The sequence below is a fragment of the Pseudocolwellia sp. G5-9 genome (assembly GCF_055808995.1).
Window position 1 is genome coordinate 230685 of the sequence record NZ_CM147893.1, and the last position, 115343, is coordinate 346027.

The window sequence follows — 115343 nt, forward strand, 5'->3', positions numbered from 1 at the left end:
AACCGATTCTATAATCTCAGTTTCGTTACCAATGGTTTCAATAAAGGCATTGATTTTATCTGCGTTACCCGTTAATTGAATCGTGTAAATTTGCTTACCTATATCAATAATTGAGCCTCTAAAAATATCAGTAATACGCTTAACTTCAGTGCGTGACTTATCATTCATGGCAAGCACTTTAATTAACACTAATTCACGTTCAACATGTTGACGATCGGTGAGATCAGTTACTTTTATTACATCAATAAGTTTATTTACTTGCTTAAGAATTTGCTCAAGAACTCTATCGTCGCCACGTGTTGCTATTGTGATACGCGATAGGGTGTTATCTTCAGTAGGCGCAACCGTTAAGCTTTCAATGTTAAAGGCACGTTGTGAAAATAGACCAACAATTCGTGATAATGAACCTGGTTCGTTTTCTAATAATATTGCTAGGATACGACGCATTATGCTTTAACTCCTTTTTTCAGCCACATGTCATCAACGGCACCGGTTTTAATTTGCATTGGGTAAACATGCTCATGTTCATCAACCAATACGTCTACAAATACTAATCTGTTTTTAATGGCGAAAGCTTCTTCAAGTTTTGAATCAAGTTCACTTAACTCGTTAATTTCGATACCCACGTGTCCGTAAGCTTCAGCTATTTTAATAAAGTCAGGTAACGACTCCATGTAAGATGAAGAATGTCGTCCACCATAAATCATATCTTGCCATTGTCTTACCATGCCTAAAGAGCGGTTATTTAGCGTAACGATAACTACAGGTAAGTTGTATTGCAGACAAGTTGAAAGCTCTTGAATGTTCATTTGAATAGAACCATCGCCGGTAATACAAATAACGTGTTTGTCTGGAAAAGCTAATTTAACGCCCATAGCTGCAGGTAAGCCAAAGCCCATGGTGCCTAAGCCGCCAGAGTTGATCCATTGGCGAGGTTTAGCAAATGGGTAATATTGTGCAGCAAACATTTGATGCTGGCCTACATCAGAACATACATAAGCTTCACCATTAGTAATTTTGTACATAGATTCAACCACGTGTTGTGGTTTAATTTTAGCACCAGCTTCTTCTAGTACGTAACTAAAGCTTTTTTCTGCACGCCATGCGTTTATTTGTGCCCACCAAGCTTTTAACGCTTCTTTGTTAGGTTTGTAATTGGTTTCTTTTAATTCATCAAGAAGTTGCTGAATAACAATATCAACTAAACCAACAATAGGAACATGAGCGTTTATTGTTTTAGAGATCGAAGTCGGGTCAATATCAACATGAATGATTTTTGCGTTAGGGCAGAATTTTTTAACATTGTTGGTCACGCGATCATCAAAGCGTGCACCTAACGCTAAAATAACATCAGCATTAGCCATAGCTTTGTTGGCTTCTAAACTGCCATGCATACCTAACATACCAATAAAGTTGTCGTGTGTGCCTGATAAGCCACCTAAGCCCATTAAGGTATTAGTGGTTGGGGCATCTAAGGTTTCAACTAGTTCAGTCAGCAGTTCTGAGGCGTTGGCAATTACAATACCACCACCTGAGTAAACCACTAATCTTTTTGCTTCAGAAATGAGTTTAGCGGCTTTTTTAATTTGTTTAGGATGGCCTGTAACTGTTGGATTGTAAGAGCGCATTTCAACGTTAATATTGATTGCAAACTTGCCTTTCTTTTCTGGTATTAATAAATCTTTTGGTAATTCAACAACAACTGGGCCAGGGCGTCCAGAGTTAGCGATATAAAAGGCTTTAGCAATAATATTTGGAATATCTTCTAATTTTCGGCAACTAAAACTGTGTTTAACAATAGGGCGAGAACAGCCAATAATATCAGTTTCTTGAAACGCATCATCACCAATTAGCGTTGTAGCAACTTGGCCTGCTAGAACCACCATTGGAATTGAGTCCATATAAGCAGTAGCAATACCTGTAACACAGTTTGTTGCGCCAGGCCCTGAAGTTGCTAATACTACGCCTACTTCACCTGTTGCTCGTGTGTAACCGTCTGCCATATGTGTTGCGGCTTGTTCGTGGCGTACTAAAATATGTTCGAAGTCGTCTTGCTGAAAGATAGCATCGTAAATATCTAATACTGAACCGCCGGGATAACCAAATACATATTTAACATCAAGTGCAGATAGTGCTTTAACTACCATTTCAGCACCCGTATATAGCTCTGTTGTCATATTGTTGCCCTTTGTGTGAATAGTGAATATTTAAATAATAAAAAACCCTCGGTCTGAGTAAGAGCGAGGGTTAATAATAGCGTTGTTTATTCTTTTATTTTTTACACTAAAAATCCTCGCGATGGTTTGACAACCATAACGACGTTGAGGACTGCATTGTGTAAATTAGTTAATAACATAAGATTAATTTTTCATTTTGGCGTTTATTATTTTAAACGCTGATGTTTTGAATAAACTGAGACTGTATTTTTAAAGGGTTTGTACTAAAGTGTCAATAGTTAATTAAGAATTTAAGTCATTCTTCCTTAATTTTATCGGTATACCGATTATATTTTATGAGTAAAGCCACTCAATAGAGGAAATAAATTGAATATTAGACTTATATTATCGGGTGTTGTGTCGTTTATATTTTATTTTAGTTGGGCATATTGGGCTAATAGCGGGGATGCGATCCCTAAAGCAACTACGCTTCAAACAGCTTTGGTACAAGGTTTATACAGCGGTTTTGTGACTTTATTCTTTACTTTTATATTAGAAAAGGTTGTTAATAAGTACCGAGCTAATTGCATCTCGCTGGCATTTGTAACACCTATTTTATGTTTGTTTCATTCTAAGTCTCCTCAGAATATAGCTATACGTGAAAGTTTTAATAATGCAATTGAGTTGTCAGCTTCATATTTTAAAGAGAAAAAGATTGCAGCTGCTTTATTTGCTCCTATTATTCCGATTGCTGTGCAATCAACTTTAGTTATTATGGTTAATGTTATTAATGAAACCCCCAACTTATTTTTAACGGTAGCACCGAGTATTTTATTTACCGCACTTTACGCTTATCTTTATATGTTTTCTCTTTTGAAAAAATAGATGGGTAATAAGCGTTTCTTAAACAAAGACGCTCACGTAAAAGGAGGGAGCTAAGGCATTATTTATTTTGAGTAGATAATTTGTCAACGGTCGCTGAGCAGGCTTGTAAGAACATATCCATAAAGTATTTAACTTCTGGCATATTTTGTTGTAGCTCTTCTATTTTTTTACCTAAACGTTCTTCTACGTGATCAAATTCATGGTTTTGATGGTTTAATTCATCAAGTGCTTTTATATAAGCTACTAGAATGTCTGCCGCTTTTACTATGCTTTTGTATTCTGCTTCAACGTTGTCTTGCACAATAAGATCGGAGAAAATATCTTGAAACTCTTCAGGTAAAGACGCTAAGCATTCCTGCTCAGCAAGGTATTCTATTTTTTTAAATTCACGTGCAATTTCAGGGTTAGCATACTTTGTTGGACTAACAATATCGCCGTAACGCGTTTCGCTTGCTTCGTGATATAGCGCAACCGTTGCAACTCTGTCTTCATTGACCTTGCCGTTAAATTTTTTGTTCTTAATAACGGCAAGTAAATGAGCCACAATAGCAACTTGGTGAGAGTGTTCAGCTACGTTTTCAGGTTTAACACAAAACATGAGTGCCCACCTTTTAATCAGGGGCATTCTAAACATCCACGCTAAAAACGTACTTTGCATATTTATTTCTTCTTTATAATTGATAGTAAGTACTAAAAAAGTTTTTTAGTTTTTCCATTGCTGGAATAAGTTCATCACTATTTGGGAGAAAAACTAATCTGAAGTAATTTTTTTCAGGAATATTAAAAGCACTACCATGTACTAAAAGAATTTTTTCTTGTTTAAGTAAGTCTAAGACCATTTTTTCATCATTTGTAATGTTGAACTTTTCAGCATCTACTTTAACAAATAAATATAAAGCACCCATTGCAGGGTTACACGACAAGCCATCAATATCATTAATAAGTTTGTGAGCTAAATTACGTTGTTTGATCAAGCGACCATCACCCGTTATTAATTCATTAATACTTTGATAGCCACCTAATGCTGTTTGAATAGCATGTTGGCAAGGAACGTTGGCGCAAAGTCTCATTGAAGATAAAATATTTAAACCTTCTAAATAATCTTCAGCGTGTAGTTTAGGTCCTGTAATTACCATCCAGCCAGCTCTAAATCCTGCAATACGATAATTTTTAGATAAGCCACCCATTGTTATAATGAGTACGTCTTGCGTTAAACTTGCGGTAGGAATATGTACTGCTTCGTCGTATAAAATTTTGTCGTAAATTTCATCACTAAATACAATTAGGCTATATTTTTTAGCTAAGGCTAAAATGTCTAACAGTACTTCTTTTGAATACACAGCACCCGTTGGGTTATTTGGGTTAATTAATACAATAGCTTTGGTATTCTTATTAATTTTACTTTCCATATCCGCAATATCTGGAAACCATTGGTTTTCTTCATCGCATTTATAATGGATAGGTTCACCACCAGAGAGTGCTACAGCAGCAGTCCATAAAGGGTAATCAGGTGCAGGAATAAGCACTTCATCACCATTGTTTAATAAGCCCTGCATTGACATAACAATAAGTTCACTGACACCATTGCCAATATAAATATCTTCAATGTTTACGTCTTTAATATTGTTTTGTTGAAAATACTGCATAACAGCAACACGTGCTGAATATATACCTTTTGAATCACTATAGCCTTGGGCTGTAGGTAGGTTACGAATTACATCTTTCAATATATCATCAGGGGCTTCAAAACCAAATGGGGCGGGATTTCCTATGTTCAATTTTAGGATCTTATGCCCTTCGTCTTCTAAACGACGGGCTTCTGCCGCTATTTGTCCACGTATTTCGTAACAAACATTTTTTAGCTTTGATGATTTATTGATTTTTTTCATTAATACGATTCTTCTCGATATTTGATGTTATAGGTAAGTGAAATACATAAGTCTTCTACTTCAACTACTAGGGTTAAATTATAGAACTTTGAACACGTCTATTAAGTGTCTAAATACAGGTTTTGTTATATTAAACGCTTATATTAGATAATCTTATTATTCAAGCCGTTTGTACAGTAAAATTTGGAATAGTTTAATAAAGAAGGGAACAGCACGTAAATTTTGTTTTACGGCTGAAAATTATAAAGAAAATGATAGGTAAAGCTAAATTATTTTATTGCTAAGGGCGCAGGCTTCAATTGCTTTGATGAGTTTTTCTTTATCATGATAATGCTTAACTTCGTTACTTTCTAAATCATGATAATAAACAGATACTTTATCTGAAGTAATACCTTTGTCTTGACAGATAACACTGTCAATGGGTAAACAGCCTAGATTTTCTACAATCCAATCAAGTTTTTCATCAAGGGTTAACTGAGCAGACGGACTTTTTTCGGCAACAATGTTTTCTATAAATACACAATGACCTTTACGGTCTCTTAATGCGTTTGATATATCTCTAACGAGTAGAGGAGGGATGATACTTGTTAAGAAGCTACCCGGCCCTAAAATTATCAGATCTGCATTTTTTATTGCTTCTATACATGCAGGTAAAGACTTTACTAATGGTGCCAACATAAGGTTTTTTGGCATCATAGGCATTTTATCAACTGATAACTCACCTACACGGCATCTGCCTTCGGGATAAAAAGCGATTAAATCTGTGGGGGTTTCAGACATAGGTAAAACAGGTGTTTTTACGCGAAGTAAACGTCTTACTAACTTTATTGAGTCAACTGGGCGTGACTGAATTTGCCCTAAACCATATAAAATTAAATTACCAAGGTTATGACCACCTAATTCATCTTCACCACTAAATCTAAAATCAAATAATTGGCTACCAATAGAATCTTCTTCTACTAATTGTGTTAAACAGTTGCGCAGGTCCCCCCATGCTATTGAGCTACTACGCTTCCTTAAACGTCCAGTAGAACCGCCATTGTCTGTTGTGGCTACTATCCCTGTTAGTTGATTACCTAAAAAAGAAAGTGTTGAAAGTACTCGACCTAAGCCGTGTCCTCCACCAATAGCGACAACATTCAGTTTATTTAGCGACATAGAATATTTCTATAAATAAGGTTACAAAAATGTTACCTGTTAATAGCTTAAAAAGAAAGTACAAATGAGTTTAGGGGAGGGGAATTAAAGATAAGTAGTATATATGTATCAAATAAAGGGCAATTACAATTAATATACCCAACTATACCCGTTACCACTCAGGATGCGTATTTCAGAGTGCTTGAGCGATATCAATTCAAGGCAATGCTTTGTAATAATGGTCGTTCCCTTATAAAAAGCATTGTTGATGAAGTGATTTTGCTCAAGCGCTTCTTCGATGGGTCTAAAAACAATTTATGTTTCGTTATTAACTCTAGTCAGGTTCCTACATGGATGTAGGGCATTAGGGTAACGCAGGAGCAGTTACCGAGAATAACCATGACGTAAACTTAATGCCTTGCATACATGGATGTATGTACTTAGATTTCGTCTGGAACATGAAACCTGTGCCTAAATTGTTTTTAGTTCCCACTGAAACCTGCATCTTGAATGATAACGGGTATATATTCAAAATTTAAGCAAGTTGTTGGTTAAGTAAACACTTAAGCCAAATACTCATTAAAAACCGCTTTTTTACTAAAAAAAGGGTTGACACTATCGGGGCTGCTGCTTAGAATGCGCCTCGCTTTCAACAAGTAACTAACGTTCTTGTTTGATAGGTAAAGTTATAAGGTATTAGGCCACTTTTTAATTTTACAGAAGCGGGGCTATAGCTCAGCTGGGAGAGCGCTTCGCTGGCAGCGAAGAGGTCTGCGGTTCGATCCCGCATAGCTCCACCAAGAATTAGTTGTTTAGTTAATTAATGATTTTTAACTAAATGACAAAATAAAAAAGTTAGTGTCTTATGAGTTTACTCATAGCACTGAAATAATAAAGTAAAGTTATTTACTTTATTACCAAGTTTTAGTGTCCCTATCGTCTAGAGGCCTAGGACACCGCCCTTTCACGGCGGTAACAGGGGTTCGAATCCCCTTAGGGATGCCAACTTTTTTAAAGAAATGAGTATGTGTTTTTGACACTCACTTTAAATGTGTAAGTATGTTTTGCAACTCACTAGGCTAGAGTTTCTTTACAAATGTATTTACGTTAAGCGTTTTTAGTTACTGTGTCCCTATCGTCTAGAGGCCTAGGACACCGCCCTTTCACGGCGGTAACAGGGGTTCGAATCCCCTTAGGGATGCCACTCATTTTTATAGTTACAATACAAGTTTAATGGTTATTTTAGACACAAGTATTTAAGAACTAATGTTGTTGTTTAGCTCACTAGGCTAGAGCTAATGTAAATAATAATATTGTTAAGTTGTTTTATATGTTTTTATTGTGTCCCTATCGTCTAGAGGCCTAGGACACCGCCCTTTCACGGCGGTAACAGGGGTTCGAATCCCCTTAGGGATGCCACCATTAAATTGATACAGGTTTTCTTGTATTTGTAGAGTAATAGATAGTAACTGCTTGCTTTAATTAGTATTAGTTAACAAGTTTTAGTGTCCCTATCGTCTAGAGGCCTAGGACACCGCCCTTTCACGGCGGTAACAGGGGTTCGAATCCCCTTAGGGATGCCACTTATTCTGCTTTGCATGTAAGTGTTAAAAGTGAAATAAACAAACCGACTTATGTCGGTTTTTTTATGCCTGAAATTTAAGAAACTAATTTATACCATTCCATCTTAAGTTTTTCCCACCTTAATCCAATCTCTACTACACATTTTCATGACCCGCTTTGCATCACTTACAAATGAGTTCCATGCATCAGAGCAAGCATCGAGGATGTCATCATAGCCTTGAAAGCACCTATTCGCTAAATGATGTTGGCGCAACCAACTCCAAACTTGCTCTATTGGATTCAACTCGGGTGAATACGGTGGTAACTTAATGATCGTTAAGTTGTTAAATTTATCAGCAAGGTAAACTTGGTGCCATGCAGCACCATCGACAACGATCACTGCATGTCGTCCTTCTTGAGTTTTTTGAGAAATTAAAGCCAAATGTTGTTCCATTACATCCATGTTCATTACTGGAGAAATCAGTGCCTCAGTTGCGCCTGTTGATGGGCAAACAGCACCAAAAAGGTAAGCGTATTCAAACTGTTATTGCCTAACGGCTCTCGGTCTTGTTCCTTTCTCTGCCCAGAGCCTTGTCGTTGTATTTTGCTGTCCAAAACGTGCTTCGTCTTGGAACCACACATCTATCTCTTTAAGCCTCACATTCCATGGGAGCGTGCGGATCATTTCACTTTCGAATTTTTTTAAAATCTTCTTGTACTTCATCAGACTGTTTTGGGTGTCGTGAGCGACTTGTTATCCAGCTAAATCCCATTGATTTTAATAACTTATAAATGGCGTTGGGATGATAATCAACATCAAAATTAGCGTTGATATATAGTCGGATACACTCACCCGTTAGTCGTCCACCCATATCGGATTGGCATTGAGCCTTTATATATTGACTCAATATTTCTTTATCTTGCTCTGTAAGATAGCTAGGTCGCCCCGTAGGTTTTTTACTCTCAAGACCAAGTAAACCTTCGCTGATGTAGTTCGCAACCCAATCATTAACAATTCTTCTACTTATATTAAGTGTTCTAGCAACTTCTGATCTATTCTTACCCGATTTAAAGTGTGAAACGGCTAGCAAGCGCAGCCTCATTCGATGATCTTTTACTTTGTTGGAGAGTATTTTTAATTCTTGTGAGCTATGAGTGTTCAATGTCATTTATTATGAGTAAATAAATGACATTAGATCATATAATTAGACTAATTGGTATAATAGCATGAAAGATATAAATATTTGAAAGAGAAGGGCATAAATCATAGTGTTATACCCGTTACCACTCAAGATGCAGGTTTCAGTGGGAACTAAAAACAATTTAGGCAAGGCATTAAATTTCAGTAATGGTTATTTCCTTACTAAAGTTAATAAGCCCCATAAATTGTTTTTAGACCCATCGAAGAAGCGCTTGAGCAAAATCACTTCTTCGTTAATGCTTTTTATAAGGGAACAACCATTATTACAAAGCACTGCCTTGAACTGATATCGCTCAAGTGCTCTGAAATAGCCTCTTGAGTGGTAACGGGTATATACCCTCGTTAACTCATTAATTGGATTGAAATAACTTTTTTAAATCTTCTTTTACGAGTTCTGCAATAAGTGGTTGGGCTTTGGCATTTGGATGAATACCATCATCTTGCATTAACCCCGGTTTTGTTATTACAGCTTCAACAAAGAAAGGAATTAGCTTAATTTCTTTTTCTTTAGCTACATTTTTAAATACATCTTCAAACATTTTTGTGTATCTAGGGCCATAATTGGGGGGGATTTTAATTGAAAAGAGCGATACAGGAATGTTTTTACTTTGAGCTATATCGATCATTTGTAACAAATTATTTTTTATAAGTTTAGGGGGAAAGCCTCTTAAACCATCATTTCCTCCAAGTTCTATGAGCAAATGGTCAACTTTATTTTTATTTAATATGCTCTCTAGACGAGATAGACCACCAGTTGTGGTTTCTCCACTAATGCTGGCATTGATTATTTTATAAGGCGCATTTTGTTGCTCTAATTGGGTATTTAGTAAATGTACCCAGCCTTCATTTTGTTGCATTCCATAACTTGCACTAACACTATCACCTAAAAGTAAAATAGAATCTTTAGCATATGTTTTTGTAACAGTTAGTAGGTAACATAAAAATACTAACGTAAAAATTGGATGTTTTTTCATGAAGATAAATTCCGAATCTATATTAAAAGTCAGTGGTTTAACTAAGTCAGTTCAGTTAGAAGGTAAAACATTGTCATTATTACAACCCGTTGATCTGCAAGTTAATGCAGGAGAAACCCTAGCAATTGTTGGATCTTCTGGATCAGGTAAAACGACTTTGTTATCCATTCTAGCAGGACTAGATTTACCTACCACGGGTGAAGTCTATATTAAAAACCAACCATTACACCAATTTAATGAAGAACAACGTAGCCAAGTACGAGCTGATCATGTTGGTTTTATTTTTCAGCAATTTTTATTAATTAACAGTTTAACAGCACTTGAAAATGTTATGTTACCTGCAGAACTTGCTAATATTGATAAAGCCAAAGAGAAAGGTGTTGAATTACTTGGGCAGGTTGGTTTGTCTGATCGATTAGATCATTTTCCATCTCAGCTTTCAGGTGGCGAACAGCAACGTGTAGCCATTGCCAGAGCCTTTATCTCTCAACCCGATATTTTATTTGCTGATGAACCTACAGGAAATTTAGATACACAAACAGGCAAGTATATTGCAGATTTACTTTTTGATTTAAATACTCGGCTGGGTACGACTTTAGTTCTTGTTACGCATGATCCAAAACTTGCTGCTCGATGTAACCGCCAAGTAAAAATGGATAGTGGTGTACTCAGTGAAGTTAACAAAACAACTGAAAATCCAATAAGCAGCGAAAGTGAAAATAATAAAACTAAGTCAGCAGAGGTTGAGTTAGGCGAGGGACAAGTATGTCCAAATTAACAAAAGCGACTTGGTTTAAACAATCTATAAGACTATTACATCACGAGTTACGTAAAGGTGAGCTAACTATTGTCTTTTTAGCCATAGTATTAGCTGTGGCTACGGTATTTTCTCTAACGGGCTTTTCTGATCAAGTTAAGCAAGCATTAACCACAAATAGCGTAAACACTTTAGCGGCTGACCGTGTATTAAAAACAAGTACCGTTATTACTGATGAGATTTTAGCTGAAACTAAACGTTATGGTTTTAATTTTGCTAAAAAAGTACAGTTGAAGTCTATGGTGTTTTCAACAGACAACATGTTGTTAACAGACCTAGATATTGTGACTAGTGATTATCCCTTAAGAGGGGATTTACTCGTATCAAAAACAAGTGATTTAAAAAACGCTATAGCGGTTAAATCTCCTGATGTTGGAGAAGTATGGGTAGATCAAGGTGTTTTAGGCCGAATGGAAATAGGCGTAGGTGATCAAGTTGATATAGGCGTTGCTTCATTTACCATCGCTGGCGTTATTGTCAATATACCAGATAGGTCGTTCGCCAGTGTATTTTCTAATCCCACCATCATAATGAATATTGATGATTTAGATAAAACTGAATTAATCCAACCGGGTAGTCGGGTATCTTATCGGTATTTATTTGCAGGTGATAATGACGATTTAATAGCGTTTGGTGAATGGATTAAACCTAAATTAAATGAAGCGCAAGATTGGATTGATGTTAAATCAAGCCAAAGTCGAATAGGGCGTACCTTAGACACCGCTGAGAAGTTTTTATCGTTAGCGAGTATGTTAGGTATTGTTTTAGCTGCAATTGCTGTAGCTGTTGCAAGTAGACGATACGGACAACGCCATAAACCTACTGTTGCCGTGTTTAAGGCACTAGGAGCAACAAATAAGCACATCCAAAAGGTTTACGTACTACATTGGTCACTATTAAGTGTTATCAGTATTTTAACGGGTTTAGTTGTAGGCTACGGTTTATTGCAATTAGGCGCTTATGGCATTGATAAATATTTATCGTTATCATCAAGTACGTTAACATTACGTCCTTTTACTATCGCTGTAGTTACGGGCTTAATTTGTGCCGTTGCTTTTGCTATTCACCCCATCTCTAAATTAATAGCAACATCACCTATTGCTGTTATTAAAGGCTTTGAAGAAAAATCATCAAGTAAACTTAATATTTATCAAGCGATTCCCTTAGTAGCCTTATTTTTATTACTTTATATTTTTAGTCGTGATTTAGTTATGAGTGCCTCTTTACTCTTTGGTGGCCTTGTAGTTTCTGTTGTTTTATTGTTTGTTGGTAAATTTTTAATGGGGCTAGGCAGAAAGGCTGGTACAAAAGCGGGTAAGTCACTTCATCTTGCTTTTGCTAATCTAAAAAGAAGAGCTAATGAAAACAGTGTTCAGTTAGTCAGTTTTACTTTAGCGATTAAATTATTGTTACTTATTACGGTAATGAAAAGCTCTATTTTCTCTGAATGGCAACAACAAATGCCTGAAGGTACGCCAAATCATTACTTAATTAATATAACTAATGACGAAGTTCCAAAAATAGCTAAGTTTGCTGAAGAAAATGACATTGTCACTGAAGGTTTTTTCCAAGTGTTTAGAGGCCGTTTATCAGCCATTAATGGTGAAGCTACCGTTAAAGTAGATGAAAAGTCTGATAACGACGATGAACAAGAAACTCAAGGTCGTAGAGGTATAGGTAGAGAATTAAGCTTAACTTGGCAAGAAGAACTGGCACCACTAACTGAAGTTGTTCAAGGGAAATGGTGGGACGTAGGTGACACGACACAGCAAGTTTCTGTTGAAGCAGATATAGCAGAAAGGTTAGATATTAAACTTGGCGATCAGCTTACCTTTACTATTGGTTCTGACGAATTTACCGTGCCTGTAACCAGCATACGTGATGTTAACTGGCAAAGTAGGCAACTTAATTTTTATATGATATTTAATAAGTCGACTTTTAGTGAAATAGACAGCACGTCGATTTCGGCTTGGCGAGTGGCTGAAGAAATTAAACCGTTAATGTTCGACTTTTTGTCTCAGTACCCTAGTATTTCAATTATTGATATTGATGCCATTATGAAGCAATTAACCAACATGATTGATCAAATGTCGATAGCGATAGAGCTTATTTTAGTACTTGTTGTACTTGCTGGTAGTTTAGTGCTTGTTGCTCAGGTACAGGCTAGCATGGAAGAGCGAGAACGTGAACTTGCTATATTAAGAACATTAGGTGCTAAAGGCTCGTTATTACGCAACAGTGTTTTATTTGAATTTGTTGCTTTAGGCGCTATTGCGGGTTTAATGGCGAGTATTGCCATGGAAATAGCCGTATTCTTTTTACAAACTCAAGTATTTGATATGGATTTCAACCTTCATTTAGAGTTTTGGCTTATTGGTATTACTGCTGGTGCTGCTTTTGTTGGCGTTATTGGTATGCTAAGTTGTTGGCGCTTATTAAGTTTATCGAGTGTTACCTTAATACGCCGTACAATGTAATCGTTATTTATAGCAATATATACAAGGTTCTTTATGAGTTTATTGGAAAAAACAGAAAAGTTGCAATCGTCAGGAGTGGTAAAAGCCTTACTTGTTACTGCTGCACTATTCGTAGTACTTGCAGGGCTAAAAATAGCAACTAATATTGTTGTACCTTTTTTACTATCCGTTTTTATTGCGATTATTTGTAACCCACTGATAGTCAAAGCTTCTAAATATAAAATACCTAAACCAATCGCGATTATTGCCATTATTGCGATTATTTTGTTGTTGGTTTTATTGCTTGGTGGTCTTGTTGGGCAATCGGCACGTGATCTGTCTGACTTATTACCCCAATATAAAGCTCAACTTAACGAGCAGTTTGTTTGGTTAACGGCAAAGTTAGCCGAATACAATATTCAAATATCATCTGATTTATTGGTGGAATATTTTGATCCAAGCGCTGCTATGGGGTTAGCGGCTAGTATGTTAAGTGGTCTTGGCGGTGTAATGGCTAATCTATTATTGATCATTATTACTGTGATTTTTATGCTATTTGAAGCGCCATCGTTACCTCGTAAAATTCATCATGCATTAGATGATCCTGACATGAAGATGAATCAAATAGACCGATTTTTAGAATCAGTTAATAATTATCTTGCCATTAAAACATTAGTAAGTATTGCTACTGGTATTTGTGTTTCACTCATGCTTTGGTTATTTGGGCTAGAGTTTTATTTATTGTGGGGCGTATTGGCCTTTTTACTTAACTATATTCCTAATATTGGTTCAATGATTGCTGCTGTTCCAGCGGTTTCTTTAGCTATTTTACAATTAGGTATAGGTTCTGCTGGAGCTATTGGTTTAGGTTACATTACAATTAATATGATCATGGGCAATGTTATTGAGCCAAGATATTTAGGTAAGGGATTAGGCTTATCAACATTAGTTGTATTTTTATCGTTGATTTTTTGGGGATGGCTTTTTGGTACGGTAGGTATGCTGTTGTCTGTTCCTTTAACTATGATCATTAAAATAGCTCTAGAAGAGTCTAAAGAAGGGCGCTGGTTTTCCGTTTTACTTTCAAGCGATGAGTAAGTTAATAAAATTGATAGAAATTACACTTTTTAACAATTATCAACATTTTACCCACTGAAATTATAGTATTGTAAGCCGATAATACGCTCACTTGTTTAACTTGTGAGCTTGTTATTATGCCTCTACAATCTAAATCTTCTAAAAATAAACCTTTCTCTGCTGGACGTGCTTCTTTCCCCTCAATAGAGTTTCGTATAATTTTTATTATCTGTTTCTTTATATTTATTTTTATCAGCCATAGCGCACAAGCAAAGAAGGAAGCTCGTCAGTCAATATATATAATGAATGAACAAAATGGACATGATTATATTAGAGGATTTGGTGTTTCTGCTTTACATAAATATAGATCCAGTGATATTGGTTTTGAAGTGGATATGTCGTTATCAAAAGCCGAAATTGATACAGGAAAGTATTCAAGTCAAGAATATATAGCATGGGAATTAGGCGGAAAAATCGGATATTTTTCAGATATATTTTTTTATGGTGAGTTTGGTTTTGATTTTGGTGAATTAGCTTTTCAAGATAGAGATGAAGAAGTGTACGATGTTCATTATTGTGATAACGAAGCGCTATTTTGCAATAATTTTAATTCTAGCTACCGTCGCGATCGTTATGACGATTCTAATGATATCGATGTTTACTTAGGTTTAGGGGGTGGGATAGACTTTGGTCCAATTCAGTTAACTGCCTATTCACGTTATAGGCAGGTTGATGGAGAATATTGGACTTCACAAGGGCGTTTATTCTCTGGTGTTAAGTTAGCACTGTCTTTTTAAAGAAGACATATCGTTAGGCACTTTTAACAATTAGGCCTTTAGCTTTTTGAAAGAATGTAGAGATAATGCTTTTACTAGGTTTTGCCTCCATATACTCGTAAGGTGTATTTAACAAGGTTAAACGTAGTGATAAGGTAGAGCCATGACCCCATGGCCATAAAAGCGCAACAACAGATTTTTCATTATTTTGGGGCGAACAAGTAAAAATGCGTTGATCTTTAATTAATTTAGCGTAATTACCAAGCTCATTTTTAATTGAGCTAGGCGCTTTTTTAATTGATTTTCTGTCCCACTCATGTGGATATTGTTTGAGTAAGATGTCTACAACTTGATCTGTTTTACCACTGGCAAATTCGGCTAATAAAACGTTTTTTTCTTCCTCCCATCGCCAAGTGAGTAACTCACCAAATGATTCAACTAAATCATCTGAAGCTGTTCTAATTTCTTGTTCTGTGTATGTCATCTTTTTCACTTTTCTAACGTTTTTAGTTATTAAATCGGTCAATACACCATTGTTTAACTTCATCTGAAGATAAAAAGCTCCAAGCTATAAAACGACTTGTTTTTTGACCTTGTTCCATTTTTATTATTTTTACATTGAAGCATTTTACTTTTTTTAATGCTAATTGTAGTGGTCGGATGTTCTCTTTTTTAGAAACTAAACAGGTAAACCATAAAACTTGCGATGAAAACAATAGGCTTTCTTTTATCATTTTTTTTATAAAAGCTATTTCGCCGCCTTCGCACCATAGCTCATTACTGGTGCCACCAAAATTTAACAGGTTATTATGAGTAGGTTCACCATTTTTATTTTTGTTCAGATTATTCCATTTGCGCAGTGAACCCTTGCAGGCTTCTTCTTCAGATGAATGAAAAGGAGGATTACATAGCGTTAAATCGTACTTTTCATGCTCTTTTATTATGCCTGTAAAAATTAAATGCGGGGAGAGCTGCTTTCTTATTTCTACTTTGTTGATAAGAGAGTTATTTTGCTGAACAATTTTTTTTGCTGATATAATTGAGGCATCATTAACATCGGTACCCACAAACTCCCACTGATACTGGCAAGTCCCAATAATAGGGTAAATACAATTTGCTCCAGTACCAATATCTAAAACATTTATTACTTCTTTATGAGGGATTTTATTTTGGTTAGTTTCTTTTAATAAATCTGCTAAGTAGTGAATGTAATCAGCTCTGCCTGGAATAGGGGGACATAAACTCCCCTCGGGAATATCCCAAAATGAAATATTATAATTGGTGATTAATAAGCTTTTGTTGAGGAGGAAAACAGCTTCACTATTCGAAAAATCAATCGTTTCATTATTATGAATATTAGTAAAAACGAATGGTTTTAATTCAGGTGTTAGGGAGCATAACAGGTTAAAATCATAGTTACTCTTATGTTTGTTTCTCGGGTGCAGCTTATTTTTAGTTTTAGAGGCTGTTGGTTTAGTAGAGTTATCTATTAAGTTATTGATACAATTCTATCCTTTTGAACCAATTTTAAAGGTGCCATTTGACAAAAATTGCACTGTTTCTTTTCTTTTCTTACCGATTAAAATTGTACCGTCATCCATAAATAAAAAATTTTTCCAACAACGTTTAAAAGTAGCCCATGTGGTTTCTATTATATTATTTCTTGTGCTGCAAAAATAAACTACGGTGTTGTTGTCCCAAGTAATATGGTTTTGTATTAATTCGGGTAACTCTGCTTTGTCACTGTCCCAATCACGTTCCCAGTTTGCGGAATCGATCCAACTTTCCGGATTAAATGCCCAATCGCCTTTTTTAAAAAAGTCGGGATGGTCTACTTGCTTACTAATAAACGTATCCCAAAGTGTATTCGCTCGAGTCGCTTGCATCGGTTTAATTTTATTTAAGTCATTAAGGCTAATTGGCAAGCTTTTATGTTTAAAGATCCAAGCATTTTTTAATTCTTCAAGGGGAATGTAGTTCATAAAATTTTATATTTAGGTAAATTCAACGTAATTATACAGAGAATAGCCAAGTCTGTTAATGATTATCAGGATCGATTTTTTATTAAAAATTAATCCTTTGAAGGAAAAGCCTAATTAACCTGAGTTCGGTTTAAGATATAGTTAACTCATTGAAAAATAGTCACTAAAAATTCGGTTCGCTTCTAGTTTGATAGTTTTACTTAATTCAAGGTAAATTTACGCGTCACTAGCTGGGCTATTGCAAGTGAATTTAACGCAGAAGTGAGAAAATAACTGTTAGAAGAACATTTATTAAGCCGAACTCAGGTTAATTAATAATTTTTTAATGATAATGAGTCAATTACTAAATTGTAGAGAGTGATAATTAACAGCGTTTGGGGTTATTATTATCCGATATGATTATATTGTCAGCTTTTTTTACAGTTTAATAATTGAACGATTTTAACGTTGTCTTAACATTATGTAACTTAGTCCTTTTTTATATTTGGTACATCTTATGCTTTGATCTTGGTAGTTATTGGAGTTGTATTGTTGATATGGATATTGTTAGAAAACTTACTAATCACATAGGATAGGACACTATTATGAATAAACTATTATTAGCTTCACTAATTACAGGTACGTCATTTGCTGCTACTGCTGATGTAGTTACCTTTAATGACTCATCTTTTAACGGAACACCAGGTTCTGAGGTAATATTTGATTTTATCGATTATGATCCTGATATCGCAACAGTCACACAAACAGATACTGATTTGAGTGGTGATATTACCGGTATAGATGCATTTTCTGAATTTGGAACAACAGACATTGTCAATTTTAAACTAGGTACAACCAATTTAGCTGTGGATCCTGCATATGAAGTTTTCTTTGATTATTCTTTTGACGGAATGGCTGCTACTGTTGTTGGCGATGAAATAGTTGTAACTTTTTCTTCTGTAGGCGCATCGACAGGACTTTATGTAGACACTACTGTTAATGGAACATATGATGGTGGAACACAAATCGCATCATTTGGTTTGAATGCGGGTGGTTGTTCAATTGTTATAGCACCTGGTCCATTACTAAATAAAGGTTTTTGTTCGCTTGATTTAAGCCTAAATTTTATGGCAGGGTATTTCTTTAATTCATCTGGTGACGATTTATCTACCACCCCTGGTAGTAAATCTGCGGAGCTTATTGTAACAGTACAAGATATTATTGGGCTGCTTCCTTTATATCCAGGCGGGGCTGGAAGTTCGCAAACATTTGAAATTCAACATGATGGTAATATGACAATGACAGTGCCAGAACCAGCTACTGTAGCCATTTTAGGTTTAAGTTTACTTGGTTTTGCAGGTATGAGACGTCGTAAATTATAATTATTACTATTTATAAAAATATCGAAGATCAAAAAAGCCGAATTCTTATTCGGCTTTTTATTTTATATACCGAATATAAAATTAAACGTTAAATCTAAAGTGAACTACGTCACCATCTTTAACTTTGTATTCTTTACCTTCTAAGCGCCATTTACCCGCTTCTTTAGCACCTGATTCGCCATTAAATTCAATAAAATCGTCATAAGCAATAACTTCTGCACGAATAAAACCTTTTTCAAAATCTGTGTGTATAACACCTGCTGCCTGTGGCGCTGTTGCATTTTGTTTAACAGTCCAAGCTCTTACTTCTTTAACACCGGCAGTAAAGTAGGTTTGTAGGTGTAATAAACCATAGCCTGAGTTAATTACTCGGTTAAGCCCTGGTTCTTCTAAGCCCATTTCAGCCATAAATTCAACGCGATCTTCATCATCCATTTCAGATAATTCGCCTTCAATTTCAGCACATACTGCAACAACTACAGCATTTTCTTTATCTGCGATTGCTTGTACAACATCTAAGTAAGGGTTGTTTTCAAAACCGTCATCGTTAACGTTTGCAATGTACATGGTTGGTTTTATAGTTAAAAAGTTTAAGTAAGCTACTGCGGCTTTTTCTTCTTTAGATAAATCTAAAGAGCGGATCATGTTCCCATCTTCTACATGTTTTAATATTTTTTCTAAAACAGGGATTTCAAATTTAGCATCTGCGTCGCCACCTTTGGCACGCTTAGCTTGACGTTGAATAGCTCGCTCTGCAGTATCCATATCTGATAATGCGAGCTCAGTGTTAATAACATCAATATCGTCAGCCGGATCAATTTTATTCGCAACATGAATTATGTTGTCGTTATCAAAACAACGAACCACATGGCCAATAGCATCTGTTTCACGAATGTTAGCTAAAAATTTGTTACCTAAGCCTTCACCTTTTGATGCACCAGCCACAAGGCCTGCAATATCAACAAATTCCATTGTAGTTGCTAGTACACGCTCTGGTTTTACGATTGTAGCAAGTGCATCTAAACGAGGATCAGGTACAGGAACAACACCCGTGTTTGGCTCTATGGTACAAAAAGGGAAATTGGCTGCTTCGATACCAGCTTTGGTTAAAGCATTGAAAAGGGTAGACTTACCTACGTTTGGTAAACCAACTATGCCACATTTAAATCCCATGAGATTATTCCTATTAAAGTTTGAATGCTATTTTATATTTATTCTATGACTGATTATTTACAGCTATATAGAGCAAATATTAATTATTGTGCTTTGAATGAGTGTAGACGATTTTGTGCTTTTTTAAGGTCGTCTTTTTGCCATATTTCAAAACAACGACTTGCTTCGTCAACACATTGGTCGATTAAGCTTTGTTCGTTTGCTGGCGCTTTGCCAAGTACATGTCCGGTTACGCGATCTCTATGACCTGGGTGGCCAATACCAAGACGTAAACGGTAAAATTCTTTGTTATTAGCCATACAAGAAATTATATCTCGTAAGCCATTATGACCACCATGGCCACCGCCTTTCTTAATTTTACAAGCTCCAGGTTCCATGTCTAATTCATCGTGTGCAACAAGAATGTCTTCTACGGGGATACGATAAAAATTTGCAAGGGGAGCAACTGCCTGACCACTTCTGTTCATAAAAGTAGTGGGTATAAGTAAATGAACAAGTTGTTCACCTATATAACCTTTGCCGTAATGGCCAAAGTATTTTTTTTCAGGTCTTAAAGATATGTTGTAACGAGATGCAAGTTCTTCTACAAACCAAACACCTGCATTATGGCGGGTTTTTGTGTATTCGGGGCCTGGATTTCCCAGGCCCACTACTAACTGAATAGTCATCTAAGGATAAGTCCTAAGAATTGTTATTCAGCAGCTGCTTCTTCAGATGCTTCAGCTTCGTCTTCATCAGATGAACCTTTAGGAGCATTAGATGTAACAACAGCTTGGTCATGGCTTTCGCCTTTAGCTAACTCATCAGAAGTAACACCTTTTGGAAGTGTAATGTCTGATAAATGTAACGTTTGACCAACTTCAAGTGAAGCAAGATCTACTTCAATGAATTCTGGTAAATCAGCAGGTAAACAAGTTACTGCGATTTCATTTACGTGATGAGCTACTATGCCACCTTTTTTAACAGCAGCATCTTCATTAATGAAGTGAATAGGTGCGTTAGTTTGAACAGGGTGAGTTGCATCAATGCGTAAAAAATCTAAATGCATGATAACTTGTTTGAATGGGTGACGTTGCATGTCTTTGATTAAACACTCAACAGGCTTTCCATCAATGTTCAATGTTAAAACTTGTGTGTAGAATGCTTCTTCTTGCTGTGCACGAAAAACATTTTTGTGTTCTAAAGTTAAAGAAATTGGATCTTTACCTTCACCATATAAAATTGCAGGAACTTTGTTCGCGTGACGTAGGCGGCGGCTCGCACCTTTCCCTAAATCTGTACGTACTTCAGCTTCTAACGTAAATAAATCAGTCATATTATACTCTTTATAAAATTAGTTAATTGTGTGTTACTTTTTGCGACCAAAAGTAACGATATTCCTTTTATGTTTAGCTGATGAGTAATCACCACCTAAAAAAGGCGCCGAATAATAACATTCGAGCTAAGTATTGCCAAGTTTAATAGTCGTTAATCATTAAACTTTTTGTGGTTTTGAATATAACCGTTATTTTGGAGTGAATTAGTGATGTTATTTTATGGAGCTAGTTTACATTGATAAACCATAATGCTGGGCTATATTTTGATATTGCTCCGTTTCTTTTAATTTTTTAATACATCTATCCATATTGGTTAAAAATAGTTTAGGGTTGTGAATGTTTTTAGAAAACTTAGAGACAGTAACATAGTAAATTTTTTCTTGAATTGTTAAGTTGTGAATTTTAACTTGTTCTGTAATATTGAGTTGTTTAGCTCTCCATTTTAGGGTTTCTTTAGAATTAGCCATTATTTGAAAACGTTGTGGTGTAGCTAATAATTGCTTGAACATTGCATCAATATCATAACCTTTTGAAACTTCACCTCTTGCTTGTTTTACTTCTAAAATATCTTGTATTTCTTTTGTGTGGGTTAAACCATCTAAATGACCAAATATATAAGGTTTAATATCATTGAGTTTTTCGATTTTTATATTGTCTGATCTTTTTGTGACTAAACCATATTGTGAGGTAAATATGGGTTCATTACCGTAATATACAAAACCTTTTCTCTTCTCGTTATAAGAATAAACACTAATGTCAATATCTCCTGATTTCATATAATAATGAGTACGTTTGATTGGAAGATATTTTAGGTGTACTTCGTAATTAAGTTCATTGATACAGGTCGTTAATATTTCTTTTCCTAATCCCATTTTTCCTTTTTCGTGGTTTGAAAAAAAGAAGGGAGGCCATTTTACATCATTTAAATTAATTGGAGAGGTTTTAGCTTGTATTGTTAGGGAAAGAAGAGTTAAGAGCACGAGTAAAAAGGTGAGATATGTTTTATTCATGTATTCATCTTAATTGAGTAGTTAAAGGGACTCTTATTAAATTAAATATAGCTGAATTTTATGATTTAAAATCAATAAGGCATAAAAAAACGCCAAGAAGGCGCTTTTTTAGGGATTAGAAAATTATTCTTACTTAATCGTCGAACATGGCTGAAATTGATTCTTCGTTACATACACGTCGAATAGCTTCTGAAAGCATGCCACTTAATGTAAGTTGACGAACAATACCAATCGCTTTAATTTCATCAGTTAATGGAATTGAATCGGTTACAACCACTTCGTCTAATACTGAATTTCTCAGATTTTCTGCTGCGTTACCTGATAATACAGGGTGAGTTGCATAAGCAATTACACGTTTCGCGCCGTGCTCTTTTAACGCTTCAGCAGCCTTAGCTAGTGTTCCACCAGTATCTATCATATCGTCAACTATAATACAGTCACGACCGGCAACATCACCAATAATATGCATAACTTGAGCAACATTAGCTTTTGGTCTACGTTTGTCGATAATAGCTAAATCTGCATCATTTAATAGTTTTGCAACAGCACGAGCTCTTACAACACCACCAATATCGGGAGATACAACTATAGGGTTGTCTAGTTCACGATCTCTCATATCTTCCAATAATATAGGTGTACCAAATACGTTATCTACTGGTACATCAAAGAAGCCTTGAATTTGTTCAGCATGAAGGTCTACTGTTAAAACACGGTCAACACCTACACTTGAAAGAAAGTCAGCAACAACTTTCGCTGTGATAGGTACACGTGCACTTCGTACACGTCTATCTTGGCGAGCATAACCAAAGTAAGGTATAACAGCAGTAATACGACCTGCAGAAGCTCTGCGTAAAGCATCAATCATAACGATAAGTTCCATTAAGTTATCGTTAGTTGGAGCACAAGTTGATTGAATTATGAATACATCCGCACCGCGAACATTTTCAGTAATTTCTACACTAATCTCACCATCACTAAAACTTCCAATTTTTGCTTCGCCAAGAGTTATGTATAGGCGGTTAGCTATTTGTTTGGCCAGTTCAGGGGTGGCGTTACCCGCAAATATCTTCATGTCAGGCACAGTCATTTCCTTAGAAATCTTTGACATTAAAATTACAACGCTGCATTTGTATAAATGCTAGCAAATTATTTGTTCAACCAGAAATAATGGTTAAAGCATTAAAACATATGGTTATTTATTAGCTAAATTTTTTATAGCATTAACAAGTGGAGATTGATTAATGCCTTTAGCTACAAACGATTCAATACCTTCAGGAAGTGTAGATTGTACTTTTGTCGCCTCGTGTTCTGAGTTAAATCGCGAAAAAATACAAGCCCCTGTACCAGTCATTCTCGACGGCGCGTATTCTATCAACCAAGCCAGTAGCTTGGCAACCTTAGGATAGTTTTTTATTACGATAGTTTCGCAATCGTTATGGCATGCCTCTATATGCAAATCTATGTCTGTAGTGTTAGTTATATTATTTACCAATAATTTAGGTGTGTTTCTAACCAAATTAGGTGAACTAAAAACATCTTGGGTCGAAATGCTACAAGAAGGTTTAGACACTAAATACCAAAACTCAGTAGGATTTACAGGTGTTAATACTTCTCCTATACCTTGTGCAAAAGCAGCGTAGCCCTTAACAAATATAGGTACATCAGCGCCTAAAGATAAACCTAACTCGGCCAGTTGGTTAACGGGGAGATTTATATTCCAGAGTGTATTTAATGCTAATAAAATAGTGGCCGCGTTAGATGAACCGCCCCCCAATCCTCCGCCCATAGGTAATACTTTGTGTATTTTTATTTGTACACCAGCATTATGTTCGATTTGATCTTGTAATAATTTAGCCGCTTTATAAATGAGATTGTCGGAATTCTTTACACCTTCAATAGGCGTTAAAATTTCAATTTTATTACTGTTATTCACACATAATTCAATAGAGTCGCCATAGTCTAAAAATTGAAATACGGTTTCTAATTCGTGATAGCCATTTGAACGTTGCCCAACAACATGAAGAAATAAATTAAGTTTAGCGGGAGATGGAAATGAAACAAAATTTTCTGTGGTCACAATTTATTGTCCTATATGAAACCGTTTATATGGTCCAATTATTTATTGCAATATTAATGGTTAAATCTGCCGAGGTTACTTTAATTTTATTAGGTAAAGTAACTTTTAACTTACCTTGTTGAACACTTTGATAAGATGAGTATTGAATAATCCAGACATGACCATTGTAATGACTGGTTAGCGTTAAGGGTAATTTTGAGTTCGGATCAAAAGTAAAAGTGTCTTTTTCATTGTAGGATATTGCTTTTATCCAATAAGAGAGTGCTTCTGTTGGAAATGTAATATCAGTTAAGGATTCAATCAAACGGTCTAAATTATTACTTTGATATTCTTCACCATCAACTTCAATGGTATGAAAATTTTCATTTGAGGTTAACTTTAAGACACTAATGCCAAGGTAAGTTGTTAAATTAAGTTGTTGTTTGTTTTTTGATTTTTTCCAATAAAGGGAAGCGCTTTTACGTTCAGTACTGTTTATAAAGGCTATTTTACCTTTTACTTCCCACATTTTTAATTTAGCTAAGCTCGCTTCTCTTTTTTTATATCACTTGAAAAGCCTTTATCAATATCGTTAATAGGTTGTGTGGATATACAGCCTGTTAATAATACGATAAAAAACATCAATATAAGTGATTGATTGATTGAAGGGCGCATGGCAACTCTACATGACAATTTGTTCATTATATTTGACCACAGATAGGGACATGCTTTCAATCAATCTCTCTATTTCACAAAATTAATTACATGATTTTTGCGAAATATCACTAAAAATATGACACAAGTTTGATATCGATTAGGTTATAATAAACAGATTATCTATATCATGGTTATATTAAATACTCTTAATGTAACGTTTAAAAAGGCTTAATTTATAGCATTATGTCTATTATTGCTGTTGGAATAAATCATAAAACTGCCCCCGTATCGGTAAGAGAAAAAATTTCTTTTAACCCCGACGCATTATCAACAGCGCTTCAAAGCATGCTTGATTCTGTTCAATGCAAAGAAGCTGCTATTTTATCAACCTGTAATCGTACAGAGTTGTATCTAGTACAAGATGAAACTATTGATAAAACTCAAGAACGCCTTATTAATTGGCTTGAGCAATACCATAATGTTCCAGCTTCTACCATTTTACCTAGTTTATATATTCATCAAGGCCAACAAGCTGTTAATCATATGATGCGAGTAGCTTGTGGTTTAGATTCTTTAGTTTTAGGTGAACCTCAAATATTAGGGCAAATGAAACAAGCTTATAGTCAAGCTAAAGCCGCTGGTTCAATGGCTTTAGTTATGGATCGGTTGTTTCAACGAACTTTTGGTGTAGCCAAGCAGGTAAGAACCGAAACTGAAATAGGCTCTAGTGCTGTTTCTGTCGCATTTGCTTCAGTTAATTTAGCTAAACACATATTTGCTAAATTAGAAAAAGTACGAGTATTACTTGTTGGAGCAGGTGAAACGATTGAGTTAGTTGCTAAGCATCTTTATGAAAATAATGTGGGAAAAATAACAGTAGCAAATAGAACGCTTGCTAAAGCTGAAGTTATGGCTGATAAATTTGGTGCTGAAGTGATCACATTGGCACAAATACCAGAACGTATGAGTGAATCAGATATTGTGATCAGCTCAACAGGGAGTACTTTACCTATAATAGGGAAGGGGATGGTAGAGCATGCTTTGTCTAAGCGTAAACACCAACCTATTTTTATGGTTGATTTAGCTGTTCCTCGTGATATTGAAGAGCAAGTTGCCGACTTAGAAGATGTATTTTTATATACCGTTGATGATCTCCAAAGTATTATTGCTCAAAATATGGAGAACCGTAGAAAAGCCGCTGTAGAAGCTGAAAGTATTGTAAATACTCAATCGAATAGTTTTATGTCATGGTTACGAGGTTTAAATACACAAGATACAGTTGTAAGCTACCGTAAACAATGTTTGGAAAGCCGTGACCAATTACTTGAAAAAGCACTTATTCAGCTTAAGGGAGATAAAAAACCTGAAGCGGTATTAGCCGAGTTAGCAACAAAACTAACCAATAAGTTTATGCATGCTCCGACCAGTGCTTTACAGTCAGCCGCCCAAGGTGGTGAATTAGACAAACTTATTTATTTAAGAGATATTTTTGATATAGATAAAAAATCATAAATTTTATCTTTCAGTCTGCAAACCTCCTTGTTGTATGAAAAAAACACAATTCATCATGCATTTACTATTTATCGCGATAATAAATTTACTGTCGGTTTGATAAGCACTAGAATAGTGCGACTTTAGTTCGACTAAAATTTTCCTAATAAAAGAATAAATTAATGAAAAACTCAGTTTATCAAAAGCTTGAAATCATTTCTGAACGTTTCGAAGAAGTTCAAGCGTTACTTTCTGATCCTGATACTATTTCAGATCAAGATAAGTTTAGAGACTTATCTAAAGAATTTTCACAATTAGAAGTTATAACAAACGCATTTAATGCTTATAAAGAAGCCGTTAATGATTTTGAAACAGCGGAAGAAATGCTAAAGGATGATGATCCTGATATGCGTGAAATGGCACAAGACGAATTTAAAAGTGCTAAAAAAGCCGTTGAAGAAAAAACGGACGAGTTACAAATACTCTTATTACCTAGAGATCCAAAAGACGATAACAACTGTTTTGTAGAAATACGAGCAGGTGCAGGTGGTGACGAAGCTGCTATTTTTGCTGGCGATTTATATCGTATGTATACACGCTATGCTGAAAAGAAAGGCTGGAAAATAGAGTTAATGAACTCTAATGAAAGTGAGCAAGGTGGCTTTAAAGAAGTTATCATGAAAGTTAATGGTGACGGTGTTTACGGGCACATGAAGTTTGAGTCTGGTGGACATCGTGTGCAACGTGTTCCTGAAACAGAATCACAAGGTCGTGTACATACATCAGCTTGTACTGTTGTTGTTATGCCTGAAATCCCTGAGTCTGAAGCGATTGAAATTAATAAAGCTGATTTAAAAGTGGATACGTTTAGAGCATCAGGTGCGGGTGGTCAGCATGTAAACAAAACCGATTCAGCTATTCGTATTACGCACATACCAACAGGTGTAGTGGTTGAATGTCAGGATCAACGTTCACAGCATAAAAACAGAGCGCAAGCGATGTCGGTTCTTCAAGCTAGGTTACAACAAGCGGAAGATGAAAAACGTAGAAGTGAAGAAGAATCCTCTCGTCGTAACTTAGTGGCAAGTGGTGATCGTTCTGAACGTATTCGTACGTATAATTTCCCTCAAGGCCGTATGAGTGACCACCGAATTAACTTAACACTTTATCGTTTAGGTGAAATTATGGAAGGTAATTTACAGCTGATCATGGAACCTATTATGCAAGAAAACCAAGCTGATCTATTAGCTGAAATTTCTGATTAATACTTCTAAAATTAAGTGCTAATACATGCTAACTGAAAAAAATAGCATAAAAAATCAAATAGACTTTGGTGCTTCACTACTTGAAAAAGTATCTGATAGCGCCAAGCTTGATTCACAGGTACTTTTAAGTCTTATTTTAGGTAAAGAAATTAATTACTTATATACTTGGCCTGAAAAAAAATTATCTGTAAGTGAGCTATCGTCATTTAATTCTCTTATCCAAGAACGCTTATCAGGTAAGCCTATTGCTTATATTACGGGTGTTAAAGAGTTTTGGTCTTTACCGTTTTATTGTAATGCTTCAACGTTGATTCCTCGTCCTGATACTGAAGTATTAATAGAACAAGTTTTATCGGAAGCCGAGCAACACTTAGCGGGTAAAATAAACTGTATTGATTTAGGTACTGGCACAGGAGCAATTGCACTTTCGTTAGCATCAGAAAAACCTGAGTGGAACATTGAAGCGATTGATTATAGTGACGATGCTATAACGCTAGCGAAAAAAAATGCGCAACATTTGAATATTCATAATGTGCACATTTATCAAAGCGACTGGTTTTCTAATGTTCCATTAGAAAAGCGTTTCGACATTATTATAAGTAACCCTCCTTATATAGATGAAAACGATATTCATTTATCGCAAGGTGATGTTCGTTTCGAACCTTTAAGTGCACTAGTTGCGAAAGATAAAGGCTTAGCGGATATTGAAAAAATTGCAAAAGCGTCTAAGCAGTATATAAAGAAAGGTGGTTATCTATTTTTTGAACATGGATATAATCAAGGTGAAGAGGTCAGAAAAATAATGTCTGTCTTGCAATTTAGTCATATTAAAACTGTTCAAGATTACTCAGGGAACGATAGGATAACTTTCGGAACAGCTTAAAATAATTCAATAATTTATTTAAATTAATCACTTACACAAAATAATAAAAATTATAGGAAATACCATGAAACATTTACATATGACTTTAGCATTACTCAGTGTTGGCTTATTTACTTTACGTTTTGCTTGGTTATTAATGAACTCTGCTCAACTTGATAAAAAATGGGTGAAAATAGCTCCACATATAATAGATACACTTTTACTTGTTATTGGTGTCGTCATGGCCGTTAAATTATCTATTAACCCGATGGAACAACTTTGGTTAGGCGAAAAAATATTGGCAGTATTCGCATATATATTTACTGGTTACTATACATTGAAACTTGCTAAAAATAACATGATGAGAGTTATAGGTTATTTAGGGGCTTTAGGTTGGATAATGCTAATTGTAAGACTGGCTATGACTAAGCAAGGTGTTTTCTTTTAACACCCACTTTAAATATTGGCGTTTTACCCCATATAGCATGGTATTAGCACATACAGGAAACATAGAATTATTTTGAAGAACGAATTATTGTTATCTGAACTCCAATCAGACGAAAAAGGCATATTGCATTTATTTTTGTTAATCGAAGAGTTTGTTTTTGGTCGAAATAATACATCGATGCAAGGTATTGAAAATATTATTGAAAGTTGCCAATTGGTAATAGACGATATTGACAACCCTTTAGAGCGAGTAGAAGTATTAATTAACGAATTGTTTGTAGAGCAAATGTTTATTGATAATCCGAAAGCGTTTTGGCCTGTTATTTCTTTTCAAATAGAAACAGGCATTGGTTACAGAGTATTAGCGCCCACGGTTAAAGCAGTAATTTTACAGCATATTATAGAAGCGTGTTACTTTGAAGCTGACATAGTGTTTGTGCCTGATAATGTTATGGTAAGAATAAGCTGTGATGATAGCTATGCTATTATTTTTGATCCTGTAAATGGTGAATCTATAGATTGGCAACAACTTGATCATCGTATGGAGGACGTAGAAGGTGATCCAAGTAATTTAGAATTACATTCAATGGAAAAAACAGCCTTAATTATTGAACACCTAACAGCACTTAAAAATTCTTTAATTAGAGAACTCGCTTTTGACCAAGCGTTAAAGTGTGTTGATTTATTAATTGAACTACGCCCTGAAGATCCATTTGAAAGAAGAGACCGTGGGTTTTTATTACATCAACTAGATTGTTTTAAAGTCGCATACGACGATTATCAGTACTTTGTTGAGCAGTGTCCTAAAGATCCAGCGGCGCAATTGTTAAAAATGCAGTTAGAAAAAATAACCGTTGTTGATAATGTATTGCACTAATACTCAATCAACACGATAAATTAATTGAAATATCAGAAGGAATCATCATGGCGTTATCGTCTATTCAACTAAATAATATCAATATCTCTAACGATCAACCGTTTACACTCTTTGGTGGAATGAACGTGCTTGAATCAAGAGATTTAGCCATGACAATAGCTGAGCATTATGTAGAAGTTACTCAAAAGCTGAACATACCTTATGTATTTAAAGCCTCTTTTGATAAAGCCAATAGATCATCTATAAACTCTTACCGTGGACCAGGCTTAGATGAAGGTTTAAAAATATTTGAAGAAATTAAATCAACCTTCAATGTACCTGTAATTACCGACGTGCATGAACCCTATCAAGCGCAACCGGTAGCAGAGGTTGTAGACATTATTCAACTACCTGCTTTTTTAGCACGTCAAACGGATCTTGTTGTTGCTATGGCAAAAACTAACGCCATTATTAACATCAAAAAACCTCAGTTTTTAGCAGCACATGAAATGCGTCATATCATTACTAAATTTGCCGAAGCAGGTAACGAAAAAATGATTTTATGTGAGCGTGGTAGCTGTTATGGCTATAACAACTTAGTTGTAGATATGCTTGCTATGGACGAAATGAAAGGCTATGCACCGGTAATATTTGATGCCACGCACGCTCTACAAAAACCGGGCGGTAGAAGTGAATCTGCTGACGGAAGAAGAGCACAAGCGGCTCAGTTAGCCAGAAGTGGGATGGCCATTGGTATTGCTGGTTTGTTTATAGAAGCTCACCCTGATCCTACACAAGCTAAGTGTGACGGACCATGTGCATTACCCTTAGATAAATTACAACCTTATTTAGAGCAAATGAAAGCGATTGATGATGTGGTTAAAAGCTTCGATCCTTTAATTACTGGATAGTGTTAACCTCTTTAAAAGTAAAGGGATGTAGATATTGTGGATGAAATGAAAACTAAATTAGCTAATTTCTGTAAAGAGGTTTGCGAAACTAACCGTTTTTTTTATTCAGATGACGTTAATGACTTTTTAGAGGAACTCTATCAATATTGTGTTAGCAGTAGAGATGACTCTCGTGGTAATCGTATTAAATTAATCTCTGAAGGTTCCAAATACTACCGTGCTCGAGCGCATAGCTTTCAAAATACAACTAATGAATATGTAAAGAAGAGTTATGATGTAAAGGATATGAAGCCTGTTCCTAATATGAGATCAAGTGGCAGACTTAATGCGTATAATGTTAATGCTCTTTATTTGGCTGAGGATAAAAATATAGCCGTTTCTGAAGTCAGGGCATCTGCTAATGCACCTATTAGTGTTGCTAAATTTGAAATTATTCAAAACCTTAAAGTATTAAAATTTGATTACGTATCCGATAGTTTTGATTGGTTAAGTTACTCGTCACCTGATGTTACATATAGTTTAGCAACTATGTTTTCAATGCCGTTAGATAATGCTGAACATCAAAATAGGGAATACATTCCTACACAAATAATTGCAGAATTCTTTAAAAGTAAAGGGATTGATGGAATAGAATATCCTTCTCAATTTATTGCTATGTCTGAAAATGAGTTTAAAAATCAAGATCTAGCTCAGTTACGCGGGATAACTAAATTCAATTTATGCCTCTTTGATATTAATTCTGCTGATTGTATTCCTGAGAGTATTGAAGTATTAAAGCTTAAAAATAGAATCAATATAGTTGGTTAATATTATTTGGTATAAAAATAAAAGGGTGATAGAAATTTCTATCACCTTTTTTAGTTTTTAACCCGAACTTGAGTTATGTAATGTAAGCGTAGAATAATTATGCTTTTACACTGTTTTTACGACGCTTAAAACCCGCTAGAGCAAACATACCCATAGCAAATAATCCTGCACTTGCTGGAACCGGTACTTGGCTTACTGTAATACGTGCTACTTCAAAACCACGTGCTGTAAAGTCAGCCGCTACTGCATCAATAGAATAACCCGCTGGTGTATTACCACCAAAAATAGATAACCCGCCTGCAAGCACTGTTAAACCAGAATGTTGGCCAACATCACCATTTTCATCTTGTCTAGGTTGTGCGTTAGCTCCAGCTAAAAATGGAGAGCCATAACCTGTGTTTAATTCAGTACCAGAGTCCCACACATTATTACCTAATATTAGAATATCTAAACCAACAAAATTATCGTTAATATCAAATAACGAATAAGCCATAGCATTATCGTTACCAATAAAAGCATCGTTGGTAGGAATTAACATAGATAAGAAACTAAAATAGCCGCTGTCAGTTGAGTTTATGTTAAAAGTAGCTGATGTCGCTGATTCACCAGGTTCAAACACTGGTGCGCCTGCAAAACCTGCAGGTGCAGTTAAAACACCTTGTTGGCCACTTGCATTACTTACTGAGAAATCAGAAACAATACCAGAAACATCGCCACCTTCTGCTAAAGCTTGTAAAGATGCTGACGCGGTAGTACCTGCATCAAAAGAGTCAAAAGAACCATCATGAAAACCTAACCAAACTGGTGTTAGTGCTAAACCACCAGCATCAAATAAATTACTGACTTCCACTTCAACAAGTGCCGCATTTGCAGCACCAGACAATAAAGCTGTGCCTGCAATAGTTGTTAATATCGCTTTTTTGAACATGTTCATAATAAGTTTTCCCAATATGTTTTTATTAATAATTAATGTGAGTAACAATCAATTAACATAATAAGCAACAACTATCACAAAATTATCACAGAGGAATAACAAAAGATTAAAAGTGTAAATAATAGGCAAAGAGAAGAGATGTTTTATTGTGAAAGAGGTGTATATACCCATTATCATTCAAGCGCTCTGAAATAGCCTCTTGAGTGGTAACGGGGATATATACCAAGTTGAATAATAACTTAATCAACTTGGTGCTATAAAATACTAATATTTTAAGTGGTTAATGAAATTTAAGAAAATAATTTACCTAGCAAGACGGCTTAGTTCTTTAATTCTATCTTTACTGGTTAATATGTAGCATTCTTTATAGGTTGGCGCAGAGGCATTTGACGGTAATTGGGCTAAAAACTGCCATTTACAATTGTTATCTCTAAAGGTAACAAAGTTTTTTTGTGAACGTTTAAACATGTCGTATGCTGATTTTCTACCTGTTGTTCTCGCAATTTCTTCGAGAATAAATAATTGATTATTTACCCATGTTTCGAGTTCTCTATCTATTTTTATTTTTACCGTATCTAAACATTGGGAGTATTTGATTTTATCTTCTTTTTTAGATGTACATTTGGCAAAAACAGGATCCATTGATTCAGCAAACACTAAAGTCGAAGAGAATAAAAAAGGAGTAGCGATAGCAATTAAAAATTTTATCATAAATGTTTTTATTCTCTTTATATATCAGGTAGGTAATACTTTTTTATATGGTTTAACAGTTACCTTTTTATAAACGCCTGCTGCAATATAAGGATCTACATCAGCCCATGCTTGTGCTGTTTCTAAATTATTAAATTCAGCAATAACTAATGAACCAGTAAAACCAGCATCTCCTGGGTTTTCGCTATCAATCGCAGGGCAAGGTCCAGCAACCAATAAACGACCTTCATTCTGTAAGCTTTTAAGGCGCTCAAGATGTTGTTCTCTAACACTCATGCGTAGGGCTAAACTGTTTTCTACATCTTCACTATAGATTAAATAATACATTGTTGACTCTTTTATTGAATTAATAAGAAATATTATTACTGTTTTTCAGATTCTTCTTTAGGTAAGTATTTATATAAGGCAAAAATTGAAGATATTGAAAACACAATCATTAAGCCCGTTAAGCCAAATACTTTAAAGTTAACCCAAACTTCTTGTTCAAAATTAAAGGCGATATACCAATTAAGTGCCCCACAAAAGGCAAAAAATAACGCCCAGCTTAAGTTGAGTTTATTCCAAATGTTTTCAGGTAATGAAAGTGACTCGCCTAAAAATTGTTTAATGATATTTTTCTTAAATACATATTGGCTGACGATAAGGGCTGCTGCAAAAACACCATTAATAATGGTTACTTTCCATTTTAAGAACGTATCGTCATGCATAAATATAGTTAACCCTCCAAAAACAGTGATCAAACCAAAAAATATCCACGTTTTTGTTGGAACTGTTTTACCGCGCACAATATAAAATAATACCTGAAGCGCAGACATCGCTATTAATGCGCCAGTTGCCCAATAAATATCAGCTAACTTCCACACAACATAAAAAATTATAAGAGGTAAAAATTCAAAAAAGGCTTGCATATAAATCCGTAGATTTTAAAAATAAATAGTACCTCAATTCTAACGAATGATGGGGAGTAGGCCAACTGATTAAGTGCTTTTTACGTAAATATTTATAATACATTTAAATTTCCATCCTTCCTCATACAAAATTGATGCTTTTTAATTAATCTTATTTTTACTATTTTTTGTAAAAACTTGCAGTCTTATTTATTTGTTCTAAGTTTTAATTAACCCCAATATTCTATGAACTAAAGAAATCTTATGTTTACGTTGCCATCTCAATTAACTGTTGCTCAGGTATATACATGTCAGGTTGATTTCCTAGAGTTCATTGATATTAACGACACAATCACTTTGAATTCAGATGATGTAGAAAAAATAGATACCTTAGGTATTCAATTTCTTTTGGCGGCAGTTACTTACATTTTATCTCAAAATAAAGAGCTTATATGGGAATGTAATTCTTCTGTTATTCAAAACACAGTCAAGCAATTAGGGCTTAATGAAGCGCTATTAACTCAATTTACAAATGTTTAGGCTTTCTTGTTTAAGTATTAATTTATTAGGAAAATAATATGACAAAAATACTGATTGTTGATGACTCTAATTCAATCCGAGACATGGTGAGTTTTACTTTGAAAAGTGCGGGATATGACACTGTTGAAGCAAAAGATGGGCAAGATGGTCTTAATAAAGCTAAAACTGCGTCATTCGATTTAGTTATCACGGATGTCAATATGCCCATTATGGATGGAATAACCTTATGTCAGGAGTTACGTAAATTATCCAGCTTTAAATTTACGCCTATTTTAATGTTAACCACTGAAAGTTCGGGTGATATGAAACAAAGAGGTAAAGCCGCAGGGGCTACAGGTTGGTTGGTTAAGCCTTTTAATCCAGAAAAACTCATAGCAACGATTAAGCGCGTTGTTTAGGTAACTCATCATGAGCATTGATCTTTCCCAATTTATTCCTAGCTTTTTAGAAGAAAGCTTTGAAGGCTTGGCGTTAATGGAATCTAGTTTGCTTAATTTAGAGCAAGGAGATACTGAAACTATTAACTCTATTTTTAGAGCAGCACATTCTATAAAAGGAGGAGCAGGAACATTTGGTTTCGATCATGTTACAGAATTCACTCATTTAGTTGAAACCTTGTTAGATGAGATGAGAGATGGTCGCAGAGAAATTGCCCAAAGTGATGTTGAAATATTACTAGACTCTGTTGATTGTATTAAATTATTAATAGAAGCTATTCAAAATGAAACCACCTGCAATGACGAAAAAATAACACTCACATCAGAGCAATTAACATTAACACTGAATGAAAATATTTCTGAAACACAAGCATCAGCCGAAACTACCAGTCAGTCAAATGAGGCTGAAAACCAAGATAACGTTATTTGGGAAATAGAATTTGTTCCTGAGCATCATTTAGTTAAAACCGGTAATGATCCCATGTTTTTATTCAATGCTTTATCTGAATTGGGTGAAATGACCATTAAAGCAAATGCAAAAGAACTGCCTGCTTTAAATGACATGGATACAGAAGAGCTCTATTTAAGTTGGGAAATTACATTAGTTACCGCCGCAAATATAGAAATACAAGAAATAGAAGAAATATTTGAATGGGTAGAGGATGAATGTAAATTAACGATTACTAAAAATTGTGCTGTTGAAGCAAGTAAAGATAATATTTTAGAACAAGAAAATGTTCAGCAAAACACGCAAGATAATCAACAAGTAGATAACTCCAATAATACGATAGAAGACTTAACTGATAACTCCCCATTAGAAGAAACTCCTAAAGTACAAATTGTTAAACCAGTAACTAAACCACCAGAAGTTAAAGTAAAAGGAAAAACTGATGTTGGTTCAATTCGCGTCGGGGTAGATAAAGTAGACAGTTTGATCAATTTAATGGGGGAGTTAGTTATTACTCAATCGATGTTATCTGAATTAGGGAATGATTTTGACTTGTCTAAAGTTGAACGACTGAATACAGGATTAGAGCAACTATTACAAAATACTAAAGAGCTACAAGAAAGTGTTATGCGTATACGTATGCTTCCTATTAGTTTTGCTTTTAATCGTTTCCCTCGCTTAATTCATGACTTATCTAAAAAAACGGGCAAACAAATAGAGCTTATTTTAAAAGGTGAGCAAACAGAGCTTGATAAAACTGTAATGGAACAAATAGGTGACCCTTTAGTTCATCTTGTAAGAAATGCAGTTGACCATGGTATTGAATCTACAGAAGTTAGAGTTGCTAACGGTAAGCCTGAACTCGGCACTATTATTCTCAATGCTTATCATCAAGGTGGCAGTATTGTTATTGAAATCAGTGATGATGGAGGAGGAATAAAGCGACAAGCTGTTTTAGATAAAGCAATAGAAAAAGGCATTATTGATGAATATGCATCGTTAACTGATGCACAAGTATTCGACCTGATTTTAGAGCCAGGGTTTTCAACTGCAAAAGAGTTGAGTGATATTTCAGGGCGAGGTGTTGGTATGGATGTGGTTAAAAAGAACATTCAATCACTAGGTGGCCGCATACAAATAGAATCTGTTGAAGGTAAAGGAAGTACTTTTAAAGTTCACTTACCACTGACACTGGCTATTTTAGATGGTCAACTCGTTAGGGTAGGTAGTGAGATTTATATTATTCCTTTAATTACCATTGTTGAATCATTACAAGCGCAAAGCGAGTTAATTAATCGTGTATCTGGAGATATGGTGCTCTACCGATTACGTGAAGACAATGTCCCTGTACTACCTATTTATCAGTTATTTAATATTGAAGCTGAAACAAAAGAAGTGGATAAATCGTTATTGGTTGTTGTTGAAGCTGAAGATCAAAAAATAGGCTTGATGGTTGATGACTTACTTGCTCAACAACAAGTGGTGATTAAAAGTTTAAGTGTAAACTATCAACAAGTTGAAGGCATTTCAGGGGCTACAATTTTAGGTGATGGTTCGGTAGCTATGATTCTGGATATACCAGGTATTATTCATATGGCTCAAAAAAATGCACAAAAAAACTTCAATCATAATGTTCAACATTCTACACATTCTGAAGAGGTATCTTTTTAATGGATATTCAATCTTTAGCTGCTGAAATCCCCGTAGAAGGAGAGTACTCGTTAGAAGGGATCGATTTTATAACGAGTGGTGAACAATATCTTACTTTTCTACTTGGAACAGAACAATACGCTGTAAATATCTTGTGTGTTGAAGAAATCAGGATATGGGAACAACCGACCAAAATTCCGAATTCTCCTAGCGATGTTAAAGGCGTTATTAATGTACGAGGCATTATTGTTCCTATTATTGATTTACGTCTTAAATTTAATATGGGTGAAGCCAATTATTCAGAAGTAACCGTAGTTATCGTATTAAAGGTCGAACTTGACCATTCTACACGAACAATAGGTTTCGTTGTAGATGCCGTTTCTGAAGTATTAAACGCTGATGATAATGAAATTAAAAAATCACCCGCATTTGGTGGGTGTGTACCACAACATTATATTGATGGCTTAGTTAATGTAGGTGACAACGTGGTTACTTTACTTAACGTACACGCCCTTCAAACCATAAAACCTCACGAATAATATAAGAGAGATACCATGGAACATGAACAAGAATATCTAACTTTTGTATTAAATGGTGAAGAATTTGGCGTAGATATATTATGTGTGCAAGAAATTAGAGTATGGAGTTCGGTCACAGAGCTACCAAATAAACCTGATTATATTAAAGGCGTTATAAATTTGCGTGGCGTTATTATACCTATTGTAGATCTGAGACAGCGCTTTGGTTTAGCGCCATTAGAATACAACGAGCAAACGGTCACTATTATTTTACGTACTCAAAAAACACAAAAACCTATGGTAGTAGGAATTGTTGTTGATTCAGTATCAGAAGTTTATAAATTTAATAAAAACTCTATTCGTAAAGCACCTGAATTTGGTAATCAAATAGATAGTTGCTTTTTAAGAGGGTTAGCCTCAGTCGAAGATAAACTTATCATTTTGTTAGAAACACAAACGTTATTAAACCAAGACGAATTGTATAGTTTTAATCAAAGTGAACCTTCATTAGAAGCAGAAATTTAAAACAATACTTAAACTAGAACTTGGGTTTACGGGAGTAATTATGACCCCAAAACAAATAGAGTTAGTACAAGGGAGTTGGCAAAAACTTAAACCTTCAGTTACGGAGGTTATTGAATATTATTATAAAAACCTATTTGAAATTAGCCCTTTTTTAAAGACTAGTTTAGTCAATTGTACTACAGAACATAGTAACAAATTAATCACAACGCTTGATGCATCAATAAAGCTACTTGATGAACCTGAAAAATTACAAGCAACTATTGATAAGCTGAACGTTAAGCGCGCGAATAATCCATTGGATGAAGCTCATTTAGATAGTATCGAGAATGCTTTTTTAGGAGCGTTGGAAGAACACCAAGGTGCTAACTTTACCGCCACATTAAAAAAAGCATGGGGTTCTGCTAATAAACAATTTTTAAGTAATGTTCTTGTTAATACGTTTATAGATACACCTATTGTAAACGACAACGCTCAAATGAAAGGGAATATAAATAAAATGAATCAAGTTAAAAAAACATCAACCGAACAAGTTAAAGAAGCTGAATATCGAGAAATGGTAGCTAAAATGGAAGCCATAGGTAAATCTCAAGCGGTGATTGAATTTAATATGGACGGTACTATTGTTACAGCAAATGATAATTTTTTGAATGCTGTGGGTTATACACTAGAAGAAGTTCAAGGCCAACATCATAGTATGTTTGTTGAGCCTGATTACAAAGAAAGTCAGGAATATAAGACTTTTTGGGAAAACCTAAATAAAGGTGAATATGACAGCAATGAATACAAGCGATTAGGTAAAGGAGGAAAAGAAATTTGGATACAAGCCTCTTATAACCCTATTTTAGATTTAGATGGCACACCTATTAAAGTTGTAAAATACGCGACGGATATTACCGAGCAGAAGTTACGTAATGCCGATTATTCAGGTCAAATTAGTGCGATAGGAAAATCTCAAGCGGTAATCGAATTTAATATGGACGGCACTATAATTACGGCAAATGAGAATTTTTTAAACACAGTTGGCTATACCCTAGAAGAAGTTCAAGGACAGCACCATAGTATGTTTGTAGAAGCAGACTATAAAGTAAGCCACGAATATAAAGCTTTTTGGGAAAGCCTAAATCGTGGTGAATATGACAGTAATGAATACAAGCGAATAGCGAAAGGTGGTAAAGAAGTTTGGATACAAGCTTCTTATAATCCTATTCTAGATTTAAATGGCAAACCTTTTAAAGTAGTTAAGTACGCATCAGACGTAACCGAACAAAAATTAAATAATGCTGATTTCTCAGGTCAAATCAGTGCTATAGGTAAATCACAAGCGGTTATCGAATTTAATATGGACGGTACTATTATTACAGCAAATGATAACTTTTTAAATGCTCTTGGTTATTCACTCGATGAAATAAAAGGTCAGCATCACAGCTTATTTGTTGAGCCAGATTATAAGGTAAGCCATGAATATAGAGCTTTCTGGGAAGGCTTAAATCGAGGCGATTACGACAGTAACGAATACAAGCGTATTGGTAAAGGTGGTAAAGAAATATGGATACAAGCTTCTTATAATCCTATTTTAGATCTCAATGGTAAACCGTTCAAAGTTGTTAAATATGCTACGGATATAACCGCTAGAAAACGTGCTATTGCACAAATAAAAGAAACTCTAATTACTATGTCTAAAGGCGACTTATCGCAAGGCATAGAAACAGAATTAGTCGGTGAGTTCAGTATTATCGGTAATGCAATTAACGAGGTACTTGATGTACTTAACTCCATGGTTGATGAAATACGTAAAGCATCAACTAATGTATTCGATTCAGCGAGAGAAATAGCAGAAGGGAATAACGAACTTAGCCATAGAACAGAGTCTCAAGCTTCAAGTCTTGAAGAAACAGCCTCTGCGATGGAAGAACTAACCAGTACAGTTCAACAAAATGCAGAAAATGCCACAGAAGCTAGTAAGTTATCTTCATCCGTTATGGTTAAAGCAAGTAATGGCGGAGAAGTGGTGAAAAGTGCTATTACAGCCATGAGCGATATTAATAAATCGAGTAAAAAAATTGCCGATATTATTAGTGTTATTGATGAAATTGCATTCCAAACAAACTTACTTGCATTAAATGCAGCGGTAGAAGCCGCAAGAGCGGGTGAACAAGGACGAGGTTTTGCAGTAGTAGCAGCTGAAGTTAGAAATTTAGCACAACGTTCTGCGGGAGCAGCAAAAGAAATTAAAGGACTTATCAACGATAGTGTAGAAGCAGTAGGGCAAGGCACTAAGCTAGTTGATGAAACGGGACAAACATTTTCTGAACTTGTGAGTGCAATTGAAGATGTAAGTAAAATGATCAGCGATATTGATAGTGCAGGTAAAGAACAATCTGCAGGTATTGGAGAAGTAAGTGCTGCAGTGAGTCAAATGGATGAAATGACTCAACAAAATGCTGCTCTTGTTGAAGAAGCAGCAGCTTCAAGTAAATCGATGGAAGAACAATCACAATCGTTACTTGATCAGGTTGCCTTCTTTAATACCAGTAATAACAATCAGCCAGAAACAAATAGACATCAAGTCGTTAAGTTACAACCCAATAGAAGTAGCCATGCTCAAAGACCGAGCAGAGATAGAACAGTTTCAAATAGCAGAGTAAATACACCTCGTGTAAGTACGCCGTCAGATCAAGAGTGGGAAGAGTTTTAGGTATCTATTATGGCAGACTCTAGAGATAATCGGCAAAAACTGAGTGACGCCGATTTTGACTTTGTTTGTCGTTATATTTATGACAAATCAGGCATTGTGCTTAACAGTAGTAAGCGAGAAATGGTTTATCGACGATTCACTCGTATTATAAGAGATAGGCATCTTGAGTCATTTTCAGATTACTGTCAGTTACTTAAAACTAACTCTGATGAAGAGCAAAGCTATTTTATTAATGCATTAACAACCAATTTAACCAGTTTTTTTCGTGAAGAACATCATTTTGAGTATTTAAGAGGTCATGAATTTCCACGATTAATGAAGCAAAAAAGCAAGCGTTTAAGAATTTGGTGTAGTGCCAGCTCAACAGGAGAAGAACCTTACAGTATTGCTATAACGGTTAAAGAATCTTTCAAAACCTTACTCAATACTTGGGATGTAAAGATTTTAGCTACAGATATAGACAGCAATGTACTTAACACTGGAAAGCAGGGGATATATGACGCTAAACGCATTGAAGATATCCCCGATAATTTAAAAAGAAAGTACTTTTCTCGAGGTACCGGTATTAATAGTTCTAAAGTAAGGGTAACGCCTGAATTACAGCAGCTTATTACATTTAAAGAACTCAACTTGATGAATGGTTGGCCAATGAAAGGGCCATTTGATGTTATTTTTTGTCGAAATGTCATTATCTATTTTGACAAAAAAACTCAAAGGCAATTATTTGAAAGGTATCATCAATTATTGGCATCCAATGGATTATTAATACTGGGTCACAGCGAGAACTTAGGGGCTTTTCAAGAATATTTTAAAAGTGTTGGTCGTACTATTTTTAGAAAGTTGGACTAGGGTATTTTGCAGGAATGTTGCGTTATGAATATATATAGAACAAATACTCAAGTAGATGAGTGTAAAAAGCGCTGCTTACCTGAGTTTAGGCATATTAATCACTATTGGGATAAAGATAGAGAAATTGTTGTAGCCAAAATCTTACCTGGAGAATTTTACATAACACGAGAGCAAGTAGGAATTGCTACTACGTTAGGCTCGTGTGTATCAGCATGTATTTGGGATAATCGTTCAGGTATCGGGGGAATGAATCATTTTATGCTTCCTTTAACATCAAAAGAAGCTCATGAAGTTGATTGGGGAAAAAGAGGATTAACATCAGATGCTACGCGTTATGGTAACTTTGCTATGGAACATTTAATTAATCTTATTTTAAAAAATGGAGGACGACGATTTAATTTACGAGCAAAAGTATTTGGTGGAGGTAAAGTTTTAAAGGGTATGTCTGATGTGGGAGAGCGAAATATAGAGTTTGTTTTGTCGTACTTAGCAACAGAAAATATTGTAATTGAAAGCTCAGATTTAGGAGACTTTCATCCACGTAAAGTGATGTTTTTTCCTGATACAGGACGTGCTTTTGTTAAACCGATAGACAACTTAAACAACGATACCATTGTAAATCGTGAAACAGAATATAGTAGTAGTCTCAATCAAAGTGATGTTTCTGGTGATGTAGAGTTATTTTAATTCAATTACAAGGGAAAAAGTTTGGATAAAATAAAAGTACTTATTGTTGACGATTCTTCAGTAATTCGCAGTATTGTAAAAGAGGTACTTCGAGATGAACCTGAGATAGAAGTAATAGGCGAAGCAAAAGATCCTTATGTTGCTCGAGATTTAATTAAAAAGCTAAATCCAGACGTACTTACCTTAGATGTTGAAATGCCAAAAATGGACGGTATTACATTTTTAGGTAACTTAATGCGCTTAAGGCCTATGCCAGTATTAATGCTATCGACCTTAACAACCCAAGGAGCAGAGGTTACGTTAAAGGCACTTGAGTTAGGTGCAATTGATTTTATAGCTAAGCCTAGTTTTAAAGAACTATTATCTTTAAAAGAAAACTTTAAAGAAACGCTTGTAGATAAAATTAAATTTGCAGCAAATATTGAACATAAAGTTACAGCAAAGGCTGTATCTCATGCTAACGCTTTTTTAGGCTGTAAAAGAAAGAATCACTTAGTGGCTATTGGAGCTTCTACTGGAGGTACTGAGGCGATTAAACATGTGTTATTAGGTTTACCTGAAAATAGCCCTCCAATTGTTATTACACTTCATATACCTAAAGTTTTTAGTGCCCATTTTGCTATTCGAATGGATAAATACTGTTGTATGAAAGTACAAGAAGCTAAGCATGGACAAAAAATAAAAGAAGGTAATGTTTATATTGCTCCAGGAGATCAACACCTTAAAGTTGAAAGTAAAGGAGGAGCGCTTTTTTGTATATTAGAAGACTCAGAAGAAGTTAACAGACATAAACCATCGGTTGATGTTCTCTTTAATTCTTTACTCCCAATAGCAGACAATACTCAAGCTATTTTATTGACGGGCATGGGACAAGACGGAGCCAAGGGGTTATTAGCGCTTAAAAATAACAGAGCAATGACTATTATTCAAAGCGAAGAAAGTAGTCTTATTTGGGGAATGCCTGGGGCTGCTTTCAAATTAAATGCTCATAGAAAACAAACTGACTTGTTAAGCATAGCTCCTGAATTATTGACCTACGCGTCATTAGATAAAACTGAAATGAAGGTGATTAAAAGTGAAAAATAAACTTATATATCCTATTTTTATTGGAGGGGCTATTTCTGCTTATCAATTAGTTAATGTACTTTTTATTGACTTTAATAATATCGATTTAGTACTCAATGTTTCTTTAGTTGGGATTTTTGGTTATTTAATATTTATCACTAAAAAAACGACTATAATTAATGACAAGTCTGTTAGTAGCGTTAGTAATACACATGACAACAATAATAAACTTTTAAAATCAACACTTGAACAATTGAGTTCTTTAGTAGGGCAACAAGTGTCTGTTATAGATACCGAACTCGATAGAACCAACATACTCGTGAGAGAAGCTGCAGAAGGTTTATCACAAAGCTTTAAGTCTTTACAAAGTTTAAGTGGTGAGCAGCACGAAATGATGAATAAAGTGATTAATAATCATATGAACATAGGAGATGAAAAAGGTACAACCCTTGAAGAGTTTGTTCATGATTCAAGTAAAACATTAGAAGAATTTGTTGGCGTTATTATAACAACGAGTAAACAGAGCTTACAGGCAATGTCTTTTACTAATGATATGTCTAAACAATTAGATGGAATTTTTGGCTTATTGGCAGAAGTAGAAAATCTTGCAAGCCAAACTAATTTATTAGCGCTAAATGCGGCAATTGAAGCTGCAAGAGCTGGCGAAGCAGGAAGAGGTTTTGCTGTGGTAGCATCCGAAGTACGTGCTTTATCTGTTAACTCCACAGATTTAAATAATGATATTCGAAAAGAAATTTTTACAGCACAACACATGATTAAAAACCTAAGGGAAGCTGTTGAAACTATGGCGTCAGCTGATATGACATCAACTTTAGAATCAAAAGAGTATGTGAGTAATATGGTTGTTCATGTTGCGAAAGTTAACAGGGACAGTGGTGATATCATTAATAGCTTAGCTTCATTAACGCCTCAAATAGATAACACCGTAGCGCTAGGAGTCAGATCGCTGCAATTTGAAGACTTAACTAATCAAACACTGACATCAGTTAAATGTAATTTAGACACGTTAGCTTTGCTAAGTAATATGCTCTTAACGATTAACATAGAGGATGAACGTGCTTCTAATACGCTCCAAGATATTCTATTAAAATGTAAAGACGCTTTCGATAAAACGAATAAAGTAAATGAAAATCGCTCAGTATCACAATCATCTATGGATGAAGGTGAAGTTGATTTATTTTGATAAATTTTGAATCTATGAGGAAGTTATAATGGGGATTAAAGTTCAAGTTTTACGAGAAAAGAATCAACTTATTATTGGAATATCAGAACGTTTTGATTTTTCCTTGCACCAGATATTTAGAGATTCTTATATTGATGTAGAGTCAAATAATACTGAATACATATTAGATCTTTCTTTAACTTCTTATATGGACAGTTCTGCATTAGGTATGATCTTATTATTGAAAGACCATGCAGAAAGTAATTCTGGCAGCGTTATTATTAGAAAACCTAGTGAAACCGTAAATAAAATATTAGAAATAGCTCAATTTCATAAATTAATGAAAATAGAGAGCTAAAAATGAATAAACCCTTAAGTAATCAATATGGGAAATTAGCGCTGGTTGTTGATGACTCTAAAGTGCAGTGCAAGATGCTAAGTATTCTTTTAGAAGAAGAAAAGTATCGTGTGATCATGGCGCATAATGGTGCTGAAGGGATTGAAAAATATATAAAATATCAACCAGATCTTGTCTTGATGGATATAAATATGCCTATTATGAATGGGTATTCAGCCACTCGAAAAATAAAAAGCCTCTCCCAAAATAGCCTATGTCCCTTAATTTTTATTACCAGTAATGATACAGAGGAAGCTTATATTGATAGTGTAGATGCTGGTGGTGATGGTATTTTAGTTAGGCCTTTTTCTCCAAAAGTATTTAAATCTAAAATTAAATCACTTCAACGTATTAGTGATTTATACGGTCAGGTTAAATCATTGCAACAAGAGCAACAAAAAGATGCTGAATTAGCTGAACGATTAATGTCTGGCGTTATAGAAGCGAGGAATTTCGCATTAGATAAAATTGGTATAGTAAAACAAGCTGCTGCGCTATTTAGTGGCGATATTCAATTAACCGCCTTATCTCCAAATGGCAACCTAAATGTAATGTTAGGAGACTTTACTGGCCATGGACTTAGGTCTTCTATTGGTGCGATTCCTTTAGCTGAAACCTTTAGAACCATGACTCGTAAAGGCTTTGCGTTATTTGACATTATTACTCAAATTAATAAACAGTTATATGCTTTATTACCCCCTGATTTATTTTTAGGCGCTGCTTTTGTGAGTATTTCTGAGCATGATAAGTCAGCTTATATTTTTAATGCTGGTTTACCTGATGTTTATATCATGTCAAATAAAGGCGATATAAAACACAAAATTGCATCTTCTCATCCTCCTTTGGGGGTTTTACCACAACTTATTGTTGAAACTCATTTAACTGTGTTATCTGTAGACTATACTGACAGAATAGAATTAATTAGCGATGGTATTGTTGAAGCCAGAAACGACCAAGGAAAAATGTTTGAATTTGAGCGTTTTGAGCGATCATTAAAAAAAGGTATTATTGCTAAGAATGTGAGTGCTACGGTATTAAAAGATATGATGATTTTCTGTCAAAATATGCCTCAAGAAGATGATATATCATTAATAGATATACCTTGTAGTGGTTGGTTATCATCTAAAGATAGCGAAGAATCCACTGTAATAAAAAATGAAAATAAAAAAGTTGTTTATCATGATGGTGGTTTATCGTGTGCTTGGAGATGGCAACTTAAATTATCAGGTTCAAGATTAGCTAAAATAAATCCCATTCCTATGGCATTAAATCAGATAACCGAAATAGAAGGTGACTCTGATCATTGGCAAAATCTATACACTATATTAACAGAGCTTTTTATTAATGCATTAGACCATGGTGTTTTGGAGCTAGGATCTGATTTGAAAAGTACTGCGGAAGGGTTCGTGTTATATTTTAATGAACGTGAAACTCGCTTGGCTAAATTAAATACGGGATTTGTTGATATAAAATTAAGTTATTACCCTATTGATGACGGAGGGCGAATTAAAATTTATATCAGTGATAGTGGAAAAGGTTTTGATATTAATAAGCAAAATAGAGATCAAGAAATAAATACGCGACTTTATGGGCGAGGTATCATGATGCTAGAGCAATTATGTGAATCTTTAGTTTATAAAAATAATGGAAGTATAGTTGAGGCGTCTTATGCTTGGACTGCTTAGATGATTCTTCATTTTTTAAATTATCTATTTTTCAATGAATGGAAAAACAGGTTTTATAAAACACTTTATGTATTAAGGGGATAAGGATTGAATAATCGCGATATAGATAGGTGTAAAATGCAATTGCCCGGTATTGATTATGAAATTGGTGTAGGTAATGTGTTAGGTGATGATGAGATATATAAAGAAATTATACTCATGTTTTATGAAGATCATGCTCAAGACGATGACAATATTCAAAAAGCGATATTAGGGGATGATCCTGATAACTGTAAACGTTTAGTGCATACTTTAAAAGGAGTGGCTTGTTCTATTGGGGCTATGACGTTATTTGAACAAGTAAAGTTATTAGATATTGCGATTAATGAGAGAAGAGATAGTGACTATCAGGGGCTATTAGACGCTTTAAAACCGGAGTTTACTAAAGTAATGGAGGGAATAGAGCTAGTATTATTAAATAAAAGCTGATGAGTAAAATTTGAAGTTATTAAGTCGAATTTACCACTGCCGGTGTAAGTTAATTGCTTTAAATTAAAGTGATATCAATATCACTTTTGGGTTTACAACAACATGGCAGAATTTCGTTTTGTCCAACGTAGGCTAAAGGCTCACCTTTAAAGTAATTTATCTCGCCACAGTTTAAGGTTATACGACAAGCACCACAATACCCATCTCTACAATGATAATGTATTTCATAGTGTTCACCCTCTAAAAATTCTAGCAGTGTTTTTTCTGAATCTTTATAGAGAACAGTTGTGCCTTCAATTGAAATTTTTATAGGGTTATCTGCTGAGGTCGAAGGAGGACTAGCATTAGCATCTTTCATTTTGTAAACACCTATAAATCAGCATGCTAATGCTTTGTTCAATATTAATAAAATTATAAATCGAAGTCGTCGAAATCATCAGAAGATACAGACGAATCCACTTGTCCCACAAGGTAGCTAGATATTTCAGTTTCTTGTGGCGCTACTTGAACATTATCGCTTGATAAATAGGCGTTTATCCATGGAAGCGGGTTTGTTTTTATATCAAAAGGCGCATCTAAGCCTATAGCTGTCATTCTTTGATTACTGATATATTCAATATATTGTTTTAAAATTTCAGCATTTACACCAATCATTGAACCATCTTTAAAAAGGTACTCTGCCCACTCTTTTTCTTGATCAACAACATCTAAGAAAACTTGACGACCTTGATCTTTCAATGTTTTACAGATTTCTTGCATTTCAGGATCATCTTGCCCATTACTCCATAAATTGAGAATGGTTTGTGTGCCTGTTAAATGTAAAGCCTCATCACGAGCAATTAACTTAATAATTTTAGCGTTACCTTCTAACAGCTCACGCTCTGCAAAGGCAAAAGAACAAGCAAAACTTACATAAAAACGAATAGCTTCTAAGGCGTTAACAGAACATATAGCAAGGTATAAGCGTTCCTTTAATTTACGCATTGATACTTCAATGGTTTCACCATTAACTTCGTAACTACCTTCTCCTTGAGATTGTAGTAATTGAGTTGTTAGTATTACGTCATCAAAGTATTTAGCTATACTTGCTGCTCTTTTTAAAATAGCGGGGTTGACGACAATATCATCGAATACTTCGCTAGGGTCTGAGAATAAATTTCTTAAAATATGGGTATAAGAACGAGAGTGAATGGTTTCACTAAACGCCCATGTTTCAACCCAGGTTTCAAGTTCAGGCAATGATACTAAAGGAAGTAATACTGCATTAACTGAACGAGCAGCCATGCTATCAAGTAATGTTTGGTACTTGAGATTTGAAATAAAAATGTGTTTTTCTGAATCCGTAAGACTCTGCCAATCTGAACGATCTTTAGAAACATCTACTTCTTCAGGTCGCCAAAAAAATGATAATTGTTTTTCTATTAATCGTTCGAAATTTACAAACTTCTGTTGATCGTAACGGCTTACATTAACACTTTGTCCGAAAAACATAGGCTCTAATAAAGCATTATTAGCCGACTGATTAAACGTTGTATACGTCATTTATTTTCCCTGAAAATATCAAACATAAGTTTGATATAAATATTTTACTAATACAGATTGTTATTATTATATTAATTACAATGTTTGATTAAATGAATACTTACAGTATTTAGATTTTACAGGCGCCGCCGGCACAGTCATCGTCTTCAACTTCTACCTGACTGTCGTCAGCACCATCTCTAGTATTGTGATAATACATTGTTTTTATACCTAACTTATAAGCCGTTAATATGTCTTTCAACACTTGTTTAATAGGTACTTTTCTACCTTCAAAACGTGACGGATCATAGTTAGTATTAGCTGAGATGGTTTGATCGATAAATTTCTGCATAATACCGACTAGCTCTAAATAACCTTGGTTACTTGGAATATTCCAAAGTAATTCATAGTTATCTTTTAAATTAGCGTAATCAGGTACAACTTGTTTTAATATGCCATCTTTACTTGCTTTAACACTTATAAGACCACGAGGTGGTTCGATACCATTGGTTGCATTAGATATTTGTGATGATGTTTCTGAAGGCATTAATGCCGAAACTGTAGAGTTTCTTACACCAAATTCCATAATATCAGCACGTAAACTATCCCAGTCTAAGTGGAGTGGTTCGCTAACAATTTTATCAATCTCTTTTTTGTAAGTATCTATAGGTAAGATACCTTTTGATAATCGAGTTTCATTGAATTTAGGACAAGCACCCATTTCTTTAGCTAGGTTGTTACTGGCTTTTAATAAATAATACTGTATTGCTTCAAATGTTTTATGAGTGAGGTTATTTGCACTTCCATTCGAATAATACAAGCCATTTTTAGCTAAATAATAAGCGTAGTTAATAACACCAATACCTAATGTACGTCTACCAACCGTCGCATTTTTAGCAGCCGGCATTGGGTAGTCTTGATAATCTAGTAAACTATCTAGAGCACGAACAGCTAAGTCAGCTAAATGGTCAAGCTCATCTAAGCTTTCAATAGCACCTAAGTTAAAGGCTGAAAGTGTACATAAAGCAATTTCACCATTAGGATCATTAATGTCGTTCATTGGCTTGGTTGGTAGTGCTATTTCTAAACACAGGTTACTTTGCCTAATAGGTGCTTGTTTTGGATCAAATGGACTATGCGTATTACAGTGATCTACGTTTTGCAAATAGATACGACCTGTACTTGCACGCTCTTGTGCAAACAAGGTAAATAACTCAATCGCTTTTATACATTTTTTACGAATGGATGGATCAGCTTCATATTTTGTATATAAGGCTTCAAACTCGTCTTGATCTTCAAAAAACGCATCATATAAACCGGGTACATCGCTTGGACTAAATAAGGTAATAGACTCACCTTTAATTAAGCGTTGATACATTACTTTATTAAACTGAACACCGTAATCTAAATGACGAACACGGTTTTCTTCAACACCACGGTTATTTTTTAAAACCAGTAAACTTTCAACTTCTAAGTGCCACAATGGGTAGAATAAGGTAGCAGCGCCGCCGCGAACACCACCTTGAGAACAACTTTTAACGGCTGTTTGAAAGTGTTTGAAAAATGGAATACAACCGGTGTGAAACGCTTCACCATTTCTAATTGAGCTACCTAAAGCTCTAATACGACCTGCATTAATACCAATACCTGCACGTTGTGAAACGTATTTCACAATTGAGCTAGATGCCGCATTAATCGAATCTAAACTATCGCCACACTCAATAAGTACACAAGAAGAGAATTGACGAGTAGGAGTTCTTACACCTGCCATAATGGGCGTAGGTAAAGAAATTTTAAAGGTAGATATAGCGTTGTAAAAACCTTCAACATATTTTAAACGTGTTTCTTTTGGATATTTTGCAAATAAACACGCAGCAACAAGTATGTATAAGAACTGGGCACTTTCGTAAATTTCACCACTTACACGGTTTTGAACAAGGTATTTACCTTCTAACTGTTTTACAGCCGCGTAGCTAAAATTTAAGTCTCGGCGATGGTCTAAAAACTGCTCCATTGCTTCAAATTCATCTTGCGTGTAATCCGTTATTAAGTGTTGGTCATATTTACCAGATGCAACTAAAGAAATTACATGTTCATATAACTTAGGCGGTTCGAATTTACCGTATGCTTTTTTTCGTAGATGAAAAATAGCTAAACGAGCAGACAAAAACTGATAGTCAGGTGTTTCTTCTGATATTAAATCAGCGGCTGATTTAATAATGGTTTCATGAATATCTGCTGTTTTAATTCCATCATAAAATTGTATATGTGATTTTAATTCAACTTGAGATACGGAAACATTATTTAATCCCTCCGCGGCCCAATCAATAACTTGATGGATTTTTTCTAAATCAATGGGTTCTTTTTTGCCGTTACGCTTAGTAACAAAAAGGTTGTTATTCATGAAAGACCTGTAATTAATTTATAGTTCTGCTTGTTCGTATGTGAACATTTATAATAATTAAACCCCACCTAGTGCTTGTGGATAATAAATACACTACATGTTGGGGTTTTATAAAAACTGATCACAAGATAGTGAGGTTTTAGGGCTATTGCAAGTGTTAAAATTTAATGTATTTAAGGTCATGCTCTACTATAAAAATTCAGTTAGTAACAACTAACTTAGTAAGGCGTTTTATTTTTGATTTATGAGAAACGCAATGCTTTTTTTAGGTTAATTATTTTCTGTTATTTATTTTAAATAAATAACAGGTGTACATAAAATGTACGTTTGTTTTTTAGTCGTTAATGTTTGAATTTTCATCAAATAAATTACAAATTGAACACTTGTTTATTTTATCGTCGCCATTATGTCTAGTGGGTTTAAAGTCATAGCGTCAGCTTGCCACTGTTCACATTCATTAATATCTAAAATATATCCCCATTGCGCTATTATTGTGTACATGTTTGCGCTATTGCCAGCCTCAATATCTCTAAGGGCATCGCCAACATATATGCATTTTTTGGGATCGCTATTCATTTGTTCGCATGCAAATAAAATAGGAGCAGGGTGTGGTTTACGCTGAGGCAGGGTATCTCCAGCTATTAATGTTTTACATTGATCGAATTGCGGAAATTTGGGCACTAAAATTTTAGATAAGTATTCAGGTTTGTTCGTTACAATTCCCCAAGGAATATTCATTTCATTCAATGAGAATAATAATTTTTCTATATTAGGGTATAACTTAGTATGAACAGCAATATTTTGTTCATAGTAATTTAAAAATTCAATGCGCAGCGCATTAAAATTAAATTCCGAAAGTCGTTCTCCAAACCCTAACTCTAATAAACCCTTCGCACCGTCAGAGGCAATTGGTCTGTACTTTTCTCTGTCGACAGGCTCAAGACCTTTATTTTTTAATACATAATTTAATGCTTCGCCTAGATCATTTGCGGTATCTAATAAAGTACCATCTAAATCGAATAATACTGCAGTATGCTTATTCATTCTTTTTCCTATGCTTGTTTTTGGAAACATAAAATATAGTTAACATCTAATTTTGATGTTAATTTATGATTTTCTGTTAATGGGTTGTAGTGAATTCCTACTGCATCAATACATTTTAAATTTTGATCTTCAGCCCATGAAATTAAGGTTGAGGGTTTGATAAACGAATCGTGGTTATGGGTACCATTAGGAACAAGTTTAAGTACTTTTTCTGCAGCGACTATGGCTAACAAATAAGACATGATGGTTTTATTTAAGGTGGAGAAAAACACAAAACCATTAGGTTTCACCATATCAGCACATGCAGAAATGATTGAAGAAGGGTCTGGAACATGCTCAAGCATTTCCATACAAGTTACAATGTCAAAGGCTTCAGGGCTTTGTTTGGCTTTCTCCTCTGCTGTTATTTTTTCATAATCTAACTTAACGTTAGATTCTAATGCATGAAGCTTTGCTATATTTAGAGGTTCTTCTCCCATATCAATACCCGTAACATTAGCGCCTAACTTGGCTAAGCTTTCGCTCAGTATGCCTCCGCCACATCCTACATCTAGTATGTTTTTATCAAAGAGATTATGTACATGTTGAATAATAAACTGACAACGAAGTGGGTTGATTTGATGGAGTGGTTTAAAATCACCAGTAAGATCCCACCATTGACTGGCGACTTTTTCGAATTTTTCAATTTCATCAAAATTTACGTTAATGTTTTTAGACATTTTATAGACTCATTGCAGAATGTTTTCATTGTTAATGATTCTAAATGAAAATGTGATTCAAACCTAGTAGCTTAAAAGTATATCCAGAGTAAAATTTAGCTTTTATTCTTCATTTGTAGTTATTTTTAGGTGAATTAAATTAATGGTTTAAAAAGTAGTCAAATCATCCTGTTTTTTACTGTTGTTCAAATATTAAACGTTTTGATGTTTTCTGTTTTAATTAATTAAAACAAGGCTTTATAAGTATTCATTCGATAAAAGTATATGAATATAATCGAGAGCCATAAAGCAGTATTGTCTTGTGAAATTTTATGTTAGTATGCCGTGTTAATTATAACTATAATTTCGAAAATTCTGATTTTGTTCTAAGTTAAGGGATACCATCGATTTATGACCGATCTGGCTAACAATATTTCTCCAATAAATATTGAAGATGAATTAAAAAACTCCTATTTAGATTACGCGATGAGCGTAATAGTAGGGCGAGCATTACCTGATGTTCGTGATGGATTAAAACCAGTGCATCGTCGCGTTTTATTCGCTATGAATGTACTAGGTAATGACTTCAATAAACCTTATAAAAAATCAGCACGTGTTGTTGGTGATGTTATCGGTAAATATCACCCGCATGGTGATACTGCTGTATACGATACTATTGTTCGTATGGCGCAGCCGTTTTCTTTAAGGTACATGTTGGTTGATGGGCAAGGTAACTTCGGTTCAGTCGATGGTGACTCCGCTGCTGCTATGCGTTACACCGAAATTAGAATGGCAAAAATTGCACATTCTATTTTGGCCGATTTAGATAAAGAAACGGTTGATTTTGTTCCTAACTATGATGGAACTGAGCATATTCCTGCTGTAATGCCTACACGCATACCTAATTTATTGGTTAACGGTACTTCAGGTATTGCTGTTGGTATGGCAACAAATATTCCACCGCATAACTTAACGGAAGTGATTAATGCTTGTTTGGCGCTTATAGAAAATAGTGAGCTGTCAATTGAAGAGTTAATTGAACATATTCCGGGTCCTGATTTTCCTACTGCGGCTATTATTAGCGGCCGTGCAGGTATTCAAGAAGCTTATAGAACAGGCCGTGGTAAAATTAAGATCCGCGCTCGTGCTTCTATAGAAGTTGATGACAATTCAGGTAAAGAAACTATTGTTGTTCATGAGCTACCTTACCAAGTTAACAAAGCACGCTTAATTGAAAAAATGGCTGAGCTTGTTAAAGAAAAACGTTTAGAAGGTATTTCTGCCTTACGTGATGAGTCTGATAAAGACGGTATGCGTATGGTTATTGAAGTAAAACGTGGTGAAGTAGGCGAAGTTGTATTAAACAATCTTTACAAATTAACTCAAATGCAAGTGTCGTTTGGTTTAAATATGGTGGCTTTAACAAATGGCCAACCTAAGTTGTTTAATCTGAAAGAAATGCTTGAAGCATTTATATTACATCGTCGTGAAGTTGTAACTCGTCGTACAATATTTGAACTTCGTAAAGCTCGTGAAAGAGCACATCTTCTTGAAGGTCTATCAATCGCATTAGCGAATATAGATCCGATCATTCAATTGATCAAAACTTCTCCAACACCAAGTGAAGCTAAAGAAAAGCTTACTTCTCAAGGTTGGGAGTTAGGTAATGTTGCTGAAATGCTTTCAGCAGCCGGTTACGATGCTGCTCGACCTGAATGGGTAGAGCCAGAATTTGGTATTCGAGACAATAAATATTACTTAACAGCACAACAAGCTCAAGCAATATTAGACTTACGTTTACATAAATTAACGGGTCTAGAGCATGAGAAAATATTAAACGAATACAAAGAGCTTCTTGATCTTATTGCTGAGTTGTTACACATATTAGCGACTCCTGCGCGTTTAATGGAAGTTATTCGTGAAGAACTTGAAGACATTCGTACTGAATTCGGTGATGAACGTAGAACAGAAATTAGCTCTGCGTCCCATGATTTATCGATGGAAGATTTAATTTGTGAAGAAGATGTGGTTGTTACACTTTCTCATGAAGGTTACGTTAAATATCAAGTTCTAGCCGATTACGATGCTCAGCGTCGAGGCGGTAAAGGTAAAGCTGCAACTAAAATGAAAGAAGAAGACTTTATTGAAAGACTTCTTGTCGCGAATACTCACGATACTATTCTTTGTTTCTCTGATAGAGGAAGAATGTATTGGCTTAAAGTTTTCCAATTACCTCTAGCAAGTAGAACAGCGAGAGGGCGTCCAATTGTTAATATTCTTCCATTAGAAGCTGATGAAAGAATTACGGCTATTCTACCAGTACGTGAATACGAAGAAGATAAATTTATCTTTATGGCTACAGCCTCTGGTACTGTTAAGAAAACTCGCTTAACTGAGTACTCTCGTCCAAGAGCAAATGGTATTATTGCGATTAATTTACGTGAAGACGATACGCTAATTGGTGTAGATATCACTGAAGGTGATAACGACATTATGCTGTTTTCTGATGCAGGTAAAGTTGTACGCTTTACTGAAGGTAAGAAAAACCCTGATGATGCTAACTTTGTTGTGAAACCTGTAGGTCGTAACGCAACAGGTGTTCGTGGTATGAAGTTAGAAAACGACGAAAAAGTTGTGTCTCTTATCGTTCCTCATAATGATGGACCTATATTAACCATTACTGAAAATGGTTTTGGTAAGCGTACTTCATTAGAAGAATACCCTGCGAAGAGTCGTGCTACTAAAGGTGTTGTTTCTATTAAAGTCAGTGAGCGTAATGGTAAAGTTGTTGGTGCTGTTCAGGTAGAAGAACAAGACGAAATCATGTTGATCACCGATAATGGAACATTAGTACGAACTCGTGTAAACGAAGTGAGTGTTATCGGACGAAATACACAAGGTGTTCGTATAATCCGTACTTCTGAAACGGAATTAGTTGTTGCTCTTCAACGTATTGATGAAATTCAATCAGATGATGCCGATGAAGATAACGATGGAAGTGGTGTAGATGAGTCATCATCACCAGAAGTCAATGCTGAAACACCTGCAGAGTCAACTCCTAGTGAGTCATCCGACGAAGCTGGTGAAGATATAGAATAGCAACGGCCACACAATAAAAATAAAAGGGCGGTTTAACCGCTCTTTTTTATGTTTAAGTTGGTATTAATAAATAATACCAATCGCAATAACCCATTGAGCATTTATACTCGTTTAAATGGCCAATTACATCATTATTTATTTAATAATTAGAACACTGCTTATTAAAATAAATGCCTCGCCTACAGGACGTAGGTGCTTAGGTTCAGTTTGGAACGATGAACCTGTGTATTTGACCATTTATTCTTTGTATAAAAATAGGTTAATTCATTAATGCGTTTGGTATAAAAGTGAATAAGTCAGTTTGATTTGCTTCTAAGTAAATTAGCATGCTTATTAATATAACAAAATTTCAAAAGGTTAATTTAAAAATGTCTGGTGTTTATAATTTTTGTGCTGGCCCTGCAATGTTACCCGTTGATGTAATGAAAAAAGCGCAGCAAGAGTTTATTAATTGGGAAAATATGGGGAGTTCTATAATGGAATTGAGTCATAGAAGCCCTGAGTTTATGGCTGTAGCAGCCAATGCAGAAGCAACACTTCGTACATTAATGGATATTCCTAAGAATTATAAAGTGCTGTTTTGTCATGGCGGTGGCAGAGGGCAATTCTCTGCAGTTCCTCTAAATTTATTACCTGAAGGTAAGAAAGCTGATTATATTGTATCGGGTTCTTGGTCCAAAGCAGCAGCAGCAGAAGCGGCTAATTTTGGTGAAGTGAATGTTATTGATATAACGCGTGAAACTGAAAGCTCAAAATCTATTATCCCTTTAAATGAATGGCCTTTATCGGCTGATGCTGCTTATGTACATTACTGTCCAAATGAAACGGTTGATGGCTTAGAAATTTTTGAGTTACCAGAAACAAATGGTATTCCCTTAGTTGCTGATTTATCGTCAACCATCCTTTCAAGAAAATTTGATGTTTCAAAGTTTGGGCTTATCTATGCCGGCGCTCAAAAAAATATTGGACCATCGGGTTTAACTATAGTTATTGTGAGAGACGATCTTATTGGTCATGCTGCTAAAGCAACTCCTTGTATCATGAATTATAAAACATTAGCTGATAACGACTCTATGTATAATACGCCTCCTAGTTATGCATGGTATTTAGCTGGACTTGTTTTTGATTGGTTAGCTGATCTAGGTGGTGTTGAAGCAATTGAAAAAGTTAATGCTAAAAAAGCTCAACTTCTTTACAGCTATATTGATGACAGTCGTTTTTATAAAAATAACATAGCAAAAGAATTTCGTAGTTTAATGAATATACCATTCTGGTTAGTTAATGAAGAATTAAATAAATCGTTTTTAGCTGAAGCAGCAAATGAAGGGCTTACAGCGCTTAAAGGCCATCGTATTGTCGGTGGTATGCGAGCAAGTATATACAATGCAATGCCTTATGAAGGTGTAGAAGCATTAGTCGCGTTTATGAAAAAATTTGAACAGGAGAATGGATAAAATGGAACAGTTAACATTAAATCCTATTAAAAAAATTAATGGTGAAATTTTTTTACCGGGTTCAAAGAGCTTATCGAATCGCGCATTGTTAATCGCCGCGTTAGCTAATGGTGTTACTAAAATTACTAACTTACTTGTTAGTGAAGACATTGAACATATGCTTAATGCTTTAGCAACGCTTGGTGTAAAGTATACTTTAAGTGATTGCGGTACTGAGTGTACAGTGGTAGGAAATAACGGTTTTTTTAATACGGATAAACCTTTAGAACTCTACTTAGGAAATGCTGGTACAGCTATGCGCCCTTTATGTGCAGCATTGGCTGCTAGTGAAGGTGAATTCGTATTAACAGGTGAACCAAGAATGAAAGAGCGACCTATTGGTCACTTGGTTGACGCACTAGCACAACTTGATGCTGATATTGAATATCTGGAAAATAAAGACTATCCGCCAGTAAAAATAACCGGTAAAGCGTTAACTGGTAATACTGTTACTATTGATGGTTCAATTTCTAGCCAGTTTTTAACCGCTATACTTATGATTGCTCCCTTGTTAAAAACCAATACTAATATAGAGATTAAAGGTGAATTAGTCTCAAAACCGTATATTGATATTACTCTTGATATTATGTCTAGGTTTGGCATTAAAGTGCAAAACAATGACTATCAATCATTTACTGTACAAGGTAATCAATCTTACCAGTCCGTTGATCGTTACATGGTTGAAGGTGATGCTTCTTCAGCGTCATACTTTTTAGCTGCCGGTGCAATTAAAGGTGGTGAAATTACGGTGCACGGTGTTGGTAAATTAAGTGTGCAGGGCGACAAGCACTTTGCTGATGTACTTGAGAAAATGGGGGCAGAGGTTAAGTGGAATGATGAGTCAATTACTGTTATAGGCAAACCGCTTATAGGTATTGATATGGACATGAATCACATACCTGATGCTGCTATGACTATAGCAACAACAGCACTTTTTGCTAAAGGTACGACAACGATTAGAAACATATATAACTGGCGCGTAAAAGAAACAGATCGATTAACGGCAATGGCAACTGAACTTAGAAAAGTAGGGGCAGAAGTGATCGAAGGCGAAGACTTTATCACAATAACACCACCAGCTTTATTAAAGCATGCTGAAATAGATACTTACAATGATCATCGCGTAGCTATGTGTTTCTCTCTAATAGCATTGAGTGATACGCCTGTAACGATTAATGATCCAAAATGTACAGCGAAAACGTTTCCAGACTATTTTGATAAGTTAGCACAAGTTTCTTGCTAAAAATCTTACAAAAAAAACTTTTACGCGATTTGATAGGTTAAATCCCGTATAATTTCGCCGATTTTCGATATTAGGAGAAAGATGTATGCAGCAAAACGTTCCAGTAATCACTATTGACGGACCTAGTGGCGCTGGTAAAGGTACTGTGGCTCGTATAGTTGCAGAAAAGCTTGGATGGCATTTACTTGACAGTGGTGCTATTTACCGCGTTTTGGCTTTAGCGACTCATTATCATCAAGTTGATGTTAATGAAGAAGAGCCATTAATACCAATGGCTGCTCATTTAGATGTTCAGTTTGAAATCAGTAGCGAAGGAGACAGTAAAATCGTTCTCGAAGGAGAAGATGTTACTGATACTATTCGTACTGAAGAAATAGGTAAATTAGCCTCTCAAGTGGCAGCATTTCCCAGAGTAAGGGAAGCCTTATTAAGAAGACAACGCGCATTTAAAGTGTCACCTGGCTTAGTTGCTGATGGTAGAGACATGGGAACAGTTGTTTTTTCAGATGCACCAATTAAAGTATTTTTAACAGCAAGCGCGGAAGAAAGAGCGCAACGTCGATTTAAACAGTTGAAAGAAAAGGGGCTTGATGTTAAAATCGGGCGCCTTTTGGATGACATACGTCAACGAGATGAGCGAGATCAGAATAGAGATGTCGCACCGTTGATCGCAGCTGAAGGGGCGTTAGTTATTGATTCTACGGATGTTTCTGTCGATGATGTTGTTGAAAAAATACTATCTTTTTCATCAAAAATACTATCATAACTTAAGAAAATATTATTTGAAGCCTAACTGTACGGATACGCTAGGCATTATTAACAACCCCATGAAACATGTATGTTGATTGGATTATAAGCTGAGTTCATAAAAACATTATGACTGAAAATTTTGCACAACTTTTTGAAGAAAGTTTAAAAGAAATCGAAACACGTCCTGGTTCAATCATTAAAGGGACTGTAGTAGCAATCAACAAAGACAACGTTTTAGTTGATGCTGGATTAAAATCTGAAAGCGTTATCTCAATCGACCAATTCAAAAACACTTCTGGTGAGCTTGAAATTAGTGTTGGTGATGAGATCGACGTAGCTTTAGATGCTACTGATGATGGTTTCGGTGAAACAATTCTTTCTCGTGAAAAAGCAAAACGTCACGAAGCATGGCAAGTGCTTGAAAAAGCATATGAAGAAAAAGAAACTGTTATCGGTGTTATCAACGGTAAAGTTAAAGGTGGTTTCACAGTTGAAGTTAGCAATATTCGTGCTTTCTTACCTGGTTCATTAGTAGATGTTCGCCCAATTCGCGACACTGCTCACCTTGAAGGTAAAGATTTAGAATTCAAAGTTATTAAGCTTGATCAAAAGCGTAATAACGTTGTTGTATCTCGTCGTGCTGTTATTGAATCTGAAAGTAGTGTTGAACGTGATGCATTATTAGAGTCATTAGCTGAAGGCTTAGAAGTTAAAGGTATCGTTAAAAACCTTACAGACTACGGTGCATTCGTAGATTTAGGTGGTATTGACGGTTTACTACACATTACAGATATGGCTTGGAAGCGTGTTAAACACCCTGGCGAAATCGTAAATGTTGGTGACGAAATTCAAGTTAAAGTACTTAAATTTGACCGTGAACGTACACGTGTTTCATTAGGTATGAAGCAGTTAGGCGAAGATCCATGGGTAGCTATTGCTAAGCGTTACCCTGAAGGTGCTAAACTTTCTGGTCGCGTAACTAACTTAACTGACTACGGTTGTTTTGTTGAAATACAAGAAGGCGTTGAAGGTTTAGTTCACGTTTCTGAAATGGATTGGACTAACAAAAACATTCACCCATCTAAAGTTGTTAACTTAGGTGATACTGTTGAAGTAATGGTATTAGAAATTGACGAAGAACGTCGTCGTATTTCTCTAGGTCTTAAGCAATGTATCCCGAACCCATGGGAAGAGTTTGCTAAGAACTTCAACAAAGGTGATAAAGTATCAGGTAAGATCAAGTCAATCACTGACTTTGGTATCTTTATTGGTCTTGACGGCGGAATTGATGGTTTAGTTCACTTATCTGATATTTCATGGGCTGGCGGTGAAGAAGCTGTTCGTGAATACAAGAAAGGTGATGAAATCTCAGCTGTTGTACTACAAGTAGACCCTGAGCGTGAGCGTATTTCTTTAGGCGTTAAGCAAACTGAAGACGATCCGTTTAACCAGTATCTGACAGACACCAAAAAAGGTGCTATTGTTAATGGTAAGGTTGTTGAAGTAGACGCTAAAGGCGCTAAAATTGAGTTAGCTGAAGGTGTTGAAGGTTATTTACGTGTTGCTGATATTTCACGTGAACGTATTGAAGACGCTACAACTGAATTATCTGTAGGTGATAGTGTTGAAACTAAGTTTGTTGGTGTAGATCGTAAGAACCGCACAATCAGCTTATCAATCAAAGCTAAAGACCAAGCAGATGAACGCGAAGCAATGGACTCTCTAAACCAAACTGAAGAAGATTCTGGTTTAAGTGCTATGGCTGAAGCGTTTAAAAACGCTAAAGTTTAATAGCTAACTAAGTAATAAAGGGAAGTGAAAGCTTTCCTTTATTTTGAATCCATTTACGCGTAAGTTAAATCATCACTGGAGGTTTAAATGACCAAATCTGAACTGATTGAAAAGTTAACTGATAAGTTAAGTCACTTGTCTGCTAAAGATGTAGAGCAATCAATTAAAGAAATTCTTGAAATGATGGCGCAAACTCTGTCTAAGGGTGACCGTATTGAAATTAGAGGTTTCGGTAGTTTTTCACTACATTATCGTGCTCCGCGTATTGGACGTAACCCTAAAACAGGTCAATCTGTAGAGCTTGAGGGTAAGTATGTACCTCACTTTAAGCCTGGTAAAGAGTTACGTGAAAGAGTTAATCTTTCTATTGCTTAAGTAGTTATAAGAGTTTATTAAGCTCTATGCTTTCAAATGAAATGGCATGCTATATAGCGTGCCATTTTTTTATATTACACTTTATTAAAATATAAGAGTTTATTGTGCGTTTATACTTAACGGTTATTTTATTTCTTATTTTTTTGGCTATAGCTTTCGTGTTTGGTAGCCAAAATGACCAAATGCTGACACTTAACTATTTAATTGCAAGAGTCGATATTTCGGTTGCTGCAACAGTGAGTCTTTTTACTATTATTGGTTTCATTCTAGGTTTATTATTTTGCCTATTATGGAAGTTAATCAATGTAGTTTCCCCTCGAAAATCATCAAAAAATAATTCTTAGGACTTTTATATGGAATGGCTTTTTTTATTGTTACCTGTAGCTGTAGCATATGGTTGGTTCATGAGAGGTAATAGCCTCAAACAAAATGTTTACACAGAAAAAGAAGAATTATCAAAAAAGTATTCTACAGGTCTAAATTATCTATTTTCAAATCAACAAGATAAAGCGATTGATTACTTACTTGAAGCATTAAAAGTTGAAGACGATTCAGTTGAAGCTCATTTTGCAATGGCAAACTTGTTTAGAAAACGCGGTGAGCTTGATCGCGCATTAAAAGTACATGAACATTTGGTTAAACAAAAACATCTTCCAACGAATGCGCAACAACAGGCGGTTTTTGAATTAGGAAAAGATTTTTTAAGTGCCGGTTTATATGATCGTGCTGAAAATATGTTTAATCAATTATTAAAATCTAAAGTATACGGGCTAAAGTCATTAAGTTTTTTGATGCAGATTTATCAGTCAACAAAAGATTGGCATCAAGGTATAAAGTTAAAAAAATCTATTCTTAAAACTAAAGATAAAAAGCTTAAACATAATTTAGCTAATTTTTACTGTGAATTAGCAACCACTGCTTTAGCAAAGGATGAGTTTATTGAAGTTATAGAGCTGTTAGAGAATGCCTTAGCTTTAGATCCTGATTCATGCCGTGCTAATTGGTTAATGGCTAAAATATACGAAAATCATCAACAATATGATGAAGCTAGCCAATGTTATCGTGATATTTATAAACAAGACAAAGAGTTTTTTCCTGATGTTATAACTAAAATGCAACATTGTTATAGTGAATTGGGTGAAGAAGAAGAATTTTATAAATTTATAAGACAAGTTTATGAAGAAACAGGAAGCTCAAGTGCTTTGATAACTTATCTTGAATACCTTGAAAAAACATACACATTAAATAAAGCGAAAGAGTTTATCTTACTAGCTTTAAAAAGAAGACCAACTATTCGTGGTTTTAAGCACTTTGTTAAAATGCAAATGACAGAGTCAGAACAAGAAAGCGCTACCGAACACTTAGATGTTATTAAAGAACTCATCTCTGAATATTTAAAGCTTAAACATAGATATAGCTGTAGAACGTGTGGCTTTAACAGTAGTACACATTATTGGTCTTGTCCGTCATGTCATGATTGGGAGCAGCTTAAACCAGTTAGAGGCCTCGAAGGCGAATAATTACTCCTTTTCTGTGTTTTAAAGTTCAACAGCTGCATCGAAAGTACCCATTGACTAACGTCAACTCAGTGTTTTCTCTTTGCTCTAGAACTTTAATACTTTGAAAAGTGTAATTATGATTTTTATATTTTTTGAATGTACGCTTGATTAAAGAATTAAAGAATTAAAGAATTAAAGAATAGGGAACTCCATGTTTGATCCAAAAGTTGTTGTTGCATTAGATTTCGATAAAAAAGCAGATGCATTATCATTTGTTGATAAAGTTCAGCCGAGTGATTGTCGCTTAAAAGTAGGCAAAGAAATGTTTACTTATTTTGGTCCTGAGTTTGTAAAAACATTAACGAATAAAGGCTTTGATGTTTTTTTAGATTTAAAATTTCACGACATTCCTAATACCGTAGCAAAAGCGGTTAAAGCTTCTGCTGATTTAGGCGTATGGATGGTTAATGTTCATGCCAGTGGTGGTAGTAAAATGATGATTGCAGCTAAAGAAGCGTTAGTTTCTTATAAGCAAGATGCGCCATTGTTAATTGGTGTTACGGTATTAACAAGTATGGGACAAGATGATTTATTAGGTTTAGGTATTACTAAAACGCCTGCAGAGCAAGTTATGGCATTGGCTACGTTAGCGAACCAAAGTGGTTTAGACGGTGTTGTATGTTCGGCTTGGGAAGCTGAAGCATTAAAACAATCTCAAGGTAAAGAGTTTAAGTTAGTAACCCCAGGTATTAGGCCTGCCGGTTCGTCTGCTGATGATCAAAAAAGAATTATGACGCCAAGAGAGGCTATTGATGTTGGAGTCGACTATTTAGTTATCGGTCGTCCAATAACAAAAGCAATTGATCCTCATAGTGTTTTACAAAGTATTAACGCTTCGCTTATATTTTGATCTCCATGATAAAATGAATAATAAACTTAAAAATGGATTAATTAGGTTCGCTAATTAATCCATTTTTGTCATTAAATTAAATAATCCAAATCGCCGCTAATATAAAAGTAGCAATCCAAATTGTTTCAACCATCATTAATACTATAGGTTTAAAACCAACACATTTAAGTTTGGCAAAATTTGATTTCATTCCTATGGCGGTTATTGAAACAACCAAAGCAAAGCGTGAAAAATTCGTCGCCGGCTCTAAAATAATTTCAGGTATAGTAATAAAAGAATTAATGAGCATTAGTATGATAAAGGCGATTAAAAATCCTGGAACTTTAGCTGCTTTAGCATTGCTATTATTTGTATTTCTATTTAATTTAATAATAAATAACATAGCAAGTACAACCGGCATTAAAAAGCTTACTCGTACCAATTTAACAAGTGTTGACATATCACCGGTTTCTTCAGAAATAGAATAACCAGCCCCTACAACTTGTGCTACATCGTGTATCGTTCCACCTAAGAAAAATCCAGAGTCTATATCGTTTAACCCTAAATAAGTCACTATAATAGGGTATACAACCATGGCAATTGTCGATAAAGACGTAACACCAATGATCGTGACTAATGTGTCTCTTTCTTTGTCTTTATGCTCTGGTAGTATCGCTGTAATGGCCATTGCTGCAGAAGCACCACATATAGCAACTGATCCCCCTGTAAGAGCACCAAAGCTTTTACTTAACTTAAACTGTTTTGATAATATAACACCTAGGCAAATGGTACTTGCGATGGCTAATACCAAGATAACAATAGCTTCCCAACCCAAAGATACAAGGTCGTTTAGGGCTATCCTTAAACCTAATAAAGCAACACCCACCCTTAAAATAAAAGTCGCAGCAAATTCAATTCCTTTTTTACAAGGTGAATCTTCGTAAAGAAAGGACATTGCTATGCCTAATAATAACGCAAATAACATGGCTGGAGCACCGTAGTGCTCACTTAAAAAAAGAGCGGCTAACCCAGTAATGGTAGTAATACCAATACCGGGTAATAGAGCCTTTATATTCATAGCTATACCTTATTTTTGGCCTAATACAACAAGTACTTTACGTTTCGTGTTGCCTGAATATGGTCGCCTTCCATGCATCGCCAAATTGTTATCAACAAGTGCAACATCACCATTTTGCCAATCAATATCAAAAGACAATGATTCAGATATCGAAACCACTTTGTCTAAATATTCTTTACTAAATAGCGTATCATCACCAAAGCATAAGGCGACAGAAGGATCTTCCTTAACACCATTCCAACCTTGATATGCAGCTATAACTTGATTGAAAAATACTTTTCTATTATTTTTTAATGTTCTAATTGCGGGTAAGGCTGCTGTTTGAGCTTTTAAAGAGCCGTCTTCTAGCCATTGCCATGAATAACCTAACTCTTTTAGTTTATCTTCGGCTTCTTCAACATTAGAAACGCTTAACGTACTTCGCCAGCTTCTTCCTTGACCCGATTCCGGTTTATCTTCACTCGGCATGAATGTAGTATATTTGATGCCTACTTGTTCAAGTTTATTTGTTGTTTCAGCATCATACTTTATTAATTGATTATACATTTCGTCTGAACGACAAACTACTGTTGCACCACCTTGATCGGCAGCTTCTTCACAAAAAAGTGATATTCTTCCTGGGTAAATAGGTGTTTGAGCCATTTCATTATGCAAATATATTTCTACATCTTTAGGAGCTTCATTTGCGGTAAATACATATTCGGTATAATTAATCCGTACCGCGTTAGATAGAGATTCTTTATATGTAAAGTTAGGGTATTTAAAAGCAGAAAAAAAGTCGTCGTATGTTTGCGCATCTTTAACGGGAAAACCTCTAAATAACAATGCACCGGTATAGCTGAGCTCTGTTTCTAGTGCCGTTAGGTTTTCTGATATCCATGTTGTTGCTTCTTCAATTGTTTTAATTGAACCGTCGTTTACGATAATAGCAGGAAATTCATCTGCTGAGTTTCTTAGGTTTTCAATCATATTACTTATATAAGCCATAAATATTCCTTAATCGTAAATAGGGTAAAATTTATTGAAAGCTGCTTCGCAGAAATCACCTGGATCATTAAAGCGTTTATTTGCATTTAATTGTGAAATACTGTTCATTTCGTCTTCAGTTAAACTAAAGTCGAAAATACTAATATTTTCTTTTAAGCGATTGAGGTTGCTACTTTTAGGAATGATTGAGCAACCACGTTGAACCCCCCAACGTAAGACTATTTGTGCTGGTGTTTTATTTAATCGTTCAGCCGCTTTAATCACGACAGCTTGTTGTAGTACTGATTCACTTTGGTTTGCCATATCTAATTCAACATAAGAAAGGGCACCTAAAGGAGAAAATGCCGTTACACTTAAATTATAACTTTTGGCTAATCTTATTAATCTTTCTTGAGTAAGATAAGGGTGAGACTCTATTTGAAGTTGAGAAGGCTTTATTTTAGCGTAAGCCATTAAGTCGTTGAGTAATCCTGATGTATAGTTACAAACGCCAATCTCTTTTACTAAGCCTTTTTCAGTAAGTGCTTCCATAGCCTGCCATGTTTCTTGTAATGAAACGGGCTCTATTAACATTTCAGGTGTTTCAGCTTTAGGGTCGAATATCCACTCAGGTGGATAACGAGTTTCAAATGGAACAAAAGGTTGAGCTATTGGGAAATGTATTAGATATGAATCTAAGTAAGTTAATCCTAAGTCTGATAATGTTTTCTCTAATGCAGGTTGTACATGCTCTTTTGCATGGTAGGTGTTCCATAACTTAGAGGTTATTTTTAAATCTTCACGAGTACAAATACCTTCACTAATTGCACGGGCTATACCTTGACCTACTTCAATTTCATTACCGTAGTCACAAGCACTATCTAAATGCCTATAACCTATTTTTATGGCATTATATACAATGTCTGCGCATTCAGACTGTGGAAGTTTCCATAAACCTAAGCCAACTTTATAAATATCTTTGCTGTTCATTGATACACCTTTGTCTTATAAAATAACTGATATTATATATCTTATATAAGACTGGTTTTTTGTCAAACGCTATTTATATAAATAATCGTTAAATTAGTCATAATACCCATTGCAATAATGAAATGGTGGTAATAGGGGGATGACTGCTTACATAAGGTCAACTAAGTAGTGATATTTATCAGAACGACAACGCGTTATTCTATATTCAATGAGCTTACCTTCAAGAGAATATGCTAAACGAGTAAAAGCAAGTAGTGGATCGTTTATTGAAATATTGAGTTGCTCGGCATCGCTTTTATTAGCAAGAATAGCTTTAATTCTATCTGCTATCTTCTGAACGGTATGACTGTAGTTAGTTTGATAAAAATGATAAAGCGTGTGAGGGATTTCAACTTCGTCTATCAAACCTTTAAAGTATTTTTTCGGTAGGTAAATATCTTCTAATATACAGAGTTCATCATCAATTTTTCGTTTACGTGATAATACAATAACTTCTTCATCGGGCTGTAAGTTTAAGTTATGAGCTATTTCACCTGAAGCAAGTATTATCTTACGTGAGATAGTTTCTGACATGGGTAACTCAGGTTTTTTACCGTCCGCTACAATAGGAAAAAATTTATATAATGCATTTTGACTAGTACGTTCAGATACAAAAGTACCAACCCCTTGTTTTCTTTCTAAAATTTGATTCGTTGTTAACGTGTTTAAAGCTTTTCTCACTGTTCCTTGACTGACTTTAAACTCATCAGCAAGTTGAAATTCATTTGGAAGCATTTCTCCTGGCTTCCAACGTTGCTCAACAATAAGCTGGGTAACGTATTCTTCAACTTGTTTATAAAGCGGTTGGTAAGAAGGGCCATTAGAGCTAAGCTTGCTTTCAAATTTATTTTTTTTCATTGGTTTATAACAATTAGTCTTTAGGATGAATGTAGTTACATAAATTAGATTGATTATATAAGTAAATACCATGAAACAATACAATTAACAAAATATATTATTATCAGTATCTGGCTTGCTAAAAGAAATATTGACATACGTGTTGTAAAATTAGTATCTTTTTAGTCTTATATAAGATATCTTTTTATGAATTGATCTAATAGTTGGAGTTTAACTATGTCCGAATTTTACGTAAACAGTCCTCAATGGAATGATATGAAACAGCTTACTATTATAGGTAAAGCTAAAATCAAAAATAATGTAATAGAGCTAGTGTCAAATGAAGGATTAATCCGCATTTCTTTACTGAATGTTGGTGTACGTTTTCAAATAGGGGTAGAGAGAACTTATGATTATGAAATGATCAAAAACCAGCCTGAAATTGTTGAAACAACCCTAGAAAGTTTTGATGATAAATCAATTATTGCAGGTGGTGACTATAAACTTGTTATCGAACATTCACCTTTTACCTTCGTACTAAGCCAGTTTGATAAAGTGATCCAGTCAACACCTAAAGATGGTCACTTTGTTAGACAATACAGACTACCACCATTAGCTAAAGTTGAAGACAAGTGGTTCATGTCGTTTGAATTAGGCTCAAGTGAACCTATATACGGCTTAGGTGAAAAGTGGGGGAAGTTAGATAAAAGAGGGCAGTTAATTCGTTCGTTTAATCATGATGCATTAGGCGTTAATGCTGAAATATCTTATAAAAATGTTCCTTTTGCTTGGAGTCCAGCAGGCTGGGGATTATTCGTTCACACACCATCTCCCGTTACCCATGGCGTAGGGTATGCTCCATGGTCACAGCGTTCTTACGGATTGCTTGTAGAAGATAATTACGCAGATATATTCTTATTACATGCTGACTCCAGTGTGAATATGCTTGATATATATACCAATATAACAGGTAAAGCGCCAACGCCTCCAGATTGGAGTTTAGGCGTTATTTTATCTAAAGCTTATTATAAAGATGTACCTGAATTAATGAGCACAGCAAAAGCTGTACGCGAGCATAAAATGCCATGTGATGTTATTACTCTTGATGGTAGAGCATGGCAAGATACAGACACACGTTTTGCTTTTGAATGGGATAAATCTAGATACGATAACCCAGCTAAAGTGATCAGTGATTTAAAAGCGATGAACTTTAAAGTGTGTATTTGGGAATACCCAATGATTTCAGTTGAAAACGACTTATTTGATACATTAGATAAGAAAGGTTGGCTGATTAAAGATAAACGTACAGGAAAGTCGTTTCAGTATGATTGGGATATGAGTGCATTTGGCGAAGTACTTACACCTTTACCTAAATCAGGCATATTAGACTTTACTCATACTGAAGCTTATGAGTTTTGGTGTGCAAGCCATAAACCGCTATTTGATCTTGGTATTGATATGATCAAAGCCGATTTTGGCGAGCAAATAGAAGACGACAATATGTTGGCTCATAATGGTGAATCAGGCCAAGCTTTACATAATATATATACTTTGTTGTATAACCGATGTGTTTATGAAGCTGCTCAACGTTATAGCAAAAATGGACCTTTTCTCTTTAGTCGTTCAGCATGGATTGGCTCGCAAAATTACCCAAGTCAGTGGGGAGGAGATCCTCAAGCAGATTGGGGTGGGTTAGCTGCCAGTTTACGTGGCGGAATTTCTTGGGGCCTTTCGGGTTCTCCTTTTTATGCAACAGACGTTGGCGGTTTCTATAAAGATACTCGTGACGCAGAGCTTTTTGTTCGCTGGATACAAGCGAGTGTATTTTCAGCTCATATGCGTTTACACGGTATTGGACAAAGAGAACCTTGGACATACGGCGTTGAGGCTGAAAGCGCTGCAAATCAAGCTTTAAAGCTAAGATACAAATTATTACCTTATATTAAAAATACGATGCAACAAGCAACAGAAACGGGCTTACCAGTACAAAGAGCTATGGTGTTGTCTTTTCCAAATGATAAAGCGTCTTGGCACTTTGAAGATCAATATATGTTTGGTGATGATTTACTTATTGTTCCTTGTTTACAACCGGGTGGTGAGGTTGAATTTTACTTACCTGAAGGTGAATGGAAAATGATGGATGATGTTCAAAAACGTTCATTTACCGGTGGTAAAGTACATAATTTAACATTGGAATTATCAGAGATTGCGGTGTTTGCTCTATCAGGAAAAAATATTCCATTAGGTGATGAAATACAACATACAGATGAAGTCGACTCAATTAGCTGTGTTACTTCTTATTGGGCTGTTTAAAGCTTAAAACCAAAAATAAACATAAAAGGTTATTCGTTTTTAAGTAATCAACCTGAGTTATTACGTAATAATTCAGGTTATTAGTTATGATTTTAACAATGTGTTAATCAGCGCTTTATTTGCGTGGTTGGCTCTATTTTGTGTAATTAATAACTAGACGTTACTTAAAAATAATAACTATATAAACTTGGAATTATTCAAACATGTCATCAATACAAATATTCTCAACGCTTGCATCATGTCTTTTCTTTATGGGAGTTGTAGCGTGGATTTCTTACCAAAAAACGAAAGGTGAAACTGACTCAAAAGATGGTTATTTTCTTGCTGGTAGGGGATTAACAGGCGTTTTTATTGCGGGTTCCATGTTATTAACTAACTTATCAGCAGAGCAATTAATTGGGTTAAATGGCTCTGCTTATATGTATAACTTAAGTGCTATGGCATGGGAAGTTACAGCTGGGTTTGCCACCATAGTCATGGCATTAGTTTTCCTACCTAAATATCTAGCAGGCGCTTTTACAACACTACCTGAATTTTTAAAAACTCGTTTTGATGACTCAGTAAGACGTATGACAGTCGTTTTATTTATGGTGGGTTATGGACTTATCACTATTCCATCTGTTTTATATGCTGGCTCTGTTGCTGTATTAAGATTGTTTGATATACCAGAGTTACTCAATTTAAGTTATGAATTAAGCTTAGTACTTACGATAGTTGTTGTAGGTAGCGTAGGGGCATTATATGCCATATTTGGCGGCTTAAAAGCGGTTGCAGTATCAGATACCTTAAATGGTGTCGGTTTACTTATTATTGGTATTTTAGTCCCTATACTCGGTTTATCTTTATTGGGTGGTGGCGATATTAGTGCGGGTGTTCACACTATTTTAAATGACCATACTGAAAAGTTAAATGCGATAGGTGGAGAAAACGATCCTGTTCCTTTTGGTACTATTTTTACAGGGATGATCTTCGCTAATTTATTTTACTGGTGTACTAATCAATATGTTATTCAGCGAACATTAGGAGCTAAAAATTTAGCAGAAGGACAAAAAGGGGTCTTGCTATCAGGTTATTTTAAACTTCTTGTTCCTTTTCTAATGATGCTTCCGGGAATTATAGCGTTTCATTTATATCAAGGTGAGCAGCTTCAGTCATTCGATTTGGCATATCCTCAATTAGTTAAAGATGTGTTACCTAATTATATGTCAGGCTTCTTTTTAGCTGTATTGTTAGGCACTGTATTTAGCTCATTTAACTCTTTATTAAATAGTGCAGCAACGCTTTTTTGTTTAGATGTCTATGCGCCATTCAAAAAAGATAAGGTAACAGACAAGCAACTTATTAAAGTAGCTAAAATCGCCAGTGTCGTTATTGCTTTATTCTCTTTTATTGTTGCTCCATTATTGATGTTTGCGCCAGAAGGTTTGTGGCAAATAATACGTATATTTACAGGTTTTTATAATATACCTGTGATCAGTATTGTTTTAGTTGGTTTTTTTACTGCAAAAGTTCCTGCTATTGCGGCCAAAATTGTAATAATTTTTCATGTGATCACCTACGGGGTTTTAAAGTTTATTATCGATATCGATATCAATTTTATTCACATTTATGCCATTTTATTCGTTGTTGAAGTGAGTATGATGCTGATTATTGGGCATTTATATCCAAGAAAAGGCAGTATTATCTTTAACACGATAGGCACAGTTAATTTAGTGCCTTGGAAATATGCGCAGCCAGTTGCTATCACATTAGCAGCCCTTATTGTGCAATTATATTTACTTTTTTCACCTATAGGCTTGGTTAATGGAATGAGTGTTTATTACCTGCCTTCTAGTTTGAGTCTGTTACTGCTTAACATTATTTTATGTAGTATCGTGATCCATAAATGGAACGTTAAATATTCTAAAAACAGGGATGTATCTAACAATTAAAAATATTTAAAATGTTACATTTTTAACTGTTTACAAGCGTTAATTGTTGATATTTAAGTATTTTATTTGATTTGTGTCTTATATAAGATATTAGTTGTTTTATCTTTGTTAAGGGTGTAGTCTAAAATTAGAATATTCATAGTTAACTAAAATAAGTTGCTAAAAAAAATAATAAAAGCACTGAATAATGAATATCAATTAAAAAAATTAAACAACAAGTAAAAACGGGGAACTATTATGACGAATAAAAAAAACAAGCTTTCTTTAGCTATTCTGTCGGCATTAGCCATAACAAATGTGGCAATGCCAGTATATGCAGAAGAAAGTAAAAAAGACGAAGGACTGGAAACTATCACAGTAACGTCGCAAAAACGTGTTGAACGAGTTTCAGAAATTCCAGTAGCGGTTTCAGTTCTGAGTAGCGATCAAATAGACTCATCTTTTTCAAGTAGCTTTGAAGGGCTTCAAAACTTAGTACCTTCAGTAAGCTTTAAAAAAGGTACAACAAGTCGAAATTCAGCCATTACTGTTCGTGGTATTGGTACCATTTCATTTAGTGTTGCAGCAGAACCTAGTGTATCTACGGTAGTAGATGGCGTAGTTTTAGGCCGTTCTGGACAAGCTTTTACTGATTTATATGACTTAGAACGTATTGAAGTTTTAAGAGGTCCACAAGGTACTTTATTTGGTAAAAATGCTTCTGCTGGCGTTGTAAATATTACCACAAAACGTCCTTCTGGCGAAACTGAAGGTATGATTGAAGCTACTATGTTTCAAGGTAATGAATATAAAATTAAAGGTAAAATTCAAGGTGAGATAAACGATAGTGCCGCAGCAAGTATTGTTGTTACTAAGTCGGGCTACGACGGCAATATTTATAACGTTTATAACAACGAATATATAAATGGTTACGACAAGCAAGGCTTTCGAGCTATGCTTGATATGGAATTATCGTCAGATACTAAAGCACTCTTTATTTTTGAAAGTGCAGAATCAAATGACGATTGTTGTGCTGATATAGAAGGTTTGCCGAGTGGACGTAATCCAAGTTCAAAAGCGGCACCTAACAGTAATGGTATTGTAAATGGTGTGGCAGATCTTGATCTTAATCAACGTCAAGTTGATCATGATTTTGAATCACGCACTATTGACAACACTACCGCATTTTCTGTCCAAATTGATAAAGATTTAGGTGATTATACTTTAACATCAATTACAGCATACAGAGAGTGGGAGAACATTGAATATCGAGAAGGTGACTTTACTTCAATTGCGGGTGACTCAACAGATCTCGTCACTTTTGATAATACGCCTCCTTTTCAACTTCATGATGTAGGGCCACAAACATGGCGTCAGTTTTCACAAGAAGTTCGTATAGCATCACCTCTTGGAGAGAAATTAGATTGGCAAGCAGGTGCATTCTTCTGGAAAATGGACTCGGAACGTAATTTCACACGTGATGCAAGTTGTCAAAATAACGGTGGTCAACTAAATGAAGCAATCTCAAATTATTTATCAACCACGCAAGGTATTAATTCTCCTACAGAAACTGAAGTGTCTGACTTTATTTCAGCAGAAGGAATTACTTGTAATGCTAATGATATAGTTAGTGCTACAGCTTATATGCATACAGAGTTTGTTAACTGGGCATTATTTGGTGACGGTAAATACCATTTTTCTGATGACTTTAGATTATTATTTGGTGCACGTTATACACATGATGAAATTGATTTTACTCATACCCGAATTAGCAATGATTTATATGGCCGACGTGGTGTTGGTGTAAAACCGGCAACGGAAAATACTGATTTTGCTGGAGGTACTGATAATACAAATACCTCGTTTAAATTAGGCGCTCAATACGATATTAATGATGACAGTATGATATATACAACTTGGTCTCAAGGTTATAAAGGACCTGGTTTTAACGTTTTCTATAATATGCAAGAACAAGATACAGCGCCAATTGCCGAAGAAACTAACGATGCATATGAAATTGGTTATAAATATGCTTCACACGATTTTATGTTTAATGCCGCAATATTTAAAACTGAAATAGAAGGCTTTCAAGCAAATAACTTTGATAACTCAAGTGGTGTAACATTAACGCGTTTAACTAATGCTGGTAATGTATCAACACAAGGCTTTGAATTTGATTTTGTTTGGCAGGCAACGGACAATTTAACACTTTCTGGTGGCGCTGCAAAAGTTGATGCAGAAATTGATGATTTTTTCTGTCCAATAGGTGAAAGCTGTACTGACCGTTCTGGTTTAGATGTTCCATTTTCACCAGATTTAAAATATTCATTAGCGGCTGAGTACGTTAACGAACTTGATGGTATGAATATTATCTGGAATGCATCGTACGTTTATACCGATGAACAAGTGGCTACTTTACCTAGTAATATTGGGGAGTTTGGTCCTGAAGTCATATTACCTGATTATGCTTTATTAAATGCAAGTGTTGCTTTTTCGTTTAATGACGATAAGTACCGTTTTACATTAATAGGTAAAAACTTAACTGACGAGCAATTCTTTACTAGTTACAGTGGTGACGGTTTTAGATATCAAGTACCACGTGACGCTGATAGATACTTTGGTGTTCAATTTAGAGCGAGCTTTTAATTATATCTTTACTGTAGTAACAAGTTGATCAATTTATTATTCAAATTGATATAAGTTATAAATATAACTAGCCTGCGTAAGCAGGCTTTTTTATTTCCATACATCGAGTTGAGGTAATACCAATTCCATTAAGTTTGTTCTCAACTCAGAGCTACATTAGCGAGCTTAGAACAAGCAAAATTATTTAGACATAGTTATTCTATATTTCATTAATTTTGTGCCGTAATAAGTTTGCTATGAGCTCCCAAGGGCGAGTTTAAAAGGCTTATATGCGGCGTTATTGATTTTGACAAGGTTCCTACACGGCTGTAAGACATTAGGGTAAGGCAGGTGCAGTTACCGAGAATAACCATTCTCTTCAATTAATGCCTTACCTTTAAGTCTTTTAACTCTCGCTGAGAGGAAAAAAACTTAATGGACTTGGTATTATTTAGTGTCAGCCTGATTTGCAGGAATAAACTCGCCATAAAAGTTGTCAGGCAGTTTTCCGTTAACTTGCTCTGAGAGCCACTTTAAATAGGCTTGTATAGGTAATGCTTCAGAATAGTAATATCCTTGGCCAATATCACATCCGAATGCCGTTAGTGTTAATTCATCTTCTTTCGTTGTAATACCCTCTGCAACAACTTCTAGGCCAACACCTTTTGCCATTTTTACGGTTGTTTCTGTAATGACTTTTCGTTTATTGTCGTTATGAATATTCTCAATGAATTGTTTATCTATTTTAAGCTCTTGGAATGGGAGCTTGTCTAGATTAGCTAGTGAAGAATAGCCCGTACCAAAGTCATCAATACTCACGGTTACACCAAAGTTTGTGAACTTTTCTATGACTTGTACTGCGTGCTCATTTTTTGCGATATTAGCAGATTCGGTGATCTCAAAAATAATCTTATCAGCAGGTATAGGAAAAAGATTTAAGATATCAACCATTTGCTGATAGAAGTCTTTAGAAATGAGATCTATGCCGCTAATGTTAATAGACACCATATGATTTTTATAGTCTTCCATAATTACACTATGTTGTGCTAACGATTGTTTAATCACCCAAAGGGTAATTTTATTAATGAGCCCCATATCTTCAGCAACAGGAATAAATACCGTAGGAGAAATAAAGCCTTGAGTAGGGTGATTCCAACGTATCAAACATTCGCTCCCGCACACTTTACTCGTTTTAAGATCTATTTGAGGTTGGTGATACATTTCAAATTCATTATTTTGCAATGCGAACTGAATGTCTGATGCGAGCTCTAATAAAAAAGTTGATTTATCAGGCGTATGAGTTTGATAAAAAGCCCATTTTTCAGGAGTCGTTTCTGCTTGTCGAATAGCGAGCACGGCATTTTTAACTAAATCTTTACTGGTTAATCCATGAACAGGATAGTGGGCTAGTCCAATAACACCCGTTAACGATAAATTCAGATCTTTAATGATGTAAGTTTCACTGATCACTTGCTGAACTGATTGTACAAAAACTTCAGGCGATGTATTTAGCGCGTCTATGTTAATAATGAAGCCTAAGCACTTACCATGGATATAACATAATTTTTCATTGTTTAAAGTGAGTGGGATTACCGCATTATTATTTTTAAATAATAGGCTTAAGTTATTGTTAAGACGTTTAAATAAAGAAAATACCGTAGAGTCATCTACGTAGTGTTTTATTTTTTCTATATGTTCAGGTTGAACAACAACAACGCAAAAACTTTGTTTATTTGAGAAGGATTGACTTAAATGTTTAATGGTTTTAACTAAATTTAATTGTCTTGGTAAACCTGATTGAGCGTGATGACTTAAATAATGTAATTTATCTTGTTCATTTTTTCTCATTCTTTCAGCTAAGGCTAAAGTGATAAAACCAATTTGAGCCATAACGCCTAACATAAAAGCATTTTTACTTAAAAAAGAAGGAGCTATACATCCTATAGATAACATATGTTGGATTATAGAACCTATAAGAAAAGGTAACCAAGAAACATAATAAAATTTAGCCCATACGAGCTTTTTATGCAGGTTTTTTAACACAATAATTAAACAAAGTGCACACAGGAAAGATTGCACGGCTAATGTGATATTAGTTTTGTTGAAAGACAGAAGGTGGCTTCCTAAAACCAAAAAAACAATGATGATAAAGCAAAAAGTTAAATGGGCTCTATATTGTTTTCTATGAATCATATTATCTTGCAAAAAATACAAAGAAAATATAATAAAAAAGATGTTTAGCGAATACTGAAAATACAAATTATGTTGATTTAACCATAGCTGAGTATCATTTGAAAATATAAAGTAACCATAGGTATTCATGGTTGAAAAAACTAAAAAAGTAGAGAGCAAATAAGCGATAAACGTAAAATACACTTTATCTTTAGTGGACAAGAAAAGAACCATATTATGTACAGACATAAGTAAAACAATGCCGATAAAAGCGCCAAATATAGCAATAGAATAGTGTATGCGTTTATTAAAACGTTCAGCATTAAAAACCTTAGCAGGAGATAATTTTCCTGTGCTAGTTTTAAGCTGTAGTAAAAATGTTGCGGATTCTTGTGGCTTTATAGAAAAAATAATATGTGGGAATACTTGCTGAAACACTGAACGGTTTCTTGTTATTTCTGTTGTTGCTTCAATATTTGTTGCGACTTGATAGCTTGAAATAATATCTTCTGGCAGCGCGTCAATTTGTAAAACACGTGTTAGTACTTCTGACGTTGTATTATTAACCGTGAGCTTTAACCAATAAAAGCTATTACTTTTAATATTTACGTCAACAATTTCTTTTTTATTGAATAACTCTTGATGGTTAAGTGCGTATTTTACGCTGACTTGCTTATTATTAATTAAATAAAGAGACTCAACCGATATCTCTGGTGAATGTATATTCGTGGAATGATCTAATTTCCATAAGTTTTGCGCTAAAAACCAAACGACTAATGACACTGAGAAAATAAAAAAGAAAAGGATAAACGTTTTAAACGTTCGGCAAAGTTGTTCTAAAAAAGAAATTATACGCATGAGAAAAAGAAAGCCTAAATACTAAGAAGTCATTTTATGTACCTTCCTTAGTATTTTTACGATTTCTAATATTAACGTTTTAAGTCGATTATTGCACGGTGAATCAGCATTTAATTGAATGGTAATGGGTATAATACTTCCCCATAGCTTACTCGATTAATAATAAGTTATGGGGAGGAGCTGTCAGGTTAATTACTAAGCCACTGCATACCTGTCGCGAATCTATCTTCAAAACCTTTCCAAGGTTCGAAAGTCTTGCCGTCAGCTGTTTTTTGATTCGAACTTTCAGATAAATTAAGAAATTCACATCTATCTGTTTTTTGTTTTACATGGCAATCCATTAAAGCTAAAGCAAAGTGCTTATTTATATTGTTTAACTTAATTGTACTCCATGAGCCTTCTAGATAGTGTCCCATATCAATACTATCAGCGTAAGATACTGATGGAGCAGGGTGAGGGGCTATATTATGTCGAGCGTTTTCGTAAGTTAATAAGTATTTATTTTGTGAACCTGTTTGGTTATATAAGGCTTTGATGCTGGTGTAATCAGAAATATCATCTAAGTTGCCTGCTAAATACATAATAGGAGTTTTAATAGATTTAACGCTTTCAGGATTGAACAAACCATATTGACTTCCCCAAGGAGCAAAAGCCATTGCTGCTTTCCACTTTGTGCTCACAACAGTATTAGTATATTGGCCTCCAGCACAGCTGTTCAGTACAGGGATGATTTTTTTTATTTGTTCAGGATCTTTAATTCCAGTGAACATAGAGGCTGTTTTTTCATTAAAATTATAACATCCGCCTATCGTATTTACTGCGCCGTAACCGCCCATAGAATATCCAATTAGACCAACATTTTCTGTATCAATAACGTTAGATAGAAAATTGTCACTTGTGGTGAAGTAGTTTGATGTAAATTGTTGATCACGAGAGCGATTAAGTAATGTACTTACAAAGCCTGCATAGGGGGCTTTTTTCACATCTATTTCAGCTGTAGTTGAGTCTGTGTGGTCAATTGAAGCTACAATGTAGCCATGAGACGCTAAATGTTCACCTAGATAAAACATTAGTGTTCTATAGCCTGTATAGCCATGAGATAAAACAATGAGTGGATATTTTTCAGTTTCAGTTGAGTTAACTTCAACATCTCGGTAAGCATTGGCTTTGAGTGAAAATGGCAGGCCTAATTTTGTTTGGTTTTTGTAAACGGTTTTAGGTGCGTTTTGTACAAAGGATTTATCACTTGGATACCAAACTTCTATTTTAAGTTCTCGGTCTTTTAGTGTTTGGCTAACAGGATCTAATTGTCCTGGATTTACAATGGTAAGAGTTTTTACGCCAACAGGGTAATCACCTTTAACAGATAACTCTGGAGCAATACTTGCGCTTACTTGAGGATAAAGTTGCTCAGCGTTAGTATAAGTGTCAGCATTTGCTACCTCTTTTGGTAATGCGTTACTTTCGGTGTTGTTTTTTACTAAGTTTTGACTACATCCTGCAATAACTAAGCTAGCAGACAATAAGCTAAAACTTAGTAGTACATTTTTAATAAGCATGAGTTTTCCTTAATTGATTTTTAATTAGATAAATAACGTTAATCTTCTTTGTAAACGAGTCCCCATTGTTCCCTCAAAGTATCCATCGTTTGAATTATCGCGAGAGAGTCAGACAAAGGGAGTGTAGGACTTTGCGTTAAATTAGCCGAAATACATTTATTTGCATGTTCAATTTCATAAACAAAGTTTTCATCTTCAGAACGAGGAAAGTTAATAACACGTGTATTCTGCTCGGGAAGGTGTATATGTATTTCTCTTGCACCTAAAAAATGAGGAACTCGAATATAACCTTTAGAGCCGCAAATAATTGCTTCAGTAGGAGAGTGATCTTTCATTGACGAAGAAAGTACCGCTCGTTGGCCATTTTTATATTCAAATAAGTAAAAAGAACTTTCATCTATACCTGTTTCACCAATAACAGCAGAGCTTTTAATTTTTTCAGGATGCTTACCAAATACAAGGTGTGCAAACGTGATGGGATATATACCTAAATCAAGTAAAGCCCCACCCGCTAAATCTTTATTCATTAATCGATGAGAAGGCGCAAAATTCCCTGTAATACTAAAGTGAGCTTTTAGTGTATCGATCTCACCAATAATCCCTTCAGTTATTAACGATTGTAATTTTTCAATCGCGGGTAAAAATCGTGTCCAAACGGCTTCCATTAAAAATACATTTTTAGCTTTAGCTAGTTCAGTTAATTTAAGTAATTGCTTAGCATTTATTGTGATAGGTTTTTCACATAAAACATGTTTATTATGCGCAATACACAGTTTAGTGTTTTCGTAATGAAAATTGTGAGGCGTTGCAATGTAAATAGCATCAATGTTTTTATCATTCACTAAATCGTCGTAGTTTGAATAGTATTTATCCGTACCATACTGTTTTGCAAACGTTTTAGCTTTGTTAGGTGTATTAGACGCTACCGCACATAAAGTACCAGAGTTTATTTTAGCTAAACTTTTTGCAAACTGGTTTGCTATGTTGCCACAACCTATAATTCCCCATTTTACTTGACGCATTTTTATTCCTTGCTTAAAAACGTTAAAAATATATACCCGTTACCACTCAAGCGCTTCTTCGAGGGGTCTAAAAACAATTTATGCCGCGTTATTAACTTTAGTCAAGTTCCTACATGGATGTAGACCTTAGATTTCGTCTGGAACATGAAATCTGTGCCTATTTAGTTCCCACTGAAACCTGAATCTTGAATGATAACGGGTATATTTCTAGGATAACGATTTAATAGCATTATGTATAATGAAAGAGGTTAACTCAAAATAAAGAAAACATTGTTGCAGTTTAATGAATTTATAAAAAACGCTTTCATTAAAGAGTAATCGAATGAATATTCTTTAATGAAAGCGTTTAACGCTATTACAATAATTAGATATTATTCAAATTGCTATTACGCTGAGCGGGCAATAACACTTGGATGATTTTCCATATACTTGCTTATACTTTCTATTTCTTCAGCACTTAAATACAAACCGCGTTTAGTGCGTCGCCAAATAACATCTTCCACCGTTAATGCCCATTCATTTTCTATTAAATAATCAACTTCTTTCGCGTATAGATCTTTACCAAAACATTCTCCGAGTGCTGCTTCGTTTTCTGCATCGTTTAGTAGAAGATGGCTATACGAGCCATAACTTCTAACATAGCGGATAATTAAAGAATTTGATAACCATGGGTACTTGTTTCCTAACTCAGTTTCAAGGGTGCTTTTATTATCAAAATCTCCACCAGGTAAGGCTTTAAACTTAGTCCATGCAGGACCTATATTTGGAAAATATCGAGATACTTTGTTTACAGCAGCTTCAGATAGCTTTCTATAGGTGGTAATTTTTCCGCCAAAAATAGATAAAATAGGTGTGTGCTTATCTTTATCACTTAGTTCTAAGGTATAATCCCGAGTTACGGCTTGTGCTGAGTCTGATTCATCATCGAGTAAAGGTCTCACACCAGAATAGGTGGTAACAATATCCTCTCGAGATGTTTTTTTGTTAAAATATTCATTAGTAATATTAATAAGATAATTAATCTCTTCATCAGAAATTCTTACAGCACTTGGGTCACCTTTATGTTCGATGTCGGTGGTACCAATTAATGAGAACTCATCTTCAAAAGGTATTACAAATACAATACGTTGATCAGAATTTTGTAACATATAAGCTTGTTTTTCATCATGGATGCGTGGAACAACAATATGGCTCCCTTTCACTAAACGAATATTTTGTGGTGATTTTATCGGTAAGGCATCATCAAATAACTTTGCTACCCAAGGACCAGATGCATTAACAATAGCTTTGGTTTTAACTTGAGTTTCTTTTCCTGTTAATACATCTTTCAGAGTAACAACCCAAAGGTCGTTATCTCTAATCGCGTGAACACATTGTGTTCTCGTTAGAATAGTAGCATTATTTTCTTTAGCTGAAACTGCATTAAGTACCACTAAACGAGCATCATCAACCCAACCATCTGAGTATTCAAAGCCTTTTTTTATTGAAGGAATAAGTACGCTATCTTCTAAAAACTTTATTCCTTTTGAAGAAGGTAAAGTGACACGTTTAGCTAAATTGTCATATAAAAATAAGCCAGCTCTTATCATCCAAGAAGGCCTAAGATGACGTTGATGAGGTAATCTAAACGTTAATGGTTTAATAATATGAGGAGCATTTTTTATTAACACTTCGCGCTCTGCTAGTGCTTCTTTTACTAAACGAAATTCATAATGTTCTAAATAACGTAAACCACCATGAATTAACTTGCTACTGTTTGATGAAGTGGCAGAAGCTAAGTCATTTTGCTCACATAAAAGAACATTAAGGCCTCTACCTGCCGCATCTGCAGCAATACCTGTTCCGTTTATACCACCGCCAATTACAACGATATCAAACGTATCACTCATTTAGTTTACTCACTTTTTAACAATTTTTTACTATTAAATTCGAATGTCGAATTTTCGTTATTGAGTATAATAGTGTTCGTTAATGTTCATATGCAAGTAAAAATGAAAATTAAATGAAAAAAATAAATTTTAGTTATAAAAAAATGTAGATAAACTACATTTTTAAATAAGAATGAATGGTTTTTTAACTCTATTGTTTAGATAACATGTGTTATTACATTATGTGCTTCTAAAAGTTCGCTTAGTTCGCCCGGTGGAATTTCGTCAGTAAATAAATGATCTATCTGAGATATACTGCCTTGTTTAACCATAGCGTTTCGGCCAAATTTTGAATGATCAGTTGCTAAAATAACCGTGGTTGAGTTTTCAATAATGGCTTGTGCGACTTTTACTTCTCTAAAGTCAAAGTCTAATAACGAGCCGTCAGCGCTTATGCCGCTAATACCTATAATACCGAAGTCCATATGAAATTGACTGATAAAATCGCAGGTTGCTTCACCTATAATGCCACCATCTTTATGACGAACCTCTCCGGCTGCAATAATAACGGTAAAATCTTCTTTCACCGATAAAATCGTTGCCACATGAATATTGTTTGTCACTATGTTGAGGTTAGAATGGTTAAGTAGCTCTTTAGCAATAGTTTCTGTTGTTGTACCAATATTAATAAAGATAGAAGCACCATTAGGAATAATGCTTGCTACTTGTTTAGCTATTTGTTCTTTTGCATCTAAATTCATTATTTTTCGAGATTGATATGAAGCATTTGCACTGCTTGAAGTTGCTTCAGCTCCTCCATGATGCCTAATAAGAGCACCATCTTCAGCAAGTTTATTTAAATCTCTTCTGATGGTTTGTGGTGTAACATTAAAATGTTGTACTAGTGTGTCTATATTAACAAAACCATTTTTATGAACAAACTCAACTAACTCTGTTTGCCGTTGATTTAAACTCATGAATAATAACCCTATCATCTACTATAGCTAAAAAATATATCGGTAAAGATTTACACGTTTTTAATTTTTATCAACTACGCTTCATTGAACTTAGCTTAATTATCTCACATAAATCATAGTTATCCAAAGTAATCGTATATTCGTAAAAGTACAAAGTGTGTTCGTATTTGAAAATAAATGTTGCTTTAATTTTTTGTTATGTGCATTATCGAATAAATTGATTAGTGTGATTGGAATAATAAATATTACAATGTCCAAATATATTTTATCTATAGATCAGGGGACAACAAGCTCTAGAGCTATACTGTTTACAGAGAAAGGTTTCGTTTTTGCTGTTGCTCAGGCCGAATTTGATCAACATTTCCCTCAAGATGGTTGGGTTGAACATAATCCTAATGATATCTGGGAAAGTGTATTAGATGTATGCAAACGCGTTTTAAACGAAAATAATGTTTCTGCCAGTCAAATCATCGCAATTGGTGTTACAAACCAGCGTGAAACTACATTAGTTTGGGATAGAAAAACCGGTAAAACCTTATATAACGCTATTGTATGGCAGGATAGAAGAACTGCTAAGTATTGTGAATCAATCGCGACAGAACAAACTTCTGAGCTTATTAATAGTAAAACAGGCCTTTTACTTGATCCTTATTTTTCGGCAACGAAAATCAAATGGATTTTAGATAATGTTGAAGGCGCTAGAGAACAAGCCAACAAAGGTGAGTTAGCTTTTGGTACGGTTGATAGCTTTATTCTATGGCATTTAACTCAAGGTGAAGTACATAGAACTGATGCAACTAATGCTTCGCGTACTATGATTTTTAATATTCATACCCAAGAGTGGGATCAAGAGCTTCTTTCACTTTTCGATATTCCTCATTCAATGTTACCTGAAGTTATGGACTCATCCTGTGAGTTTGGTATTTGTGCGCCTGAACTATTAGGTGCGCCTATTCCTATTTTGGGTGTAGCAGGTGATCAGCAAGCCGCCTTATTTGGTCAAGCATGTTTTAAAGAAGGAATGGCTAAAAGTACCTACGGTACAGGTTGTTTCTTAATGCTAAATACGGGTGATAAAGCTTTAAAATCTAAAAATAAATTATTAACAACCGTTGCATATCGCTTAAACGGTAAACCTACCTATGCTATTGAAGGTAGTATTTTTATGGCAGGGGCAACCATTCAATGGATACGTGACGGGCTAAAACTTATTAGTAACGCCAGCGAAACAGAAAGTATTGTTGCAGGTATGCCTTATGACCACGGTGTTATGTTAGTACCTGCGTTTACAGGGTTAGGTGCACCGTATTGGGATCCTAATGCTCGTGGTGCAATCCTTGGTTTAACACGTGATTCTGGCATTAAAGAAATAGTTACTGCGGCGTTACAGTCGGTTTGCTATCAAACAAAAGATCTGCAAAAAGCGATGGAAAGTGATGGCTTAAGACCTACAAAATTAAGAGTTGATGGCGGTATGGTGGCCAATAATTGGGTACTGTCTTTTCTTTCAAATATCTTAGGGGCTGAAGTAGAACGCCCTAAAATTATAGAAACAACGGCATTAGGTGTTGCATATTTAGCTGGTTTGCAAGCAGGTGTTTTTTCATCTACAGATGAGTTAGCTAAAATGTGGCATTGCGATCGAAAGTTTAAGCCTAATATGCCTACCGAACAAAGAAATAACCTATATAGCCAGTGGACAGCCGCAATAGATAAAGTGCGAAGCTAGTTACAGACTAACAGATAAAAATAATTAAATAACAAAGCATAAAGTTTGCGTGGGTAAGAGGTAATTTATTCTGCGCAATTTTATATAAGATTAACTATATAAAATCTCTTATATAAGAATACTTACGTAAGAGTATAAGTTAACAACAAGTCGTCAAACATAACACAACAAAGGGGAAGATAATGTCTACTAAATATGTATCTACATTTGGTAAGCGTACGAGTATTGCGTTAGCTGTAGCAACTGCACTAAGTAGTACTACGGTAATTGCTGCTGATGCAGCAACAGAAAAAGAAGTCGAAGTTATTACCGTAACAGGTATGTTAAGCAGCTTAAAAGCTTCAATGCTAGAAAAGAAAGAAGGTAATACCGTATCAGACAGTATTACAGCAGAAGATTTAGGGAAATTTCCTGATCAAAACGTAGCAGAATCACTTCAGCGTATAACCGGTGTAGCTATCGATCGTAACGGTGGCGAAGGTCAGTTCATAACTGTTCGAGGTTTTGGTCCTCAATTTAACCTAGTTACAGTTAATGGTCGTCAAATGGCGTCTGAAACTTCTGGTCGTGAATTTAGTTTTGATACTTTACCTGCGGAGCTCATTTCTGGCGCTGATGTATATAAAAGCTCCAATGCGGGTAATCAAGATGGCGGTATTGGTTCATACATTAATTTACAAACAGCGAAACCATTACAAATAGGTGAGTTTAAAGCTATTGGTAATGCCAAAATGACTTATGATACTTTATCAGAAGAGTCGTCACCTGCAATATCTGGTTTAATTAGTAACACCTTCAATGACGGTACTTTAGGTATTTTAGCGTCATTATCTATTCAAGAACGTGAAGCGCAGATTAACCAAGCCGATACTCGTGGTTATTATCGTGTTGATCGTATTCAAACCAATGATTTTGATGCTGTAGCTGGTACAGGTAAAGAAGCATTTAACGTTTGGGTTCCACGTAATCTTGATTTAACGTCTAATGCTGAAGATAGAACACGTACTAGTGGTACATTGGTTGTTCAATATGCACCTACAACAGAATTAACCTTGACGTTTGATGGTTTGTATTCAAAATTTGAAGTTGAATCACAAGTAAGTAACTATGCTAACTGGTTTACACCGGGGAATTTTAGAGATTTTGATGTAGATGAAACAACAAATACAGTCAATTATTGGTCACATAATTCATTTGATGATCCTAATGGTGGTGGTTCGGGTGCTACTGACTTTGTTCAACAAGGTTTTGATCGTAATATTAAAGTACAAAACTTAGGTTTTAATGCTGATTGGGACTTAACGGATCAGTTTAATGTAAATATTGATGTATCTACTTCAAAAGCTGAAGATTTAAGTGGTGATCAAAGTCGTGTGTTTACCGTTATGGGATACGCAAATGGTTACACATATGACTTTAGAAATGGTGGCGATATCCCAGGCTTACAATCAGATGGAATTGATGGACCATTTACTCAAGCAGATGCAAGTAAACTTAGAGCACATTATGTAGAGCGCGGTGGTGATGAGCGTGAAGATGAAATTACTGAATTACGTGCTGATTTTACTTACACACCAAATAGCGACACATTCACTAAACTTAAATTTGGATTATATTCACAAGACAGAACCAAGTCTTCTAAAGTATTTCAATCACCATCACTTCCTAACTGTTTTTACTGTGGTTATGGTACTGATGTTCCAGATGAATTAGGTGAATTAGTTACTCCTAATGATTGGTTTGATGGTATTCCTTCTTCTTTCTTTGGCTACAATGTTGATGATTATTTAGCTTACCTTGAAACACCAGAAGCAATTACAGCGCAATCTCTTATTCGCAATGAAAACCCTGCAGATAACATAGCTGCATTCCAATCGCTTAATGGTTATACACCTGTAGAATTAGGTACAAGTTTCGAAATTGATGAAGAAATAACCGCAGCTTACATTGACTTCCTATTTGAAGGTGACCTTGGTGATATGCCATGGACAATAAATTTAGGTTTTAGATATAGCGAAACTACAACCACAGCAGCAGGTAAGCAAGCAACGTTATTAGATATTATTCAAAACCCGCAAGATGCAACCATTTTAGATCAGTTTTATAATGTTGATACTGATGGACAACGTATTTCATCAGATATTGCAATTAAAAACTCATATTCAAACTTATTACCAAGCTTGAATGTGAAGTTTGAAATTGAAGAAGATATGGTACTTCGTGCCGCTTATTCTGAAACTATTACAAGACCTACTATGTCTGATATGGCGCCAGTAACTAATATTGGTACAACACGACCAGATTTATTGTTAGCGAGTGGTGGTAATCCAAGTTTAGAACCATTCTTATCAACCAACTGGGATATTTCTTATGAATGGTATTATGGTGACACTAGTGCAGTATCGGTTGGTTTATTTAGTAAAGAAGTTGAAGGCTTTATTACTACTGTACGTGCACCAGAGCAGTTCTCACTAGCTAGTGGAAGTTATGAATTTCAAGTTTCACGTCCGCGTAATGGTGAAACGGCTAAAGTTGATGGTTTAGAACTTGCTTGGACTCATACATGGGAAAGTGGTTTTGGTTTCCAAATGAATGCGACAATAGTAAATAGTGATGCTGAAGTTGACACTAGCAATAGTAGCCAAACATTCGCTCTTGAAGGTTTAGGAGATTCACAAAATATTATCGCATTTTATGAAAATAATGGATTTCAAGCTCGCTTAGCTTATAACAACCGTGAAGCATTCTTACAAACATTGAGTAATGCTGATACTGGTGAACCTGAGTTTGTAGATACTTACGGCCAATGGGATGTAAGTGCAAGCTATGACATTAACGATAACTTAACGGTATTGTTTGAAGGGATTAATTTGACTGACGAATACACAAATAAATTTGGTCGTATTAGTAGTCATTTTACTGAGCAAGTTCGTTCAGGATCTCGTTACTCTATTGGGCTTAGAGGCTCATTTTAATAGTAGTAAGTATAAAATAAGCTTTTAGGTATATGATAAAGTACATGAATTATTGACCGTTTATTCATGTACTTTTTATATCAGTTTTATTCTTGAAGCTGGTATTACATATCCAATCTTATTCATCACTATCAAAGGTAATCATGTGTCTTCTAACATTAAAAATGTCTTAGTATTGGGAGGAGGTGTTGCAGGTTGGATTACTGCGGGGTTACTTATTAAAAAACACACCCATAACATTAACGTTACACTTATCGAGTCACCAGACATATCATCTATTGGAGTAGGTGAAGGAACATGGCCAACGATGCGTCAAACTTTGGCAAAATTAGGTATTTCAGAAAATACATTTATTAAGCGTTGTTCAGCCACCTTTAAACAAGGTAGTAAATTTGTTAACTGGATTTCAGAAACGAATAACGTGTATTACCATCCTTTTACAGAACCTCAGTCTTTCAATAAATTTGATTTAGCGCCTTACTGGCAAAAATCTTTATCGGCTACTCAATCTTTTGCTGAATCAGTCAATTTTCAGCAATATCTATGTGAAAAAGGCTTAGCACCTAAATCTATTGCGAATAAAGAATATGAAGTTGTGGCTAATTATGGCTATCATTTAGATGCCACTCAATTTATTGAATTGTTGCGTGAACATTGTTGTGAGCAACTAGGTGTTAATCATATTTCAGATACCGTACAAACAATAAAACAAGCAAAAAATGGAGATGTTGAGTCAGTTTTTACTGAAAATAATGGTGAAATACAGGCTGATTTATTTATTGATTGTACCGGCATGAAAAGCCTTTTATTAGGTGAAACACTCAAGGTGCCACTTGTTCCTTGTGATAATGTGTTCCTTGCGGATACTGCGGTCGCGGTTCAAATTGAGTATGACTCACCAAATAGTCCTATTGCTAGCCAAACAATATCTACTGCTCAAGAGGCTGGTTGGATATGGGATATTGGCCTTCAAACTAGGCGAGGCGTGGGTTATGTTTATTCGAGTAAATATAGTACTGAAGAACAGGCTAAACAGGTACTTGCAACTTATATTGGCAAAAAATCATTACCTCACACAGCTAAAGTTATTTCTTTTACACCGGGGCATAGGCAATTATTTTGGAAAAACAATTGTGTTGCTGTTGGTTTATCTGCGGGGTTTTTAGAGCCGCTAGAAGCTTCAGCCATTATGTTGATTGAAACATCAGCTAACTTTATTACTGAGCAATTACCTAACAACAAAGACCAAATGCATATTGTATCTAAAAGATTTAATCGCCTGATGACAATGAAGTGGCGAGGCGTGATCGACTTTTTAAAATTACACTATGTATTGGGTGAAAGAACAGAACCATTTTGGATTGATAATCGGCACAAGTCATCTGTTCCAGAATCTTTAAGTGAACTTCTGTTACTTTGGCAGTATAGAGCACCCAAAGAGTATGACTTTACAGATCGAGATGAAGCATTCACTGCGGCTAGCTATCAATATATTCTCTATGGTGCGGGCTTTAAAACTGACTTTAAACAAAGCGAACACTTGTACCAAAGAGATGATATTGCGCAAAGACAGTTTTCCATTAATAAAATACAAATTGAACAATTACAGTATTCATTACCATTACATCGTGAATTATTAGAAAAAGTTAAAGATATTGGTTTTTCAAAAATTTAACAAAAAACATTAGAGAATTAAAATGACAAAATATGTTTTGCTAGATCCCAACCAACACAAAAATATAAAAATTTTGCCACATAAAAATTTCAAACAAAGTGAGCATCAACATTTAACACCGCTATCTGTAAATGAATTTGCGCAAGCAAGTACAAGTTTTCCCATTGTTTACATGAAAGATGCAGAACAAGGGAAATTTAGAGCTATATCGATGTTAGGTTTATTAGCGGGGAAAAATTTATTTTTTACAGAAAATGAATGGTTAGGTACTTATGTACCGTCTACTTTTTTAAGAACTCCGTTTGATTTAGGTCCAGATCCTAAAGCTGAAAAAACGCTTACACTCTATATCGATCAAGATAGTGACTATTTAAGTCAAACAGAAGGGGAAGCACTATTTAATGAAAACGAGCCAAGTCAGTTTTTGTTAAGTATTCAACAAAATATATCCGCCTATTATCAAAGTGAAATGATGACACATCAATTTACTGAGTTACTTCTCAAGCATGATTTATTGGTTGAAATTGAACTTGCTACGCAATATGAAAGTATGGAACAAAATAAAATTAAAGGACTATATACCATTAATGAAACTTCATTGAATGGTTTATCTCAAGAGGTTCTATTTGAGTTTCATCAACTGAATTTTCTTATGCCAATCTATGCAATGTTAGCTTCTTTAACGCAAATAAATAGATTAATGACGCTTCATAACAAAACACAAAATCGTAAAATTACAGGTATAAAAATGAACATAAATAAAGGTGATGAACTATGAGCCAGAACATGATCCAAATTTCTGTATTTATATTAGTGACTGCTTTTATTGCTCTTCTTACCTATTTGAAATGTAGAGGCCACGGTAGAGGAAAAGGCAAAGATCAACAAAATAAAGAATACTTTTTAGCTGGCGGTGGTTTAGCTTGGTATTTTGTTGCAGGTTCAATCACTCTTACCAATTTGAGTACCGATCAGCTTGTAGGTTCAAATGGTAATCAAATGGCATTGCTCGCGTGGTGGGAATTTGCTGCCGTACTTGGCTTGTTTCTTCTTGCTAAAGTATTCCTTCCTGTTTATTACAAATATAACTGTACTACCACGACTGAATTATTAGAAAAGCGTTATAACAATAAACATATTAGAGCGGTTATAGGCACAATGTTCTTTTTGAGTAGTGCGCTTATTTTTTGTCCTGCTGTTATTTACAGTGGCGCATTATTTATGCAAACCATGTTTCAGGTAGATATTCCCATTATGTATATTGCTACAGCATTTGCTGCTGTAGGTGCTATGTATGCCATCTTTGGTGGTCTTCGCGCTGTTGCTGTGTCTGATACTTACTCAGGCGTTTTATTACTGGGGATGGCTATTACCGTTGTGTTTTTATCGTTAAACGCGATTGATTATGATTTTTCAGGTATACCGGCTGATCGTTTAACCTTTATTGGTGCAGACGATTCACCTATTCCTTGGCATACCTTACTTACCGGTATGATCTTTATACAAATGTTTTACTGGGGCACAAACCAAGTTATTACTCAACGTGCTATGGCTGCGCCTAACTTAAAAGAAGCACAAAAAGGTGTTTTTGCAGCGATAGGTATTCGTATTATTATTGTGCCGGCAATTATTGTTATACCGGGCATTATTTCATACAAACTTTATGGCGATATTGGTGATGCGGCCTACGGACAAATAGTGGGCGATTTATTACCCGCATGGTTATCAGGTATCTTTGCCGCAGCAATGGCGGCAGCGGTACTGTCTACTTATAACAGTAACTTAAACTCTGCAACTGCACTGTATGTGTGTGATATTCACGAACCTTATATTAACGACGATATTAATGTACCTAAGTTAAGTGCTTGGATCACCGTAGCGCTAACCTTTATATCTCTTGCGCTTGTGCCGTTATATCAACAAGCGGATAGTATTCTTAACCTACTTCAACAGTTGTGGGGCTTATTTAGTATGCCGATACTTTCAATTTTTATAGTGGGTCTTTTGTTTAGAGGCGTTCATGCAAATGCAGGTATTGCAGCTGTGTTCTTTGGTGTAATTTTATATGGTTCAATATCTTTTGAGTTCTCACCATTTCACGCACCTTTTGGTCTACATTATATCCACCTTATGTTTTTCACTTTAATTGCCTGTGTAGCATTTGCATTATTAGTGAACAAATTTATATTTGGTGGTACTGCACGTTTTTCATCTAAAAATGATGAGCTTATAACGAGTTAATTATTAAAACGTATTGTACAAAGGAGCTTTTTAGCTCCTTTTTTTTGTCTGAAATATAGACGGATCATTATATTCGCGCAATGAAAAAATACTAACTATAGTTAAGCCAGTTTTAATACATAAGGTATAAGGTTTATGCGGTACTTATAACGATGAATGGTCGATATTGCATATCAACAAAATATTCATAAGTATCAAATTTACTCTGCAATTTCCGGTTTCACGGTTGTTGGTCCTTTGCTTAACCTTTTTTATCTCTCCGCTGATATTTCATATAGCCAATTAAGTTTAATTGAAACTGCATCTTTAATTACCTTGGTAATATTAGAAGTTCCTACTGGGATTATTTCTGACTTGCTCGGTCGAAAAGTTAGCATATTTTTAGGTTGTATTTTAATGGGCTGCGAGTTTGTTTTGATTGCTGCAGGTTTTACACTACCTGTTTTTGTATTAGCCGCTTTGATAGGTGGAATTGGTATCAGTTTAGAGTCAGGCGCGGATCAATCCTTATTATATGACTCGTTAAAAAAGCTTAAGAGAGAAAATGAATTTAAAAAATATTTAGGGCGAAGTGGTGCTATTTTCAAAATATCTGCAGCTTTTGCTGGAATACTCTGGGGCTACATTTACCAATACGACCAGTCACTTGTTTTTTATTTAACAGGTAGTACTTTTATTTTATTGGGCTTTTTTAGCTTAACTATGAAAGAAACCGTTTATCGAAATACTAAAAAATATCAAGTTTCTCTTATCATCAAAACGACTGTCTTCGATAAATTTATTTCAGCAAAAGAGCATTACCATAAAGCAATTAAACAAATTTGTGTACGTAGTTATTGCACCGTAAGAAACAACAAAAAACTCTTATGGATGTTGCTATTTACAAGTTTAGTTGGCACCACAATACGTGCTCATTCAGCTATTATTAGAGGACCCATGTTAGATGGTTTACTACCTAATGCAGGTTATCTTGGAATTATTCTTGCGGTAGGTATGGGGCTAAGTAGTATAGTGAGTTGGTATGCTGATAAGCTTATTGCTGTAACAAAGAGTCAGTATATTCTTATCGCTTTCCCTGTTGTTGCAGGATTTGTTTATATTTTTTGTGGTTTATTGAATAACTTATTTATTGTCGCTTTGTTTTTTCTTATTTATATTTTAACCGCATACAAAGCCGTATTTTTAAGTGATTACTGGCACCGTCATTTTAGTTCAAAACAGCGGGGCACTTTACTTTCATTTATAGGGGCGTCAGAGTCGTTTGTTGGTGTTTTTTCATTACTAGGAATAGGTTTACTCACAGACGCTTTAGGCTTAAATAATAGTTCTATCATTATAGGATTATTAGTTTTAAGTTTTGGTTTTTTACTTACTTTTGTCAGTGTAAATATACCCGTTACCATTAAAAAAAACTGTTATTAATAGAAACTGAATAATTCAAATACCGGTTTACGTTTCAAGTATTTATGTATATTGAGGTGGCAGGGGATCTTTTAAAATTAATTTTTAATTAACACCAACGACGAAATAATAGTGTTATTGTGTGGGTCTACTACGTAGCGCTTATTGACAGGTTAAAAATTTACCTGTTGTAGTCAGTAATTCTCTATAATAAAAAAGGAATACCTATGCTCAGTTATGTAACGATTGGTGTAACCGATTTAGAAAAATCAGAAGCTTTTTATAATGAACTTTTAGCTCCTCTTGGCGCAAAAACTTTAATAAAACATGAACGTATTATATTTTTTGGTAAGAGTATGGAAGAGTTACTACTTGCCATTTGTATCCCACATAATGAAAAAGCGCAAAACTGCGGTAATGGCAACATGCTTGCTATTGCACCAGGTTCAAAAGAAAAATGTGACGAAATGTACCATAAAGCTATCGCTTTAGGTGCAACATGCGATGGCGCGCCGGGTCAACGTATTCCAGATGTTTTTTATGGTGCTTACTTTCGTGATTTCGATGGTAATAAAATTGTTTTTAACCACTTCGGTTAACATTAAAATTCAAGCATAACCTCTTGTTATGCTTGAATTCACCTCCTAAACATATTTTTTGAAAATACTTTAATCACCTAAAAACTATAAGTACCTGTAATTGTGTACGTACGCGGTGGGTCAATAGACACCCAATAAGCAAATGCATTACCAGGTAAATCTTGAGAAGTACGTATAACTTGTTCATCGGTTATATTTTTCGCTAAAAAGGCGACACTCCATTTACCATCAGCTGAATCACTTAAGCCAAGTCGAAAATTTAGTTTGGCAAACGAGTCTTGCTTAGACTGTTCATCGAGGTCTGAAGCGGTGTAAAATTCGGATGAGTAATTAACGAATAAGTTACTCGATAACAATATCGCCTGTGATAATTCATCTTCGTAATTTATTGATAAACTTGCGGTAACTTCTGGTGCATAAACGCCACGTTTACCTGTTAAGTCTTGTCCTCTTAATCCTTCTATCTTATCTTGCCATACCGTAGCTACGCCGTTTTTAAAGCTGTCGTATTCAAAGTCTAAATAAGCTGCACCGCCTGATAAGAACCAATAGTCATTCAAAATAAAGGTAAAGTCTGTTTCAAGTCCTTGTACAATCGACTTGGCTGCATTATCAACAATATAACTTTGTCCGTCCCACGCGGATACTTGCATGTTTTCAAACTTGGTGTGGTAATAAGCGATATTGATACGTCCTTTACCATCTAAAATGTCAGACTTAAGGCCTATTTCAAACGCTGTGGCTTTCTCATCTTCATATTCAAAAGAATCAGAAGGTGTTACCGCAGGGTTAAAGTGGTTATAAGCATCACCACTCGCGGAACTTGTGCCCATAATTCCCGTGTTATTTAATAAGGTTCCGTCGAATCCTCCACCTTTATTACCAACGGTTGCGCTGGCGTAATACATTAGTTTTTTGTTTTCTTGGTAACTCATTTTTAAACTAGGGGATAAGTGAGTCTCATCGCGATCTTCATTAAGTAAATGATTACCTGCACCAAATGCAGCTAAAATTTGATCAGCTAAACCTAAGGCATTCGCTTCAGGTATACCAAAATCGGCAGTATAGGTTTTTTGTAACGAGGTAACGGTTTTGTTTTCTTTATCAAAACGTACTCCTAAATCAAATTTTAGCTTTTCATTTACTTGCCAGCCTACTGAAGTAAAAGCGGCGATACTCCATTCGTCCATTGCAAAATCAGAAAATAATCCATACCGACTATCAGGAATAGGTACTGATGGAAACTGATACATATCAGCATTTTGCTTAAGGTCTAAATTTTGTTGGGTATAGTACACACCCACAATGTAGTCTAACTCACCGACTTGTGCCTCGGGAGTGACAAAGCGTAATTCTTGAGTGAGCTGATCAAAGTTTTCTGTTCTATCAAGAGCCACCCAGTTTTGGGCCGAATAGGTTGGGTCATAGGCGTTATTCCATGTGTAATCTTGATACGTGGTAATTGAGGTTAAGGCGTTATTGTTAAGGTTGTACTCAAGGGTTAATACCGCGGTGTCGCTTTCAAGGTTGTCATTAAAAGGAGATTGATCGCCTGCGGTGTCATCAAACTCCACTCTTTTATCTATTATTGCTTTTGGATCTAATAAAGCGGTAAGCCCCGCTGAGTGGCCTTTATCTATAGCCGCCGCTAATGCGCTGTTGTCTACATAATATTGTCTTGAGCTCAGTTCGAAGTCAGATTCTGAATGTTCAACCTTGATACCAACGGATAGGCCGTTATCAAGTTCACCTTGTAGCGATAGTCTTACGCCTGAATTTTCCTGCCCGTCTATATGATCTACGCCTCTAATTTGATTGTTATCAAGATTGTTTTTGGTAAAACCATTGGTTGTTTTGATAACGCCCGCGATCCTCGCAGACCAATTATCGCTTATTGCGGTATTAAACATACCTTCAATATTCAGGGTTGAATATGAGCCGTAACTTGCACTAAACATACCTTCTGTATCGTTAATTGCGTTTTTAGTCATGGTTGAAATAACACCGGCAGTAGCGTTTTTTCCAAACATAATACTTTGTGCACCTTTGAGCACTTCAACTCTCTCTATATCAAAAACAGGTGCTCTAGCCATAATAGCTCGGCCTATATAAATATTATCTCTAAACTGAGCTACCGATTGTTCAAAACCGTAATTAATGCCAGCACCTATACCACGCATATATATTTGAGGCATTGAGCTGGTGCTTGATATTTCTACATTGGGCATCATTTCTGACGCGTCAACCAAACTGGTCACATGATTTTTTGTTAGCTGCTCACCGGTAAATGCGCTCACTGAAACAGGGACTTCTTGAATATTTTGCGTTCGCTTTTGGGCTGTTATTTCTATACGTTCAAGGTTCGTCGTGTCTTGTGCATAGATATGGGTAGATATAAGGGTAATTATAGCGCTAGACAAAGCTTTTAATTGAAAGTTTCTTGTTTTCATGTGACTAACTTCCCAGTTGGTTATGTAAACAGACTTTACTGTCATATGTTTTAATCATAGTACATTTATTAATATTGCCATGGCTTTTTGGCGTGATAATGTTAAATATTTGAATAAAAAGTAGACAGTCAAAGGTTTGTTGTTTTTTTGTGTTGTTGAAACTTAGGCATGAGTTTTATTAACAGCTAAGCTATAACTATCTAATTAGAACAATTCATTAGCCATTGAAGGTAAAAATGAAAACATATAAAAATACATTAATAGCAGCGTTAACTGTGGCTACATCTATTAGCCTAAGCACCGTAAGCTTTGCTGATAACTATGATTTAGTGATTAAAAATGGTCGTGTAATCGATCCTGAAACCGATTTAGATGCAAAACGATGGATAGGCATTTCAGCAGGAAAAATCACTAAAATATCAACAACATCTATAACAGGTAAAAAAACGATTGATGCGACAGGTTTAGTGGTATCTCCTGGTTTTATTGATTTACATGCTCACGGGCAATTATTACCCAACGCACGTTTACAAGCATTTGACGGCGTAACAACCGCATTAGAATTAGAAGCTGGCGTGCTCGAAGTTGATAAGTTTTATAGCAATATAGCCAAAGAAGGACGACCGATTAACTATGGCGCTTCAGCTAATTGGTCTATGGCTCGCGCTATGGTGTTAGATAACGCGACTTTTAATGGCATACCGGGCGAAGCATTACGGGTTTTTTCTTTACCTAACTGGAGTAGAAACCTAGCGACAAAAGCACAGCAAACTGAAATTATTAACGTAGTTGAAAAAGCCATAAATGCTGGCGCACTAGGGGTAGGTATTCTGGCAGGGTATAGCCCAAATTCGAATAGAAAAGAATATTACCAACTACATAAATTAGCCGCTAAATATAACGTTTCTACCTTTAATCATATACGTTTCGCTAGTACACAAGAACCTAAAAGTGCCTTTGAAGCTTACCAAGAATTAATTTCTGCTGCGGCAAGTACGGGGGCTCATGCACATATTTCTCATTTAAATAGTACCAGCGCTCGCGATATAGAAGACGTAGCCGAACTTGTACTTAATGCACAAAAACAAGGAGTAAAAATTTCAGTTGAAGCTTATCCTTATTCAGCAGCAAGTACCGCGATTGGTGGGCAAATGTTTCGTGGTGAACATTGGAAAGAGCGCTTAGGTAATGCGAACGAAACAGACTTCTCGTTTAATGGTAAACAGCTAACCCCAACCAGTTTTAAAGAGCTACAAGATAACAGTCCTCGATCTATCATCATCTTCAATTATTTAGATCCAGAGCATTCGGCATCGGATCAACACCTATATGAAATTTCTCAGTTATTTCCTAATGGAGCGGTAGCCTCAGACGGAATGCCGATAATGGATGCAACAACCCATAGAATGATTTCTGGTGATGTTTGGCCATTACCTGAAAACGCTCAAACTCACCCAAGATCTGCAGGTAGTTATTCTCGATTTATTCGTCAGTTTGTTAAAGAAAGTAAAAAAATATCGTTAAGTGAAGCCATCAGAAAAATGTCGTTAATACCGGCACAAATACTAGAAACAAGTGTTGAGCAAATGAAGTTTAAAGGCCGTATTCAAGAGGGCGCAGATGCCGATATTGTTATTTTCGATTTTGCTGAACTTACCGACAGAGCGACCTTTGCAAAGCCAATATTAACCTCTAAAGGAATGAAAACTGTTATTGTTAACGGCACACCTATTATTGAAAATGGACAATTAATTAGAAGTGCCATGCCGGGTAAAGCCATTAGAAGACAAGTAAAAAATTAAGCTACCCATAGTGATATTAATAATTTACTCGTTACCTAACATCAAAAAAACAAAGGATATGAAATGAAAAAATTATCAATAGCTATAAGCCTAATTACACTTTTATTTACACCACATCTTTATGCTGGTTCAAAAGCTAACGTTGAGTTTTTAAACTCAGGCAGTGTGTTTGCTAAGTCGTTAGATATGCCATTTTCAGAAGCTGTTCGGGTAGACAATACCTTGTATATTTCAGGGCAACTGGGCATCACACTCGGCACACTTTCATTAGTTGATGGTGGTATAAAAGCCGAAGCAAAACAAACCATGAACAACATTAAAACCATACTTGAAGCCCACAACCTAACCATGAAAAACGTTGTTAAATGCACCGTTATGCTGTCTGATATGGCCGACTGGCCAGCTTTTAACGAGGTTTATAAATCATTCTTCAGTAAGCCATACCCAGCCCGAAGTGCTTTTGGTACAAATGGTTTAGGCTTAGGTGCAAAAACTGAAGTGGAATGTATGGCAGTGTTTTATTGATTATTTTATTTAACTAATTGAGTATATTCTGCTTTCTGGTAGTTTATTCATTCATAAAGTGAGTGTTATTATTAAAACGTTTACATAATAAACAGAGAGTTTAGCCATGTGGGATAAAGAATACGACAGAGAAGAATATGTTTACGGAAAGTTACCGAATGACTTTCTTAAAAGTCATTACAACTCTATTCCCAAAGGAAACGTGTTATTACTTGCTGAAGGTGAAGGAAGGAATGCCGTTTTCTTAGCCAAATTAGGATATTCAGTTACAGCTGTAGACATATCTAGCGTAGGTCTAAAAAAAGCAGAAAAGCTTGCTAAAGAAAATAACGTAGTTATTGAAACTATTTGTGCTGATTTAGCAGTATTTGATCTTGGTGAACGTAAATGGGACGGGATCGTTTCTATCTACTGTCATTTACCAGAAACACTCAGACAAGATTTATATAAACGAATTGAATTAGCAATTAAGCCATCAGGCGTTCTTTTGTTAGAGGGTTATAGACCTGAGCAGTTAACATATAAAACGGGTGGTCCTCCATTAGCTTCTATGATGATTTCAAAAGAAACGTTAATCAAAGAGCTCCCTCATTTTTCATTTAGCCATCTTGAAGCACTTGACCGAGTAGTGAATGAAGGGATTAATCATCATGGTTTAGGAGCTGTAATTCAAGCCATTGGGTCACTAAAATAATTTTATATAAGCTAATAAAATAGAGAGTATGAATGGAAATCAACTTTAGCGTAGCAACAACTAAGGACTCTGAAATAATCGGCTCTTTAGTTGTTGCTCTTACTACTGAAATTTGTGAGTTAACAAAAGCTCAGCATTTTGATATTAATCTCAATGGTACTATTGAGCGTTGTCGAGAGTTAATTCGTGATGGTCACTATGCTGCAATTATTGGCGAATATAAAAATAAAACAATTGCCGTTGTTACATTTACCGAAACCTATGCTTTATACGCGGGTGGTAAAATTGGTGTCATTCAAGAATTTTATGTTTTACCTGAGTACAGATCTTCTGGCGTAGGTTCTATGCTTATAGAACAAGCTCAAAACTACGGAAAGCAACATGAGTGGTCATGTATTGAATTATGTACTCCTCCTTTACCTGAATTTGAAAGAACTTTAAATTTCTATCAACAAAATGGCTTACTCCCTGTTGGTGGTCGTAAAATGAGACAAGCATTGTGTAATTGCTAAGTGAATAATGTCAATAACCCTTGCGGCATCAATAAATATAGTGATAATCGTGCAAGGTTTTATTTTTATTGAGTTTACAAAGTGCAATTATTAGAAACAGAATGTTTAGGTAAAACATTACGTTTAGAAGGTTCAATGGCTGGGTGGCAACAACTGTTTTGGGATGACCAATGTGTATCGCAAATTGATGCCAATACCGACAGCAACTTTGAACATAAATTTCTTCTGCAAAACGAACAGGGTGAACTTCACGTAAAGCTTAATGGTTCATTACAATGGCAACCCTTTGATCTGCAATTTAAACTATGCATTAACGACGAACTTGTTGAAGAAAACACACTCAACGAAAAAGACATAGAACAACGCCAAAATAGCCAAAATAAAAAACAACCTTTTAAATTCAGTTTTGTAGGCATGGCAGGCCTTGGTTTAAAGCTATTAAAAAGCGCCAAGGTGGTAAAAGTATTATTTGCAGCAGGCAGTTTGGCTGCATACAGCTGGTTGTTTTCAATCGAATTCGCCATCGCTTTAATCCTTTGTTTAGTGTTTCACGAATATGGTCATATCAAAGCCATGAAATACTTTGGACTAAAAACCAAAGGCATTTACCTTATACCTTTTGTGGGCGGCTTAGCACTTAGCGACGACAAAATTAATACCCGCTGGCAAGACGTAGTTATATCCATCATGGGACCATTCTTTGGTTTAATCCTCTCGGTAGCCGCGTTAATTGGCTACTGGATAACCGACATAGAAATACTGGCAGGTATCGCTGTATTTAACGCGTTGCTTAACTTATTTAACTTACTGCCTGTATTGCCGTTAGATGGCGGACACGTACTAAAAAGCATCGCCTTTTCAATAAACTCACGCATTGGTTTAGTCGCTTGTATATTAGGTGCAGCACTCGGGATTTATCTCAGCTACCAGTTTGGTTTAGCGCTGCTAGGCTTTTTACTCGCGATTGGCTGCATTGAAATATTCTTTGAATACAAACGTCGACATTTAAGCGAACTTCTGCCCCTTAACCGTTACGCACAAATCGTTTCAGCCGTATGGTATGTATTAACCGTAGGTGGTTTAAGTGCCATTATTTGGTTAGTAGGGCAAACAGATAACGGAGCATTGTCGCTACCGCTTAAAATATTGAATAGTTAGTTTGTAATAATAATCGCTAATAAATACCCTTAAACATTTAATTTAAAAATATTAAAAGATAAACATGATGAAAAATTCAAACGAACTGTCAACTATTATAACTACACTGTCTACCTTTCAAGAAGGCTACCTACCTGAAGAAGAGCTAGAAAGTGCAGTACAGAACTGGCCACAACTATGGCCGCTAATTAAACAAAGCATGCTTAAATTTAATGAAGAGTCGTCTGCGTTTAGCGATCAAGAAAATACTTTTTTGTTCATGGGGATACTTTTAGCGGTGCAACAAAAAGAATACCAAGCCTATCCGTTATTATTAAACTTGTGTGACCGTGACGACGAATTCCAAGGCGCACTTGACGAATTACTGGGGGATTCTCTCACTGAATTATTACCAAGCTTTTTCTACATATTAAGCGAAAGTGATACCCAAGGTCTTGAAAAAATAATACTAAGCCCACGTTCAGGTAGCTTTGTAAAAGTAGCTGCGGCACATTGTTTATTTGCTAAATATGAAAATGACTTAATAACACGTCAGTATTTAGTTGAATTGCTCACGTTATGGATAGCGCACTTTGTTCCATTAGCCAACAACATCAGTGAACACTTTTTAGCGGCACTTGCTGTTTGTTGTATGGCGTATGAGTTGCAAGAGTTCCAAGCGCAATTTTTAGACCTAGCCAATAAATTTGAATTAGCACCTGACTATATAACTCCAGAAGAAATTGAAGAGTGGGACACTTCATTCAAAGAAGGTGTTTTATTAGGCTTTATACGTACAGAATTTAATGTTATTAACGAATTAAGAACCTGGTCGTCCTTTAAAACACCAGAGCAAAATGCAGCCGACACCAAAGCAATGAGAGAAGCATTAGCTGAATTAGAAGGTTTTGATTATCCCACAATAGAACCCTTTATTGCAGAACCTAAAGTTGGGCGCAATGATCCATGTCCATGTGGAAGTGGTAAAAAACATAAAAAATGCTGCTTATAACAAGGTTACTTCTTTCTTAATTGGCTGGCGTATTTGGTTAAAACAATAGCGTCAGCGGTTGATACATTTAACGAGCTACCCATACCAAACAGAGAATATGTATTAGCTGTTGGCTAAGTTGTAATGCCGTTTCACTTACACCTTTTCGTTCCCACTGAAACCTGTATCTTGAATGGTTACGGGCATAAATAATTAAAAATCATTACAGCGACAACAGCGACATATGATCTAACGGCTGATGATAGAGTTACTACAGCCATTTTACTCAAAATAGGGAGCTATAAATAAAGTGTATCTACCCCCCATAAAAGGCTTGTTTATAGCTGTTTAGCCGTTATCTTCTATCATCAGTGTTAACAATGCTACTTGCTCGGTTAATGCAACAACTTGTTGTTCTAACGCGGTAATTCTGAGGTGTAATGGCGTGTTTTCTTGTTTCTTCTCGTCGTGTTCAATGGAATATTTTTCGATATTAGTTCTCGTATCGTTTCCTGCATGAGTTCTGACATTACTTTCATAAGTGTTGTCTTCACAGCTTACTTCTTCCTCTGCACTTTGAGAATTAGGTGAAAGTAAATGTAAGTAACGACATTCACGTTTACCAGGCTCTCGGGCAAGTTTTTTCACTAGTACTTGGCCGTTTAAGTTTTGCAGTTGGGCTAACGTGGCTTCTACCTCAGTAACATTAGCAAAATCAGCCAAACGATTCGTGCGCGTACGAAGTTCGCCTGGTGTTTGTGGTCCACGTAAAAGTAATACGCAAATAATTGCTCTTTGCTGCGGCGTAAACTGTAAATCGCCAAACTCGGTATTACAAAAACGATGAATATATTTATTCACGCGGCCCGATGCTTGGTGATCAACCATTAATAAGTTGGCTTGTTGTAGCGCGTCTATTTCGTTTTGTACATCACTTTCAGACAAAGACATTACGGGTTCACGGCTACTTTTTTGATTACAGCCAATGCTAAGGCTGTTTAAAGACAGTGGATATTGCTCTGGAGTTGTTGTTTCTTTTTCTAACATAACACCAATAATGCGGCATTGTATGGCAGTGAGAGTGAGCATGTCGAAGACCCTTTATAAAATTATTTTTGTTGTTATAAGCAGTTATACCAATAAATATGGCGATTTAGCTACCTAATAATAAGCAACATTGCGAATAATAAAATAAAGTCACGACTTAGTTTGTTATTTAGCCGTTATGTAACAAGTACCGATATCGGCGCAAATAATGGGGTAATATACCCAGTATAAACATTTATATTTTTTTATCTTTACGGCCTTGGTATTACAACGATGACAAACAAACAGCCACAGAAAAACTCTTCGACTATATCGACGCTCAACGATCTTGCAAAGTTGGCAAACTACTCCCTCATGGACACGCTCAACTGTGACCCTGATGCAACAGAAAACGGTGCTGATCACGAACCACGACAAGTCTTTACTGGTCATTATGTTCCTGTTAATCCAACGCCAATTAAAGAACCTGAATATATAGCGCACAGCAAAACCTTCTTTAGTGAACTTGGTTTTGCCGACAGTATGGCGCTGTCTCCCGATTTTATTCGACTGTTCTCAGGTGATATGACTGATGTGCCAAAGCCAATGCGAAAAATTGGTTGGGCGACGGGCTACGCACTTTCTATTTATGGTCAAGAATACATTCAGCAGTGTCCGTTTCAAACAGGTAACGGCTATGGCGACGGTCGTGCAATTTCTGTACTTGAAGCCGTTATAAACGATCAACGCTGGGAAATGCAGCTAAAAGGTGGAGGCCAAACGCCATATTGCAGAGGCGCAGACGGTCGCGCGGTGTTGCGTTCAAGTATTCGCGAATTCTTGGCGCAAGAGCACATGCACGCACTAGGTGTACCCACATCACGGTCTTTAAGTTTGTATGTTTCAAAAACTGAGCAGGTTCAACGACCTTGGTATTCGCCGGGTTCGCGTTCGCAAAATCCCGATAGATATATTGATGAACCCATCGCAATATCAACACGTGTTGCACCGTCGTTCATGCGTGTTGGTCAACTCGAACTTTTCGCTCGTCGCGTTAGGTTCAACCAACACCCAACAGCGATGGAAGAACTTGAAAAAATTGTACTACATGTGATTGATCGTGAATACGCTAGCGTAATTGAACCTCAGCTGCCTATGCCCGAAAAAGTGGTACAGCTGGCGCGCGAATTTCAAGGCCGCCTTACATCACTAGTGGCGAATTGGATCCGCGTTGGTTTCTGCCAAGGTAACTTCAACAGCGACAACTGCGCAGTAGGGGGCTTTACACTTGACTATGGTCCATTCGGTTTTTGCGATGTGTTTAAACCGTATTATCAACCTTGGACCGGCGGCGGTCATCATTTCTCGTTTATGAACCAACCAAACGCAGCGCAAAAAAACTTTGACATGTTTTGTTCGGCATTACGACCGTTACTCATTCCTGATAAAGAGTCTAATCAAGACTATTTACTAGCGCTCGACGACATTCAAGGTGACTTTTCGAAGGTAATGCGCACACAAATGAAAAAAATGTGGGCTGCCAAGCTAGGCCTTAGCACCTTGGTTATTGATTCTGACGATACGGGTGATTTTGACGGTACTGACGATACAAACGCCGACGAAGCATCTTTCAACGCAGTGCTTAGCGAGTTAGAAATACTCATGAAACAAACACCTGTTGATTACACTATTTTATTTCGCGAACTCTCGTCGATACCCAACGACATTAGCTCGCTAAAGAAAAGCTTTTACCATAACATACCAAATCACGTATCGAATAACGCTGCTGATGCTACCGATGATACAAAAGATGCAGAAATGGACAAACGCTGGGCACAGTGGCTAGAAAAATGGAAAACACTACTCTTTAGCGCGAGTAACACGAATGTGGCTTCGCCTCGAACAAGCGAGGAAATATCGAAGCAGATGAAACGTGTTAACCCAAAATACATTTTGCGCGAGTGGTTTCTTGTGCCAGCTTATCAGCAAGCAGCGTTGGGAGATTATACGCTAATTCAAGAGCTACAAACGGTGATGACACAACCTTATGCCGAGCAATCTAAGCTCGTGGAAGATAAATACTATTGCTTGAAACCGGCTGAGTTCTTTGAAGTGGGGGGCTTGTCACATCTTAGTTGCTCGTCTTAGTTGCTCTTCGTGATTATGCAGACTTAAATATAAAAGTTTGGGACAGCCATGAATTTAAAAGTATAAATTTATGGTTGTCTTAATCTTTGCTAACCAACGGCTCAACGAGCAAAGTGACGAAAACATACTAGAAGCATTATTTACTAACAATGAACTTAGTGAATTAGAAGACTTTAATTACCCTACAACAAAACCCTTTATTGCAGAACTTAAAGTGGGCCGCAACGACCCATGCTCATGTGGAAGCGGTAAAAAAACATAAAAAAATGCTGCTTATAACAAAGTTACTTCTTTCTTAATTGGCTGGCGCATTTGGCTAAAACAATAGCGTCAGCGGTTGATACATTTAACGAGTTACCCATACCAAACATGGAATATTATTTTAATTTTTGGATATGAATATTTTGTTATTTTTCAATATCTCAGCTAATTTTTTTGAGCCAGACTCTATTTCTATTTCGTAAGATCTAATACGGTGATGACATGTTAGTACTCTGTCATCTTTTCTATTCCAGCCACACTCAATTAATTCACTTACTATATATATATATTCAAACAGATCAGTGAAAAAAGATTGAAATTGAAAGCATAACTCTGGAGACAAGTGCCTATCTATCGAGCCATGAACAAAATAATTTCGACATTTAACACCATATTTTATAACTATTTCAAAATCAACAGTGTCAAGTGTACTGCCAACAAGTTGAGGTTTTATGATGTACATACGCCCTAACACTTTTTCTTTAAGAGATTTTTTTTCTAAGAAACTAATAGATTGAAGTAAAGAACTTTTTATTTCGGGAAATGGCTTAAAGTTTAACTTAATTTGTGATTTTAAGTCTTTAATTTGTGATTTTTCTTCTGAACTAAGTTGTTTTTCTAAGCTTTCAGATTTATGAGGGAATATGTCGAACATATTAGCTGCACCAATAAGTCTGCTTGATGAGTATAAATCTGAAAAAAAAGTATTATAAAAGCAAAGCCTAACATTTTCTCTGTCATCTTTCTCAAACCAATTCTTGAGTATACTACCAAAATTATCGTTAACTACATTGATCAAAGGATCTGAGTGATAGCTGTCTTTACTCTCTTCTTGGCCCCAATTACGGTAGTCATGATGCACATTGTATTCATGAAGTTTATCACCCAACTTTCTTACTTGGATATTTTTAAAATGTAATCCTTGACTAGCAATGAATCTCAAAAACAAAGCTAATAAGTTGGCTTTTTTGAAGGCTACTTCTAATTTGCACGGAACCGTAAAGTCGATAGTTATAAAAACTTTATTTTTTAGTTGAGCACCTTCTACACTTCCCCTAAGTCTCATACTGTGTGCGTGGGTTGCAGTAATAGTTCCTAATTTTGTACATTGACTAAAAATTTCAGAATCACCATTGAAATATGCAATACGTGGGTTATTTTCAATATTAAAGTGAGGAGTATACTTTTCTTCATTAAGTGCCTCTATTAATGCTTCTTTTGGAGAATGTATATACCCAAATGAATCAATGTCTTGAAATAATTTAAGAGGGTTCTCAACTGTTAACGATATAGAGTCAAAAAGATCTGTTTCAGGAAAAACATGTTCATTTCCTAATATCATCGTATGTGAAAATAAAGAGCAAGAGCTGCCAACCGAATATTGAGTGTATTTACGAAAAATACAATTTAGTAGAGTTACTGGTTGTCCTGTATGTGTTTTACCATATATATTTGAGTGTGGGTTAAGGGGTATAAGTTCAGAAGACCAACATTTAAATTCTTTAGAGGTCGGGGCTAGCACTCCTGATACATTCTTGTTATTCCCTATTTCAAAGTTTGCATTAATTGATTCTTCCATATATTCCCTACACAACCATATTCTGATATTAAGCTGACAATAACATAAAGAATTTTATTGTATCAATTTATTCTATGGCAGCTCCTTTCGCCAACATCAGTTTATTAAGTTTCCTGCTGGCGGAACTATTGGGCAGTATGTTCCTTTTAATTTTTGTCCTCGTTCAGTTATGCTTTTTGTTATTCATAAAGGGCATGATGATTTCCAAGGTGGGCAAGAAAGAATACTGCACTTTATAAGTGATATTGATACAATTAGATTAACTAATCAAAATTGCTTCTTCACAGATATTCATGCTGATTTAGATTATGCTGAGCAAATTGATGATTTTATACGTATTAGTGAATTAGATCTTAATAGAATAATCAATGAACGATATTGGCAAGATTTTAAAGAAGAAAAACAAGCTGAGTTTTTAGTTTTTGAATCAGTTCAATGGCAAAGTATTCAACAAATAGGTGTTAAAACTCAAGCAATAGCAGATGAGGTGACCGTTTTACTACAAGGTGTTGTACATAAACCAGAAGTTATTGTGCGACCAGAGTGGTATTACTAGAGACTAATATGATTACATATCAAAAAGGTAATATTTTACACGATCAATCTGATGCCATTATTAATACGGTTAATACTGTAGGAGTTATGGGAAAGGGCTTGGCGTTACAATTTAAAAAAGCATTTCCTGAAAACTTTAAAGAATATAAAAAAGCTTGTGATGATCATTCTATGATTACAGGCAAGGTATTATCAGTTTCTTTGAATTCAATGAGCCCCCCATTTTTTATAATAAACTTTCCAACTAAAGCCCACTGGAAAGGAAAATCTAAACTTGAATATATTGAACAGGGTCTAGATAGTTTAAAAGCTGAAGTTAAACGGTTAAACCTTAAGTCAGTTGCTATTCCTGCATTAGGCAGTGGTTTAGGTGGACTGCCTTGGCAAGATGTAGAACAATTAATACAAAGTTCATTAGCTGAATTTCCTGAAGTTAATTGGCTATTATATCCGCCTCAAGAGGCACCCAAAGCAGACGTTATGCTTAATAATACTAAGCGCCCTAAAATGACGATTGGTCGTGCTGCTGTTATAGGTTTGATTGATCGGTATGTATCAACAGGTTTTAACTATCGTTTATCTTTATTAGAAGTGCAGAAACTTGTTTATTTTCTAACTGCTGTGGGTGAGCCTTTAAATAAAGTGGTTTTTCAAAAGCATCACTTTGGCCCTTATGCTGATGTATTACGTCATGTTTTAGATAAAATGGAAGGGCATTTCATTAGTGGCTATGCTGATGGTTTAAATAAACCAGAAACTCCAATTGAATTAAAAAAAGATGCAGCGCAAGAAGCATTAGCTTATTTAGATAAACACAAAGACACTAAAGAAAGATTTGGTAGAGTTGCTAAACTTATTGAAGGTTTTGAATCTCAAAATGGTATGGAGTTACTTTCTACTGTTCATTGGGTTTTAACACAAGAGTCAGACGGGAATGACGTAACGAGTGAGAGCTTAGTTAAACAAGTTCATAACTGGAGTCGACGTAAAGCTCAAATGAAGCCTGCTCATATTATTGCTGCGTGGGATCGATTAAAAGAACAAAACTGGCTAGAGAATAAAGCACCGACAATGCTATAAAATTAAAGTTCAGACATAAAAAAACGCAATTCTTATTTTATAAGATATTGCGTTTTTTAGGTTCTAAGAACCTGAATATGGTGCTCGCTACTGGACTCGAACCAGTGACACCTTGCATGTCATGCAAGTACTCTAACCAACTGAGCTAAGCGAGCTTTTTGTTTAAACGGCTAAGTATGTAAATTTATTAGCGTGTTCGAACGAGGCGATATGTTAGCGATCTGTTTTAACAGTTGCAAGCTGTTTGTTGCTTTACAATTAAAATACAGTATTGAATGATTATTTAAACATCAATTTGCGTTAATGCTATGCATATTCGTATCTTCTTTGTACTATTTTTAAGCGCCAAGCTAAAAATACGGCTGCGGTAGTTAGCCCAACGATAAAGCCAATCCAAAAGCCTTTAGCGCCCATATTTGGCACTATCCAATCGGTTAAGCCAAGTATTAAGCCAACACTTAAACCTACTATCCAGTATGAACAAAAAGTAATGTATAAAATAGCTTGGGTGTCTTTGTAGCCTCTTAGTGCTCCTGCAGATATTACTTGAATAGCGTCTGAAAACTGAAATAGGGCGGCTACAAACATTAAGCTAACAGCTAGGTCGATAACTTGCTGGTCAATGGTATAAATTGCGGCTATTTGATTACGGAATACGAGTGATAATGTTGCGGTTAATAGGGCGATTATTACGCCAAAAATAACCGAGTAGCTGCAAATGTCTTTGGCTTCATCGTGCTTGTTTTTACCTACGGCAAAGCCAACTCTAATGGTAACCGCCATAGATAAAGATAATGGCACCATAAATACTAGCCCTGAAAAGCTTAAGGCTATTTGATGGCTTGCCACTATTTCAGCACCGAAAGGGGCAAGTATAATCGCCACTACTGAAAATAAGCTGACTTCAAACAATAACGATAATGAAATAGGGATACCAATTGTCAAAATTCCTTTTATTTGCGACCAATTCGGCGGATGAAACTTGGTTAATAATGGCGCATGCGATAATGCTTTTGCGAAGTAGGTGTAACCTAATGTGCTTAAAAACATAACCCAATACACTATGGCGGTAGCAATACCACAACCTGCGCCACCTAAGGCGGGTGCTCCAAATTCACCATAAATAAAGATGTAATTGGCTGGAACATTAACAATTAAGCCAATGAGGCTGATGATCATTGTGGGTTTGGTATGAGATAAGCCTTCTGAGTAGTTTCTTAATACTAGGTATAAGAAAAAACCCGGAGCGCCCCAAATGATGTAGGTTAGGTAGTCAAACATCAGTTGTTTTAAAACGAGGTCTAACGATACGTTTTCAAAAATAAAAGGGGCTATGGCAAAATACAGGGCAATAAAAAGTAAGCCGATAACAAGGGCAATCCATGCGGTTTGCTGGGTTGCTTTGGCTACTTGGTCAAATTTGTTAGCGCCTGCAAATTGCGAAACAATACTGGCTAACGCCATGATTAAACCAGCAACAGATAATATAAGAGGTAACCAAATACTGCTGGCTATTGCTACTGCTGCCATGTCGGTGGCACTTACTCGGCCAGCCATTACTGTATCGGCAAACCCCATTAGATTTTGTACGAGTTGCGCTATTAATATGGGGTAAGCGAGTTTCATTAAGCTTTTTGTGTTGGTTGTAAATTTGTGCCAATGCATTGGATCTTTTCTTCCGAATGTTGCTGTATAAATTATTTGTTTATTTTAGTTATTTACGTTGTTTGATATTATGAGGAATAACTGGAATATCATGGATCATATATGTTTACGGGTATAGTGCAATCGCAAGCTGAAGTTATTTCTATTACAACTGAAAATCAATTAAGTCGTTTAGTTATTGGTGTATCTCCTGAACTGGTTTATAAATTAGAAATTGGCGCAAGTATCGCAATAAATGGCGTTTGTTTAACGGTGGTTGAATATAATAAACAAGCGGATAACAGTTATACAATCGCTTTTGATATTATAGATGAATCGTTACGTGTTACTACGTTGGGTAACTTATCTGTATATGATTGGGTAAATGTTGAGCGTTCTTTAAAGGTAGGCGATGAAATTGGCGGGCATATTGTGAGTGGACACGTTCAATATAAGTCTACTTTAGTACGTAAAAACGTAACAGAAACCAATACTGCGCTATATTTTACATGCGAGTCACCTTGGTTAAAGTATATTTTTGAAAAGGGCTTTATTACGGTAAATGGTACAAGCCTTACGATAGGTGTAATTAAAGACAATACTTTTAGTGTGCATTTAATTCCTGAAACGTTAACAAGAACAAATTTAGGTAAACTGAATGTGAATGATGAAGTGAACCTTGAATTTGATCAGCAAACTATCACGATTGTAAAAACAATCGAACGATTAAATTTAAGCGAGCTAACTCAAGCTAAATAATTTAGGTGATGTTTTGCTATCACGTTATTCATCGTCGCTGTTTACAGCTAGCTGAATTTTTTGATGGTATTCATCAATATGTAAATTAAAGTGAATTTCTCGGCAACATGACGGGCATTCATCGTAGTAGTCTTGATCGCCTGATGATATGTCTAAAGTTACATGTAGATGATGTCCGCAATGAGGACAAGTGATACGCTTATTTGTTATATCTTGGGGCATGTTGCCTCCTAGATTTTGGTTTACACCAATATGGGTTAGTAATTCCTTAAGTGTTATCGTCCGTAACTGTAATTGCTGATTAGGGGGTGTTGAACTTTCAGGTATTCGAAAGATCAACAGGCCCTATACAAGTATGGTGTAATTTTTATAAAATGCACTAGACAAAATGGGCTGTTTAACTAAACCATTAAACAGTAAGGGAATTAATATTATTGGCTATCAATAATGAGGTGTTCAATTTTATTGGGTACGCCGTCCCATTCTTTTGCATCTGTTGGTGGGGCTTTTACTTCGGTTATTCTAGGCCATACTTGCGACAGCTCAGCATTTAATTCAATAAATTCTTTTTGATCTTCGGGTACTTCGTCTTCTTGAAATATTGCACCCGCAGGGCATTCAACTGGGCATAAGTCACAATCTATACAATCATCAGGGTTAATAGCTAAAAAATTAGGCCCTTCATAAAAAGCATCAGCCGGACATACGGCTACACAATCAGTGTATTTACATTTTATACAATTATCGGTAACAACAAACGCCACGTTTTTTCCTTTTATTTGATGAAATATTTTGCAGGCGATCATACCTTGAACATAAACAAATTCAATTACTGATTTCATTAATTAAATTGGTATCACCATGCTCTTGGGGTAAAATAAAGGCATTAGTTGTTATTTTACCCTACGGGGTACGCTGTTTTGGATATTTTATGCTTCGCTTGACCAACCTAAAGTTAGATCTTAATCACCAACATGAAGAATTAGAACAAGCCATTTTAGATAAACTGTCAATTAATGCTGATCAGTTAGTGAGTTTTAATGTGTTTAAACGTGGTTACGATGCACGTAGAAAAAATACCATTATTTTGATGTACACCATAGATGTTGAAACCACGATTAACGAGCAATTGCTTGAAAAGTTTGTTGATGACAATAATGTAAAAGCTAGCCCCGACACTCATTATTACTTTGTTGGCGAAGCACCAAAAACATTAGAACAAAGACCTGTAGTTATTGGCTTTGGCCCATGTGGATTATTTATTGGGTTAGTGTTAGCGCAAATGGGTTTTAAACCGATTATTTTAGAGCGTGGTAAAGAAGTACGCGAACGCACAAAAGATACATTTGGCTTTTGGCGTAAAAAAGTATTAAACACAGAATCAAATGTGCAATTTGGTGAAGGTGGAGCAGGTACTTTTTCAGACGGTAAACTTTATAGCCAAGTTAAAGACCCGAAGCATTACAGCCGTAAAGTATTACATGAGTTTGTTGAAGCTGGCGCACCAGAAGAAATTTTGTATGTAAGTAAGCCGCATATAGGTACATTTAAACTAGTCACCATGATTGAAAAAATGCGCGCCAAAATTATTGAATTAGGTGGTGAAATTCGTTTTAGTCAGCGTGTAGACGATATTTTATTTGAAGAAAACGAAGATAAACGCAAAGTTGTGGGTGTTAAATTAGCTACAGGTGAAGTTATAAATACCGAACATGTGGCGTTAGCGGTAGGGCATAGCGCACGCGATACCTTTAAAATGTTAAACGATAAAAATGTGTACATGGTGGCTAAGCCATTTTCGATTGGGTTTAGAATTGAGCATGAGCAATCGGTTATTGACGATGCTCGCTTTGGTAAAAACGCAGGTCATCCTATTTTAGGTTCTGCTGATTATAAACTGGTTCATCACTGTAAAAATGGTCGTTCTGTTTACAGCTTTTGTATGTGCCCAGGTGGAACCGTTGTAGCCGCAGCATCTGAAGAAGGGCGTTTGGTAACGAATGGTATGAGTCAGTATTCACGCCATGAACGTAACGCAAATAGTGCGATTGTTGTAGGGATCGATCCTAAAGATTTCTCTTATGGTAGCGATAGTGACGAAACCGAAAATGTTTTAGCGGGTGTTGAATTACAAAGACGACTAGAAGAGTTTGCCTATAAACTTGGTGGCGAAAACTATGATGCACCTGTGCAATTGGTTGGCGACTTTTTAGCTGGCAGAAAATCAGGCGAGCATGGTAGTGTTGAACCGTCTTACAAGCCCGGTGTTACCTACTGCGATTTAAGTGAAACATTACCGCCTTATGCAATTGAAGCCATTAGAGAAGCATTACCGGCTTTTGAAAAGAAAATAAAAGGTTTTGCTATGGAGCACGCAACGCTTACTGCAGTTGAAACGCGTACTTCTTCACCTATTCAAATTACACGTGATAAAGAAACCTACCAAAGCTTAAACGTTGATGGTTTATATCCTGCGGGTGAAGGTGCTGGTTATGCTGGCGGTATTTTATCTGCGGGTATTGATGGTATTAAAGTCGCTGAAGCGATAGCGCTTGATATACTTAAAAGGCAGTAACTTATAAAGTTAGATAAGAACATCAAAATTATTTCTTTTGATGTTCTTTTATATTAGATAGTGAATGCTTTTGCCAAGGTGACAAGGGCAGTTGCTTTTGCATATTGTTCATGGTTTTCCATAAACTATTTAGCGATATGCGTTTAGTTAACCAAAATGGAATAGCGCCTTTAGGGTCCGCAATAATCGTATATACAATATTAATATTTTGACTATTAACCGGTGTAATCTTCCAATGCGCCTTTATTACTTCTATTTGAATCATCTCGTTATTTACATATTCACTCTCTTCCACATTATGTACTTCAATTTCAAGCGATAGATCTTCATTTTGCCAATATCGAGAATTCACCACCATGTACCTTTCAGTTATTGGCCAATAACTTTTGAATGAGGTAATAAATATATTTTCTTGAGGCGATATCTGTTTTAGTACGTTACTAGAATGCGCGTTATCAAGCCATTGCGTAATGTTATCTGTGTCTTGTATAAAAAAAAGAAATCCAGCAAGGCTAGATTGAATAGCCGCCTGTGCTTTTATCTCAATTAAGTCGCTGCCTTTAATTTGTTGATAATTTACTTTGATGTTTTTATTTTCTTTCCATGTTTTCCAAGATGAATCATTTAAAGGCTCTGTTGCAAAATTTGATGTCGTATTTTGCGCAAAACTTTGCGAAGAGAAAAATAAACTGATCATGAGAGGTAAAATAGTTAAAAAACATAAAAGGGTGTAATTGTTTTTTACTTTATTTTTATGAAGAAGATAGATAACAAAAACCTTATATTTATTGCAATTAGCGCCATATTACACTATATTTCCGTGCTCATTTATTCCCTCGCTGGAATAAAATAAAAAATTAAGCAAGATATGGTTTTATTTAATAGATTTTATTCAATAAATACGGTGTCTACAAATATTAACATTGATAAAAATAAAGCAAGCGGCACTTAGTGTGTGTCGCCACTGTACAAAGGACATTTCATGCCAGTAATAACTCTTCCTGACGGCTCTCAACGCTCATTCGATAACGCAGTATCTATTATGGATGTTGCTCTTGATATCGGCCCAGGTTTAGCCAAAGCAACTATCGCAGGTCGTATAGACGGAAAACTTGTTGATGCGTGCGAATTAATTGAAAACGATGCATCATTACAACTTATTACCAGTAAAGACAGTGAAGGGCTTGAAATTATTCGCCATTCTTGTGCGCATTTATTAGGCCATGCAATTAAGCAATTATGGCCAAATACTAAAATGGCTATTGGTCCTACTATTGATAATGGCTTTTATTACGATGTTGATTTAGAAGAATCTATTACTGAAGACGATTTAGTTAAGCTTGAAAAACGCATGACTGAATTAGCAAGAACAGGTTATGAAGTTATTAAGAAGACCGGTTCTTGGCAAGATGCTTACGATGCGTTTACTGAGCGTGGCGAAACATACAAGTTAGAAATTTTAGACGAAAACATTGATAAGTCAGACACACCAGCTTTATATCATCACCTTGAATATATCGATATGTGTCGTGGTCCTCATGTACCAAGCATGCGTCATTGTCATCATTTTAAATTAATGAAAGTTGCTGGCGCTTATTGGCGTGGTAATTCAGACAACAAAATGTTGCAACGTATTTACGGAACAGCATGGGCTGATAAAAAACAGCTTAAAGCTTATATTCAACGTTTAGCTGAAGCTGAAAAGCGTGATCACCGTAAAATTGGTAAAACATTAGATTTATTCCATTGGCAAGAAGAAGCGCCAGGAATGGTGTTTTGGCACAACGATGGTTGGACTATCTATACAGAATTAGAAAAATTTATTCGTGAAAAACTTCATGAATATGATTACGACGAAGTTAAAGGTCCGTTAATGATGGATCGCGTGCTTTGGGAAAAATCAGGACATTGGGACAAGTACGCTGAAAACATGTTCACAACGACTTCTGAGAAGCGTGAATATGCGATAAAACCAATGAACTGTCCTGGTCATGTTCAAATATTTAACCAAGGTTTGAAATCTTACCGCGATTTGCCATTACGCATGGCTGAGTTTGGTTGTTGTCATCGTAACGAACCATCTGGCTCATTACACGGCTTAATGCGCGTTCGTGGTTTTACACAAGACGATGCACACATATTCTGTACTGAAGACCAAGTT

General features: G+C 35.4%; 100 protein-coding genes, 6 tRNA genes and 1 pseudogene (2 of these 107 cut by a window edge). 63 read left to right on the plus strand and 44 right to left on the minus strand.

Annotated elements, in window-relative coordinates; all coding sequences use genetic code 11:
- On the minus strand, positions 1 to 447 hold the 5' portion of the coding sequence (gene ilvN, locus AC0L5Q_RS00915) for an acetolactate synthase small subunit (RefSeq protein WP_076417977.1). Its footprint begins 51 nt before the window's first position; 447 of the gene's 498 nt are visible here — the first part of the coding sequence; its start codon is at positions 445 to 447; the stop codon falls past the left edge of the window.
- Positions 447 to 2177 carry an acetolactate synthase 3 large subunit gene (locus tag AC0L5Q_RS00920; protein ID WP_473613658.1) on the minus strand — a complete coding sequence of 577 codons (1731 nt, stop codon included), beginning with the start codon at positions 2175 to 2177 and terminating at the stop codon, positions 447 to 449. Before AC0L5Q_RS00920 ends, ilvN begins: the two co-directional genes overlap by 1 nt.
- A gap of 366 nt (positions 2178 to 2543) precedes the next feature.
- Here AC0L5Q_RS00920 and AC0L5Q_RS00925 point away from each other — a divergent pair, with 366 nt between their 5' ends.
- On the plus strand, positions 2544 to 3041 hold the full coding sequence (locus tag AC0L5Q_RS00925) for a hypothetical protein (RefSeq protein ID WP_473613660.1): 498 nt from the start codon (positions 2544 to 2546) through the stop codon (positions 3039 to 3041).
- 58 nt (positions 3042 to 3099) lie between these two features.
- Here AC0L5Q_RS00925 and yfbR read toward each other — a convergent pair whose 3' ends face one another.
- The 3 genes from yfbR to AC0L5Q_RS00940 form a co-directional block, all read right to left on the minus strand.
- Positions 3100 to 3699, minus strand: a complete 600-nt coding sequence (yfbR, locus tag AC0L5Q_RS00930) for a 5'-deoxynucleotidase (protein ID WP_473613663.1) — start codon at positions 3697 to 3699, stop codon at positions 3100 to 3102.
- Positions 3700 to 3712: 13 nt separating this feature from the next.
- Positions 3713 to 4930: a pyridoxal phosphate-dependent aminotransferase gene (locus AC0L5Q_RS00935; RefSeq protein ID WP_473613664.1), complete on the minus strand. Its 1218-nt coding sequence runs from the start codon at positions 4928 to 4930 to the stop codon at positions 3713 to 3715.
- 264 nt (positions 4931 to 5194) lie between these two features.
- Complete coding sequence (locus AC0L5Q_RS00940; RefSeq protein WP_473613666.1) at positions 5195 to 6088, minus strand: gluconeogenesis factor YvcK family protein; 894 nt, start codon at positions 6086 to 6088, stop codon at positions 5195 to 5197.
- Between the two features lie 703 nt (positions 6089 to 6791).
- Here AC0L5Q_RS00940 and AC0L5Q_RS00945 point away from each other — a divergent pair.
- From AC0L5Q_RS00945 to AC0L5Q_RS00965, 5 genes are all read left to right on the plus strand, one after another.
- Positions 6792 to 6867, plus strand: a tRNA-Ala gene (locus AC0L5Q_RS00945).
- Positions 6868 to 6996: 129 nt separating this feature from the next.
- Positions 6997 to 7072 (plus strand) — tRNA-Glu (locus tag AC0L5Q_RS00950).
- A 123-nt stretch (positions 7073 to 7195) separates the two neighbouring features.
- A tRNA-Glu gene (locus AC0L5Q_RS00955) sits at positions 7196 to 7271 on the plus strand.
- A gap of 139 nt (positions 7272 to 7410) precedes the next feature.
- Positions 7411 to 7486 (plus strand) — tRNA-Glu (locus AC0L5Q_RS00960).
- An 88-nt stretch (positions 7487 to 7574) separates the two neighbouring features.
- Positions 7575 to 7650: transfer RNA gene (locus AC0L5Q_RS00965), tRNA-Glu, on the plus strand.
- Positions 7651 to 7754: 104 nt separating this feature from the next.
- Here AC0L5Q_RS00965 and AC0L5Q_RS00970 read toward each other — a convergent pair.
- Positions 7755 to 8799: pseudogene (locus AC0L5Q_RS00970) on the minus strand (IS630 family transposase).
- A 382-nt stretch (positions 8800 to 9181) separates the two neighbouring features.
- Positions 9182 to 9805: an arylesterase gene (locus tag AC0L5Q_RS00975; RefSeq protein WP_473613667.1), complete on the minus strand. Its 624-nt coding sequence runs from the start codon at positions 9803 to 9805 to the stop codon at positions 9182 to 9184.
- On the opposite strand from AC0L5Q_RS00975, the gene AC0L5Q_RS00980 reads away from it, so the two are divergent.
- From AC0L5Q_RS00980 to AC0L5Q_RS00995, 4 genes are all read left to right on the plus strand, one after another.
- Positions 9804 to 10583, plus strand: a complete 780-nt coding sequence (locus AC0L5Q_RS00980) for an ABC transporter ATP-binding protein (protein WP_473613668.1) — start codon at positions 9804 to 9806, stop codon at positions 10581 to 10583. The genes AC0L5Q_RS00975 and AC0L5Q_RS00980 overlap by 2 nt on opposite strands.
- Positions 10571 to 13099, plus strand: coding sequence for an ABC transporter permease (locus AC0L5Q_RS00985; RefSeq protein WP_473613671.1), 2529 nt, complete (start codon positions 10571 to 10573; stop codon positions 13097 to 13099). The genes AC0L5Q_RS00980 and AC0L5Q_RS00985 overlap by 13 nt, the downstream gene beginning before the upstream one ends.
- A 33-nt stretch (positions 13100 to 13132) precedes the next feature.
- A complete protein-coding gene (locus AC0L5Q_RS00990) occupies positions 13133 to 14176 on the plus strand; it encodes an AI-2E family transporter (RefSeq protein ID WP_473613674.1) in 1044 nt (347 codons plus the stop codon).
- 116 nt (positions 14177 to 14292) lie between these two features.
- Positions 14293 to 14952, plus strand: a complete 660-nt coding sequence (locus tag AC0L5Q_RS00995) for a hypothetical protein (RefSeq protein WP_473613676.1) — start codon at positions 14293 to 14295, stop codon at positions 14950 to 14952.
- 13 nt (positions 14953 to 14965) lie between these two features.
- Here AC0L5Q_RS00995 and AC0L5Q_RS01000 read toward each other — a convergent pair whose 3' ends face one another.
- From AC0L5Q_RS01000 to AC0L5Q_RS01010, 3 genes are read right to left on the minus strand one after another with little or no spacing between them, the layout of a single operon-like run.
- Positions 14966 to 15415 (minus strand): hypothetical protein, encoded by a 450-nt coding sequence (locus AC0L5Q_RS01000; RefSeq protein ID WP_473613677.1) that lies wholly within the window; start codon positions 15413 to 15415, stop codon positions 14966 to 14968.
- A gap of 22 nt (positions 15416 to 15437) precedes the next feature.
- Positions 15438 to 16433 carry a 23S rRNA (adenine(1618)-N(6))-methyltransferase RlmF gene (rlmF, locus tag AC0L5Q_RS01005; RefSeq protein ID WP_473618243.1) on the minus strand — a complete coding sequence of 332 codons (996 nt, stop codon included), beginning with the start codon at positions 16431 to 16433 and terminating at the stop codon, positions 15438 to 15440.
- Between the two features lie 6 nt (positions 16434 to 16439).
- Positions 16440 to 16913: a DUF2947 domain-containing protein gene (locus tag AC0L5Q_RS01010; RefSeq protein WP_473613679.1), complete on the minus strand. Its 474-nt coding sequence runs from the start codon at positions 16911 to 16913 to the stop codon at positions 16440 to 16442.
- A 584-nt stretch (positions 16914 to 17497) separates the two neighbouring features.
- Between AC0L5Q_RS01010 and pepA the strand changes: the two genes are divergently transcribed.
- Positions 17498 to 18274, plus strand: coding sequence for a flocculation-associated PEP-CTERM protein PepA (gene pepA / locus AC0L5Q_RS01015; protein ID WP_473613681.1), 777 nt, complete (start codon positions 17498 to 17500; stop codon positions 18272 to 18274).
- 81 nt (positions 18275 to 18355) lie between these two features.
- Here pepA and ychF read toward each other — a convergent pair whose 3' ends face one another.
- The 8 genes from ychF to AC0L5Q_RS01055 all read right to left on the minus strand — a co-directional run bounded on the left by ychF (position 18356) and on the right by AC0L5Q_RS01055 (position 24531).
- Entirely contained in the window at positions 18356 to 19447 is a 1092-nt protein-coding gene (gene ychF / locus AC0L5Q_RS01020; RefSeq protein WP_473613684.1) for a redox-regulated ATPase YchF, read from the minus strand.
- A gap of 83 nt (positions 19448 to 19530) precedes the next feature.
- Positions 19531 to 20115, minus strand: a complete 585-nt coding sequence (pth, locus tag AC0L5Q_RS01025) for an aminoacyl-tRNA hydrolase (RefSeq protein WP_473613686.1) — start codon at positions 20113 to 20115, stop codon at positions 19531 to 19533.
- Between the two features lie 23 nt (positions 20116 to 20138).
- Positions 20139 to 20762 carry a 50S ribosomal protein L25/general stress protein Ctc gene (locus AC0L5Q_RS01030; protein WP_473613690.1) on the minus strand — a complete coding sequence of 208 codons (624 nt, stop codon included), beginning with the start codon at positions 20760 to 20762 and terminating at the stop codon, positions 20139 to 20141.
- Between the two features lie 231 nt (positions 20763 to 20993).
- Entirely contained in the window at positions 20994 to 21773 is a 780-nt protein-coding gene (locus tag AC0L5Q_RS01035; protein WP_473613692.1) for a substrate-binding periplasmic protein, read from the minus strand.
- 133 nt (positions 21774 to 21906) lie between these two features.
- Positions 21907 to 22854, minus strand: coding sequence for a ribose-phosphate pyrophosphokinase (locus AC0L5Q_RS01040; RefSeq protein WP_473613693.1), 948 nt, complete (start codon positions 22852 to 22854; stop codon positions 21907 to 21909).
- A 111-nt stretch (positions 22855 to 22965) separates the two neighbouring features.
- Positions 22966 to 23850, minus strand: a complete 885-nt coding sequence (gene ispE, locus AC0L5Q_RS01045) for a 4-(cytidine 5'-diphospho)-2-C-methyl-D-erythritol kinase (protein ID WP_473613694.1) — start codon at positions 23848 to 23850, stop codon at positions 22966 to 22968.
- Positions 23851 to 23875: 25 nt separating this feature from the next.
- Entirely contained in the window at positions 23876 to 24358 is a 483-nt protein-coding gene (gene lolB, locus AC0L5Q_RS01050; RefSeq protein ID WP_473613696.1) for a lipoprotein insertase outer membrane protein LolB, read from the minus strand.
- A gap of 11 nt (positions 24359 to 24369) precedes the next feature.
- Complete coding sequence (locus AC0L5Q_RS01055; RefSeq protein ID WP_473613698.1) at positions 24370 to 24531, minus strand: hypothetical protein; 162 nt, start codon at positions 24529 to 24531, stop codon at positions 24370 to 24372.
- 198 nt (positions 24532 to 24729) lie between these two features.
- Between AC0L5Q_RS01055 and hemA the strand changes: the two genes are divergently transcribed.
- The 7 genes from hemA to AC0L5Q_RS01090 all read left to right on the plus strand — a co-directional run bounded on the left by hemA (position 24730) and on the right by AC0L5Q_RS01090 (position 31125).
- Positions 24730 to 25998, plus strand: coding sequence for a glutamyl-tRNA reductase (gene hemA / locus AC0L5Q_RS01060; protein WP_473613700.1), 1269 nt, complete (start codon positions 24730 to 24732; stop codon positions 25996 to 25998).
- Positions 25999 to 26159: 161 nt separating this feature from the next.
- Complete coding sequence (gene prfA, locus AC0L5Q_RS01065; protein WP_473613702.1) at positions 26160 to 27242, plus strand: peptide chain release factor 1; 1083 nt, start codon at positions 26160 to 26162, stop codon at positions 27240 to 27242.
- A 25-nt stretch (positions 27243 to 27267) separates the two neighbouring features.
- On the plus strand, positions 27268 to 28125 hold the full coding sequence (prmC, locus tag AC0L5Q_RS01070) for a peptide chain release factor N(5)-glutamine methyltransferase (protein WP_473613703.1): 858 nt from the start codon (positions 27268 to 27270) through the stop codon (positions 28123 to 28125).
- 64 nt (positions 28126 to 28189) lie between these two features.
- Entirely contained in the window at positions 28190 to 28552 is a 363-nt protein-coding gene (locus AC0L5Q_RS01075; RefSeq protein WP_473613706.1) for a SirB2 family protein, read from the plus strand.
- Positions 28553 to 28624: 72 nt separating this feature from the next.
- Positions 28625 to 29428 carry a tetratricopeptide repeat protein gene (locus tag AC0L5Q_RS01080; protein WP_473613708.1) on the plus strand — a complete coding sequence of 268 codons (804 nt, stop codon included), beginning with the start codon at positions 28625 to 28627 and terminating at the stop codon, positions 29426 to 29428.
- 47 nt (positions 29429 to 29475) lie between these two features.
- Positions 29476 to 30318, plus strand: coding sequence for a 3-deoxy-8-phosphooctulonate synthase (gene kdsA / locus AC0L5Q_RS01085; protein ID WP_473613711.1), 843 nt, complete (start codon positions 29476 to 29478; stop codon positions 30316 to 30318).
- A gap of 45 nt (positions 30319 to 30363) precedes the next feature.
- Positions 30364 to 31125, plus strand: coding sequence for an RES family NAD+ phosphorylase (locus AC0L5Q_RS01090; protein ID WP_473613712.1), 762 nt, complete (start codon positions 30364 to 30366; stop codon positions 31123 to 31125).
- A 97-nt stretch (positions 31126 to 31222) separates the two neighbouring features.
- Here the strand turns inward: AC0L5Q_RS01090 and AC0L5Q_RS01095 are convergent, their stop codons facing one another.
- The 4 genes from AC0L5Q_RS01095 to AC0L5Q_RS01110 all read right to left on the minus strand — a co-directional run bounded on the left by AC0L5Q_RS01095 (position 31223) and on the right by AC0L5Q_RS01110 (position 33678).
- The gene (locus AC0L5Q_RS01095; protein ID WP_473613714.1) at positions 31223 to 32059 is read right to left on the minus strand and encodes a spondin domain-containing protein; all 837 of its coding nucleotides are present in this window, start codon (positions 32057 to 32059) and stop codon (positions 31223 to 31225) included.
- A 303-nt stretch (positions 32060 to 32362) separates the two neighbouring features.
- Positions 32363 to 32770 carry a lysozyme inhibitor LprI family protein gene (locus AC0L5Q_RS01100; protein ID WP_473613717.1) on the minus strand — a complete coding sequence of 136 codons (408 nt, stop codon included), beginning with the start codon at positions 32768 to 32770 and terminating at the stop codon, positions 32363 to 32365.
- Between the two features lie 24 nt (positions 32771 to 32794).
- Positions 32795 to 33097 (minus strand): YciI family protein, encoded by a 303-nt coding sequence (locus AC0L5Q_RS01105; protein WP_473613719.1) that lies wholly within the window; start codon positions 33095 to 33097, stop codon positions 32795 to 32797.
- Between the two features lie 35 nt (positions 33098 to 33132).
- On the minus strand, positions 33133 to 33678 hold the full coding sequence (locus tag AC0L5Q_RS01110; protein WP_473613722.1) for a septation protein A: 546 nt from the start codon (positions 33676 to 33678) through the stop codon (positions 33133 to 33135).
- 243 nt (positions 33679 to 33921) lie between these two features.
- Between AC0L5Q_RS01110 and AC0L5Q_RS01115 the strand changes: the two genes are divergently transcribed.
- The 13 genes from AC0L5Q_RS01115 (at position 33922) to AC0L5Q_RS01175 (ending at position 46804) form a co-directional block, all read left to right on the plus strand.
- On the plus strand, positions 33922 to 34197 hold the full coding sequence (locus AC0L5Q_RS01115) for an STAS domain-containing protein (RefSeq protein ID WP_473613724.1): 276 nt from the start codon (positions 33922 to 33924) through the stop codon (positions 34195 to 34197).
- Between the two features lie 38 nt (positions 34198 to 34235).
- Positions 34236 to 34595, plus strand: a complete 360-nt coding sequence (locus AC0L5Q_RS01120; RefSeq protein WP_473613726.1) for a response regulator — start codon at positions 34236 to 34238, stop codon at positions 34593 to 34595.
- A gap of 10 nt (positions 34596 to 34605) precedes the next feature.
- On the plus strand, positions 34606 to 36753 hold the full coding sequence (locus tag AC0L5Q_RS01125; protein WP_473613729.1) for a chemotaxis protein CheA: 2148 nt from the start codon (positions 34606 to 34608) through the stop codon (positions 36751 to 36753).
- Positions 36753 to 37271 (plus strand): chemotaxis protein CheW, encoded by a 519-nt coding sequence (locus AC0L5Q_RS01130; RefSeq protein WP_473613730.1) that lies wholly within the window; start codon positions 36753 to 36755, stop codon positions 37269 to 37271. The genes AC0L5Q_RS01125 and AC0L5Q_RS01130 overlap by 1 nt, the downstream gene beginning before the upstream one ends.
- A 15-nt stretch (positions 37272 to 37286) precedes the next feature.
- Positions 37287 to 37775 carry a chemotaxis protein CheW gene (locus AC0L5Q_RS01135; protein WP_473613732.1) on the plus strand — a complete coding sequence of 163 codons (489 nt, stop codon included), beginning with the start codon at positions 37287 to 37289 and terminating at the stop codon, positions 37773 to 37775.
- A gap of 40 nt (positions 37776 to 37815) precedes the next feature.
- Positions 37816 to 40470, plus strand: coding sequence for a methyl-accepting chemotaxis protein (locus AC0L5Q_RS01140; protein WP_473613734.1), 2655 nt, complete (start codon positions 37816 to 37818; stop codon positions 40468 to 40470).
- A gap of 9 nt (positions 40471 to 40479) precedes the next feature.
- Positions 40480 to 41319: a CheR family methyltransferase gene (locus AC0L5Q_RS01145; RefSeq protein WP_473613736.1), complete on the plus strand. Its 840-nt coding sequence runs from the start codon at positions 40480 to 40482 to the stop codon at positions 41317 to 41319.
- A 24-nt stretch (positions 41320 to 41343) separates the two neighbouring features.
- Positions 41344 to 42006: a chemoreceptor glutamine deamidase CheD gene (cheD, locus tag AC0L5Q_RS01150; RefSeq protein WP_473613739.1), complete on the plus strand. Its 663-nt coding sequence runs from the start codon at positions 41344 to 41346 to the stop codon at positions 42004 to 42006.
- Between the two features lie 21 nt (positions 42007 to 42027).
- Positions 42028 to 43092 carry a protein-glutamate methylesterase/protein-glutamine glutaminase gene (locus tag AC0L5Q_RS01155; protein ID WP_473613742.1) on the plus strand — a complete coding sequence of 355 codons (1065 nt, stop codon included), beginning with the start codon at positions 42028 to 42030 and terminating at the stop codon, positions 43090 to 43092.
- Positions 43082 to 44275 carry a methyl-accepting chemotaxis protein gene (locus AC0L5Q_RS01160; RefSeq protein ID WP_473613745.1) on the plus strand — a complete coding sequence of 398 codons (1194 nt, stop codon included), beginning with the start codon at positions 43082 to 43084 and terminating at the stop codon, positions 44273 to 44275. Before AC0L5Q_RS01155 ends, AC0L5Q_RS01160 begins: the two co-directional genes overlap by 11 nt.
- A gap of 28 nt (positions 44276 to 44303) precedes the next feature.
- The gene (locus tag AC0L5Q_RS01165; RefSeq protein WP_473613746.1) at positions 44304 to 44612 is read left to right on the plus strand and encodes an STAS domain-containing protein; all 309 of its coding nucleotides are present in this window, start codon (positions 44304 to 44306) and stop codon (positions 44610 to 44612) included.
- A gap of 2 nt (positions 44613 to 44614) precedes the next feature.
- A complete protein-coding gene (locus AC0L5Q_RS01170) occupies positions 44615 to 46336 on the plus strand; it encodes a SpoIIE family protein phosphatase (protein WP_473613748.1) in 1722 nt (573 codons plus the stop codon).
- Positions 46337 to 46423: 87 nt separating this feature from the next.
- A complete protein-coding gene (locus AC0L5Q_RS01175; RefSeq protein WP_473613751.1) occupies positions 46424 to 46804 on the plus strand; it encodes an Hpt domain-containing protein in 381 nt (126 codons plus the stop codon).
- A gap of 58 nt (positions 46805 to 46862) precedes the next feature.
- Here AC0L5Q_RS01175 and yfaE read toward each other — a convergent pair whose 3' ends face one another.
- The 5 genes from yfaE to ubiG form a co-directional block, all read right to left on the minus strand.
- Positions 46863 to 47162: a class I ribonucleotide reductase maintenance protein YfaE gene (gene yfaE, locus AC0L5Q_RS01180; protein WP_473613754.1), complete on the minus strand. Its 300-nt coding sequence runs from the start codon at positions 47160 to 47162 to the stop codon at positions 46863 to 46865.
- Positions 47163 to 47215: 53 nt separating this feature from the next.
- Complete coding sequence (gene nrdB / locus AC0L5Q_RS01185) at positions 47216 to 48346, minus strand: class Ia ribonucleoside-diphosphate reductase subunit beta (protein WP_473613756.1); 1131 nt, start codon at positions 48344 to 48346, stop codon at positions 47216 to 47218.
- Between the two features lie 109 nt (positions 48347 to 48455).
- Positions 48456 to 50729 carry a class 1a ribonucleoside-diphosphate reductase subunit alpha gene (gene nrdA, locus AC0L5Q_RS01190; protein ID WP_473613758.1) on the minus strand — a complete coding sequence of 758 codons (2274 nt, stop codon included), beginning with the start codon at positions 50727 to 50729 and terminating at the stop codon, positions 48456 to 48458.
- A gap of 387 nt (positions 50730 to 51116) precedes the next feature.
- On the minus strand, positions 51117 to 51773 hold the full coding sequence (locus AC0L5Q_RS01195; protein ID WP_473613760.1) for an HAD-IA family hydrolase: 657 nt from the start codon (positions 51771 to 51773) through the stop codon (positions 51117 to 51119).
- Positions 51774 to 51781: 8 nt separating this feature from the next.
- Positions 51782 to 52492 carry a bifunctional 2-polyprenyl-6-hydroxyphenol methylase/3-demethylubiquinol 3-O-methyltransferase UbiG gene (ubiG, locus tag AC0L5Q_RS01200; RefSeq protein WP_473613763.1) on the minus strand — a complete coding sequence of 237 codons (711 nt, stop codon included), beginning with the start codon at positions 52490 to 52492 and terminating at the stop codon, positions 51782 to 51784.
- 390 nt (positions 52493 to 52882) lie between these two features.
- On the opposite strand from ubiG, the gene gyrA reads away from it, so the two are divergent.
- The 9 genes from gyrA (at position 52883) to pyrF (ending at position 63631) form a co-directional block, all read left to right on the plus strand.
- Positions 52883 to 55570: a DNA topoisomerase (ATP-hydrolyzing) subunit A gene (gene gyrA / locus AC0L5Q_RS01205; protein WP_473613765.1), complete on the plus strand. Its 2688-nt coding sequence runs from the start codon at positions 52883 to 52885 to the stop codon at positions 55568 to 55570.
- 368 nt (positions 55571 to 55938) lie between these two features.
- Positions 55939 to 57024: a 3-phosphoserine/phosphohydroxythreonine transaminase gene (gene serC / locus AC0L5Q_RS01210; protein WP_473613768.1), complete on the plus strand. Its 1086-nt coding sequence runs from the start codon at positions 55939 to 55941 to the stop codon at positions 57022 to 57024.
- Position 57025: 1 nt separating this feature from the next.
- A complete protein-coding gene (gene aroA, locus AC0L5Q_RS01215) occupies positions 57026 to 58306 on the plus strand; it encodes a 3-phosphoshikimate 1-carboxyvinyltransferase (RefSeq protein ID WP_473613771.1) in 1281 nt (426 codons plus the stop codon).
- An 85-nt stretch (positions 58307 to 58391) separates the two neighbouring features.
- On the plus strand, positions 58392 to 59072 hold the full coding sequence (cmk, locus tag AC0L5Q_RS01220; protein ID WP_473613773.1) for a (d)CMP kinase: 681 nt from the start codon (positions 58392 to 58394) through the stop codon (positions 59070 to 59072).
- 110 nt (positions 59073 to 59182) lie between these two features.
- Complete coding sequence (gene rpsA, locus AC0L5Q_RS01225; RefSeq protein WP_473613776.1) at positions 59183 to 60847, plus strand: 30S ribosomal protein S1; 1665 nt, start codon at positions 59183 to 59185, stop codon at positions 60845 to 60847.
- A gap of 87 nt (positions 60848 to 60934) precedes the next feature.
- Complete coding sequence (gene ihfB / locus AC0L5Q_RS01230) at positions 60935 to 61222, plus strand: integration host factor subunit beta (protein WP_076419052.1); 288 nt, start codon at positions 60935 to 60937, stop codon at positions 61220 to 61222.
- Positions 61223 to 61404: 182 nt separating this feature from the next.
- Positions 61405 to 61566 (plus strand): hypothetical protein, encoded by a 162-nt coding sequence (locus tag AC0L5Q_RS01235; RefSeq protein WP_473618244.1) that lies wholly within the window; start codon positions 61405 to 61407, stop codon positions 61564 to 61566.
- Between the two features lie 9 nt (positions 61567 to 61575).
- Complete coding sequence (lapB, locus tag AC0L5Q_RS01240) at positions 61576 to 62742, plus strand: lipopolysaccharide assembly protein LapB (RefSeq protein WP_473613778.1); 1167 nt, start codon at positions 61576 to 61578, stop codon at positions 62740 to 62742.
- Between the two features lie 190 nt (positions 62743 to 62932).
- Positions 62933 to 63631, plus strand: coding sequence for an orotidine-5'-phosphate decarboxylase (gene pyrF / locus AC0L5Q_RS01245; RefSeq protein ID WP_473613782.1), 699 nt, complete (start codon positions 62933 to 62935; stop codon positions 63629 to 63631).
- A 76-nt stretch (positions 63632 to 63707) separates the two neighbouring features.
- On the opposite strand, the gene AC0L5Q_RS01250 is transcribed toward pyrF, so the two are convergent.
- The 4 genes from AC0L5Q_RS01250 to AC0L5Q_RS01265 all read right to left on the minus strand — a co-directional run bounded on the left by AC0L5Q_RS01250 (position 63708) and on the right by AC0L5Q_RS01265 (position 67541).
- Positions 63708 to 64688, minus strand: a complete 981-nt coding sequence (locus AC0L5Q_RS01250) for a YeiH family protein (RefSeq protein WP_473613785.1) — start codon at positions 64686 to 64688, stop codon at positions 63708 to 63710.
- 9 nt (positions 64689 to 64697) lie between these two features.
- Complete coding sequence (locus tag AC0L5Q_RS01255; protein ID WP_473613788.1) at positions 64698 to 65675, minus strand: TauD/TfdA family dioxygenase; 978 nt, start codon at positions 65673 to 65675, stop codon at positions 64698 to 64700.
- Between the two features lie 9 nt (positions 65676 to 65684).
- A complete protein-coding gene (locus AC0L5Q_RS01260) occupies positions 65685 to 66644 on the minus strand; it encodes an aldo/keto reductase (protein WP_473613794.1) in 960 nt (319 codons plus the stop codon).
- 147 nt (positions 66645 to 66791) lie between these two features.
- Positions 66792 to 67541: a GntR family transcriptional regulator gene (locus AC0L5Q_RS01265; RefSeq protein ID WP_473613797.1), complete on the minus strand. Its 750-nt coding sequence runs from the start codon at positions 67539 to 67541 to the stop codon at positions 66792 to 66794.
- Positions 67542 to 67757: 216 nt separating this feature from the next.
- Between AC0L5Q_RS01265 and AC0L5Q_RS01270 the strand changes: the two genes are divergently transcribed.
- The 3 genes from AC0L5Q_RS01270 (at position 67758) to AC0L5Q_RS01280 (ending at position 74389) form a co-directional block, all read left to right on the plus strand.
- The gene (locus tag AC0L5Q_RS01270; protein ID WP_473613801.1) at positions 67758 to 69833 is read left to right on the plus strand and encodes a glycoside hydrolase family 31 protein; all 2076 of its coding nucleotides are present in this window, start codon (positions 67758 to 67760) and stop codon (positions 69831 to 69833) included.
- A 203-nt stretch (positions 69834 to 70036) separates the two neighbouring features.
- Positions 70037 to 71764, plus strand: coding sequence for a solute:sodium symporter family transporter (locus tag AC0L5Q_RS01275; RefSeq protein ID WP_473613805.1), 1728 nt, complete (start codon positions 70037 to 70039; stop codon positions 71762 to 71764).
- Between the two features lie 237 nt (positions 71765 to 72001).
- Entirely contained in the window at positions 72002 to 74389 is a 2388-nt protein-coding gene (locus tag AC0L5Q_RS01280; protein WP_473613809.1) for a TonB-dependent receptor, read from the plus strand.
- Positions 74390 to 74815: 426 nt separating this feature from the next.
- Here AC0L5Q_RS01280 and AC0L5Q_RS01285 read toward each other — a convergent pair whose 3' ends face one another.
- The 5 genes from AC0L5Q_RS01285 to AC0L5Q_RS01305 all read right to left on the minus strand — a co-directional run bounded on the left by AC0L5Q_RS01285 (position 74816) and on the right by AC0L5Q_RS01305 (position 82824).
- The gene (locus tag AC0L5Q_RS01285) at positions 74816 to 77398 is read right to left on the minus strand and encodes an EAL domain-containing protein (RefSeq protein WP_473613813.1); all 2583 of its coding nucleotides are present in this window, start codon (positions 77396 to 77398) and stop codon (positions 74816 to 74818) included.
- A gap of 188 nt (positions 77399 to 77586) precedes the next feature.
- On the minus strand, positions 77587 to 78957 hold the full coding sequence (locus AC0L5Q_RS01290) for an alpha/beta hydrolase family protein (RefSeq protein ID WP_473613817.1): 1371 nt from the start codon (positions 78955 to 78957) through the stop codon (positions 77587 to 77589).
- A gap of 38 nt (positions 78958 to 78995) precedes the next feature.
- Complete coding sequence (locus AC0L5Q_RS01295) at positions 78996 to 79979, minus strand: Gfo/Idh/MocA family protein (RefSeq protein WP_473613821.1); 984 nt, start codon at positions 79977 to 79979, stop codon at positions 78996 to 78998.
- A gap of 386 nt (positions 79980 to 80365) precedes the next feature.
- Positions 80366 to 81868: a glycerol-3-phosphate dehydrogenase gene (gene glpD / locus AC0L5Q_RS01300; protein WP_473613823.1), complete on the minus strand. Its 1503-nt coding sequence runs from the start codon at positions 81866 to 81868 to the stop codon at positions 80366 to 80368.
- A 197-nt stretch (positions 81869 to 82065) separates the two neighbouring features.
- Positions 82066 to 82824 (minus strand): DeoR/GlpR family transcriptional regulator, encoded by a 759-nt coding sequence (locus AC0L5Q_RS01305; RefSeq protein WP_473613827.1) that lies wholly within the window; start codon positions 82822 to 82824, stop codon positions 82066 to 82068.
- Positions 82825 to 83074: 250 nt separating this feature from the next.
- Between AC0L5Q_RS01305 and glpK the strand changes: the two genes are divergently transcribed.
- From glpK to AC0L5Q_RS01340, 7 genes are all read left to right on the plus strand, one after another.
- Entirely contained in the window at positions 83075 to 84553 is a 1479-nt protein-coding gene (gene glpK, locus AC0L5Q_RS01310; RefSeq protein WP_473613831.1) for a glycerol kinase GlpK, read from the plus strand.
- 182 nt (positions 84554 to 84735) lie between these two features.
- Positions 84736 to 87528, plus strand: coding sequence for a TonB-dependent receptor (locus AC0L5Q_RS01315; protein WP_473613835.1), 2793 nt, complete (start codon positions 84736 to 84738; stop codon positions 87526 to 87528).
- A 145-nt stretch (positions 87529 to 87673) separates the two neighbouring features.
- Positions 87674 to 89203, plus strand: a complete 1530-nt coding sequence (locus AC0L5Q_RS01320; RefSeq protein WP_473613840.1) for a tryptophan halogenase family protein — start codon at positions 87674 to 87676, stop codon at positions 89201 to 89203.
- Between the two features lie 22 nt (positions 89204 to 89225).
- A complete protein-coding gene (locus AC0L5Q_RS01325; protein WP_473613844.1) occupies positions 89226 to 89981 on the plus strand; it encodes a SapC family protein in 756 nt (251 codons plus the stop codon).
- The gene (locus AC0L5Q_RS01330; protein WP_473613848.1) at positions 89978 to 91444 is read left to right on the plus strand and encodes an SLC5 family protein; all 1467 of its coding nucleotides are present in this window, start codon (positions 89978 to 89980) and stop codon (positions 91442 to 91444) included. Before AC0L5Q_RS01325 ends, AC0L5Q_RS01330 begins: the two co-directional genes overlap by 4 nt.
- A gap of 156 nt (positions 91445 to 91600) precedes the next feature.
- Positions 91601 to 92866, plus strand: a complete 1266-nt coding sequence (locus AC0L5Q_RS01335; RefSeq protein ID WP_473613852.1) for an MFS transporter — start codon at positions 91601 to 91603, stop codon at positions 92864 to 92866.
- Positions 92867 to 93072: 206 nt separating this feature from the next.
- A complete protein-coding gene (locus tag AC0L5Q_RS01340; RefSeq protein WP_473613856.1) occupies positions 93073 to 93444 on the plus strand; it encodes a VOC family protein in 372 nt (123 codons plus the stop codon).
- 77 nt (positions 93445 to 93521) lie between these two features.
- On the opposite strand, the gene AC0L5Q_RS01345 is transcribed toward AC0L5Q_RS01340, so the two are convergent.
- Positions 93522 to 95894: a TonB-dependent receptor gene (locus AC0L5Q_RS01345; RefSeq protein WP_473613859.1), complete on the minus strand. Its 2373-nt coding sequence runs from the start codon at positions 95892 to 95894 to the stop codon at positions 93522 to 93524.
- Positions 95895 to 96130: 236 nt separating this feature from the next.
- On the opposite strand from AC0L5Q_RS01345, the gene AC0L5Q_RS01350 reads away from it, so the two are divergent.
- The 6 genes from AC0L5Q_RS01350 to AC0L5Q_RS01375 all read left to right on the plus strand — a co-directional run bounded on the left by AC0L5Q_RS01350 (position 96131) and on the right by AC0L5Q_RS01375 (position 101576).
- A complete protein-coding gene (locus AC0L5Q_RS01350; protein ID WP_473613862.1) occupies positions 96131 to 97696 on the plus strand; it encodes an amidohydrolase family protein in 1566 nt (521 codons plus the stop codon).
- 63 nt (positions 97697 to 97759) lie between these two features.
- Positions 97760 to 98221: a RidA family protein gene (locus tag AC0L5Q_RS01355; protein ID WP_473613866.1), complete on the plus strand. Its 462-nt coding sequence runs from the start codon at positions 97760 to 97762 to the stop codon at positions 98219 to 98221.
- A 106-nt stretch (positions 98222 to 98327) separates the two neighbouring features.
- Positions 98328 to 98915 carry a class I SAM-dependent methyltransferase gene (locus AC0L5Q_RS01360; RefSeq protein ID WP_473613870.1) on the plus strand — a complete coding sequence of 196 codons (588 nt, stop codon included), beginning with the start codon at positions 98328 to 98330 and terminating at the stop codon, positions 98913 to 98915.
- 32 nt (positions 98916 to 98947) lie between these two features.
- The gene (locus AC0L5Q_RS01365) at positions 98948 to 99427 is read left to right on the plus strand and encodes a GNAT family N-acetyltransferase (protein ID WP_473613874.1); all 480 of its coding nucleotides are present in this window, start codon (positions 98948 to 98950) and stop codon (positions 99425 to 99427) included.
- A gap of 81 nt (positions 99428 to 99508) precedes the next feature.
- The gene (locus tag AC0L5Q_RS01370; protein ID WP_473613878.1) at positions 99509 to 100585 is read left to right on the plus strand and encodes a site-2 protease family protein; all 1077 of its coding nucleotides are present in this window, start codon (positions 99509 to 99511) and stop codon (positions 100583 to 100585) included.
- A 64-nt stretch (positions 100586 to 100649) separates the two neighbouring features.
- The gene (locus AC0L5Q_RS01375) at positions 100650 to 101576 is read left to right on the plus strand and encodes a DUF1186 domain-containing protein (RefSeq protein WP_473613882.1); all 927 of its coding nucleotides are present in this window, start codon (positions 100650 to 100652) and stop codon (positions 101574 to 101576) included.
- A gap of 327 nt (positions 101577 to 101903) precedes the next feature.
- On the opposite strand, the gene AC0L5Q_RS01380 is transcribed toward AC0L5Q_RS01375, so the two are convergent.
- On the minus strand, positions 101904 to 102644 hold the full coding sequence (locus tag AC0L5Q_RS01380; protein ID WP_473613885.1) for a YceH family protein: 741 nt from the start codon (positions 102642 to 102644) through the stop codon (positions 101904 to 101906).
- A gap of 231 nt (positions 102645 to 102875) precedes the next feature.
- On the opposite strand from AC0L5Q_RS01380, the gene AC0L5Q_RS01385 reads away from it, so the two are divergent.
- Both AC0L5Q_RS01385 and AC0L5Q_RS01390 read left to right on the plus strand, forming a co-directional pair.
- On the plus strand, positions 102876 to 104729 hold the full coding sequence (locus AC0L5Q_RS01385; protein ID WP_473613889.1) for a protein adenylyltransferase SelO: 1854 nt from the start codon (positions 102876 to 102878) through the stop codon (positions 104727 to 104729).
- A gap of 70 nt (positions 104730 to 104799) precedes the next feature.
- Complete coding sequence (locus tag AC0L5Q_RS01390; RefSeq protein WP_473613893.1) at positions 104800 to 104991, plus strand: SEC-C metal-binding domain-containing protein; 192 nt, start codon at positions 104800 to 104802, stop codon at positions 104989 to 104991.
- A 120-nt stretch (positions 104992 to 105111) separates the two neighbouring features.
- Here AC0L5Q_RS01390 and AC0L5Q_RS01395 read toward each other — a convergent pair whose 3' ends face one another.
- Complete coding sequence (locus tag AC0L5Q_RS01395) at positions 105112 to 106569, minus strand: ApeA N-terminal domain 1-containing protein (RefSeq protein WP_473613897.1); 1458 nt, start codon at positions 106567 to 106569, stop codon at positions 105112 to 105114.
- 61 nt (positions 106570 to 106630) lie between these two features.
- On the opposite strand from AC0L5Q_RS01395, the gene darT reads away from it, so the two are divergent.
- Together darT and darG are read left to right on the plus strand one after the other, a co-directional pair.
- Positions 106631 to 107125, plus strand: a complete 495-nt coding sequence (gene darT, locus AC0L5Q_RS01400) for a type II toxin-antitoxin system toxin DNA ADP-ribosyl transferase DarT (protein WP_473618245.1) — start codon at positions 106631 to 106633, stop codon at positions 107123 to 107125.
- An 8-nt stretch (positions 107126 to 107133) separates the two neighbouring features.
- Positions 107134 to 108204 carry a type II toxin-antitoxin system antitoxin DNA ADP-ribosyl glycohydrolase DarG gene (gene darG, locus AC0L5Q_RS01405; RefSeq protein ID WP_473613901.1) on the plus strand — a complete coding sequence of 357 codons (1071 nt, stop codon included), beginning with the start codon at positions 107134 to 107136 and terminating at the stop codon, positions 108202 to 108204.
- A 78-nt stretch (positions 108205 to 108282) separates the two neighbouring features.
- Here the strand turns inward: darG and AC0L5Q_RS01410 are convergent.
- Together AC0L5Q_RS01410 and AC0L5Q_RS01415 are read right to left on the minus strand one after the other, a co-directional pair.
- A tRNA-Val gene (locus AC0L5Q_RS01410) sits at positions 108283 to 108359 on the minus strand.
- Between the two features lie 151 nt (positions 108360 to 108510).
- On the minus strand, positions 108511 to 109869 hold the full coding sequence (locus AC0L5Q_RS01415; RefSeq protein ID WP_473613905.1) for an MATE family efflux transporter: 1359 nt from the start codon (positions 109867 to 109869) through the stop codon (positions 108511 to 108513).
- A 102-nt stretch (positions 109870 to 109971) separates the two neighbouring features.
- On the opposite strand from AC0L5Q_RS01415, the gene AC0L5Q_RS01420 reads away from it, so the two are divergent.
- A complete protein-coding gene (locus tag AC0L5Q_RS01420) occupies positions 109972 to 110607 on the plus strand; it encodes a riboflavin synthase subunit alpha (RefSeq protein WP_473613909.1) in 636 nt (211 codons plus the stop codon).
- Between the two features lie 24 nt (positions 110608 to 110631).
- Here AC0L5Q_RS01420 and AC0L5Q_RS01425 read toward each other — a convergent pair whose 3' ends face one another.
- Positions 110632 to 110829, minus strand: a complete 198-nt coding sequence (locus AC0L5Q_RS01425) for a CPXCG motif-containing cysteine-rich protein (RefSeq protein WP_473613913.1) — start codon at positions 110827 to 110829, stop codon at positions 110632 to 110634.
- Positions 110830 to 111038: 209 nt separating this feature from the next.
- Positions 111039 to 111371 (minus strand): ferredoxin FdxA, encoded by a 333-nt coding sequence (fdxA, locus tag AC0L5Q_RS01430; protein ID WP_473618246.1) that lies wholly within the window; start codon positions 111369 to 111371, stop codon positions 111039 to 111041.
- A 167-nt stretch (positions 111372 to 111538) separates the two neighbouring features.
- On the opposite strand from fdxA, the gene AC0L5Q_RS01435 reads away from it, so the two are divergent.
- A complete protein-coding gene (locus AC0L5Q_RS01435; protein WP_473613917.1) occupies positions 111539 to 113182 on the plus strand; it encodes an NAD(P)/FAD-dependent oxidoreductase in 1644 nt (547 codons plus the stop codon).
- 28 nt (positions 113183 to 113210) lie between these two features.
- Here AC0L5Q_RS01435 and AC0L5Q_RS01440 read toward each other — a convergent pair whose 3' ends face one another.
- Complete coding sequence (locus AC0L5Q_RS01440; protein ID WP_473613921.1) at positions 113211 to 113879, minus strand: START domain-containing protein; 669 nt, start codon at positions 113877 to 113879, stop codon at positions 113211 to 113213.
- Between the two features lie 285 nt (positions 113880 to 114164).
- Here AC0L5Q_RS01440 and thrS point away from each other — a divergent pair, with 285 nt between their 5' ends.
- Positions 114165 to 115343: the 5' portion of a threonine--tRNA ligase gene (gene thrS / locus AC0L5Q_RS01445; RefSeq protein WP_473613925.1), read on the plus strand. It continues 732 nt past the right edge of the window; only the first 1179 of its 1911 coding nucleotides appear in the window; it begins with the start codon at positions 114165 to 114167; the stop codon falls past the right edge of the window.

Bases quoted from the DNA above. Each gene is read 5' to 3' on its own strand.
- AC0L5Q_RS01095 (WP_473613714.1), bottom strand. From the start codon at position 32,059: ATGAACATGTTCAAAAAAGCGATATTAACAACTATTGCAGGCACAGCT.
- AC0L5Q_RS01285 (WP_473613813.1), bottom strand. From the start codon at position 77,398: ATGCGTATAATTTCTTTTTTAGAACAACTTTGCCGAACGTTTAAAACG.
- AC0L5Q_RS01000 (WP_473613677.1), bottom strand. From the start codon at position 15,415: ATGACATACACAGAACAAGAAATTAGAACAGCTTCAGATGATTTAGTT.
- gyrA (WP_473613765.1), top strand. From the start codon at position 52,883: ATGACCGATCTGGCTAACAATATTTCTCCAATAAATATTGAAGATGAA.
- AC0L5Q_RS01195 (WP_473613760.1), bottom strand. From the start codon at position 51,773: ATGAATAAGCATACTGCAGTATTATTCGATTTAGATGGTACTTTATTA.
- AC0L5Q_RS01330 (WP_473613848.1), top strand. From the start codon at position 89,978: ATGAGCCAGAACATGATCCAAATTTCTGTATTTATATTAGTGACTGCT.
- AC0L5Q_RS01315 (WP_473613835.1), top strand. From the start codon at position 84,736: ATGTCTACTAAATATGTATCTACATTTGGTAAGCGTACGAGTATTGCG.
- AC0L5Q_RS01415 (WP_473613905.1), bottom strand. From the start codon at position 109,869: ATGCATTGGCACAAATTTACAACCAACACAAAAAGCTTAATGAAACTC.
- AC0L5Q_RS01105 (WP_473613719.1), bottom strand. From the start codon at position 33,097: ATGTATTATTTAATCTATAGTGAAGATGTAGAAAACAGTTTAGCCCTA.
- AC0L5Q_RS01335 (WP_473613852.1), top strand. From the start codon at position 91,601: ATGGTCGATATTGCATATCAACAAAATATTCATAAGTATCAAATTTAC.
- lolB (WP_473613696.1), bottom strand. From the start codon at position 24,358: ATGTGGGAAGTAAAAGGTAAAATAGCCTTTATAAACAGTACTGAACGT.
- AC0L5Q_RS01075 (WP_473613706.1), top strand. From the start codon at position 28,190: ATGAAACATTTACATATGACTTTAGCATTACTCAGTGTTGGCTTATTT.
- serC (WP_473613768.1), top strand. From the start codon at position 55,939: ATGTCTGGTGTTTATAATTTTTGTGCTGGCCCTGCAATGTTACCCGTT.
- AC0L5Q_RS01435 (WP_473613917.1), top strand. From the start codon at position 111,539: ATGCTTCGCTTGACCAACCTAAAGTTAGATCTTAATCACCAACATGAA.
- kdsA (WP_473613711.1), top strand. From the start codon at position 29,476: ATGGCGTTATCGTCTATTCAACTAAATAATATCAATATCTCTAACGAT.
- AC0L5Q_RS00995 (WP_473613676.1), top strand. From the start codon at position 14,293: ATGCCTCTACAATCTAAATCTTCTAAAAATAAACCTTTCTCTGCTGGA.
- AC0L5Q_RS01270 (WP_473613801.1), top strand. From the start codon at position 67,758: ATGTCCGAATTTTACGTAAACAGTCCTCAATGGAATGATATGAAACAG.
- nrdB (WP_473613756.1), bottom strand. From the start codon at position 48,346: ATGACGTATACAACGTTTAATCAGTCGGCTAATAATGCTTTATTAGAG.
- hemA (WP_473613700.1), top strand. From the start codon at position 24,730: ATGTCTATTATTGCTGTTGGAATAAATCATAAAACTGCCCCCGTATCG.
- cmk (WP_473613773.1), top strand. From the start codon at position 58,392: ATGCAGCAAAACGTTCCAGTAATCACTATTGACGGACCTAGTGGCGCT.
- AC0L5Q_RS01055 (WP_473613698.1), bottom strand. From the start codon at position 24,531: ATGAACAAATTGTCATGTAGAGTTGCCATGCGCCCTTCAATCAATCAA.
- glpD (WP_473613823.1), bottom strand. From the start codon at position 81,868: ATGAGTGATACGTTTGATATCGTTGTAATTGGCGGTGGTATAAACGGA.
- AC0L5Q_RS01355 (WP_473613866.1), top strand. From the start codon at position 97,760: ATGAAAAAATTATCAATAGCTATAAGCCTAATTACACTTTTATTTACA.
- lapB (WP_473613778.1), top strand. From the start codon at position 61,576: ATGGAATGGCTTTTTTTATTGTTACCTGTAGCTGTAGCATATGGTTGG.
- AC0L5Q_RS01140 (WP_473613734.1), top strand. From the start codon at position 37,816: ATGACCCCAAAACAAATAGAGTTAGTACAAGGGAGTTGGCAAAAACTT.
- AC0L5Q_RS01340 (WP_473613856.1), top strand. From the start codon at position 93,073: ATGCTCAGTTATGTAACGATTGGTGTAACCGATTTAGAAAAATCAGAA.
- AC0L5Q_RS01420 (WP_473613909.1), top strand. From the start codon at position 109,972: ATGTTTACGGGTATAGTGCAATCGCAAGCTGAAGTTATTTCTATTACA.
- AC0L5Q_RS01130 (WP_473613730.1), top strand. From the start codon at position 36,753: ATGGATATTCAATCTTTAGCTGCTGAAATCCCCGTAGAAGGAGAGTAC.
- ihfB (WP_076419052.1), top strand. From the start codon at position 60,935: ATGACCAAATCTGAACTGATTGAAAAGTTAACTGATAAGTTAAGTCAC.
- AC0L5Q_RS01145 (WP_473613736.1), top strand. From the start codon at position 40,480: ATGGCAGACTCTAGAGATAATCGGCAAAAACTGAGTGACGCCGATTTT.
- AC0L5Q_RS00940 (WP_473613666.1), bottom strand. From the start codon at position 6,088: ATGTCGCTAAATAAACTGAATGTTGTCGCTATTGGTGGAGGACACGGC.
- AC0L5Q_RS00985 (WP_473613671.1), top strand. From the start codon at position 10,571: ATGTCCAAATTAACAAAAGCGACTTGGTTTAAACAATCTATAAGACTA.
- prfA (WP_473613702.1), top strand. From the start codon at position 26,160: ATGAAAAACTCAGTTTATCAAAAGCTTGAAATCATTTCTGAACGTTTC.
- pepA (WP_473613681.1), top strand. From the start codon at position 17,498: ATGAATAAACTATTATTAGCTTCACTAATTACAGGTACGTCATTTGCT.
- ubiG (WP_473613763.1), bottom strand. From the start codon at position 52,492: ATGTCTAAAAACATTAACGTAAATTTTGATGAAATTGAAAAATTCGAA.
- AC0L5Q_RS01390 (WP_473613893.1), top strand. From the start codon at position 104,800: ATGGTTGTCTTAATCTTTGCTAACCAACGGCTCAACGAGCAAAGTGAC.
- prmC (WP_473613703.1), top strand. From the start codon at position 27,268: ATGCTAACTGAAAAAAATAGCATAAAAAATCAAATAGACTTTGGTGCT.
- AC0L5Q_RS01255 (WP_473613788.1), bottom strand. From the start codon at position 65,675: ATGGCTTATATAAGTAATATGATTGAAAACCTAAGAAACTCAGCAGAT.
- AC0L5Q_RS01305 (WP_473613827.1), bottom strand. From the start codon at position 82,824: ATGAGTTTAAATCAACGGCAAACAGAGTTAGTTGAGTTTGTTCATAAA.
- AC0L5Q_RS00920 (WP_473613658.1), bottom strand. From the start codon at position 2,177: ATGACAACAGAGCTATATACGGGTGCTGAAATGGTAGTTAAAGCACTA.
- AC0L5Q_RS01380 (WP_473613885.1), bottom strand. From the start codon at position 102,644: ATGCTCACTCTCACTGCCATACAATGCCGCATTATTGGTGTTATGTTA.
- rpsA (WP_473613776.1), top strand. From the start codon at position 59,183: ATGACTGAAAATTTTGCACAACTTTTTGAAGAAAGTTTAAAAGAAATC.
- AC0L5Q_RS01290 (WP_473613817.1), bottom strand. From the start codon at position 78,957: ATGCTTATTAAAAATGTACTACTAAGTTTTAGCTTATTGTCTGCTAGC.
- AC0L5Q_RS01425 (WP_473613913.1), bottom strand. From the start codon at position 110,829: ATGCCCCAAGATATAACAAATAAGCGTATCACTTGTCCTCATTGCGGA.
- AC0L5Q_RS01125 (WP_473613729.1), top strand. From the start codon at position 34,606: ATGAGCATTGATCTTTCCCAATTTATTCCTAGCTTTTTAGAAGAAAGC.
- AC0L5Q_RS01010 (WP_473613679.1), bottom strand. From the start codon at position 16,913: ATGAACTACATTCCCCTTGAAGAATTAAAAAATGCTTGGATCTTTAAA.
- ychF (WP_473613684.1), bottom strand. From the start codon at position 19,447: ATGGGATTTAAATGTGGCATAGTTGGTTTACCAAACGTAGGTAAGTCT.
- AC0L5Q_RS01100 (WP_473613717.1), bottom strand. From the start codon at position 32,770: ATGATAAAATTTTTAATTGCTATCGCTACTCCTTTTTTATTCTCTTCG.
- AC0L5Q_RS01275 (WP_473613805.1), top strand. From the start codon at position 70,037: ATGTCATCAATACAAATATTCTCAACGCTTGCATCATGTCTTTTCTTT.
- yfbR (WP_473613663.1), bottom strand. From the start codon at position 3,699: ATGCAAAGTACGTTTTTAGCGTGGATGTTTAGAATGCCCCTGATTAAA.
- AC0L5Q_RS00990 (WP_473613674.1), top strand. From the start codon at position 13,133: ATGAGTTTATTGGAAAAAACAGAAAAGTTGCAATCGTCAGGAGTGGTA.
- glpK (WP_473613831.1), top strand. From the start codon at position 83,075: ATGTCCAAATATATTTTATCTATAGATCAGGGGACAACAAGCTCTAGA.
- AC0L5Q_RS01295 (WP_473613821.1), bottom strand. From the start codon at position 79,979: ATGCGTCAAGTAAAATGGGGAATTATAGGTTGTGGCAACATAGCAAAC.
- AC0L5Q_RS01440 (WP_473613921.1), bottom strand. From the start codon at position 113,879: ATGATCAGTTTATTTTTCTCTTCGCAAAGTTTTGCGCAAAATACGACA.
- yfaE (WP_473613754.1), bottom strand. From the start codon at position 47,162: ATGAAAGATGCTAATGCTAGTCCTCCTTCGACCTCAGCAGATAACCCT.
- AC0L5Q_RS01235 (WP_473618244.1), top strand. From the start codon at position 61,405: ATGCTGACACTTAACTATTTAATTGCAAGAGTCGATATTTCGGTTGCT.
- darG (WP_473613901.1), top strand. From the start codon at position 107,134: ATGATTACATATCAAAAAGGTAATATTTTACACGATCAATCTGATGCC.
- AC0L5Q_RS01135 (WP_473613732.1), top strand. From the start codon at position 37,287: ATGGAACATGAACAAGAATATCTAACTTTTGTATTAAATGGTGAAGAA.
- AC0L5Q_RS01170 (WP_473613748.1), top strand. From the start codon at position 44,615: ATGAATAAACCCTTAAGTAATCAATATGGGAAATTAGCGCTGGTTGTT.
- AC0L5Q_RS01360 (WP_473613870.1), top strand. From the start codon at position 98,328: ATGTGGGATAAAGAATACGACAGAGAAGAATATGTTTACGGAAAGTTA.
- AC0L5Q_RS01090 (WP_473613712.1), top strand. From the start codon at position 30,364: ATGAAAACTAAATTAGCTAATTTCTGTAAAGAGGTTTGCGAAACTAAC.
- AC0L5Q_RS01375 (WP_473613882.1), top strand. From the start codon at position 100,650: ATGATGAAAAATTCAAACGAACTGTCAACTATTATAACTACACTGTCT.
- AC0L5Q_RS01280 (WP_473613809.1), top strand. From the start codon at position 72,002: ATGACGAATAAAAAAAACAAGCTTTCTTTAGCTATTCTGTCGGCATTA.
- cheD (WP_473613739.1), top strand. From the start codon at position 41,344: ATGAATATATATAGAACAAATACTCAAGTAGATGAGTGTAAAAAGCGC.
- AC0L5Q_RS01110 (WP_473613722.1), bottom strand. From the start codon at position 33,678: ATGCAAGCCTTTTTTGAATTTTTACCTCTTATAATTTTTTATGTTGTG.
- pyrF (WP_473613782.1), top strand. From the start codon at position 62,933: ATGTTTGATCCAAAAGTTGTTGTTGCATTAGATTTCGATAAAAAAGCA.
- AC0L5Q_RS00975 (WP_473613667.1), bottom strand. From the start codon at position 9,805: ATGAAAAAACATCCAATTTTTACGTTAGTATTTTTATGTTACCTACTA.
- AC0L5Q_RS01165 (WP_473613746.1), top strand. From the start codon at position 44,304: ATGGGGATTAAAGTTCAAGTTTTACGAGAAAAGAATCAACTTATTATT.
- AC0L5Q_RS01345 (WP_473613859.1), bottom strand. From the start codon at position 95,894: ATGAAAACAAGAAACTTTCAATTAAAAGCTTTGTCTAGCGCTATAATT.
- AC0L5Q_RS01325 (WP_473613844.1), top strand. From the start codon at position 89,226: ATGACAAAATATGTTTTGCTAGATCCCAACCAACACAAAAATATAAAA.
- AC0L5Q_RS00935 (WP_473613664.1), bottom strand. From the start codon at position 4,930: ATGAAAAAAATCAATAAATCATCAAAGCTAAAAAATGTTTGTTACGAA.
- AC0L5Q_RS01385 (WP_473613889.1), top strand. From the start codon at position 102,876: ATGACAAACAAACAGCCACAGAAAAACTCTTCGACTATATCGACGCTC.
- pth (WP_473613686.1), bottom strand. From the start codon at position 20,115: ATGACTATTCAGTTAGTAGTGGGCCTGGGAAATCCAGGCCCCGAATAC.
- aroA (WP_473613771.1), top strand. From the start codon at position 57,026: ATGGAACAGTTAACATTAAATCCTATTAAAAAAATTAATGGTGAAATT.
- AC0L5Q_RS01035 (WP_473613692.1), bottom strand. From the start codon at position 21,773: ATGAATAAAACATATCTCACCTTTTTACTCGTGCTCTTAACTCTTCTT.
- AC0L5Q_RS01115 (WP_473613724.1), top strand. From the start codon at position 33,922: ATGTTTACGTTGCCATCTCAATTAACTGTTGCTCAGGTATATACATGT.
- AC0L5Q_RS01265 (WP_473613797.1), bottom strand. From the start codon at position 67,541: ATGAAAAAAAATAAATTTGAAAGCAAGCTTAGCTCTAATGGCCCTTCT.
- AC0L5Q_RS01395 (WP_473613897.1), bottom strand. From the start codon at position 106,569: ATGGAAGAATCAATTAATGCAAACTTTGAAATAGGGAATAACAAGAAT.
- AC0L5Q_RS01260 (WP_473613794.1), bottom strand. From the start codon at position 66,644: ATGAACAGCAAAGATATTTATAAAGTTGGCTTAGGTTTATGGAAACTT.
- AC0L5Q_RS01030 (WP_473613690.1), bottom strand. From the start codon at position 20,762: ATGACTGATTTATTTACGTTAGAAGCTGAAGTACGTACAGATTTAGGG.
- AC0L5Q_RS01365 (WP_473613874.1), top strand. From the start codon at position 98,948: ATGGAAATCAACTTTAGCGTAGCAACAACTAAGGACTCTGAAATAATC.
- AC0L5Q_RS01350 (WP_473613862.1), top strand. From the start codon at position 96,131: ATGAAAACATATAAAAATACATTAATAGCAGCGTTAACTGTGGCTACA.
- AC0L5Q_RS01250 (WP_473613785.1), bottom strand. From the start codon at position 64,688: ATGAATATAAAGGCTCTATTACCCGGTATTGGTATTACTACCATTACT.
- AC0L5Q_RS00980 (WP_473613668.1), top strand. From the start codon at position 9,804: ATGAAGATAAATTCCGAATCTATATTAAAAGTCAGTGGTTTAACTAAG.
- nrdA (WP_473613758.1), bottom strand. From the start codon at position 50,729: ATGAATAACAACCTTTTTGTTACTAAGCGTAACGGCAAAAAAGAACCC.
- AC0L5Q_RS01120 (WP_473613726.1), top strand. From the start codon at position 34,236: ATGACAAAAATACTGATTGTTGATGACTCTAATTCAATCCGAGACATG.